Raw genomic sequence first — 94,864 nt, forward strand, 5'->3', positions numbered from 1 at the left:
CGCTCCACCTCTCGGGCTTACGCCCGGAGTTCTTGCGAGCGGAATGTATAGAAAACTCCCCCGCTTCGCCATCAGGGGAGTTCTTGAAAAAAACATATACTGATTCAATTACTTCATATATAACAACTGCTTTTTATTTCATCCGGCTTAACAAAAATAGAACAATCGGGACCTTGACAACAACGAGAACCGTCGCCATACAACATAATGGAATGATAATTCCCTCCGTTCGTAAAATGAAAATCAAATTGAATTGGATCATAAAAATCATGGATATTATACGCACAATTACTCCACGCGCCGGAAGGACAAGGCACAGTGCAATAATTTCCACCGGAACAGTTATCAAAATCTACTGACATTTGGTCAAACGTACAATATCCGCCTTCCAAAAGAGTTACCTGACAGGCTTGGTTCATCGTCGCCAGTTTGCTCCAGACGCCGGCCATACGGCTCTTTTCCACCGCTTTGGTATACTGCGGGAGCGCCACCGAAGACAATATGCCGATAATTAACACGACAACTAATAATTCAATCAGCGTAAAACCTTTCATTTTATTTTCTCCTTTAAAAAAGTCATCCTGTGAAGTTTCTGTTCAGCAACTGGCGATTTTGATGGAATAAACTACAACAGAGAAACGCCAAACAGAAAACCCTCGGAATAACCCCAGTTTATCAAAAAAAAAAAACGGGTCAACCCCTTGCCGGAGAGATCCCATGGAGGGAGGATGTTGCTCTAAATTTCCCAATCTTTTACTTGTTACTATTGCTAAATAAGCAAAAAACATACAAACAAAAAAGAGGAGAGAAAAACGCTCTCCTCTTCGTAAAATTGGCGGATGGTTTACAGTTCAATAACCAGCATAGACGGTTTAATTAAATAGAATAAATTAATCAGCGCGCCCAAACTTAAAAACGGCCCGAACGGAATGGCGTCACCGCCTTTTTTCCCTTTAAAAATCATTAAAAACACAGCATACACAAGCCCGAAGAACGACGCGAACACTATCGTCGTAATCACGCCTTCCCAGCCGATAAGCGCGCCTATTGCGCCCATTAATTTGACGTCTCCGCCGCCCATTGCTTCTTTTTTAAAGATCCACGTTCCGATAAATGCAATCGCCAAGACGCCAAAAAGCCCAACGCCCGCTCCCAATAACGAAGCCAGCTCTTTCTGCCACCATACGCCGTTAAAATTGGGATTAGTCCACGCGAACGCAAGCCCCAGCACAATAAGCCCCAGCGAACAACGGTCAGGAATAATCATAAAATGAAAATCAATCACGGATAATACGATAAGCGCATATACCGCCGCCACCGTCACCACCGTCCAAACGGACACTCCCATCCGCCACACAAACAGCAGCGTCAGCGCGCACGTTAACAGCTCCACCACCGGATACTGCACCGAAATTGGGCTTTTGCAGTTGCGGCACTTGCCCAGCAATAACAGATAACTCAGCACGGGAATATTGTCATACCATTTAATCCGCGCGTTGCAATTCGGGCAGGACGAAGGCGGCCAAGCAAGCGATTTATCGCGCGGAATACGGTAAATACATACATTTAAAAAACTGCCGAAAATTAAGCCGAACAAGGCGGAAAAAATCAAAATAAGCGTTTCCATATCCAGTTAAAAACTCCCAAAACATAAAAATCCCCCGCACAAAACGCGCAGGGGGAAATATTAATGCGTATGCCAAGCTTTACCGTAGCTGTCATCGCGATCAACGTTGACGAAAAAATCGCCGTAGCGCGGGTCGGCCGGATCGTTTACGTATGCCCAGCCGCCGGTTTTGGTAAAAGCCTGTTCAAAAGTTCCCGTAGACACGTGCGCGGAAGGCGCGTAGCCCGGGACCGTGGCCTGCGGAATTTTTTCGATGTACGCCGGTACCAGACAGGACAAATCGTCCGTCGGGTAAGTGCCCTCGTGTTCGCCGTAATAGGCGGCGATGGCGCTGCGCACTTTTACCAATTTGTGTTTGGTGCTGCCTTCTTGGGCTTTGTGTACAAGCGCCATAAATTTCGGCACCGTAAACCCAAACAGCAACGCAAACACCACAACCATAATGACAATTTCGGTTATTGTAAAACCTTTCTTCATAACGGACCTCATTTAAAATGGAGCGAAACGTCCACAAACACTTTGGCGTCGCCCAACGTGTTTTTAATGCTGGAGTATTCGTTGGGCTGGTGGGCCAAATCGTCCACTTTGCAGTAAACGACGGCCGGATAGCCCGCGTTACGTAAGAACGAAGCCACCGTTCCGCCGCCTACGCCCATTGCACGCGGCGTGTTTTTATAAACGGATTTTACAGCCGCCAACGTCAGTTTTACCAATTCTGCTTTCGGGTTCGTGGGAATAGAAGATTCTTCAATCAGTTTTTCCACTTTCACTTTTACTTTAAACTGTTTTTCTACGCTTTTGACCGCTTTATCCACTTCCGCCAAGACTTCTTTATTAGAGTAGCAGGGAATAGCACGGCAATCGAAATAGAATACATCCGTACCCGGAATGGTGTTGACATTGGGTACGTTGGCTTCGCGCTTAGTCGGTTCAAACGTACCGGCCGATTCCGGTGCGAACAGTTTATCTTTTTTATTAAATTTTTTATGCAGCGCTTCGTCCAAGCGCACAATTAAATGAGACGACGCGCGGTTTGCATTGTTGCCCAAGTGGGGCAGTGACGCGTGCGCCTGCTTTCCGGAAACGGTAAATTTCAGCCACATAATGTTCTTTTCGGCAATTTCTACCATTGTTCCGTCCTCGTTTCCGCCGTCTGGTACCAGAAAAACATCGTCTTTACCGAAAGTTTTGGCGTGTTTTTTCAAAATCGTAGAGATACCGAACGCACTTCCGATTTCTTCATCCGCATTAAACAATAAAGCAAACGTACACGGCGGACGGACACCGCAGTCCATCATTGCCTTGACAGCGAGTAACCCCGATACCACGCCTTGGTGGTTGTCCTCGGAACCGCGCCCGTAAATTTTATCCCCTTTTACCACCGCTTTGTGCGGATCGGTTTTCCACAGTCCCAAATCCCCGGGGGGAACCACGTCCAAATGCGCCATCACCCACAAGGTTTTCTTCTTGTTTTGGCCGTAGTATTTGGCCACGATGTTGGGACGCACCCCGCCTTCGGCTTGGGGATCTTTTACTTTAATAACGGAAATTTCATCAAATTTCATCTGTTTCAGAACGGACATCAGATATGCGGCTTTTGCGCCTTCTCCCTTTCCGCCCTGTGTCGGCGAAATTGCCGGAAGAGCAATCATATTAGTTTGCAAATCAATAACCGTTTGCTTATACGTATCGATTTTCTTAAATAATTCTTTTTCCGTGTTTTCCATATTCTTCCTCCGTTCCAAAAACCTTATAAAGGGTTGGGGACGTCTATAAATTGAGTAAGTACGTTAAAACGCTTCGCCACCAGTTCCTTCAGCGCCAGCATACCGGCCGTTTCCGAATTGTAATGTCCAAGTGCAATACAGTTAATGTGCCCTTCACGGCACCATTCCTGCGCAGGTTCGTCCAAAATTCCGGTAACGTATAAATCGACTTTTTGGGAAATTGCCTGCGGCAACAAATCGCCCGCTCCTCCGCTAACGACAGCCACCGAACCGATTTCTTTCGGGCCATACGATAATACAGACGCTTTTGTCCGGCAGAAACTCTCCAAACGGCCGACCAACTCGTCCAACGGAGCATTTACCACGCCCGAAAATCCAATCGTCTGGCCGTGATATTCCCCAAACGGCTGCACGCGTTCAGCTTTCAGCGCACGCATTAGGCAAGCATTATGGCCTACAACGGGGTGTTTATCAAGCGGCAAGTGATAAGCAGCCAGATTTAAATCGTTTTTTAAGAGGAAAGCCAACCGCTCGCGGAAGAGTCCCGTAACGGCCTGTTCCTTACCCCACAAAAGACCGTGATGTACAACGGCAAGATCCGCCCCTGCTGCACGGGCTTTGCGAAAGAACTCCAGCGAAGCCGATACGCCAAACGCAATACTACCCACACGCGCAGTACCCGCCACTTGCAGACCGTTACGGCTGGCATCCGGAATATGGGCAATATCCAAATACGTATCTAAAAAGTGAATAACGTCTTCGCAATTAACCATAGATTTATGTTATCATTTTATAAGGATGAAAAGAACTCTTTTTTTACTAATTTTCCCCTTATTTTTTCCACTAAACGATGTTTGCGCCGCCATTCCCACGGCGCTTTATCTGCCCGCACAAGAAAAACAGCTTGAAAAAGGCCCTGCCATTACCGTCCAATATCCGCACGAAAATATGACGGTGGCGCGCGGAGCCAAAAAGATTTTTATCTTCGGACAAGTTACGCTTCCCCCTCCCGTAAAACTTGACATCAACGGCGAGGAAATCCCCGTCCGCCCAAACGGCGCTTTTCTGGCTTTTTTGCCTGTGCAGAGCGGCGCGTTTGAATTTGTGCTGACGGCTTCCAACGGCAGTGAAATACTGCAAGCCGTCCGCCGGATTACAGTCCCGGGGGCAGATATCCAAAATTTTTCCGACAAAGCCGAATTTGACCCCGAAGAAATCTTCCCCCAAAAAACCGTGGAACTGGTGGCGGGAGACACCGTCAGCCTCTATGCGCGCGGCACCGCCGGCGCCTCGGTAACCGTTACGCTTTCGGGGTTAAAAGACGGTAAGAATCTGCCGATGAAAGAGGATGTTTCGTCCCCCGGGTCGTACCGGACCCAATACGTCATTGCCCCAGACCAAAAACCCAAAACAGCAAAAATTACCTACCGGATGAAAGACGGCCCCGACGGTTCATCCGCCAAAATTACCGCGCCGGAAAAACTGAAAGTACTTTCCGCCAAAGATCCTTTTACCCGCGCGACAATTATCAATGACGGCGTAAAATTGCGTAAAATCCCCACCCCGCGCGAGAACTTATATCCGTTCTACCGCGCATACGGCAGCGTTCTCATCAATGGGAGAATGAACGGACAATACCGCATTGCGCTAAACGACAGAGAGTCCGCTTGGCTGGAAGAAACCAATTTTAAAATGGAATCCGCCCAAGATTATACGCCGAACCGGATTACGCAGCTGCGTATGAATACGGCGGATGATAAAACGCGGTTTGTTTTTCACGGGGAGCGGAAAATCCCCATCAGCGTACACGAATATAATGACCGCCTTGAATTGGCCTTGTATTACACGGACCAATTTGATGAAAATTTCAGTATGGACGCTACCAGCCCGCTGGTAGAAAACATTGTATGGTCCCAACCCGCCAAAGATACGCTGCTGTTTAAAATTTATTTCAAAAAAGGCGCCGCGCCGTGGGGGCATGCTTATGATTTTGAAGAAAACAATCTGGTGCTGGATTTAATCCACACCCCCGTTTTAACGCCGACGCCCGACAAACCGCTTACTGGCGCGCGGATTTTGATTGACGCGGGCCACAGCCCCCGCCGCCAGCCCCCGTACGACGGAGCCGTCGGCCCTACGGGATATTTGGAATACGAAGCCAATCTGGCCTTGGCCGAAGAATTAAAACCGCTTTTGGAACGGGAAGGCGCCGCCGTGCTGATGACGCGCGAAGGCTCTAACCGCAAAAACCTGCAAGAGCGGTACAAATACGCGCTCCAAGAAAATGCGCATATTTTCGTCAGCCTGCATTACAACGCTTTGCCGGAAACGGTCAATCCGCTCTCTCGCGCGCGCGGATTTTCGGTATATTATAATTATCCGCACAGTTTCCGGCTGGCCCAGTCTGTTTACGATGCCTTTACCAAACGGGTCAATTTGCCGGACAACGGAATGATCGCCAACGACGTGCTTTTTATCCCGCGTATTCCGCAAATGCCCAGTATTTTAGTGGAAAACGCCTATATTATTCTGCCGGAACAGGAAGAAATGGCGCGCAGCAAAAAAGGCAGGGAGCCCTTGGTGCGCGCATTATATGAAGGTATTATGAATTTTTACGGAGCTGAGCCCCGTCCGTCTAAAAAAACCGCCAAACGCCGCGCATTTCGCAAACCGATGAAAAAAGTGGTACTTCTGCCGAGCAAACCGTCCTCAGACAAAACAAAAAATAGATAGCCAAAAACGCTCCGCAAAAACGGGACTCATTCAAAAATTTTCTAAAAACGCATCCCCGCGCGAACGGAAGCTTCGGCTTCCCAGCGGGAAGTCAAATACGAAATCCGGCCCAGTTCCGCACTCGTATTATAAATACCGCGCAGTTCAAGCCCGATAAAACACGAATCGGCCACGTCGGTTTCTATCCCGACGCCGAACGCAAAATAAGCGGATTTTTTGCTTTCTTTAATACCCACGGAATACTCCGCCTCCCGACGGTTTACCCCCGCGGCCAAAATGCCGTAGGAACGGGTGGCCGTATCGCTGGCGGCCACAAATTTTGCCGCCGCCCCAAAGCGAAACACTTTATATTTGTCCACCAACGGACGACCGCCGGCTGGGAAAAACCACGTTCCCTCCGGCCCGACGCCAAACCAAGGCGTCAAATAATACAGTGCGCGGGCGGACACGCCGCCTTGCAAATTAAGCAACCGTTCTCCGTCGGTCTCTTGGACGGGAGAATACGCTCCGGTCAGACCGAGAGAAACCTCCCACGGGAAAATAACGGAAGGTTCTTGGGGATAGTAACCGCTGCCGGCGGTATAAATTTGAGCGGACGTAACGGCAGGAAAGGAAAGTAGCAGGCAAGCCAACAACGCAAATTTTGTCATATTGTATATTGTAATAAGATGTCCGGCGGCGAATAAATACTGCAATAGGGTTAGAATAAAAAGATGACAAACGATAATGAAATTTTTATAATAAAAGTATCCTGACTTATTGAAGGGATTTGTTAGTAAAAAAATAAGCCTTAAACGCGGCTTATACACAATTTGATTCTGTTTTTGGAACCGTATGCGGAATACGGTGCGCTTTTGGGATACCAAAGGCTCATTCAGACTCCAAGAGCAGTCGTTTTAGACAGAGTATGCCCGAGCTGATCCCTTGGGTGTACTCTGTCAAGCGCTTCCCGCCATATTTTTATATGGCGGGGGCCACGGCTGTTATTATTTGGGTTAGTCTGAATGGCTCAAATATAACAGCCGTTTTTGTTTGCCTATTTTTGCTTCTTGTTATAGCTGAGCCTAAAAAATAATAAGGAGTAGAAATAAAATGAAAAAAATACTTATCATGATGTCGTTTGTATTATTTTATTCAGTAGCCCACGCTTACACAACACCTTATCTTGCCACCCAAATAGGCTTTCATAACACTACTGTAAATACAACTATAGACGGCATTAATTTCAAAGATAAAGGAACAACATACGGTCTTGGATTGGGACTTAACTTTTCTGGTAGGTACCGCTTAGAGTTTTCTTGGATTGGACGCTCCAGTATGCATGATAATATAAATATTGCATGGAGAGATAATTATGGGGCATTAATTTCCAGCCAAACGCCAACAACAATATCTACAGATATTTTCCTTTTAAACGCTTATCGGGACGTTCGTTTAGACGAAGGGACTTTCTTTTATTTTGGTTTTGGCGCAGGAACCCTCCATTGGAAAGAAAAAGTAACAATAGGTTCTTATTCTTTTTTAGATGACGGGAATGATTTTACTACCGCTATACATGCCGGAATAACGGGAGTTATGGGAGAGGTCGTATCCGTAGATATGGGTTTGTCTTGGTATCATGCTTTTATGCACAGCGGAACCGGGGTAGATGACATTGATAATTTAATTCCGCATATAGGGCTTCGCTTTAATTTTTAATAAATTTAACAACACTTAAGGATTTACAACTCTTCCCAAATTATACATCAAAAAATCCGCCCTTTCAGGCGGATTTCTAAATTAATACCGGGGAAGGGACTTGAACCCTTAAGCCCGTGCGGGCAATAGTTTTTGAGACTATCCTGTATACCAATTCCAGCACCCCGGCAACAAATTGATATATTTATTTTAGCAAATTTTCACGCGAAATCAAATTGTTTTTTCAAGGCCGCAGTTTCTCCGCCCGTTAAAAACGCCGCCCCAAAATAAGGCGGCGTTTTTTCTTTCCAAAACTCCGTTAAAAACACAACATAGACGTATATTCGTTTAAGCGTTTTTTAATGTCGCGGCGCGTTAAATTGGCCAGACGGTCCACGCTAAACGACTCTATCGTAAACGACGCCATCACGTTTCCCACCATCATCGCGCGTTTAATCGACTGCAGCGTGCTCCAATTTTTCTGGCTCGCCAAATAACCCGTAAATCCGCCGCCGAAAGTATCGCCCGCGCCGGTCGTGTCGTGCACGTGTTCCAAAAGATATGGCGGCAACTGGACAATGCCTTTTTTGCTTACCAGCATAGACCCGTTGGAGCCCAATTTGATAATCACGTATTTCACGCCCTTGGCCAGCAGCATACGTCCGGCTTTAATCAGGTTGTATTCGCCCGTCAGTTGGCGCGCTTCGGTTTCGTTTAAAAAGAAGATATCAATGCGTTTAACGACTTCCAACAGTGCCTCTTTTTTGGAAGCAATCCAATAGTTCATCGTATCGCATGCCACCAAACGCGGTTTCTTAACTTGCTTAAGTACGGAAAGTTGAAGCTCGGGGTCGATGTTGGCCAAAAAGACCGCCTTGGCGTTCTTCTGTTCCGCACTAAGCACGGGATTAAAGTCTTTAAATACGTTTAAATCCGTAAATTTAGTAACGGCGGTATTAAAATCCTTATCATAACTGCCGCCCCAATGGAAGGTTTTTCCCTCTTTCACCTCCAAACCGGATAAATCCACCCCGCGTTTAACAAACGGGGCGCGGTCCGCATCGGTAAAATCAGTACCGACGACCGCCACCACAGACGGCTGGGCAAAATAACTCGCACAGATGGAGGCGTAACTCGCCGCACCGCCCAGCACGCGTTTAACGCGTCCGTTAGCATTTTCAATCGTATCAAAAGCTACGGAGCCCACCACTAATACTTCGTTTGCCATACCTTAATCCTGTAAATAGGTTTTTATTTCTACGTTTTCGTTAAACTGGTCGAAAAACGCTTTCTGCGCCGTTTCCATTTTAGTATCCATCAGTTGGGCGGAAAAATCTTTTTTATTTTTCTCAAAGTCCTTCAAATTTCCGTGCTGAATTTTGTACGATTGTTTGATTTCGGCGGGCGTTAATTTGTAATGGGAATACAACACGGTGCGGAAACGGTCGGAAAGTTTGCCGCGGCGGAGTTGTTCTTCAAATTCGGCGGGAGTCATTCCCGCGGCACGTTTAACGGCGGCTTCGTAAGCGGTTTTATTAAATTGTCCATTCGGGGCAAAGAAAGGAGACGTTTGAATATCATACGCGATTTCGTAATCGGACACGGCCATCCCCGCGTTTTCGGCGGATTGGTTCAATACTTCTTCGCTGATGAGCGCGGCCAAAAACTGCTGCTGGAGAAAAGATAATATTTCTTCGTTCACATCTACACCTTGGTTACGCATCATCTGTGCGCGGTCCTCGGTTACGCGGTAAAGCTGGCGGTAGGTAATATCCTTGGAGCCCACTTTAGCGGCCACCGCGCTGAAATTACTGCGGCGGTACGCGTCCGCGCCTAAATATACAATGCTGCCCAAGAAAAAGGCGAGCGTAATGATAAGAATGACTTTTTTATATTTAATCAAAAACGAAATCATACTGTAATCTCCCTTTATTTTTTGCTTTTATCGTCTTCTTCCGCGTCGTCGTCGGAGGAAATTTCTTCTCCTTCCGTCCCGCCGATAGCGCACCGTCCGTCAATGCGGCCGCCTTCTTCCACCATCATTTTTTTGGCGCGGATATCGCCTTTAATTGAGGCCGGAGCCAATACTTCCAACATATCGGCGCATACGTTGCCTTCAATCACGCCGCCGCAGACCACCACCTGCGCCGTCACGTCGCCAACGATTTTTCCTTCCGTTCCCACAATCACGTGGCGCGCATTATCCACAGTTCCTTCCAGCGTACCGTCCACGCGCAAGGACCCCTGCACGCTCAGCGCACCCTGGAAATAACATTCCGCACTGACCACCGAATAGTGTTCGCCGGAAGAGAAATCCGAATCTTTCTTTAAAAATCCCATAACGTCCTCCTAAAATCATTTAAAATAGTTGCGCGGATTAACCGCCTGCCCATCCTTCCACACTTCATAATGCAAATGTGTGCCGGTGGAACGGCCGCTGGATCCCATCGTGGCGATTTTATCGCCGCGTTTTACCACGTCACCCGCTTTTACGCGTACGCCCGTGGTATGAGCATAAAGCGTAGAATACCCAAAACCGTGATCCACCAAAATAGCTTGACCGTAACTGGGCACCCAACCCGCGTGCCGCACCACACCGTCTGCGGTAACAACGATCGGACTGTCTGGCTTTCCGGCAAAGTCAATACCGTTGTGGCGCTTGGTGGTACGCTGGCCGAACGGGTCCAACCGATACCCGAAACCGGAACTAATACGCGCTGATGAAGGCCGGATAGACGGCGTAGAGTTTAATCCTTCGCGCCGGTTGGCGAAATACCAAGCAATTTCCTGATAGCTGGCCAAACGCGTTTTGGCTTGGTCCTCAATGGAATCAATATATTTTTCAAATTCTTCAGCAGATAACTCTTTTAAATCTTTACCTAACAATTCGCGCGCACGTTCGTCCTCTTTTTCTTTGGCAGCTTCCCATCCTTTTGGCAGATTAATAAATTTGCCGCCAGGCATTCCGAGCATTTGGCGCATTTGCGTATCGGTAGTGCGGGTCATTTCAAGGAACTTGCGTCCGCGTTCCAATTCATCGCCGATCAGTTTCATTTTTACGCGCATCAATTCGTTGTCGGCTTTGGTAATATTATAATCATACGCACGGATAAAGAACAAGAGGCCCGCCAACGTGACAAACAGCCATAACAATGACAGTAACCCCAGCGTCAGCACGCGCACTTTAAATTTAACAGAGCGGCCCAAGCGCGGCATAATCAAAATATCCACACGCTCGCCCAACAGCCTGCCTAATGAATTGATTAATTTTTCCATCTTTTGTATTCTATCATATACGGAGCCTGCAAGGGCATATTTCCCGCATAAAGGAGAAAAGATGAAAAAATTATGTTTTACCGCAGTATTGGCCGTTTTAAGTGCGGCCTGTATGTTTAAACCGCTGCCGGACGTACCTACGTTGGGCGAAGTACAGTTACCCGTTGCCGCGGAAAAAGACACGGTGTGGACATCCGCCGAACACCAAGGAAAACCCGTTCTGATAGTGTTTATGGGTTCTTGGTGTCCGTGGTGCAAAAAATCAATGCCCGCGGTACAAGCAGCGAAAGAAAAATTCGGCGACCAAGCTGAAATCGTGGCCGTATTTATGGACAACAAGGCAGACCCTGTCGTAAAAGTCGCCAAAGAACACGACTTTACCGTTACCGCATTGTATGACGGCGGCGCTATTGCACAAAGCTTGGAAGTTCACGGCCTGCCGCACGCAGTGCTGTTTGATAAAAAACACCGCGTTGTGAAACATTGGGAAGGATTTAGCCCCAACTTAGGAGATGAATTCCAAACCCACTTAGAAAATGTAACCAAGTAAATTTAAAAATCCCGCCTTCGTGCGGGATTTTTAGGAGATTTTATGGAAGCTATTACGGTCTTACTTTGTATCGCAACGGTTGTTTTATGGGTACACCACTTGGTGGTAAGCGACCGCGTAAACGGTTTACGCTACCGCATACAAAAATTGGAAAAACAACTGCAAGAAAGCAAACAGCAAGAGTCTTTCCTTCAAACCCGTACTCCCAATAGTGCGGAAACGGCGGAATTCCAACACACAGTCAATAAGACTGCTCTTTCCGCCCCGAAAACAGAATCCGCCAAACCGGAAACATCCTTGCCCAAACAACCGTCCGGCTCCATACAGGCAACCGTTACTTTCTATAAAGAATCCAAACCCGTTGAACCGCAAACTACCGCCCGTCCGCTTGAAAACGAGGTTCCGTCACAAACACAACCCGTTTCTAATAAGAAAACCCCACCGGCAGTGGCTTCCGTTGAATTTTCTCCCGCCAAAATTTTCTCTTGGATTGGAGGACTAATGCTGTTTTTAGGTTTTGTATTCGGCATTAAATACTCCGTTGAAAACAACTTGGTAAGCCCTGCCGTACGCGTGATTTGCAATGCAGGCTTAGGACTTGCACTGGCCGCGGCAGGATACTTTATCCGTACAGAAAAATACCGAGTAACCGCACACACGCTGCTGGGCAGCGGGCTGGCCGTTATTTATGCGAGCATCTACTGCGCACATACGTTTTACCAGTTCATTCCCCCTGCCGTCACATTTATTCTACTCGCGCTTACGGCCTTTGCGGCGTTCGGATGTGCCGTCAGAAAAGACGCCAAGTATGTGGGATATTTGGGCGCCGTTATTGCGTTTTTAACGCCGTTGCTTGTTAGCTCCGGCCAAGATGCTTGGATTGCGCTGTTTACGTATATTCTATTCATCAACGCGGCCGCCGTTTTGGCCGCAGCCAAACGCGGTTGGAACGGACTTTTAATCTGCACGCTTGTATTTACGTGGCTCAGCCAAACAGCGTGGCTTTTTTCCCCGTTGCCATTTGAGGAATACAAATTAAACGGGGTATGCTCGTTCTTCTCGCTGTATGCCCTTGGCGCAGCGTGGCTGGCGAACAAACGACTGTTAAAGGGAACAGCTCCCACCGCTGCTTTGGGCGTATTTTTATGCGCCACAATGGCGTTGATGTTTGCTCCCGCAATGGTTCACGGCACTGCCGCCGCCATAAAACTCTTGGGTTATACGTTATTGGTCAACCTGTTGATTTTATGGCAGGCCGGACGCAACAATCTGCCCGCGCCGTTCGCTGCGGCGGGAAAAATAATTGCGTTTCTGATACTTTTTATTTGGAGCAACACCAATTTCAACGCAATTCCGCACGTTCTGCTATTTGGTTCTTTTATTGTCTTTGCGGCTCTCAACGGCGGGGCGGAATTTATTTGGCACAAACGAGAAAACACTCCCGTCCGTCTGGCACGACTTTCCGCCATTTATCCCGCGCTTCTTATGCTGCCGCTCGCGTGCGCGCTGGTAATCAAACCGGAAATTCCCTTTGGACTAGCCATAACAACCTTGGGACTGTTTTTCATTTTGATGTCCGGTGCAGTTGTATTTGCCGTTCTAGCGGGGGCCGTGTTCGCAGCAGCAGCCGGTATGGGGCTGACGGTACTGGTTCTTCTTTTACTATCCGGCCAAATAACCTCGTGGACTGCGTCCGAAACGCTTTGCCTGATGTGGCTGGCTTTCATTCCCGCGGTATTGGGCGGCGGATTATTTATACTGCTCCGCAAATTGAAAGGGAATGACGAAACATTGGCGGGCGAAAATATTTTATCCGCCCTTACGGCACTCGCTCCTTTTGTATTATTGTTGTCCATTCTCTTTCAATATCCATCCACCAAAATATACCTCAGCTTGCATTGGATAATGGGCGCAGTGCTAGCGATATGCGCATTAAACGTACTGGCCGCACGAATTTACAAAAACGCATCGTTCCTGCCCGCAGCGCTGGCAGGAGGGATGCTAGTGCAAATTGTTTTATGTTTTTTACGTATTCCACCTAAATCAGAATTTGTATTAGTATCGTGGAGCCTAGGAATTTTCGTACTATTCTTTGCATTTCCGATTGTGTTTAAAAAATATTTTTGGCAAAGCAAAGCTGCGTGGGCCGCTGCCTCTCTTTCGGGCGTCATTACGTGTTTGCTCATTGATATTTGGTTGGAACCGTCGGTTAAAAATTTTCACGGAGGCTTTTTGCCTGCCGCGTTCCTGCTGATTTATCTGCCCGTTGTAAAAAAACTGTGGACGGAACGCCAAACGGACGAAAGGACAATAACGCCGCTTGCTTTTGCGGCGGGCGCGGCGTTGTTCTTTTTCACGGTAATTTTCCCGTTGGAAATGGGTGGCAAATGGCTTACCCTTGCGTGGGCGCTGGAAGGTGGAGCGCTCATTTGGCTGAATACGCGCGTACCCTATAAGGGTCTGACAGGAACAGGATACGGCCTCTTGGCGTTTGCTTTTTTCCGTCTGCTGTTCCCCGAGCCGGCCCCCGTTCCCGCAACGCGCGTGTGGAATTGGTATTTAGGCGTGTACGGCATTTGTGCCGCGTGTGCCCTATTGGCTGCACGGTGGTGGCCGGAACACAACAACCGTTTTTGGAAAAAATCTTTGGCAGCAATAGGCGGCATTATTTTATTCTGGCTGCTTAATATTGAAATTGCCCACTGGTTTGCGGACGGTCTCTTGGCATTTGATTTTACGGGCCGTCTGGCCGAGGCCCTCGCGTATACGCTCGGCTGGGCGTTATTTGGCGGAGCGTGCATCACGTTAGGATTATCCTACGGCAAAAATGCGCTCAGCCAAGCAGGCGCGGGAATTATTTTGCTTTCGCTTCTCAAATTCTTCTTTTCCGATATCTGGCAGTTAGAAGCGTTGTACAGGATTATAGGATTATTTGCACTGGCGTTTATCTTAATCGGTGCGTCATTCTATTACCAACGGAAACGGAAAGTTTAAGCGATAAAATTCCCCGTGTGTACACGCGGGGGCAGATAAATACCCCCCAGCCTAGCTGGGGGATTGCCTTTACATTTATACCCAAATTAAAGGGAATATACGCTGCATCCGTCCTTAAGACAAATGGAGTGATCGGAAGAGCCGTTTTTCACTCCGCCCATTGATTGGCATACAGCCTCAGCCGTCGGATTTTTTGAGTTAGCCCAACACGCCCGCTGTATTGGTTGATCACCAAAATATTCCGCGTGTGCAATGGTAAAACCGGATTTAGAGTAATAAACGCAAATTACAACTTTTGATCCTCCTACCAATAAATCACACATTACACGGTCATTCGCACAGGACATCCATCCTTCCGAAACGGTATCGGGAGCCGAACATCCGGAAGGCACGCCCAAGTCCAAATCTCCCCAATAATATGGCGGCGCACCGTTGGCTAAATCATACCTTGCGGCAGCCAAGGCGAAAGAACGCGCCAATGTTTGCGCCTCCCGATAATGAACCCGCAGCACGGCGCGGTTATACGACGGCAGCGCAACCGACGCTAAAATACCAATAATGAGTACCACCACTAATAACTCAATCAGCGTAAACCCCATTTTACTGGATTCTGAAATACTATGCCCAGACTCCGGATGACGGCCTTCCGGAGTGACGCTAAGCGCAAAAAGCGTCAGTTTATAATGAGGCCAATGCGTAAAACCAAGAGTTTGATACATAGCAATATCCCCCCGTATGCGTCGTCATTCCGTGAGGACGTAACACGGAATCTGCCGTTTTAAAACAATAGATCCTGTATTACAACCCCGTATAACTACCTTACGGGGCAGGCTCTTACGGGATGACAATTGGAATTATCCCTATGTTATCAAAAAAAAAAAACGGGTCAAGATTTCCTTCTTACTTTTTGCATCGGCAAAAAGTAAGCAAAAAACTCGCAGGCTGAATCCTATAAAACGCCCTCTCAGCGGACATTTTTACAACTCGCTGCGCTCAAACAAGTAAAAATGTTTTTCCGCCTTGAGGCGTTTTATAAACAGGATAAAAGCCTGCACAAACAGCTGCAACAAAATATACATACAAAAAACTCCCCGAAAAAATCTTTCGGGGAGTTTCGTTTGCGTTCCTGAAAACTTACAGTGTTGCTTTTAACGCGCCGATTAATTCCTGCATCGGGCGTTTAGCTTCGCCGCCGCCCTGCGCAAAATCGGGCCGTCCGCCGGCCCGGCCGTTCAAATCAGCCGCGATCTGCTTAGCGACTGTTACCGCGTCCGTATTGGGCAGTTTTCCCGCCATCTTAACGACAAACGACCGCTTGCCCTCTTTATCACACGTCACGATAATCAGCGCCAGTTGGTGTTTCTGAGCGATAGTATCGGCGATGTTGCGCAGTTCCTTGGGTTCCGCGCCTTCGGCGTTGCGAAGCACCAGCGACGCACCGTTCTTCATCGTAAACGCGATTTCGTTTACACCGCCGGCAGCCAAAGTTTTTTCTCTAAATTGCGTATAGCGTTTTTTGACTTCTTTGAGTTCGTCCATAATCGCGTTAACGCGCGTAAATACGTCTTTGGACGGAACCACCAAACGAGAAGCCAACTCTTCCGCCTGCGCATTGACATTCTTCAAATAATCAAGCGCCGCATAACCCGCCACGCCTTCAATACGGCGCACTCCCGCGGAAACGGATCCTTCCTTCAGCACAAGCACGGTCATCACATCAGCCGTGTTTTTGACGTGTGTTCCGGCACAAAGTTCCAAACTGTATTTGGCTTCAGGATGATTAAAATCGCCGCCCATCAACACGAAACGAGCCGGATCGGCATACGTTTCGCCCAAGAGCGTAACCGCGCCCAATTTGTCGGCATCTGCCAGCGGGCGCACTTGGCACGAAACAGGCAGCGCGCTTTCGGCCGCGCGGTTGGCAATCGCCCACGCTTTATTTAATTCTTCGGCGGAAGGCGTTTTGGAAAGCGTATAGTCAAAACGGAAGCGTTCGGGCGACACATAAGACCCGCTCTGGTGAACCGACGTGCCGAACACCTGCCGCAGGGCCGCATTTACCAAGTGAATGGCACTATGGTTGGCCATACAGCGTTTGCGGCGGGCTTCATTGACAGACAACGTCACTTTTTCGCCTTTTTTAAGTGTGCCGGACACTTTATGCAAATAGACTTTGCCGAGCGGCTTTTGCGTATCGGTCACGCGCGCGGCTTCTTGTCCGCCGGACAAAATCACGCCCGTATCGCCCACCTGTCCGCCGGATTCGGCGTAGAAAGATGTTTTGTCAAATACGGCAAAACCATTGCCGTTTAACGCGTCCACAAATTCAAATTTTTCGTCCAATAAGGCCAGCACTTCGGCTTCGCAGGACAGCGTTTCATACCCCACAAACTCCGTGGCAGGGTAACCGTTGTCGATCTTTTGCAAAACGACGACTTTTTCTTTGGAAAATTCATCCGCGTACGAGCGGCTTTTTTCCTGCGCGGATTCTTTGGCTTTTGCATAGCCGGCCTCGTCCACCGTCACGCCTTTGGCGGCGGCGATTTCTTTGGTCAGTTCCAGCGGGAAACCAAACGTTTCGTGTAAGTGAAATGCTTCTTCGCCGGATAAAGTTTTGCCGCAGGAGGCCAAGAGCGCAGACAGCTTTTCTTCACCCGTCACAAGCGTTTTTAAGAAGGTGCTTTCTTCCTGTTTCAGCACGTCCTGGATGTGGCTTAAATTTTTGTCGATTTCCGGATACAACCCCGCAAAAATGGACTGCACCACGGGCACGAGCGTATACAAGTACGGCTTGTCGTTACCCATTAGTTTGGCGTAGCGCGCGGCGCGGCGGATTAAGCGGCGCAAAATGTAGCCGCGGCCTTCGTTGGAAGGCAAAATGCCTTCGGCAATCAAAAAGCTGGAGCTGCGCACGTGGTCCGCAATAATGCGCAAGGCGGAAATTTCCTCTTTTGTTTCGCCTTTTACGTTTAAATCTTTTTTGGCTTGCGCGGTAAGCGGCGTAAACAAATCGGTTTCAAAGACATTTTTGGCGTTTTGCATTACCATACACAACCGTTCAAGCCCCATACCCGTATCGATGTTTTTATGCGGAAGGGCGTTTAAGGTGCCGTCTTCCTGACGGTCGAACTGGGTAAACACCAAGTTCCAAATTTCCACAAAGCGGCCGCAGTCGCACGTAATGTCGCAATGCGGATTTTTGCAACCCTTGTCGCCGAAATCGTAATAAATTTCCGTACACGGGCCGCAGGGACCGGTGGGCCCCATCGTCCAAAAGTTGTCGTCTTCGCCGAGCTCGAAAATGCGTGCTGCGGGCACGTATTTCAGCCACGCGTTGTAGGCTTCTTCGTCGCGCGGAGCGATGCCGCCTTTGTAAATGCTGACGGAGAGTTTTTCGGGGTCGATACCCAGCACTTGGGTAAGATATTCCCACGCCCAGGCAATAGCCTCGTTTTTAAAATAATCGCCGAAAGAGAAATTCCCCAGCATTTCAAAAAACGTCAAATGGCGTTCGGTAAAACCCACGCTGTCAATATCCGTGGTGCGGACGCATTTCTGGCAGGTGGTGGCGTTTTTGAGGGATTTGTCGATACCTAAAAAGTTGGGTTTAAACTGCACCATACCGGCGGAGGTGAAAAGGAGCGTCGGGTCCGAGTGCGGGATAAGGGAGCTGGAAGCCACCACGGGCAGGCCCTTGGAATGGAAAAATTGCAAATAACCGTTTCTGATTTCTGTACTTTTTTTCATAAAACCTTCTTTCAATAAATATATATAATAAAGTATATCAAATATACGGGTCCGCGCGGTCGGCCGGACAACGGCTCCAAACGCACCAAAAGCCTAACGCGAACTTATTAGATGTTTTGTTATAATTTTTATAAGGAGATTGTATGAATAAAATTTTAGGCTATTTACTTATTTGTGCAGGGCTGATGCTGATGTTGTTTTCCGTAATGGGAATGTATAAAGTGTTTGCGGACCGGCAGCCCGTCGCGCCCGTAGTGCAGATGGCGGACTTGCGCATAAACACGCAATACGGACCGATGCAAATCCCGATGCAGGGCGTAAACCAAATCGCCAATTTGGGTTTGTTTGCGGTACTGATGATGTTTATTCTGTCTGCCGGAGCCAAACTGGCCGGAGTGGGGAACGGAATGCTCAAAGCGGAACGTATTCACGACGCTCTTTTGCAAATACAGGCCCAAAACGCGCCCGCCGAACAAACGCTAAAAAAATTATGAAAATCCGTTTTATTTTAAACCCCAAAAGCGGCAAAGGCCAAGCGGATTTAGAAACGCTTGCCGCGTGCATACAACTGAATTTTCCGGGCGCGGATATGCGCCTGACCAAAGATGCGGGGCACGCCACTGAACTGGCGAAAGAGGCCGCGGATATGGGTTTTGACGCGGCCGTCGCCATCGGCGGAGACGGCACCATTAACGAAACCGCCCGTGGGCTAGTGGGAACAAACACCGCGCTGGGCGTCATTCCGCGCGGGTCCGGCAACGGATTTGCGCGCGAACTGGGTATGCCGCTTTTATTTGAAGAAGCCGTTATGCGTCTGCAGCGCGCCAAAGCCGTTTGGTGCGACGCAGGCCGCGCCAACGGGGAGTTGTTTCTCAACTTGGCCGGAGTCGGCATCGAGGCCGACATCGCTTGGCAGTTTATGGAACACGGCAAAACGGGGCAGCGCGGTATGTGGCCGTATTTTAAAATCGGCGCGAAAACGGCCCTGTCGTACAAACCGAAAAATTTGGAACTGACCGCAGACGGCGTACCCGTAAAAACCGCGCCGCTGACGCTTGTTTTCGCCAACGGACGCCAATACGGAAGCAACTTTAAAATCGCCCCTCAGGCCAGCCTCACCGACGGACTGCTCGATATGGTGGCCGTGCAGGACATCGCCAAGTGGAAACTGGCGCTTACCGCGCCGTTCTTTTTTACGGACGGCAAACGCCCGTTCGGCGTTGTACAAACCGCGCACGTCAAACACGCGCTCATCCGCCAAGCGGGGGATATTATTTACCACATCGACGGCGAACCGCGCAAAACAAAAGACTCCTTGGAAATTACGGTGGAGCCCAAAGCGTTAAAAGTGCTGTTTCCGGAGAAGTAATATGGCCCGCCGCAAAAGGACATCCCGCAAATGTTCCGACAAAAAAGTTAAATTCTGGGCGTCCGTTTTAGCTGCGGCGGTTTTGATTGTGCTTCAGCAGCAGGGCAAACCGCTGACCAAAACGGGCGAAGTGGTGGACGGGGAAATGTTCCGCAACGTGTCCGTGGCCTCCGTGTACGACGGAGACACCTTTAAAATCAACCTGAATTGTTCGCTTGCCGTGTATTGCGAAAAAGTTCCCGTGCGCGTGCGCGGGGTGGACTGCCCCGAAATTAAAGGAAAAACCAAAAAAGAAAAACGCTTGGCCCAAAAAGCCAAAGCGTTTACAAAAGAGTTTTTGGAACGCGCCCCCGTCACGCTGACGGACTGCGGGCGCGACAAATACTTCCGCCTGCTGTGCGACGTAACCAACGGAGAGGATAAAGACCTCGCCCGCGAACTGATCCGCCGCAAATTAGGCTACGCGTACGACGGCGGAACAAAGTCAAACAGGTATCAGTAGCACAAGCGGAAAACGGCTAATCTGCGTAGTAGCATTGCGTACTGGCATCGGATGGGCTACCGCCTGTCCCACACATACAGATATTGGAGTCCGTAGAATACTTGTTAAAACCTAAAGCATTACAATTTCCTCCAAAACAAGAACGGCGGCCCGTTTGGGAGTGGATATACAAAGTCACGCCCCCTAACGCAGAGGAACCCATCGCCCTAATATCGTGTAAACGCGGAGCACTGCAGTCAATATTTCCGTGATAAGAAAAATTTTTAGAACTTGGTATTTTAATATCTAAAGTATCTAATGAACCAGCGCTAAAACTTGGGTCTTCCAAACAACGCGCACTCACGGCCGTATTGATGTTTTTCAAGTTTACCCACGCTTCCGAGGCACGGCTTTTAAGCACCGCCTTCTGGTATTGCGGCAACGCCACAGAAGCCAAAATACCGATAATTAAAACAACCACCAATAATTCAATCAGCGTAAAACCTTTCATATTATTTTCTCCTATTAAAAAAGTTATCCTGCGATGTTTCTGCACAGATTCTACCGATTTTAAGCGAACAAACCCCAATCGGGAATTCTCGCACAGGAACTCTTGGAATAACCCTATCGTATCAAAAAAAAAAAACGGGTCAAGGCCCCTGTTTTGCTGTTTAGCCACGCTGTTTCCTAATAAAACTTTGCAGGGCGGAAAGAACGGTATTTTTCCTATAATATAAGTATGGAAAAAGAACAGGACGTTACCGTTGCCAAAAGCGCAGGATTTTGCCCGGGGGTCAAACGCGCCATTGATAAGGTGCTGGAATTGGAAGCCGCCGGCAAAAAACCCGTTTATACCATCGGCCCGCTGATTCACAACAAACAAGTTACCGATATGCTGGCCGCCAAACAGATTACCGCTATTGAGGCCCCGCAGGACGCTGCCGATAAATCCGGCGTGCTAGTTATCCGCGCGCACGGTATTACGCCCGAATTTCAAAAAGACGTGGAAACACACGGGATGGAAGTGGTGGACGCCACCTGCCCGCTTGTGAAACACGCGCAAAACATCATCGCTAAATTTGCGGCCCAAGGATATCATACGGTTATCGTGGGCGACGGCGGACACGCCGAAGTAATCGGTCTGTTGGGGTACGCGAAAGGCAACGGGACCGTAGTAGCCGGAGCCGGAGAAGCCGCCAAACTGCCGCATTTTGATAAGGTAAACGTCGTCTCCCAAACCACCCAAAAAGAAAGCGATTTTTACGCGACCGCCGAAGAAATCAAAAAACACGCGGACGAATGCCAAATTTCCAACACAATCTGCCAGCCGACCAAAGACCGCCAAAAAGAAACCGTCGAACTGGCGAAAAAGGCGGACTTAGTTATTGTCGTAGGCGGCAAACACAGTGCAAACACTGCGCGCTTGGCCTTGTTGTGCCAAGGGCTCTGCCCCCACGTACAACACGTAGAAACAGAGGACGAACTGGAAACGCAACAAGTCCTCCGCGCGCAGAAAATTTTTATTACGGCCGGCGCTTCCACCCCCAACTGGGTAATTGACCGCGTGGCCGCACGCGTAAGAGAACTGCGCAAAACCGGCTCAAAAACCGTCCTGCGCGTGCTGCAGAAAGGCTGGCATTTTTTAGTAAAAAACGCGTTTTACACCGCATCCGCCGCCGCCGCACTTGCCTGCGTATGTATGCGGTTGGAGGGACTATCTACAGATTGGCGGCTGATTACTTTTGCGTGGCTGTTTGTGTTTACGGGAACGGCTTTTAACCGATCGACTGAAGCCTCATACGCTAAAAACAAAACATTTCTCCGTACGGCCAGTTTTATCTGTGCGGCAGGCGCGCTGGGCATTTCCGCTTGGCTGGGCGCAAAAACACTCGCTTTATGCGCCGCACTGTTGGCGGCGGGATTTTTCTATCCGTTTCGCAATGTAATCACGGCCCAGCTGCCGCCGCTCCCCGGAACGAAGGATTTTGCCACCGCGCTCGGCTGGGCGTTTGCGTGTGCGTTTTTACCCGCGTACCATTACGGGCTGTTATCGCGCAAGGCCGCTTATTTGGCGATTGTATATACAATGCTCCTGGTCTTTATGCGTACGGTTACGCTGGGATTTTCTTCCGCCAATAAAGATATGATCATCGGCCGCGAAAATTTTTATAAAGCTTTCGGTATGAAAAAAACCAAATGGGCCGTAACGCTTATTTTGGCTTCGCTGACCGCCGCGCTGGCCACCTTGTGTACGCTGACGTGGAAACCCGCGCTCGTCACAATGCTGCTCATCGGCGACCTATACACGATTTTTATAGTAATATATTATTATGGCAGAAATTCCACGCGCAGCGTGAAGGATGAAACGCTGGTGGACGGGCAGTTCTTCGTTCTGTGGGCATTAAGCGGTTTGGCCGCGCTGCTGTAAACAATATTCGGAGGGGATATGAGTATTAAAAAGATAGGGATTTTGACCGCCGGCGGAGACTGCCCCGGCTTAAACGCCGTCGTACGCGCAGTCAGCAAAAATGCGCTGTTGCACGGAGTTGAAGTGCTGGGGTTTAAAAACGGATTTGACGGCCTCGTCCGCAACGAATTTATCCGCATTAACAACGAAACCGTTTCCGGCATTTTAACGTTGGGCGGCACCATTTTGGGTTCCAGCAACATCGCCAACCCGTTTAATTACACGCTGCCTCCGTTCGGCTCGCCCGAAACGCCGCGGGATTTGTCGTCCGTTGCTTTCCACAATTTTAAAGAAAACCGTTTGGACGCGCTGATTACCGTAGGAGGAGACGGAACGCTTCACATGTCCCAGCAATTTGTGGAGATGGGAATGCCAATTGTAGCCGTACCCAAAACTATTGACAACGATTTGTCCGCCACCGACCAAACCTTTGGATTTGACTCGGCCCTTGCCATCGCCACCGAAGCCATTGACCGCTTGCACACTACCGCCCAAAGCCACCACCGTGTGATGATTGTGGAAACAATGGGCCGTTACGCGGGCTGGATTGCGCTGCGCTCAGCCATTGCGGGCGGGGGCGACATCGTGCTGATTCCCGAAATTCCGTATAATGACGACGTTATCGTAAACACCATTTTGGAACGCAAAGGCAAAGGCAAAACATTCAGCCTTGTAGTGGCTGCCGAAGGTGCCAAAAATGAACTGGGCGAACAAGCCGTCGCGCGCACGGTCGCCGGCAGCACCGATGCCATCCGCTTGGGCGGCATAGCCAACAAATTAAGCCAGATGATTGAGGACAAAACCGGCATTGAATCGCGCGCCTGCGTACTGGGCCACACCCAGCGCGGCGGCACGCCGACGGCGTTTGACCGCTGGCTCTCCACCCTCTACGGCGCCAAAGCGCTTGATATGGTGCTGGAAGAAAAATTTGGTTATATGGCTGCTTTCCACTCGTTTAAAATGACGGAAGTGAAAATTTCGGATGCGATTTCCAACTTAAAACGCGTTGACCCGCATGGCGAAGAAGTGCGCGCCGCGCTGGAAGTGGGGATGAGCTTCGGTTCAACCGAAATTGGCTGATCAGGAGAATTTATGAACGACAACTTAGATATGATTTACGGCATCCACCCCGTACAGGAAGCGTTAAGAAGCAAAAAACGCAACGTTACACAGTTATATGTGTCCGACTCCAAGGCCGGCCACCGCGCGGTGGAGGATATTATCCGCTTGGCCAAACGCCAAAACGTGAAAATAGACCGTATTGACAACAAAACGCTGGACCGATTAACCCGCAACGCCAACCACCAGGGGATTATGGCAAAAATCCAACCCGTCAAACTGATGAAATTATCCAACGCCATTTACGAATCCGACGGGAACAAGAAAGACTTATGGCTGGCCGTGGACGAAATGACCGACCCGCAAAACCTGGGCGCCATTATCCGCAGCGCGGCCTGCTTGGGCTTTTCCACCATTATCCTGCCCAACCGCCGTACGGTAGGCATTACGCCCGCCGTGTACAAAGTAGCGTGCGGCGCGATTGAAAATATCAACATCGTGGAAGTGGCGAACCTGTCCGCCGCGCTGACCGACCTGAAAGAAGAAGGTTTTTGGATTTACGGCGCGGACATGGCGGGCAAATCCATTACCAAAATGGACTACGCCTCCCCCGCGGTGCTGGTGATTGGTTCGGAAGGCTTTGGTATCCGCGAGAAAACAGCCGAAAACTGCGATGAAATTATTTCCATCCCGCAAAAAGGCGGCGTGGAAAGTTTGAACGCTTCCGCCGCGGCCAGCATTATTATGTACGATATGATGGCCAAAGTACAGCTGAAAAAATAACAGAACTTTTGCAGAAAAATCCCCGGGGAGAAACCGCTCCGGGGATTTTTATTGTGTATCTACCCCCCGTGCTACTCTGGGGGATATTTTTTTAGAACATACGCACTTCGCTGCCCGTCACAGGGCCGAACATTTTGCAGTACGATTTTCCCTTTTCGTTATACCACTGGCAAGCCAATCCTCCCCCCTTTAACCACACCACCGCATAGACTGTTTCCTTCGGCAAACGGTTGCACGCGGCCAGTACCTCCGCTTCCTGCCAGACCCCGCCTACCGGGCGGCAGACAAAATGCTTGGTTTGAAGCGAATTGACGTAATAATTGACGCGTTCGCCGGGGAAATCCAAATCCAGTTTATCGATATCCCCGGCATACTCACCGTTTGCCATAAAATACAGCTCTTCCGCTTTGCCGATGGCGGATACGAGCGTCATCGCTTCGGAAATGCGGCTTTTCTCCACCGCTTTTTGGTACTGAGGCAACGCAACGGCGGCTAAAATGCCGATGATTAAGACAACAACTAACAGCTCTATAAGTGTAAAACCTTTCATTTTGTTTTCCCCTAAAAAAAGTCATTCTGAGTCGCTTCTGCTCAGGATCTACCGATTTTGACGAAATAAAACACAATCGGGAGATCCCGTACAGAAAGTCTACGGGATGACTCTATGGTATCAAAAAAAAAAAACGAATCAAGGCCTTCCAGTCCGCGGATTTCTTTCCCCACTCATTAGAGCAGTTTAGAACACACTGTTACCGGCATACTCTAAATGCATAAAGGGCAAGCCCTCTTTTCCACAAAAAAAAGGACGGGGTTTTATCCCGTCCCTTTCTATGTAAATGCATTTTATAAAACTACAGATAAATTTCTACTTTATCAAGTTCCTTGCCCTTGTCGCTGTACACTTTAAGCGTCAGTTTGCGGTCCACAATCTTGCCCGCCGCATAGTGCCGCGCCGATACGAAACGCGCGGTGGAAGGATCCGGATTTTCGCGCTTGGTGGGCTGCGGGGCCGCCGTGCCGAGCGTAACGTACGTCACGCCGCGGGGCTTGGGTTCCCCCCTAAACATCGGGAAGGTGCGCTCGTAATCGGCGTCGCCGCCTTGCAGTACCAAATTTACGCCGTAATCCTCAAAAATTTTGACCCAGTTTAAAAAAACTTCGTTATTGGCTCCGCGCGCACCGGACGAATACGCCGGTGCATTCATCACTACGATTTTCCATTTTTCGCCCGCACCCGCCAACGTGGTTTTCAGCCACTCCGTCTGCGTTGATTTCTCGCCGATTTCCGGCGCCCATACCGCGCCTTCGGCCACATTTGCGTCCAAAAACACAAAACGCGCGTTGGCTGTATCAAATGAATAATACTTGGGCGTAGCGTACCCCCAACTCATATCGTGGTAGCGCGAATAATTGGTACGCAGGAACGCTTTGCTGTTTCGGTTTTCACGATCAGGGCCGTACTCATTCGGGCCTAAAGCCACAAATAACGGGTTTTGAGACAAAACATCTTTGAAAGGCGTAAAAAATTCCCGATCCGCGTCCTCATTTAGACCGCTATCGGTAATATTGCCGGTATGAATTAAAAAATCGCTCTTTTCCGCTTTCATCAATTCGGCCAGTTTTTTCCGCGCCGCAGCGGCCTCATCCGGCAGCGGTTCCCCGTTTTCATCTGCCGCCAGTTCCGCCCCCGTAGCACCAAGCGCCAAGAAATTAACCGTTTTGCGTTCGGCGGAATATAACGTACGAAAGGTTCCTTCTGCAGGGGATTGTGCACCGTCGCGTGCTTCATTATATACATACACGCGGTAGCAAAAATCCTGATTGGGTACAAGCCCGTACAAAACAGCTTTATGCTGGGTTCCTTCGGGCACCACTGTCATAATCTGATTGCAGCGGGGAGCGGGGCCGTATTCCAACCACGCTGGAGAAGAAACATCCGTCTGCCATTTTAAAATCATTGTAGTTTGGGTCGGGTCCTCAATATACGGCCCACGGATAATGCGCGCAGCAGGAAGGTACGCGGCATAAAATATAAAACAAATCAAAAGGAGTAATTTCTTCATATTCTTTCATTTTACAAAATATCCTTCCTCAAAACGACAAATCCCCTATAGCCAAAAGCATTTAAAATTTAGTTAAATGAAAATATATGAAAAAAATATTTTTTATTTTTACGGCATTTTTTGCTTTGTCCGCCGCGCAAGCGCGCACGGTGGATGTAACCGCCGCCTACACGGGTGCGTCTCATTTCGACCAAGTACAAGCCAGTGCCACGGCTGCGCTTTCTTTAAACGTTCTTGCGGGAATTGAAGCCAAATATGTAAAAGAAAAACACGTAGAGCCGGAAGGATTTAAAAATCCCATTTACTCCATCTATCTTCCCGTACATTTTGATTTTGATTTGATAAAAATCAATCTTACTCCTTTTTATTATTTTAAAAACAAAAGCGAAAATAACCCGTATCAGGACGCTTCTGCCTTCGGCATTAAAACGATGTTTTTAATGAACCTACAGGATGATACCGTAAATGACTTGTACACTAATGCGTATATCGGCGCCTCTTTCGCCCGCCAGAAGGGTACCGCCTTCTTTGAAAACGGAGACGAAAACGACCAATACTATTCCCAAGCTGCCTATACGATTGGATTTTACAAAGATTTTTTTCATTCCTTTGGGTTTGAAGCCGCCGCCACCGCTTTCCACTATCCGGACGGCATAACCGGTGTAACCGGGCTCAGAAGCATCCTCAACCAGCAGGATTTAGCTTCCACGCAAACACTTGATATCACACGGAATCTGGGCAAGTACGCCTTAAGCGCACGGTTGACCCGTATGTGGGCGGACCAAGGTTCCGCCATTTACGTGGGCTACGCGTTTGAAGAATACCACACCTCCGATCCGGAGCATTCATTTGTAGTAGGCAATTCGTTTATTTTGGCCCGGCGTTTAAGCGCGGATATGACGTATAACCACATCCGCACCGTACACAACGACAACAAGCGCGATATTTTTTACATCCGCTTGGGGATCTCATTCTAGGAGCCGTTATGCCAGAAGAAAACAAAGTAAATTTAAACGTAAGAGCTTTGTCCCTCATCTCGCATAAACTGAAAACGCCGCTTTCCATAATTAACGGATATTCCGAAGCCATTTTATCCCAATCCAGAAAAGAAAAATTTTCCCCTTTTACGGGTAAAGCATTGGAAGAAATCAATAAGCAGGGCAAGCGGATGTCACAGCTTGTGGACAAACTATTTGCATTTAACAAAATATCCGCCGCGGATGAGGAGAATTTAGAACGGCGACCGGTAGCGCTTAAACCGCTTATTAAAGAATGCGCCGCACAAGCCATTGCACAAAATGAAGAAGCCGCACCTGAAAACGTCGCCCCAGAAGATTCTTCCGTCCGGCGCGGGACGTTTGTAGAAATTGACTGTCCGGAAGGGTTAAGCGTCTGTGCCAATGAAGATATGCTTCGGCTGGGTGTGCAGGAACTGATCGCTAACTCTGTTAAGTTTAACAATAAAATGGAGAAAATCATCAAAGTACAATGCGCTAATCACGGCGGCAGCGTCTCTCTTTCCGTGCGCGATTACGGCGTAGGTATCCGCCCGCAAGACGTAAACCGTATTTTCGAGCCGTTCTATCAGGTGGACGATTCTTTTACCGGACAAGTAAGCGGTTGGGGGCTGGGTCTGCCAATGCTCAAACGCATTTTGGACTTGCACGGCGGGTCCATCAGTGTCGTGTCAGACAGGGGACTCGGTTCCATATTCACGATTAATTTCCCGACTTTATGACCCCAGAAATGCTTTTAGATCAAATCTCTCCCGCGTGCGATACCTTGCGCTCCGCCGTCAGCGGTGCGGCACGGGCGCTGTTGGAATTTAACCGCAGGCTGGAACAAATTCTCCAACAGCTGCACAAGAATATCCCCGTGCGCGACACCGAATTTTCCACACAGTTCAACGCTTTTTGCGCACAACTCCGCAAAGAACAAGATGAGCGGGAACGGTTTTGGACGCAAGCCCGCACCGACGCGCGCGCGTGTAAACCCGCCGACTGGACCGGAGAACTGGCGCTGGCGGCCAAAGGGTTTAACAGCCGCGCCAAAACGCTTTCGCGCGCGACGGACGAATTTACCACCGCGTATGATCTTTTCTGCCACAACTATAAAAGTTTTACGGCAGCGAAATTAAACGTCTGGCTGCTGACTTCGTGCCAAAACGATTTTGCTAATCTGACGGGGAAAATTTTGTTCTTGGCGCGGGAAATTGCCAAACACACCGATAAAAACAGGGGACCATATGTTTGCGGATAAACAGTCGCTTTATTATCAAAAAACTACTGCCATTTGCCTAACGATTATCGCTGCAGGCGTGGTAACGGCGTTTTTGGTGTATACCAAGGCGCTTCTGATTCCATTGGTTATTTCTATTTTTCTCTACACCATTCTGGCGCAGATGACGCTTTATTTGAAACATAAATTTTCATTTCCTTCTTGGGCGGCGATGACGGTTTCCATTCTGCTGTGCACGGCATTTTTTGCGGGAATTATCTTATTTACCATTAACTCTGTGGGAGAGTTTTTAAAAGGCGGCGAAGTATACCGCCAAAACTTAATTGCCACAGTAACGGATTTGTCTTCGCGTTTACAGCAGCACGGAATTACGCTGGACCAAAACTTTTTGGAAAACTATCTGCGCGAACTGCCTATCTTCGGCTGGCTTAAAAATGTAGGCGGACGATTGTTCTCTATTCTTTCCAATATGACAGTAGTCATTTTGTTTATGATTTTCTTCTTATTCGGCAGCAAGAAAACACCGCCCCTTACCAACCCCGCCATTAAAGAAATGCTAGCTAATGTATCCATCTATTTGTCCGTCAAATTAATGGCCTCGTTGGCGACGGGCTTGGTGGCCGCAGCAATTTTACTGGGCTTTCAAGTTAAATTGGCGGTATTATTTGCACTGTTTATGTTTCTGCTTAATTTTATCCCCAGCGTGGGGTCCATCGTTGCCGTATTGCTGCCCATACCCGTAATATTTCTGCAATACGGATTAGGCCCTAAATTCTTCATCGTCTTAGGGCTGTTAACCGCCACGGAATTTATTATCGGCAATTTATTGGAACCGCGATTCTTGGGCGAAGGAATGGATTTACACCCCGCAGCGGTGGTAGCCTCCCTTATTTTCTGGACGCTCGTTTGGGGCGCCCCAGGGGCCTTTCTGTCTGTACCGATTACAGCTTCTGTAAAAATTATTTTAAGCAAAATCAAACATACGCGGCCGTTTGCCGAAATTTTGGCCGGCAGGCTGCCGCATTAACGCAAAAAATATTTTCTTTTTCCGGCGCCAAAAGCGCCGGTTTTTTATCTTGACTTAGAGTAAGCTTTATCAGATATAATAAAAAGAAAAGACTGGAGGAAATATGAAAGTTTTATTAATTAACGGCAGCCCGCACGGAAACGGAAATACATTTACCGCTTTAAACGAAATTGCTAAAACACTGAAAGAAGAAGGGGTGGATAGTGAAATCATATCTATTGGCGCAAAAGCGGTGCAAGGATGTATCGCCTGCCGCAAATGTGCAGAATTGGGAAGATGCATTTTTCAAGATGAGTTATATAACTCCATTCGCAAAAAATTAGACGATACCGACGGAATTATTATTGGCTCCCCCGTCTATTACGCCGGCCCGAACGGATCGCTGTGCGCCTTATTGGACCGCGTGTTTTTCTCGTGCGGAGCCAAACTGGCATATAAACCCGCCGCTTCCGTAGCTGTTTGCCGCCGCGGCGGTGCCAGTGCAACGTTTGACCGCCTAAACAAATACTTTACCATTAACAATATGCCGGTTGTTTCCTCGCAATACTGGAACAGCGTCCACGGCCGCGCGGCAGGTGAAGCTGAACAGGACGCCGAAGGACTGCAAACTATGCGCGTATTGGCACGGAATATGGCGTGGTTGCTTAACAAAATATACAAAGACGGTCCACAATATCCCAAACCGGAAGAAAAACGCTTTTTTACCAACTTTATCCGGTAAGAAAAAGAATTGCTCTGCTGAACAGTCCGCTCTTTCGTCATTCCCGAGAGTCTTTATCGGGAATCTGTCGTTGCGCAACAACGAGCTCCCGTACTACAGCTTTACGGAATAACGCAACATGTACTCTCAAAGCCACAACGGATAAGGAATTTCTTCCTTATCCGTTGTGCGTAAACAGTGGTAAAGTACAATTATCAATCCAGCTTTCTCAGCAACCCCTCAAACGCCTCTACATCTACAGGCTTAGAAAACAAATATCCCTGCGCCACATCACAGCCCGTCCGACGCAAGAAATCGGCTTGTTGCTGTGTTTCCACGCCTTCGGCGATTACTTTTACGCCTAGCGATTTAATCATTAGTACAGCGCCTTCAATCACTTTTTTAGCGTTCTCGTTTTCTTCAAAACCGCTTAAAAATTCTTTATCCAGCTTAATTCCGTCAAACTGTAAATTTTTAAGTACATTAAGAGAAGAATACCCCGAACCAAAATCATCCATCGCCACGCTAAAGCCTTTGCGGTGCAGTCCGCGAATCACATTTTGCGCACACTCCAAGTTATTCAAAATGACGTTTTCCGTCAGCTCCACTTCAATTAAATTGTGCGCAACACCATACTTGTCCACCAAGCTCGTCATTTGCGGAATATAGCGGGAATCGTTTAAATGCAGCCGCGAAAAGTTCACCGCTACGGGTACCTGTTTTAACCCGTTTGATTTCCAACGAGAAAGAAGGCTTACAACCTGTTCCAAAATAAACATATCAAGCCGCAAGATAAAGCCATTCTTTTCAAAGATCGGAATAAAATCGTCCGGCCGGACGATTCCGGATTCGCCTTTATTCCAACGAACCAACGCTTCAGCCCCCACCATGCAGCCCGTCTTAAAATCGCACTTAGGCTGGAGATAGATGGAAAAGTTCCCCCGTTCAAGAGCCTCTTCCATGGAATTTTCAATTTGTTTTTCCGTTACCATACGGCGCAAATCCGCTTCGTCATAGAATTGGATTTTATCTCCCGACATTTTCTTGGCGTTGTCCAAAGCCAAATGCGTACGGTCCAGCATAATGTAGAATGGAATACTTTCCGTAATTTCATATACGCCAAAAGCACTGTCCACCATCAGGCACGACCCCATTACCGTACAATCACGGCGAATTTGGGTGGCCAGCGAGATAAGACGTGTGCGGAATTTGCGACGGTCGTCATACGACAAAAGCATAATAAAGTTATCGGCGGTTGAACGGCAGAAGGACTCGCCTTGACGCATATTTTTACGAAGCACATCTGCCACGCGCTGGAGCACTTGGTTGCCTCTCTCGTAACCGTGCAAGTCGTTAATTACCTTAAATTTGGCAATATCGAAAATGACTAAAGCCGCTTTTCCATTAAACCCTGCCAAGCGGTCGGCAAACTGTTCATACATGCAGTTGAAATTATCCGCACCCGTTAACGGATCCACGAATGCTGTGGCAAACAAGCGGCGGTTGCTGGTGGTACGCACACGGAACAAACAGCAAATCAACACGCAGAACACCAATAAGATGAAGGTTACTAACCCGAGAGACGTCCACGCCAGACGGCGGGCCTGCTGTTCCACAAATTCCGTGGGCAAAACAGAGAACATATACCACCCGTTTACGTTCAGCGGAATAAGGTGGAGAAATCGGTGCACGCCTTCTAAACGGTAATCCACCAATGCTTCCGAACCATTTTTGATCACGTTTTGGATAAAAGACAAAGAAGTATTTCCCCGCGTAAAATGTGCCCGCGCCAACAACGAAAACACGCTAGCCCCCTGCGGAACCGCTTTTCCCAACACCACCGTACCGTCACGGCGTGCAATAAGAGAAAACCCTTTTTCTCCCAAGGCCGCCAAGGACAAAAGCGGATCAAACCTCTCCAACGGCAAAAATGCAAACAATACACCGGCCGGTTTACCGTCCCGTTTTAATAACACGGCTTCCACAAGCACTTTATCTTTATTAATAGGATCCGGAATCGGTTCGGAAGACAAATAGTTTTCCTTTTCCAAAGTTTGCGTTAAAATTCCGGCTGTAAACGCGGGAGCAAGTACTGTTTGGCGGGACATAAACAACCGTCCGTCCAAGGTCACCACCCCTAAAAAATTAAATGCGTTATGTTGGGTTTGTACTTGTAAAAAATGTTCAAACTGCTCGGAATCGTTCCACGGATAAAAATCTTCCGCCGCAAAAGCCACGGAACGAAGTGTTTGCAAGTCGGCAAACATCAAACGGTTAAAATCATCGGCCGATTCTACGGCCGCCGCTTTTATGTGATTTTTGAAGTCCCGCTCCAAAATACCGCCCACATACTGCCAATACCAAGTCACTCCGGCCGCAATAATAAGCGCACCCAAGAAAACGCCTACAAAAAGCCAACGAAACGAAAGACGCTGAATAACCCCTCCTTACGCAAACGCCGAAGCGTGTTGGTAAATTTTCGAAAATATACCGGAAAATTCCGGTCTGTACGTGGTAAAGAATACAAAGCATTCCAGCCTGCACAAAAACCGCCGCTTGTATTAAAAGACTAAGCGTGGCCCTTGGCAGGAGCCTGCTCTTCCTGCGCACGGAAAAAACCCAGCGTTTGCTGCGAGTAGGCAAAGAAAGGATAGAAAGGGTTTTCCGGTTGGCGCAAGTTTTCCTCGGATTCTTCGGTGTAAAAGAGTTTGTCTTTCGACACCGCAAATAACCGCACCATTCCCGCCGCAGACGGCGCCGGAAGTTCGCTTCCGGCTTGAACGGAGGTCATTTTATCTGTCAGTCTGGCTGCGTGAGCCAACATATGTGCGGCGGCGTTCTGCAGGGCTTCGTGCCCATGCCCGCCGATCATACCGCCCAAGCCGCTTTTACTATTGTTTTCAAAATACAAGCTGCTGTCCCCCAGCGAATTGGTGGCTATAAATAAATGCTTTGTTTCCGCCGCGTCCTTAAAAGACATCTCCACTCCGGCCACGGAAATTTTATCCGCCCCGATTTCAATGACGCCCTTGCGGTTTTCCAAATTTTTAACGTCAAGCCAAAAATTACGCATATTGATATAGGCAGTTTTCATAATTTCCCCCGATGATATAAAAATAATAGCATTTTAATGAACATTTTAGTCCGGAAAAAACGAATTAGACGCGCGGGCCGTTTTGGGGTATAATAAAGGAAAGCTTGGGGAGGTTTTATGATGAAAAAAGGACGCGTGGTTATTTTGATGATGGACTCTTTCGGCATCGGCGGCGCCGAGGACGCCGGCCGTTTCGGAGACAGCGGGGCCGACACGCTGGGGCATATCGCCGCCGCACGGGGCGGTCTTAACGTGCCGAATTTGGCCGCATTAGGTTTATTAAAAGCGGCTGAAGCTTCAACGGGAACCCCCGTAAAAGCCGGCAGGCAGGACCATCCCGCCATTTTTATTCCGTCCAAATACGGATTTATGAAAGAAACCAGCCGCGGCAAAGATACCTCCTCCGGCCATTGGGAAATGGCGGGCTCGCCCGTACAATTTGAATGGGGTTACTTTAAGCCGGAATATCCGTCCTTCCCCGAAGAACTGATTAAAAAGATTTGCGATGAAGCCGGCCTTGACGGCATTCTGGGCAATAAAGCGGCCTCCGGCACCGTGATTATCGACGAACTGGGCGAAGAACATATCAAAACGGGAAAACCGATTTGCTACACATCGGCCGACAGCGTATTCCAAATCGCCGCGCACGAAAAACATTTCGGCCTTGATAAACTTTACAAATTGTGCGAAATTGCGTTTAAACACGTAGCACCTTATAATATCGCGCGCGTAATTGCGCGCCCGTTTGAAGGCGAGAAAAAAGGCGAATTTAAACGCACCAAAAACCGACACGACTATTCCGTCAAACCGCCGATGAAAACGGTACTGGACGAGATAAAAGACGCGGGCGGAGAAGTGATTTCCGTCGGAAAAATCTCGGATATTTTCGCCAAACAAGGCATTACCAAAGCTGTTAAAGCTTCCGGTCTGCCCGAATTGTGGGACGTAACCTTGCGGGAGGCCGCACACGCGCCCGACTTCAGCCTTGTATTTACAAACTTTGTGGATTTTGATATGACGTGGGGCCACCGCCGCGACGTGGAAGGCTACGCCAAAGGACTGGAATACTTTGATACGCGCCTGCCGGACTTAATCGCCCAAATGAAAGAAGGCGATATCGCGTTTATCACGGCCGACCACGGCTGCGACCCGACGTACAAGGGCACCGATCACACGCGCGAGCACGTACCCGTAATTATGTTCGGCCCCGACGTAAGGCCGCAGTATATCGGCGCGCGCGAAACGTATGCCGACCTTGGGCAGACGGTGGCGGATTATTTCAAACTGCCGCCCTTAAAATTCGGCAAAAGTTTTTTAGGAGAATAAAAGGAAAAGCCCCTGTAAAAAACAGGGGCTTTTAAATTACTCTTTTAAAAATCCGTTTAGCGATTTACACACGCCCGAAACTTTACTGGAACATCTTATCTTCCCCGCATTCTCTCTTGAATAATCCGATTTACACCCTTGTATATGAATATCTAAATCTGTTACCGAATCGTTAGGGTATACGCCGTTGGCCAAGTAATACATTTCCAACGAATCTTTCAGCGTACGCAAATTGGGCATTAACGCCATAATCCGGCTTTTTTCCACCGCCTTTTGATACTGCGGCAGCGCAACGGCAGCCAAAACACCGACAATTAGTACAACGACTAACAGTTCTATTAAAGTAAAGCCTTTCATTTACTTTCCCCAGGTAAAAACTCATTCTGAGAGATTTCTGTTCAGTATCTACCGTTTTTAACGCCACAAATCATAAAAGGGAGATCCCGTACAGAAACACTACAGGATATCCCCATCATATCAAAAAAAAAAAAACGGGTCAAGACCCAGAAACTGGGCTCCCCAAGGCGACCGTACGGCGGGCGGTATTATATCAACTAATGCACATTTTCGGCTTCGGCAATCCACGCGTCGGCCGAAGCATCGCTGGGCATACGCCAATCTCCGCGAGGCGAAAGTGCCACGGAGCCTACTTTCGGTCCGTCGGGCAGACAAGATCGTTTAAACTGCTGGGCAAAAAAGCGGCGGAAAAACACTTTCAGCCATTTTTTGATGACGGCCGCCGTAAATTTTTTGCCGAACGCGTGCTTGGCCAAAAAGTAAATTTTGGCAGGGCCAAAACCGCAGCGTAGAAAATAATACAAAAAGAAATCGTGCAATTCATACGGACCGACGAGGTCCTCCGTCTTTTGCGCGATACGGCCTTTACCGTCGGCAGGCAAAAGTTCGGGGCTGATGGGAGTATCCAAAATATCGTTCAGCACGGCCTGCGTTTTTTTGCCCGTTTCGTGCGCGGCTGCCCACGCCACCAAAAAACGCACCAGCGTTTTGGGAACGCCCGCGTTCACACCGTACATAGACATATGGTCTCCATTATACGTTGCCCACCCAAGAGCCAGTTCAGACAAATCCCCCGTTCCTACCACAATACCGCCTGTTTGGTTGGCGATATCCATTAAAATTTGCGTCCGCTCGCGCGCTTGGGTGTTTTCGTATGTAACGTCTTTTTGTTTTTCGTCGTGGCCGATGTCGGCAAAATGTTGGCGGCACGCTTTTTTAATATCCACCTCCCGCATTGTAATACCTAAACTTTTCATTAATAAAAGCGCGTTTTGGTAGGTGCGGTCCGTCGTGCCGAACCCGGGCATCGTGACTCCAATAATGTTTTTGCGCGGCAGACCCAGTTTATCAAATGTCTTGGCGCACACCAAAAGCGCAAGCGTGGAATCCAACCCGCCCGAAATGCCAAGCGTAACCGTTTGGATATGCGCGTGCAAAAGACGCGTGGCCAAGCCTGTTGCCTGAATGTTAAAAATTTCCTGACAGTTATCATTAAGCAAACTGCCTTTGGGAACAAACGGCGTAGGCGACACAAAACGGGAAAGCGTCACCAGCGGTATGGGCGGCTGACCGGACGCAATCACTTCATACGGTTCCGAAGCTTCGTATGCGCTGTCCGACCGGAACGTAGTATTTTCCGCACGATCATTACGCAGCCGTTCTACATCGATTTCTGCGCAAACCAACTGGTTCTGTAGGAAAAAGCGTTCCGAAAATGCGAGCGGAATTCCGTTTTCGTAAATCAGCGCATTTCCGGCGAAAACCACGTCAGTTGTAGACTCGCCGAACCCGCAGGAAGCGTATACGTATCCGCACCGGCAGCGGGCCGATTGCTGGGCGACCAACTCGCGCACGTACGCGTGCTTGCCAGCAAGTGCATTACTGGCAGAAAGGTTAAAAATAACGTCCGCACCCTGCAGCGCGGCGCGGGAAGAAGGAGGAACGACGGCCCACAAATCTTCGCAAATTTCCACACCGAATTTCATACCGGACGCTTCAAACAACAAGTCCGTTCCGGCGGGAACCGTTTGTCCGCAAAGCTCCGCTTCTCCTCCTCCCCATTCCAAAGACGAGGTAAACCACCGCTGTTCGTAAAATTCGCGGTAATTGGGCAAATATGTTTTAGGCACTACCCCCAGAATTTCGCCGCGGTAACATACCGCCGCCGCATTTAACAGCGCCGCACCCGCGCGCACCGGAAGACCGACGATAAACACCACGTCCGCATTTTCCGTCCGGCGCAAGAGCGCGCCAAGCACACGTTCGGCCGCATCTGCAAGAAGCGGTTTAGAGAACAAATCCCCGCAGGTATACCCCGTCAAACAAAGTTCCGGCAGCACCACAACGCGCACGCCTTCATCCGCCGCGCGCCGCACCAGTTCTTCCGCCTGCGCCGCATTATAGGCGCAGTCCGCCGGTTTGACGAGCGGTATACCCGCCGCCACTTTTACAAAACCGTAATGATTCATAGGAAAAGTCCTCTCTTGATAATCCTCTCGTACTATGTATATTGTATATATTGTACCAATTCCGCTCTTGCACGTTCGGTTTACAAAATAGATACCACTTCGTAGCCCGCGTCCTGCACGGTTTGACTAAGAAGCGTTTCATCCAGATCGTCCGATAATTCCACCACCGCGGATTTACGGGAAAGATCCACTTTCGCCTGCACGCCGGACAGTGCATTAAGAGCCCGTTCCACACGGCTTGCACAATGTCCGCAAACCATCCCTTCGATAATTAATGTTTTTTTCATTTTAATTTTCCCCTTTTGTTGTTTTTTACCCAAATGCGGCGGTTTAAACAAACACAAACGCAACGCATTGGTTACCACACAAACCGAGCTTAAACTCATCGCTCCGGCGGCAAACATCGGGCTGAGCTTCCACCCAAACGGCAGGTACAGCACGCCTGCCGCCAACGGAATTCCGAGCACGTTATAAAAAAACGCCCAAAACAAATTTTGCTTGATATTACGCAGCACCGCACGGCTGAGTTGCAGCGTGGTGGCAACAAGTGTTAAATCATCCCGCATCAGCACGATATCGGCCGATTCCACTGCTACGTCCGTCCCTACACCCAGCGCAATGCCCACATCTGCGCGCGCAAGAGCGGGTGCGTCATTTACCCCGTCGCCTACTACCGCTACAACTTCGCCTTCGTTTTGCAAACGGCGGACAACGCCCTCTTTCTCCTGCGGCAGTACACCTGCCACCACTGTTTCAATCCCTATGTCTTGTGCCGTTTTGCGGGCGGTAAGCTCATTGTCTCCGGTTAATAAAATAACTTTTAAACGCATTTTTTTAAGAAGTTTTACCGCTGCAGCAGAGGACGGTTTTACCGTATCGGAAAACCAAATATGTCCCAACCACTTTCCGCCGCGGGCAAAGAATAAAGGCGTACAACCTTCTTCAGCCGCGCGGCACATAATCGGTTCGCCTTCCGGCACCTTGACTCCCAGTTCATTCATCCAAACCAAATTTCCTCCGGCCAACCATTCGCTGCCTTCCTCCGCGCGCACACCGCGCCCCGAAACGATTTCAAAATTTCCGGCCTGAAAAAGCGATACATTCTTTTCGTCTGCATATGCACTCAGCGCGCGCGCAAACGGATGCTGGGAAAAATGTTCCAACGACGCTGCCTGACTTAACAGTTCCTCCTCTTTTACAGACGGAGCAGGATACACCCCCGCTACCCGCATACGGCCCGTAGTAACGGTTCCCGTTTTATCTAGAACAACAGCCGTTATCTGATGGGCGCGCTCCAGCGCGGCGGCGGACTTGACTAAAATACCGTTTTTGGCGGCCTGACCTGTACCGACCATAATCGCCGTAGGCGTGGCCAGCCCCAGCGCGCACGGACAGGAAATGACCAGTACCGCCATGGCACACGAAACCGCAAAATTCCACCCTGCCCCTTGCGCGGCCCACACCACACACGTAAGTAACGAGACCGCCATTACCGCAGGGACAAACACTGCACTGACGCGGTCTGCCAGCCGTGCAATAGGGGCCTTACTGCCGGCAGCTTCTTCCACCAGCGAAATAATTTGCGCCAGTACCGTATCTTTGCCCAACCGATCCACACGAAACTCTATATATCCGCTTGCCAACACCGTGCCGGCAGCCACCTCGGCACCGACGGCCTTATCCTGCGGTACGCTCTCCCCCGTCAAGGCGGACTCATCCGCCGCGCCGCCTCCGTCCGTTACCGTGCCATCGGCCGGTATACGTTCGCCCGCGCGTACCAAAACAATATCTCCCTGTACCAACCCTTCCGCCGGAATATGCACTTCTTTCCCCGCGCGCAAGACGGACGCCTCCGCCGGAACAAGACGCACCAGTGCGGAAATGGCCTCCGAAGTTTTCACTTTGGCACGGGCCTCAAGCCATTTACCCAGCGTAACAAGCGTCAAAATCATAGCGGCGGATTCAAAATAAAGCAATGATGACGCTTCAAACGCGCGCGTCCAATCGGTAAACTGCATTAAATAAATAACGCGGAACAATACCGCCGTGCCGGATAAAACAGCCGCCCCCGAACCGAGCGCAACCAAACTGTCCATATTCGGCGCACCCGCCAACAAATGCTTCGTTCCGCGAATAAAAAATCCTCGGTTTAAAAACAAAACGGGCAGCGAAAGTACAAATTGCGTAAGCGCAAACAACCCGGGATTATCCATCAGCACATACGGAAAAGCTGCCGGAAGCATATGTCCCATAGATACGTACATCAGCGGCAATAAAAACACAAGCGAAAATAAAAACCGCCGTTTGATTTGAAGTGCTTCCCCGCACGCAACGCGCTGAACGGACACGGACTCATCCGCCCCGCCTTGCACACGCCCATCGTACCCCGCGCGGCGGACGGCGGAAATAATATCCTGTGCGTGAGTGACGGAATCGTCATAATCGACCAGCAAAGAATTTTGCAACAAATTTACGGAAGCGTACCGTACGCCGGACAAATGCGAAACAGCCCGCTCCACGTGTGCCTGACAGGCAGAACAGGTCATACCATATACTTCAAACTTTTGTTTCATATTACCCCTTTTCCAATATATATCAGTATAAGATTATGGAAAGGAATTTTCAAGAAACGCAAAAAGATTAGTTTTCTAATCCAAAACAGCCGTTTCATAAACGGCGCAAGCGGCCTGAGCGCGCACAAAAACATCTATTTTACACCCTGCTTGGCCAAAGACCCCTCCCGTGCAAGGTGTTTTTATACGCACGGGTAAAATTGCTATACTGTTGAAGAAACCTTTGCACTCAGGAGAACCTATGCCCCGACTGGCTGTAATCGTACCGATGCATAACGAACAGGAAATGGCGGAGTTATTTTTGGCGCGCGTACTTCCCGCGGCAAAACAATGCACAAACGATTTTGAATTTATTTTTGTAAACGACGGAAGTACCGATGATACGCTCGCCCGCCTAAAAGCAGCAGCAAACGAACATCCGTTTGTAAAAATCGTTTCGCTCTCGCGCAACTTCGGCAAAGAAGCCGCTGTAACAGCCGGACTGGAAAATTCATCGGCAGACGCAGTAATTATTATGGATGCGGATTTGCAGGACCCGCCCGAGATCATCCCCCTCTTTTGGGAAAAATTTCAGCAAGGGTTTGAAAACGTCTACGGCGTACGGACGGACCGCGGTGCGGATTCGTTTTTAAAACGCATAACCGCACAAACTTTCTATAAAATTTATAATTTATTAGCCGATACGCCGCTGCCGTATAACGCCGGAGACTTCCGTCTGATGAGCCGCCGCGCCGTAAATGCCGTTCTTGCTCTTCCGGAACGCGAACGGTTTATGAAGGGACTGTTTTCTTGGGTGGGATATAAAAGTGCAGCCGTACCGTTTTGCCGCGCTCCCAGAGAAGCAGGAAAAAGCAAGTGGAATTATTGGAGACTGTGGAATTTTGCTTTAAACGGACTAACCGCATCCACCACTGTACCGCTTAAACTGTGGACGTATTTCGGAATGACCGTTTCGCTGTTTGCGTTCGTTTTTGCAGCGTGGACGGCGTATAAAAAGATTATCTGGGGAAACCCCGTTAGCGGATACACTTCGCTAATGGTAGTGATTTTATTTTTTAGCGGCGTACAGCTGATTACCCTTGGCATCATAGGGGAGTATTTAAGCCGTATTTTTATAGAAGTTAAACGCCGGCCGGCGTATCTAATTGATGAAAAAATCAATTTTTAAGGTAACCGTATGACCATACTAATTATTCTTCTTATGCTCGTATTGAATGCCCTATTGGCCGCTTACGAAATGGCTTTGGCCTCCGTTTCGCGCACCAAACTTTCCATTTTGGTACAGGGCAAATGCTCCGGTGCTGAACAAGCTCTTTATATGAAAGACCATATGGAAGGCAGTTTGGCCGTGGTACAAATCGGCATTACACTGGTAGGCGCGGTAGCGGCGGCTTCCGGCGGAGCAGGAGCGGATGAAATATTTTCACCCGTTTTGCAGGAATATCTTTCCGTTTCCAAACGGGTGGCCGACGTACTGGCCGTGGCGCTTGTGGTAGTGCCGCTGAGCTTTATTACTATTGTGTTCGCTGAGCTGACCCCCAAAACCTTCGCTATTAAAAACAAAGAATTTGTCGTACTTCAGTTTTCTCCCTTAATGCGTGTGTTATATGCCGTATTATCCCCTATCGTAAAAATTATGGAGGCCCTCGTCCGCACGTTTACCCAAAAAACCTTCACCAAAACACCGGATCCGAAGGAAGCTCAAAAAGCCGCTATGGCGGATTTACGCACGGCAGCGGCAATTGCATCTTCGTCACGTTTATTCGGCAAAGCAGAAGAAAAAATCGTACTCTCAAGCGCGATGTTCTGCATCCGCAAAATACGCGAAATTCAGGTACCGCTTGAACAAGTGTATATGTTGGACGCAGACGATTCCATCGCCAATACATTCGTCAAAGCGCACTTGGATATGCACACCCGCTTCCCCGTACGCGCCGTGCCGGACGATCCGCAAAACATCATCGGATATCTCAATTTTAAAGACATTTTTTTATCCACTAAAACCTCCGGAGGCACCCCCGCCACGGCGCGCAGTATTGTCCGTCCGATTTTACGCTTGGAAGCGGACACCATTATTTCCGCCGCCTTAGAAAAGATGATGAAAAACAAACAACACATCAGTTTGGTAACCGAGGGTAATAAAATTACCGGCATTTTGACGCTGGAAGATATTTTTGAAGAAATGGTAGGTGAAATTGAAGATGAATACGATTTTTCCCCCGCTTATATCCGCCCGTTCGGCGCGGGCGTACTGGCCAGCGCCAGCGCAAAAATGGCTGACGTAATGGAACGGTTAGACCTGCCTCTTCCCGCCGATTTGTCCGGATCAGTAACGGTAGAACAATGGATCAACAAAAAACTAGACCATACTCCCACAAAAAACGAAAAAATCCGCGACGGCTCCCTCCTGTTGGAAACGCGCAAGTTCCGCCGCCATAAATTGATGGAGGCGTTTATTTGCAAAGTGTAACCTTTAGACACAAAAAAGGCTCCCGTATTAATGGGAGCCTTTTTGCACATTAAAATACTTACAGCACGATGTGTTCCGCCAACTCCCGCCGCAAAGACGGCGCATCCGAAAACAGGATGGTTTCAAATCCCAGCTGTGCTGCGGCGGCAATGTTTTCCGAGTTATCATCAATAAAAACGCAGTCCGGCGCACACAGTCCAAATCTGGATAACAAACGATCGTAAATGGCGGGATCCGGCTTGATTAGTTTCTCCTCGCCGGACACAACAATTCCGTCAAATTCGTCCAAAAAACTAAACTTTGCACGCGCCAGCGGAAATGTCTCCGCCGACCAATTCGTCAGCGCGTATGCAGCGTATCCCTGCGCTTTTACTTTCCGCAACACATCCACTGTACCTTTGACAGGGCCCCCCAGCATTTCATCCCAACGCAAAAAATACATTTCTATCTGCGACCCATACTTGGGATATCTGCCCTTTGCTTCCGCAATTCCCTCAGCAAACGAACGCCCCGCATCCTGCCGCGCGTTCCACACAGGCGTGCAGACGTTGGATAAAAACCATTCCATTTCTTCCTCGGAAGCAAAAACCTTTTTGTATAAATACCGCGGGTTCCAATCAATGAGTACGCCGCCTAAATCAAATACTATTTTTTTCATAGTTTTCCCCCTTTTTCCCATTATAAATATTAGAGAAGATAAAACGCAAACGCCTAAAATTGCAGATAAAAAGAGGCGGAGAGCAAAACAAGTTATTTTGCTCCCCGCGCACATAATAGAAGTTAAGAACTGCCGTTTTACAACACCAAGGTGTCTTCCATGTCCGGCCCGGTGGAAATAACGGAAATCTCCGGATGCGGATACACTTCAGCGGACAATTTGCGCAAATCATCCAAAAACGCTTTGGCTTCAGGTGTAAAATCTTCATACCGTTTCACGCGGTCGTTGCCGACAAACATATCAATATGCGTAATGGCAATTTTAGTACAGTTGTTAATCATAATCGCGCGGGAAGCGGAGCGTTTTTCAAAAGCGCCGATACGGCGCAACCGTTTGCTGACACTACCGATTTCGTGCCCTTTGGTATGATAAATTTCCAACTCTTTTTCATCGGTCATTTCGTGTTCCAGCGGGCCGGGGCCTACGCGCGTGATATATGGCTTAAACACTACGTATACGTCGCGCACACTCTTGGGACCGAGGCCGGCTTCGCCCAAAAAAGTACTGGCCGTGGTATCACGCGAAGTAACAAACGGATATTCACCGTGCATTAAAGAAAGTTTAATGCCTTGCGTACCTTCCAGCAAAATATGACCGCCGTTATCCAGACTTTTGTTTAAAAGCTCGGGTACATCTTGGATAAAATCTTTCAACAACGGTTCATCTTTGGCAAACTTTATGTCGCGCCGCTCAATACGGTCGCGCACCGCCTGCCCCAAGCCGGTACCCACACTGCCGATATGCTGCATAAAGTGCGCAGCATTCTTTTCGGCAGCGGTTTGCTCATCGGAAATCAGCACAGCGTACGGATCAATAATCAATCGGTCGCGCGTACCGGTAAAATTTACTTCGTCCAGCAGCCATTTGGTTTTGGTGTACGCGCCAGCCCCAAGCACCAACTTGGTTTTGGGATTTAAAAATCCGGACGGAATATTTTTAAGCGTGTAGGACTTACCGTCTTTTACCACCGTATGCCCCGCATTAGGGCCGCCCACGCGCACACAATAATCGTACGAACCTTTATAAGACAGGTACGCGGAAATCTTACCTTTTCCTTCGTCGCCGGCTTGTCCGCCGCAAACAATATCAATCATACTTTCCCTCCGCCAGCTCCGCTGCCAAACCGAGATAAGTTGCCGGCTCCAGCGCAAGCAGCTTTTGTTTTGTTAAATCGTCTGTATCCAATTCTGCAATAAATTCCCGCAAAGCGGACAGCGTCAGCACGCGCCCGCGGGTAAAATCGCGCAGTTTTTCGTACGGTTTTTCTGCACCCGCCGCACGCAAAACGGTTTGCACTGCCTCGGCCAACACTTCGGGATGTTTGTTTAATTCTTCGCGCGCCAAAGCGCGATCAAATGAAATTTTTTCAAGTCCTTGCAAAATAGATAAATACGACGTCAGCGCGTAACCGAAAGCAACGCCCATATTGCGAAGAACCGTAGAGTCCGACAAATCCCGCTGCAGGCGCGACACAGGCAATTTACGCGAGAACAACTCAAACAACACGTCCGCTAACTGCAAATTTCCTTCGGCATTTTCAAAATCAATGGGATTTACTTTTTGCGGCATGGTGGAAGAGCCCACCTCTCCCGCAGATGTTTTCTGCCGCACGAGCCCGCCGGAAATATACCGCCACATATCTTGGCAGAAATCCAATAAAATCACGTTAGCGCGGCGGAGATTGTCAAAAATTTCAGCGTAGGAATCGCGGTTGTCCACTTGGGTGGAAAGCAGGCTTAAGAAAATTTTAATTTTGCGGCCTTGGTTGAGTTTGGCTGCAAATTTTTGCGCCGCGCGCGGCCAGTTAATATTGGGGAAAGACGCCGTATGCGCGTTGTAATTTCCCACCGCTCCGCCGAATTTACAAGAAACTTCGCGCGTTTTTAACTGCTTGATTTGACGGTGTAACCGTTCGGCAAAAACGCGGATTTCTTTACCAAATGTCGTCGGCACCGCCGGTTGTCCGTGCGTGCGCGCAAGCAAGACAGAATGCGCTTCTTTGCGCGCCAGTTTTACAAGTGCTTTATAAATATTTTCCAAAGCGGGCAACAGCACTTTTTCAAGTCCGTCCGACAATAGCACCGCATATGCAGCGCTGTTGATATCTTCACTCGTCAGCGCAAAATGGAACCATTCCAAACGGTCCGCAAGAGACGTATTGCGCAAGCGCAATTTCAAAAAATACTCCACGGCTTTCACATCGTGCTTAGTGACAGGAATGTTTTTGTAGCCTTCAAATTCAATCGCCCGCAAAACGGACATATCAGATTCGGACAAGTTACAAACGCCCGCCAACAATTTTTTTTCGGCTGCGGTTAATGGATTAAAACGCGGAAGTTTTAAGGAAGAAAGCGTCTCCAGCCACGCGCATTCGGCACGTAAACGGGATACGGAAAAGGCGGCTTCGCCCATACAACTTCTGAGCGCGCCCAGTCTGCCGCTGTAGCGGCCGTCCAACGGGCACAACGCCGATTTTTCCATAATTATATTTTAGCACATTTATCAGATATATGTGGAATGAATGCGTGAACCAAAAACGGCAGAAAGCAAAGGAGCCTGTTGACTATAGCGGTTTAGCATAAATTCGCTTTGCAGCAAAGGCGGCCCGCAGGGTCTGTTTGCATTGCTTACCGGCACATAAAAAACCACCCTTTCGGGTGGCTTTTTTAAATATGCCCAGTATAGACAGATTGGCCACGAGTCGCCTCGTTGCCCCTCGGCGCTCGCAGCCCCGCCTCGCCATACTCGCCTTTCGTGTGCGTCGTACGGCTCGCACTCAAACTCGTATAAGGCTCCGGCTTTCAATCCCTAACGCGGCATAAAGCAGTTTATGCCGCTTACTGGATATATTAAAAAAACCACCCTTTCGGGTGGATTTTTTAAATATGCCCAGTATAGGGATTGAACCTATGACCTTTCCCATGTCAAGGGAACGCGCTACCGCTGCGCCAACTGGGCTTAAATCTAAAATTATTATACCAAATCTAGCACAATAATAAAAGTTTTACGTCTAAAAAATAACGCTTTGAGACCTGTGTATTTGCATTCACTTATGGAATGTTTATCTTAATGGAATTAAACTAAATTTAATCATTTGGGATATATTTTGGACACTTTTTGGACACTATAATACCGTGCTGATTTGGCAGGATATATTATGGTATTTATTTATCTTGTGTGGGCAAAAAGTATTTACTATAATGGGATAAGATTTTTACTTTTAGAGGCAGAAACAAGGTAATATATAAAATAGCAGTTATATAAACAATTTAATAGATTATTGTCGGGTGCGTAAGGGAAGCTTACGCATGGAAGGGAGATAAACACTTTCTTCTATAGAGAGTCCGGGAATAATCGTTTGCTTTTTACTCACCCTCGCAAGAGGGTGGGTAAGCGACGATATTCAAGGTCACTCTCTATACTTTGAATTCGTCGCTTTTTTTATGGCAAAAATAGGAGGATAAATGTGAAAATTTCAGAAAATGTATGTCCGGTATTTGATTTTAAGAAAAGTGTGATACGTTTGGGAAAAGAAAAAAGCGTATTTCGGTTGGTACAAGGTAAAGATTCTTGGGTAGTTATCAGTAGCCCATCGGCAGTACACATTTTGTCTAAGTTTACAGGGCAATTAAATTTGAAAGATATTGTAACTGAATTATCCCAACAATTTAATGTCCCTTATGCAGTATTATTAACGGACATTCAAGAAATTATTGCACCCTTGGTGGAACAAAGAATTTTGTTGCTTGACGATAATCCGACAAAGTGTACTAATTCATTAGCACTACAGGTAATAGCTCCGCGGTTGCGTGGTAGTTTGCATATTGATTTAACGGAAGTTTGTAACGAAAAATGCGTGCATTGCTTAGCTGATAAAGACGGAAAAACTTTATCAACTTCCATTGTATTAAAAACATTGAAAGAAGCTGCTATGTCCGGCATAACGGAAGTTTCCTTTTCCGGTGGGGAAGCTTTATTACATCCCGATTTTTGGCAGATTGCCCATTGTGCTAAACAATATGGTTTTGCCATTACCCTGTTTAGTAACGGTCTTAATATAGATGACGAATATGCGGATAGAATTGCCGATTTACATGTAGAGACCGTCCGCTTGAGCGTCTATTCTATGGACGACAATTTGCATGATAAAATCACGCAAGTATATGGGTCGTTGAAACGAACTTTATTGGCGGCTAAATATCTTAAAGACAGGTGTGTTCCGGTATTTATAAACTGCCCTGTTATGAAAGATACTTTTAAAAGCGCAAAGGATGTGTGGAATTATGCCAAGAACGAAGGTTTTGGCTATAATTTAGACCCTTGTATCCAGCCTACCCGCGATGGGCGGGCGTCCAATGATGATATAAAATTATCTCTTGACGAATTCAAAACCATTACAGAAATTATGTTCCCAGGCGAAATGGGGCACAATGTAGAACCTAATCGATTAATTTGCGCGGCAGGGAGCGGAGAAAACTTTTATATCAATGCAAAAGGACAAGTAACATTGTGCCCCACTATGAACCAATTTATCGGAAACATAAATGAAACCTCTTTTTTAACGATATTGGACCAGGATAATTTAACGCCCCAATGTGCCGCAATTACCATAGATAATTTGGAGAAATGCAACGGGTGTCCCGTCCGAAAAGCGTGTCAGCGGTGTCACGCGCGGGCATTACGGGATACGGGGAAATTGAACGGGTGTTCGCCCGAAGATTTTGCACACGCGGTGGCGCGTAAAGAAATTATGCAAAAACGCGGTGTGTGGAAAAATTAACATAAGGAGAAAAACATGAGCTATCAAAAAGCAAAAGTAGAAGTGTTGCATAATATGCCGGTTGCTGGTGGTTGTGGGGACTCCAATGAGTACACTTGTGCAGCTATGGGTTATTATAAACATGGCCCTGGATGTGGCGACAGCAATGAGTACACTTGTAAGCAACAAGGCTATAGTAGATAGGTCGCATCTGCTAGCCCTTTACAAAGGGCTAGCAGTAGTTATTTGTTGATAGAAAAATGAGAATGTTAAAATTCAATATCTTTGATTTTCATATTCATTGTGGTTACGCACATAATACCTATTACTCTCCGAACGAGTTGAAAAGCTTTGTATTGGTCACGCCAGAGATGAAAGGGTGTTTGTGCAGTTCTTTGAGTGGTATTTTTGACTATAGAATAGGCGAAGAAGATTTGCGTCAGATATGCCAAACAACAAGTATAATCGGGGCGTATTGGGTAAATCCATACTTGCCACAGTGGCAGGATAATGTGGTTCGCTTGTGCAAGGAAAACCAAATCCCCTGTATCAAATTGTCTCCAACGGCTAATATATACGAACCCACTTATGAAATGTTAGAACCGGTGTGGCAGTTTTGCCAGAAACAACATAAATTTATTGTGATACATACGGACGAATACCGGAGCAACCCCGTTAAACTGATTCCGTTATTGGAAAAATTTCCGAAGGTTCCAGTAGTGTTATATCATCTCAACACAGGGCTTGAAAATATACATATTGCCAAATTATTTCCACAGGTGTATCTGGAAACCTCATTCGGGGAAAAAATAATGGACTGTATGGGTATTAAAATGGCTTTGGATGTTATCGGAGAAAACCGGTTATTGTTTGGGACAGATTTTCCGATTGGGTGGAAAAGCATAAATAAGGCGTATGTTTCACATTACTATAAGCAACTAATTCAAATATATTTGACACATATTTGCAAAGGAAATAGGGCTCAAGCACAGAAAATCTTGTATTACAATGCCCAGCAGCTATTAAGCAAATATCATATAAAAATTTAATGAAGTACCTGCAAATAAGGAGAGAATATCAATGTTTTAAGTTAAAACTGGGAAACTGCAAAGGGCAAACCTTGCAAGAAATTTGGGAGCACTCTGCGGAGTTGAATAAACTGCGCAACCTTACCAATGCCCAATACGGGCAGTGTCTAAAATGTCCCTCCCGTGCGTATTGCAACCTTTGCCCCGGGAAGTTATACAACGAATCCGGCGGAGATATGTTTCAGTTGAGTAATTATTTCTGTGAAGTAGCTCATATCAACCGCCGTATTGCGGAAGAATTTGTGGCCGCACATAAAAAATAGAGGTAAGCATGATCCTATTGCTCGTAATTTTGGGAGCCGGAGCCTTATATTTGGTTTGTTTATTGTTCTTGATACGGTTGGGAGAACAGGCCGACGGTTCTACCCTCGCAGGGCGCATACAGGCCAGAGCGGGCAGAGAGGCCGAACAAAAACTCTATTCTTTATTAACCAATAACAAGAAGAAAGATTAGCAGTTGTTTCTCTGCCTATTTTCAGCTAATATGCACCCGAGTGACCCGATTATCATCTCCTCCTGCGGTATTTATGCGCTATGCTTTCCTGACGGATATCTTATCCTGACGGAAAGCATAGCCGATGCCTGCCAAGTATGTACGGATTTAGGCTTACGGCAACCCCCTTATTGGTGGCCTTTGGTAAAAACATACGATACTCAAGAACAGGCGGAACGGTATGTGCGGGCGGTGCGCCATGCAGTAGGCACGGCAGGCAGCCCTTTAGTGCGCTTGTCCCGCAATCATACCGGAAAATGGCAAGTGACGTATAACGGGTTTATTTCCTCATTATAAATAGAATATGGAACGAAAATTACCGGACTATTATAAAATTTTGGGTGTGGCGCACAATGCTGACAATAAAGATATTGAGCGGGCGTTTAGAAAAAAAGCCATGCAATGTCATCCGGACAGATTCCCTGATCCGAAACAAAAGGAAGCGAAAACACGGGAATTTCAGGAATTAAACGAAGCCTACACGCTGCTATCGCACTATATACGACGCAAAGATTATGATGCAGCTTTGAAAAGACAAGAAGAGGCGGAGCAAAATAATCAGGCGGATAGCCGCTATAATTATAGCAATGATGATACGGGCAATTATGAATACTACGAGTCGCCGGAAGAGCGAGAACTGAAAAATGCAATCCAGTGTATTAATAACTTTATTTCGAAATTTGAAACCCCTACCCGATGCGGGAGTATTGTCTACAACTTTATGCGGTTTGGGAATTTGACGCACCAAAAACTGAAAAATGTGCTCGCTTCCGGAAATCCAACGGCGATTAAAGAAGTGGCCCGTAATTTGCAGCCTTATACAGACAATGGCGCTTTTATGAATTCTTTTGATACCGAAGGAAAAGAATGTTCCTTTTCCGTGCGGTATACATTTGCGGATTTTCCCGATATCATCGCAAATATCATATATACTAAAATAATGGTCAGACGTTATAAATGGAAGGGAACTTTTAGCAATGGCAAACAAACAGAAATATATACAGGCATAGGTAACGATTGGCAGGAAGTCGTAACCGACGGAGAACAATTCTATTGTCGGTGGCTTGATCCGCTTTTAATAAAAAAGGCTTGTGATGCCGCCGCTAGAGAACTAGACAAGCAATATACATATACTACAGCCACCTCTTCCTATCAGTCGTGCTCTCAGATTTCTGACACAATGAATAATAGGGTAAACGCAATTATTGCATGCGGTTTTTTCCTTTTTGGAACCATTGTTTATCTGTTTGTGGGTTTTTGTGTAGTGGCCTCTTCTGCTTTTTTTCAGATAATTTGTTTTATCCTTGCAGGTATTAGTTTATGTCTGGTTATAATGTTTGCTATATTCGCGTTTAGAGGGGATATATCCTTCAGATCGGATAGTGAGTATGACAATGATAACTGGGAAAGTGATATATAAGTTTATATGTAATCTTTCGTCCCTTTGCCGTCAAGCAATTTGGCGGCATCATTTTTGTATGAGGCCTGTTTCCACCTTGTAATCTTGTTACATCTCTCTAGAGCAAACTTCTAATCTTGTTGTTTTTATTATTTCTAATCTCAATCTATATTAATCCTGCTGTAATACTCTCTCAAAATTCCCCTGCGAATTTGTCATTTCCCAAATACTCCAATCGTACATAAAACACCTGTTTGGCACGTTTGGAGCTGCTATCTTTCGTTCCCGTGGATTCAAAGTAGCGAAAAATAGCGTCCTTAGAATATATCATCTACATAAATCCTTCACTATTGAACTCCAGGTATATCCAGAGAACACTTGCTTTATATATGAGGGGGTTTTAATATCAGAGCCTAAGAAATACTAACAAGAGAACGTTTAGGTTTTATATATAGGGATTTAACTTATTTAGAACAAAAGCAACCAATTATGATTAATACGGTTGGGTTATTATTAGTACCGGATATAGAGTATCAGTTAAGTACAGGTATCACTATAGATGATTGCGGGCAAACTTGGAGATTTCTCCGAAAACAGGAGACGTATTTCCCCTATTTGGATTTATTACCTGACGGCAAGTTAAAAATTGAGTTCTGCCCTGCTAAGGTGCTATTTGGTCATAATTTATATGAGATTGCTCCCTGTGATATGTCACAAATTCTGCTCCGATTAAATATATTACTACGCAAAGCCCATGTGCTAACTTGTCCGGCTATCCTGCTATATGCTCACGTGTACCGCATTGACTATGCCAAAGTGTGTTATGTTCCGTTTGACAGCCAAGTGTTGCTGCCTTACTTGCAGGATATTCATCAAGGCGGCCGCTACAAAGAAGCTTTTACGTTTTATCCCCACGACGGACACATGACGGCTAGCACACTAAAGCTAAGGAAAACCGGGTTTTACAATAAATCTTCCGAGATATTGCAGAACTGGCGTAATACGGATGACATAAAGGACATCGTAAACAATCTTCCCGGAACATTTTATCGGTTTGAATGTTCGCTCAAAACAGCTAAAGAAATCGGTCGGGAATTAGTCCGCTGTGATATCGACCTGCAACCCTGCTGCTTGGCAGCACTGTCCACACAAGCTGTTATTTATGCAGTACTAAACAGGAACTTAACCCAAATCATGCAGCACTGGTATGTGCCGAACCGGACCCAAGCACTGGATAAGGTGCGGATATGGCTTTGCAAATACAAATATGAAAATGTCCGGTCTTTGCTAACCGATATGCTATATGCTGCTGTTTGTGTGCAGCTGGGAGTAGAAACCGTCCGCAAAACCGTAGAGGAACACTTAGATAAACGCTATGCAAGGGATTTTATGAAACGATTTGAACGATTAGAACTAGAGGATGAAAATTGCTTAGCCGTATTCAAAAGGAGATGGATGGAAGAAGTTAAATCACTCAAACCCATTGATAAGCCATTTGTATACGGTTTGGAATATCAAGAGACAGTGAAAGAGTTACCGTCTCGTCTTTTTGCCTCAGTACTACTAGCAATAGTGGAACTGTTAATTTCAACCCCATTGGGGTAATTTAAGAAGGAGTAGTAAAAATGACAGAGGAAGAAAATAAATTTATGACTGTAGAAGAATTGGCAGAGTACCTGCGAACCACACCGGGAACGGTCTATACTTGGAAAAGTATGGGTATTATCCCACCAAAGTGTGTAAAGAAAATCGGACGTAAGTTGTTATTTATTGTCCGTGAAATAGAAGAGTGGGTAAATAGTCTGTAAAGTCAGTCAAAACTGCACAGAGGGCGACTTTGGCCCGGCAATTAGGTGCTGAAACACCCTTTGTGCAGGTAGTAAAGCAGTCCTGTGTGATCCAGGGAGAAATTAGATGTGCAAATACGCTTCTAATGCCTTACGAATGAGCCACGAAATACTACGTTCTTCCGTTTTAGAGCGTTTCTCAAGGGCTTGCACGATTTCCGGGGTAGCCACAAAAGCAATAGTTGGATTTGTTTTCTTAGGGGTCTGTTTTTCCATGGTTATATTATAACACATTGGGGTATTGAAAATCATAAATAACTATTGACTATTGATGGTTTATGTATTATACTTATATATATTGGTATATATTGATAATTATTGAGAATCAAAGTGAAGTAAAGAGTAGCTGGGTGTGATATGAAGCATGTGAAGGAAATTGAAAAAGGCAAAGTGTATCTTATTGACTTCCGTGATAGTGAAGGTAAGCGGTGGCGTAAGAAAATATATGGCACAAAGAAATATGCTGTGGAAGTAGCTACACGCCTAATGAAAGAAAAGGAAGATGATGTTTTCTTTCCCGAACGTCGCACCTTAAAAGTAACGTATGGACAACTAGCGGACGCTTATTGGCAACTTCATGGAAAAGAACTGCCGGGGCGTTCGGCAAAGTCCATGTGGAAAATCTGCAAAGATAAATTTGGTAATGTTAAGATGAAAGATTTAACCAGTACAAAATTACAGCAGTTCTATAATGAATTATTAACCAAAGGTGGAATCAAAAACAAGGGACTCAAGAGCAGCACATGTAACCGTTATTTTGCTGTGTTAGGAGCTGTTATAGAATATGGTATCAAGCATGACTTGTGGAACGGTAAAAACCCGTGTGTAGTAGTAACTAAGAAGCCGGAAGATAATAACCGTGAGGCATATTGGGATAATGATAAATTAATACAATTGTTCCAGTATTGCAAAAACAAACAAGCTCAACAAATTGTACGGTTTGCCCTTCATTCCGGCATGAGAAGAAGGGAAATCTTTGACCTTGATTGGTCTAATGTGGATATGGGTTTAGGAGTTATTTATATCCTTCAATCCAAAACCCGTCAAAAACGTATTGTGCCTATGTCTGACAACTTAACAGCGTTACTACTGGAAATTGGACCGAAGAAGTCCGGCAAGGTATTTACTATGAAGGTAAGTGCGTTTGAGAGTGCCTTTAAGCGTGCTAAAGATAAAGCCGGATTAAAAGGGCTGACGTTTCATGACCTGCGGCATACGTTTGCAACGACATTCCGGGTACATAATGGGTCTATGTCTAATTTACAAGGTATTTTAGGACATACCACGCCACGTATGACCAACCGCTACGCTCATTTAAGTCCGGAATACCTGAAAGAAGTTATTGCTTGTATGAATACGCCCCAAGGTAAAGCGTAATGCTTGCCAAAAGTCCATTTTAGGTACGATTTTATGCAGAAATGGACACTTTTTGGACACTTGCCCATTTTCAAGGCAGTTATCAGTGAGGTATAAAAAGGAAAATCCTCGTCGTAGAACGAGGACTAATAAGCGGTTGAAAACTGATTTTGCATGTCTCCATGTCAAGGGAACGCGCTACCGCTGCGCCAACTGGGCTTAAATCTAAAATTATTATACCAAATCTAGCACAATAATAAAAGTTTTCCGTCAGAAATATTGTGCTTTTGAGTCGCATTTTGGCATTAACTTGTAGGGTATTTATGTTGAATGAAGTTGAATCAAGTTGGTATTGGTACACAAAGTGGGACAGTAAATAAAAGACTATGCCTGATGATGAGTTAACCATTTTGATACACATCGATGCCATATTCGCTGCTGATTTCTCTCACCGATTTGCCTTGCTTTCTTAGCTCCAATATCTGCCGCTTAAACTCTTTTGTATACTGCTTTCGTTTCATAACCATTATTCCGCTTCTCCTATACAACCTGTTATACTTTTACCCTTATTTACTGTCCCAGATTTTGTACCAAATCCACGTTATAAAGATGCAGATACCTTGATTAAAGGGCCTATGGCAGGGGCTATATTTGAAAATATGATTATTATGGAAGCGGTAAAAGAGAATATATACAACCGCACCGGATATAATTTGTATTTTTACAGGGATTCCAACCAAGTAGAAGCAGATTTGGTAGTAGATAAAGGCCAAAATATAGATTTATATGAGATCAAAGCCACTCAGACTATTCATAGTAACTTTGCCAGAAAATTAAAGAATGTTGCTTTGCCTGCCGCCAATAGGACTATCTTGTCTTTAAATTCTACAGAAATGCCATTACATACGCAGGTTATGGCTAAACCTTGGTGGAGCATTGTAAAATAGACTGATTTAGCAAATGCTTAGTATGTAAAAATTGGCCTAATTGCCAAAAAACTGTAAAATCCTTTATGGATAATGCTGCACAAATACACAAGTTCAATAGTGATTATAAACGCACAATTTTTCCGTCGGAATTCAACGTAGTGATTGATTTATAAATATCGCACAGTCAAGCAAAATTAACCGTCTCAACATTTCGACAACTTTCGCGGTAACAGTTCCCGTTGAGCAAGCAAACTCCGCTTACTATATAGCTCTTTAAAAAATACCGCTCCGCCCAACAAATATTCCACTTGAAAATTACTTAAAACTCCACGCATTGCCAATAGAATTTTCTATAAATTCCAAAAGGCCTTTATGCAGCAGCACGCGTTTATTCGTACGGATACGGTGTATTTTTTCCGGATTGGCTTTTGAGGGAATCTCTAAAAATACCGTAGTAGTACCGCACGTCATATCCAAATAACTTTTGAGTTTTTGCAAATTCTGTTTGGAATAATCCGCAGGGATACGAATAGTAAACTCTTTAGCGATGTTGGAAATCAAATCCGTTACGCTGCTGACATCTTGCAAGTTCAGTTCAATGCGTGCGCTGTCCTCATCTATACGGATATCCCCTAAAAAATTGAAAATAGCGTTCGGGGCCAGTTTTCCGCCCATATTTTCGTACGTACGCGGAAAAACATTAACGGACAGCGAACCCGTGCAGTCCTCAATGACAAGCTGCGCCCAGTCTTTTTTCGTTTTCTTATTTTGACGTTTTTTGAAAAGTGTTACAATGCCCAGCACATTTAAACGGCCGGAGGCTTTTCCCTCCAAAATATCGCGAATCGGCGTACAGTGCAGCTGGGCCAAATTGTTTTGGTACTTGGACATCGGATGTCCGCTGAAATACAAACCCAATACTTCTTTTTCAAAATTTAACAGTTCATTTTGCGTCAGCGGATCAGCCTCCACGGGCGTTGTTTGTTTGACACTTAAAACGGCGGAAAAATCATCCCCAAACAAATTTCCCGTATTTTTTTCTTTCTCTTTCGCAACCAAATGGGCCACATCAACGGCGTTATCAATTCCCGCCAAAATGTTGGCGCGGGTAATTTTGGGATCCTGTTGCGGAGCAATGCTATCCATTGCGCCGGCTTTAGCCAAACTTTCAATGGTTTTTTTGTTGGCTTGAAAGAGGTCAATGCGGCTGCATAAATCTTCAAGCGACTTGTACGGTCCGTCTTTTTCGCGTTCTTTAACGATGGATATACAGCCTTCTTCCCCCGCGTTTTTAATGGCTTCCAATGCATAGCGGATACATTCTTTTCCGTCTTTTACATCCACGGAAAACTCGGGCTGGGAAGTGTTAATGTCCGGCGGCAAAATTTCAAATCCCATACTGCGGGCTTCTTCTAAATACGTAACGATTTTATTTTCTTTATCGTCCGCGCCGATAGCGTTGTGGCCGATTTCGTTGGTCAGCGCGGAACACATAAATTCAATCGGGTAATTGGCTTTTAAGTAGGCCGTTTGGTACGATACCAAAGCATACGCGTATGAGTGCGATTTGTTGAAACCGTAACCGGCAAACGCTTTCATCTGTTCGTAAATGTGGGCAGCTGTTTTCTCGGAAATTTTATGTTCTTTACACCCTTCAACAAATTTTTTACCGAATTTCTCCATTACGTCAATTTTCTTTTTACCCATTGCCTTACGCAGCGTATCGGCTTCGCCCGGGGTAAACCCGCCCAGACGTTTGGAAATTTCCATAATTTGTTCTTGGTACAGCATACAGCCGTATGTATCCCGCAGAGGTTCTTCCAAAAGAGGTGTTTCGTATTCGATTTTTTCCTGACCGCTTTTACGGCGCACGAACATATCCATCATACCCGACTCCATTGGGCCCGGGCGGTAGAGCGCCACCAAAGCGGACAAATCGCTAAATTGCGAGGGCTGTAATTTCTTGATTAAATCGCGCATTCCACCGCTTTCCAACTGGAAAATTCCCAGCGTTTTGCAGGCGGAAAGCATATCGTAGGTTTTCTTGTCGTCCAGCGGAATTTTGTTAATGTCAAAATCGGGGTTGTGCCGCGCACGAATCATTTTTTCGGCGTTATCGATAACGGTCAAGGTACGCAAGCCTAAAAAGTCCATTTTTAAGAGCCCGAGGTTGGAGCACGGTTCACCTTCGAACTGGGTGGTAATCGCGTCGCGCGCACCGCGCGACAACGGCACATATTCGGACACAGCTTCCTTGGTAATCAGCACGCCGGCAGCGTGGATGCCTGTGTGGCGTTTTAAACCTTCGATTTTACGCGCCATTTCAAACAAACGCTTACTTTGCGGATTATTAGTTACTTCGTTACGAAGCTCGTTGATTTCCAACGCTTTTTCCAACGTCATTTTTGGGTCGTTGGGAATCATCTTGGCAATACGGTTAGCTTCAGCCACGGGAATTTCCATCGCACGCGCCACGTCTTTAAGCGCCAGTTTGGCTTTCATTGTGCCAAACGTAATGATTTGGGAAACTTTATCGTGTCCGTATTTGCCGCGAACGTAATCAATCACGCGTTCGCGCCCCTCATCGGACATATCAATATCCAAGTCAGGCATACTAACGCGGTCCGGATTTAAAAAACGTTCAAACAGTAATTTGTTTTGAATGGGGTCCACACGCGTAATGTCCATACTATACGCCACCAGCGAACCCGCGCCCGAGCCGCGCCCCGGCCCTATCGGGATCCCGTTTGCACGCGCCCAGTTGATAAAATCCTGCACGATGAGAAAGTAACAGTCGAATCCCATCGTAATAATGACGTTAAATTCAAATTCTAACTGTTTCCAGTAATTGTCCGGCACGTTGCCGTTCATTTTTTTGATAAGGCCTTTGCGGCACAAATCTTTAAAGTATTCGGCGGAGTTGGGAAACTCTTTGGGAATATCAAAATTAGGCAGAATAAACCCGTGTTTGGGAAACTCCAAATTACACTTTTCGGCAATAGCCAAAGTGTTGGAACACGCTTCGGGCGTGTGGGCAAAAAGCGCGCACATTTCATCGGGCGATTTAAAATACAGTTCGTGCGACATTTTCATACGGCGCGGATCATTAAGCGTTTTGCCTGTGGCGATACAAACGTGAATATCGTGTGCTTCCCAGTCCTCTTTTTTCTCGTAGTGGCAGTCGTTGGTAGCCACAACAGGAATTCCCGTCATTTTTGCCACGTCTTTCAAAAGAGGCAGCGCTTCCACTTCCTCGCGGATACCGTGGTCCATCAGTTCAATATAATAGTTCCCCTTGCCAAAGATATCTTCATACTCTTTGGCGAGCGCACAGGCTTTTTCAAACCCGCCCTCTGAACGTACATATTGGGATAAAAAACCTTTCAAACAGCCGGAAAGACATAACAGACCGCCGCTGTGTGTGGATAAAATTTCTTTATCGATACGGGGATACTTGTAAAATCCGTCCACCCACGCCATCGAGTTTAATTTCATCAGATTGAGATATCCTTCGTGATTGCGCGCCAAAAGGGTTAAATGCCCGTAGCGGGAATCTTTTTCGGTATACTTGCCTTCGGTAATATAAAATTCACACCCAATGATAGGCTTAATACCCGCCGCACGGGCCGATTCGTAAAAATCAAGTGCGCCGTACATATTTCCGTGATCCGTAATTGCCATAGCAGGGATACCCTGCGCTGCCAAACCCTGCAAAAATTTGGACGGTTTGTGATTTTCGGATACGCGCAACATTCCATCCAAAAGCGAGTATTCGGTGTGGTTGTGGAGTTGTACAAATTCGGCCATAGTAAAAGTCCTTATATTAGGCAGTACGCAGTCCCGGTGGATACCGGGAATCAGTCCAAATGGTGTAAAATGTTTATATGAAACATTATAGTAAATTAAAAGAAACAAAAATTTCTTCCAAGCTTCTTTTTAAAGGAGTGCTTAATGTGCGTTTAGATGAGGTAAAACTATTGAACGGACACACATCCACCCGCATCTATTTTGAGCACCGCGGCGCAAGCGGCATTTTACCCGTGGAGGACGGACACATCTATCTGGTACAGCAATACCGCTACCCGATTCGCCAAAGCACGTGGGAAATTCCGGCCGGAAAGCGGGAAAAGGGCCAGTCGTTTTTGGCCTGCGCTCGCGCGGAACTGAAGCAAGAAACGGGGCTGACGGCCAAGTCGCTTAAAGAAGCGCTTGTTTTTCATCCGTGCAACGCATTTTCGGATGAAGAACAACATTTATATGTAGCTACCGGTTTAAAACGGGGAAAAGACTGCCCCGATGAGGACGAATTTTTAAATGTGCAAAAATTTCCGTTGGAAACAGCATACAAAATGATAGAAAAAGGCGAAATTACAGACGCTAAAACCATTTTAATGCTCCAATGGTACCGTTTACACAAAAAATAAGGCATAAAGGTGCAGCCGCATCATCGGAACGGGCACCGGATGACAAGGCGGCTAAAAATCTGCTAAAACTAATATAAGAAGCTGCATTTTAAGGATTTCTTATGATTCGATTTAATTGTGATTACAGCGAAGGCGCGCATCCCGTCATTTTGGAAAGACTCGCGCAAACCAATTTGGAACAAACGGCCGGTTACGGGCAAGATCCCTATTGCCGCCAAGCGGCGGAGTTAATCAAATCGCTCTGCCAAACCCCGCAGGCCGAGGTACACTTTTTGTGCGGCGGCACGCAGACCAACTTAATCGTCATCGCAGCGATGCTCCGTCCGTACCAGTGTGTTATCGCACCCGATTCCGGCCATATCAACGTACACGAAGCTGGCGCTATTGAATCCACAGGGCACCGCGTACTAACCGTACCGGAAGAAAACGGCAAACTAACCGCCGAACAAATCACGCGCGTTTGCCAAGCCCATTGGCAGGATGACAATCCCGAATTTGCGCCGCAGCCTAAGCTGGTTTATCTTTCGTTTCCGACCGAATACGGTACGCTGTATTCCAAAAAAGAACTATCAGACATCCGCCGCGCCTGCGACGAAAACAACCTCTACCTGTTTATAGACGGCGCACGCTTAGGCTATGGCCTCGCCGCCGAAGGCAACGATGTTACGCTGACCGATCTAGCCGCCTGCTGCGACGCCTTCTATATTGGCGGCACCAAGCAGGGGGCTCTGCTCGGAGAAGCGGTCATCATCGTCAACCCAAAGCTCCAAAAAGATTTCCGTTATTTTATGAAACAAAGAGGCGGAATTCTAGCCAAAGGGCGTCTGCTTGGCATCCAATTTTTAGGGCTTTTTGAAAACGGCCTCTACCTAGAACTGGCCGCACACGCTAATAAAATGGCCGCGCTTATCCGCAATGCTTGTTTGAAAGCAGGGTGGAAAATGTGGTATAACTCCCCCACCAACCAGCAATTTCCCGTCGTGCCGGACAGTATACTCAAAGAACTGGAACAGGAATATACATTCGCGCATTTTAAACGATTAGACCGTAATCACTCTGCCATCCGCATTTGCACCAGTTGGGCCACGCGGGAGTCGGACGTCCAACAATTAATTGCGGATATTAAACGCCTCAGTGCAAAATAAGGAATTTATGTTACACATCGGATGTCATTTATCTTCTTCTAAAGGTTTTAAAGCGATGGGCGAAACCGCGCTCGCAATCGGGGCGGACACGTTCCAGTTTTTTACCCGAAACCCGCGCGGCAGCCAAGCCAAAGACATCGATCCGCAAGATGCCGCCGCATTGTGCAAATTAATGCAGCAGCACCATTTTGCCCCCGTTATCGCGCACGCGCCTTATACGCTTAATCCCGCTTCCGCCGATGCAAAAACGCGCGAGTTTGCCTGGCAAACGATGCAGGACGATTTGCAGCGGATGGAATACATTCCCCATAACTTGTACAATTTTCACCCGGGCAGCCACGTCGGTCAAGGAGCGGATAAAGGTATTGAACTTATTATCGAAATGCTTAACGAAATTCTGACCGCCGGACAAACCACCACCGTGTTGTTGGAAACGATGGCGGGGAAAGGAAGTGAAATCGGAAGAAGTTTTGACGAACTCAAACGGATTTTGGACGGAGTTAAATTAAACGAAAAAATGGGCGTGTGTTTAGACACCTGCCACATACACGACGCAGGCTACTCCTTGGCCGTCTTGGACGGAACACTGAAAGAATTTGACCGGCAAATCGGTCTTTCGCGCCTCAAAGCCGTTCACTTAAACGAAAGTTTAAATCCGCGCGGCGCGCATAAAGACCGCCACGCCGTCATCGGCGGCGGGCAAATCGGTACAGACACCCTCGCGCGCGTGATCAACCATCCGGCTTTAAAACACCTGCCGTTTTGCTTGGAAACCCCCAATGATTTGGCGGGCTACGCCAAAGAAATCAAATTACTGCGCGAACTGTATCGGGATTAGTCTTTTTTCCAGCCCCCAGATTAAATTGTATCCGCCTTCGTCCAATACGCTGCCCGAAAATCAGCAGCAGCCAGTACGCCGTTTGGCGGTTGGTTAAATATTCCCGCACGGTTGACAAAAACACGTAAACTCCAAAAAAAATCCACGTATTAATTGGTATATTGAATATCTCCCGCAGGTTTCTGATTTGTAAAAATATAGACATATTCCACACATCCATATTCTCGATTGAGAATGGACAGCCTTAACCATATGTAACCGAACAAATCAATCGAAACGTAACCCCTAAGGCCCGTTCGGACCGTCTATTCTTCAAAACAGTTGCCAATCTGGCCTATATTCCGACACGTTCAGCAAATAGTTTTCAACTTGCGCCCGTATACTCCACCAAGGTTTATTCGTTTTCCAACAAAAAACTTTCCTTTTACGCCAAATTCTGTATAATGGAGATATATTCCCTTTGTTTAAATTATTTGGAGGATAAATGAAAAAACTTCTCTTCGCGGTTTTCTTTCTGACTGCGGCAATATGCGTCACGGCACAAAATCTAGAAAACAACTGGGTTGGTGAGGCGGTTGACGGTCAGCACCGTACAGTAAATCAAGACAATGAAAATAAAAGTTTGGCTATCGTCGGTGGCGGTTCCTTTAACGGCAATGTTACCAATTCCTCTTTGACTGTTAATAACAAAAACATTAGCATCAACGACCCCAGCACTGCCATAACTGCCTTACAACGCCAAAACAGCAATGGTGAGTATGTAGCAGGCGGCGCGGTGTGGAATGCAAATGCCAACGGAAATACATTAAACCTTAGCAATATGACGGGAGCCACCGTCTTGCAAGGAAGAAATGCTATCGGTGGTATTGCCGTTTTGGATGACCACTTGGAGCGTTTTTCTAACGGTTCTGCCAATAACAATACAGTTAATTTAAATAATGTAACCACACAGGCCTATAATTTTATCATTGGCGGAAACGTATACGGAGGCGTAGCCGAATACTCACACGGCACCACCAACGGAAATATGGTCAATATCACAAATGGCTCTATTATCAATGGAAATGTATACGGCGGAATAATCCAGAACCGTTTAGAGCCGGAAGATCGTACAGAACCCGGTGCTTCTGATTCCCACGCAGACAACAACCGTGTTACCATCAATAACTCTACCGTAAACGGAACCGTAGCCGGCGCTGCGGGAGCTGATACGGCGGATGGAAACATAGTCATTGTGGAAAATAACTCCACGGTTAAAAACGTATACGCCGTGGATCAAAGTATCGGGGTGGAAAGTGGAGATGAATCCGTTACGCACGCCGATAATAACTCCGTATTCGTCCGCAACTCCACCGTTACGGGCAATGCGGCGGCCGTAAGCACCACCTCTGTCAATGCCTCCGGAAACACCCTTTCTATTGACAATTCTACCATCAATGCTCAGAATTTGTACTCCGTCAATATGGGTTTAGCCGAAGCAGCCGCCTCCGGAAATCCGGTTAAAGCTACTGTAGGGAATAATACACTATCGTTGACGAACTTAACCGGAGCCACATTTCAAGAAGCAGGCGCTTCCCTTAACTTGGTAGGCAATACAAGCAACAACCTCATACAAATCAAAGACTCCAGCATTACCCTTTCCAATACTAGCGGGAAGTTCTTTGGCGGCACGTTAAACGTTAGCGCGCTCAACACCAACAACTTGCTAGTTCTTCCTTCCGATAAAGGGATTTTGTTCGGCGGGGCATCTATGACGTACACTTCCCAAGTCAACACCGCGGGAACTGCCACCTCAGAGGAACCGGAAGCCGAAACCATCGCCACCTATGGTACCAACAGTGACAATAACACCATTATTCTGTCCAACAGCATCGTAACGGGTAACGTAATCGGCGGATTTTCGGCTTATATCGATGAAAAAGATTATTATACATCGGACGGTACTTCTCAGACGCACGTGGTAAAAAACGGCTTAAATACGATTACCTATGTAGACGGCGTACAAACTCAACAAGAAGATGGAGAAAAAAAAGAAGATTTAGTGTTTTCTGCATCTAACAACACTATTGTGTTGGATAATGTCAACTTTGATGGGAAAATCTACGGCGGCTATGTGGACGGCGCGGAAATTTTGTCTAAAAATAAACTTACCCAAAACAATACGGTCATCTTGCGCGGGGATATTACCCTGACCAACAATTCCGTCATTTATGGCGGAAACAACGAGCGGTACAAATCTACGAATAAATTGATATTTGACCGTACCCGTGCGACGTTTAATAGTGCCAGCCAATTCCAAAACTTTGCCTCCATGTGGTCCATCAACGCGGACTTTGACACCAACCTTAATTTCAATTTTGAAGGTGTTAATGCCAACTTGACAGTTGACCCGTCCGCTATAAAAGAAGGGCAGGCTATCGTAGTAACCTCCAAAGCGGGCACTGGATTGGAAAATATTCAACAAGGCGAAAAAGTAGTAAACTTAATCGGCAGTGGTATTACCCTAAACACAAACAAATTAGGGATTTACTCGTTTGATCTTTCCGGTATCAAATTAAACAGCGACACAGTCGGTTGGCAGCTTACGGGAACGAAAGCAAAAGCCAATTTGGAAGTATACGGACAACTGCCGCTTGTCGGCCTTGCGCTAACGATGGAAGGACAGGAAATGATCGGCTCCGCAGTAACCGACGCGTGGAAGAATGAGAATGATTCCAATTCATTTTTGAACGGTGCCTATCACCACACCCGTTACAAAACCGGCAGCGGTTTTGATTTGGACTCCGGAATTGCCCAAGCCGGTGCGTGGAAAAAATTCACAAACGACTGGCTAGGCGGCTTCTTCGTAAAATACGCCCACGGTTCGTATGACACCTTTCCGATCGACGTCAACGGCGATGCCGACGTATATAGCGGAGGACTCATGACCTCTCTGCGCTACAGCGAAACCGGCCGTTTGGAATTGGACGCCGAAATCGGCTATATGGATATGGAATTTAAATCTCCCGAACTTAGCTCCACATTTGACAGCAAAGGAATGTACTACGGTTTCGGCGCTGGTTTTGTGGAAACCTTGGCCGAAGACTTAGACATCTTCGCCAATTTCCGCTACTTACGTAAAAATGCAGACGATATTACCGACAACCTCGGTCAAAAAATTGATTTTGACTCGATGCAAAGCCTTGCCTTGCGCTTCGGCGGAGAATACATCTTTAACGGAGTGAATCTGTACGGATTGAAACCCGCCATCGGTGCAATGGGCATCTACGAAATGAACGGAGAATCCTCGGTTCACGCCGAAGGGCTGACCTCCGACGACGCTTCCTTAAAAGGAATGAGCGGACGCGCACAGTTGGCTTTGGTATATGACAACCAAGACACATTCCTGCCGCTTCGCACCGCGCTGACCGTTTACGGTATGGCTGGAAAACGTGAAGGCTTTGGCGGAGAAATAAGCATAGCGTTCTCATTCTAAGCCAAATGCAAAACAGTTTAAAAGAGCTTCGGAATACCGAAGCTCTTTTTTTATCCAAAAAAATTTTAACTAACCTCCTTTTAGGAATAACGCTTAATTAGTGCTTTTTAAAATCAGGAAAGCGGAAACTGTCCAATAGAAAATATTTATATAATAGAAATATAATAGAATGTGATTGTTTAAAATAGTTGCATACAACGCGAAAAACTGTTATAATAATTAGGTAAAGATTAATGGGCCTGTAGCTCAGCTGGGAGAGCGCCTGCATGGCATGCAGGAGGTCGCAAGTTCGATCCTTGTCAGGTCCACCATTTTGAAAAATATACCCCTGCTTATGCGGGGGTTTTTTGATACACTGTCCAGCGCGGTTCGCTCCGAAAAGCGTAAACCTAATTGGGAAATAATCTAATATACCTCTTCTTACGCAAGGGCCTTTGGGCGGAATTTCGCTTGCAAGCGCATTAAAAAATACGTCACCATTTTCCTCTAATTTCATACAATAACCATATGAAGTGGTATAAAGATCAAATTTTTTGGTATATTTTTTCCGCACTAGCCGCCGTCAAACTAGCGGCTTTTATTTACATCTGCTTCTTTCATCCCGCCGGAGAACGCGTGCTGGCCCTGCCGGATTCCATCAGTTACGTTTACCCTGCCCAAACTTTCCTGCAAGAAGGTAATATGTGGGAAGCCGTTTCCGTTTCCCCTATGCTGATGCGCACGCCGGGGTATCCCCTGTTTTTAGTGCTCGTGCAACTATTAACGGGAAATATGACGTGGGCCGTAGCCTTGTGGCAAAATATTTTATCTTTATTTTTATTGCTCCCCGTTTATTTGACTGCACATCGCCTTAACGGGCAATCGGCAGCCCGTTGGAGTACGCTTTTCTGCGCCGTCAGCGTGTTGTATTTTTCGCTGTCGTTTTCCGTATTGACAGAAACGCTGTGTACGTTTCTTTTGGCTTGGTTTATATTTTTTATCGTTCGTTTTTTTCAAAACCCGCGCACGTTTGACCTGCTGACGTCTGCCTTACTCTTAGCTTGCGCCGTATATGTCCGCCCTGCGGTCTATTACTTTATCCCCGTGAGCAGTGTCATTTTAATTTGTTTTTGCGCGGCAAAACTCATCCGTTTCCCTGTATTAAAAGCAATGGGCCTATTTCTTTTGCCGATTATCTTCTGCATCGGGACGTGGCATATACGTAATACGCTTACAACCGGATTTGGAGGATTTACTTCCGTAGGAGCATATAATCTGTACATTTGGAATGAAGATTACCTTGCGCGCAAATACAGTTTGAAGATTTCACAAGCCCACGAAATGATGCTGGCCATGTTACCGCCGAATTTTTCTGCGCTGCCTCCGGCACAACAGGTAAAGATTTATAAAATAATGGCCGTGCCGTTCATCCGCGAAAGCTTTTTATATAAACTTTCCCGCACACCTTTATGGGCCGGAAAAACGTTGCTGGGGACAAACTTCGCCCACACGGCCGGTTTACTAAATCTTACGCCACTGCAAACGGAAGAAGAAGCCCTCAACCACACGGGGACACTCCCCGCCGCGCGCAACCAATCCGCCGCCGCACAACTGCTGTTTTGGATAAGTGCAGCATTAGTATTATCCACCGTTTTGGCGGGAACAGCGGGACTATGGATATTGTGGAAAAGCAAACGTGCCGAAGCGTTCTTTTTAACCGTATACTGCTTGTATTTTTGGGGGATTGGTTCGGTTTTTTCAGGGGCGTACGCGCGCTTTCGCGCACCATTTGAATTTGTGTTGTGTATAACCGCGGGGGTGGCCGTTTGCGCCGCTGCAAAAGCCGTTAAAGGCCGACAGCCAAGCTGTCTATCAAAAAAGTAGGATAATTAAGCGCAGACATTTTTTCCAATGTAACAGAAATATCGTACGGTTCGCGTAAAAAGCGGAAAGTTTGGGCATCGGTATCCCATAGGCCGAACGAAGAAGCAGGATTATTGTCCCGCGGTTTTCCCACAGCGCCCGCATTGATCACATAACGTGTTTCCGACGGTAAACGGACGGTAACGTCATCGTGCTTATTTATGTACACAGCACACTTCTTATCGGTCCCTTTCATATAAAACGGCAGATGCGTATGCCCCACAAAGCAGACATCTCCTTTCCATAATTTATAATTGGAACGAAATTGAGCACAGCTGGAAAAATACTCTTTAATCGGATCGGACGGTGTTCCGTGTACAACGGTAAAATTATTTTTTTGCACTTCAGCCGGAAGCGAAGTCAAATAGCGCACGGAAGCTTCGCTAAGCTGTTTTTTATTATGATCCAGCGCGATTTTGGCGCCATCATTAAAACAGTTTTCCAATTCCGGATCCACAAACACAGCATCGTGATTACCCATCACACAAGCAAGCAGCGGGAGTTCCTGGATTTTCCGGACGCATTTTTCCGGATCCGGCCCGTAGCCGATAAAATCCCCACAGCAAATGTACGCTTGTGCGCCTTCTTTTTTAAGACGTTTTAAACAGGCGCAAAGCGCCTCCCAGTTGGAATGGACATCCGAAAATACGCCTATCTTCATTACGCCTCCGCCAGCGCCTCAATCGCTTCTTTCTTTTTAACGTCCTCCGGCGTGGCGCGTTCGGCCAAATTGACGGACATCACCTTGGATACACCGCTTTCTTCCATTGTAATTCCGTACAGCATACGGGCTGATTCCATCGTACGTTTATTGTGCGTCACCACGATAAACTGCGTGGTTTTAGAAAACTCTTTAATCAAATTAACGTACCTCTCCACATTGGCTTCGTCTAAAGCAGCGTCGGCTTCGTCCATAATACAGAAGGGGGACGGGTTATGCGTAAAGAACGCAAACAACAAAGACATTGCCGTCAGTGTTTTTTCGCCGCCGGACATAGAGGTAATGTTGAGCAGTTTTTTACCCGGAGGCTGGGCATAAATTTCAATGCCCGTTTCCAACAAGTTTTCGGGTTGGGTAAGCACCAGATCGCACTCGCCGCCGCGGAAAAGTGTTTGATAGATGTTCTTAAAGTGCATGCGCACTTGTTCAAAGGTATATTTAAAGTTTTCGCGCGTGGTTTGGTTGATTTTATTAATGGCGGATTTTAAATCTTTCTTGGCGTTTTCCAAATCGCCAATTTGGGAGCGCAAAAAGTCGTTGCGGCTGGTTAACGCGTCGTACTCTTCCGGCGCGGTCATATTGACGGCACCCATATTTTCAATACGTTTTCTCATCATCTTCACGCGTTCGTAGTCCACCGGTTTGTCGCCATAGTTCATCTGCGCTTCTTCGGGCGTGATGTTCCAGCTTTCAAACAGATTATTTGCCACCGTGGTGCGTTGACGGCGTGCGTTGGAAAGTGCGTTTTCCACATCGTTGCGCTTAATCGTCAAATCCGACATTTCCTTCTTGCACGCGTTGAGTGCGGCAGTCTTATCGTTAAAATCTTTTTTAAGCGCTTCCAATTCCTCACGCATTTTATGTTCGGCCAGTTCCAACTGCGCCAGCGTATCGCGCTCGGATGATAGTTTGGCTTGCGTGGACAATTTTTCATCCGCCAGACTTTTTAAACGCAAATTGGAGGAAGCGATTTTTTCGTTTCGCTTGCCTTCGCTTTCCGTTAAGCTGGTAAATTCAAACTCGGTGGATTTTAAATCCAGTTCCACGTTGTTTTTCTTAATTTTTACTTCGTATAACTTCGCGCTTAACGCATTTAACTCACCTTTGAGCGTTTCGGCCTGCGCGCGCAAATCCGCCTGCATTCTTTTAAGTTCTTCTCCGCGCGCAGTCTGCACCGCGTGGCGCGTTTTTAATTCTTCTAAATTCTGTTTAAGCGTTTGTGCATTTTTACGGCGGTTTTCCACACGCAGCATAATTTCTTGCTTACGCGCCGCAGCGCGTTCCAACGCTTGCTTGGTGGAAGCAATTTCGCGTTCTTTATTGGTACGTTCGTTCTGCACGGAGTTGAGCGCAACGACGGCTTCCTGCGATTTAACACGCAGATTTCTAAGCGTTTCTTCCGCTTTAGAAAGAGCATCGTAATTAGCGATGATTTGTACACTCAGTGCGTCTTCTTCTGCCGTTTTACCGTCAATCTCGCCGCGAACGGTTTCTTCCTCGCCCCAATACGCCTCGGGCGCGCGCACATTTTCCGCACCGCCCCCGACGAAAAATCCACCGCGCACCGCACCGTCTTTATATGCGTAACCGCCGATGATAAAATTGATTAAATTTTCAAGTTCCGGTTTATACGACAGCTGTTCTTTAAGCGATCCGCCCGCCTGCTGTGTTTGCTCGACCTCAGACAGTACAATAAATTTCGCACGTGCTTTACCGTGTTGTTTTAAAAGGGCAAGCGCTTGCTCCACGGTGTTTTGGTCCGCGCACAGTACCGCGTCCAAATACTTGCCGAACGATTCCTCCACCGCCACGCCCAAAGACGCCGGATATTTTAACGCTTTTCTCAGCGTGCCCTTCACACCGGACAGGCCGCTTTCGCCTACCAGTTTTGCCCCCACCCAGTACGGGTCATTCTTGCCTTGGGTTTGAATCATTTCCAGTTTTGCAGCAAGCCCCGCACGGGCCGATTTGACAGCGGACAGTTTTTCGTTTAATGCGATACGTTCAATTTGCAGATTTTTTAAATTTTCTTCACCAAGGGCAATCGCTTGGCGTGCCTCATCAGCCTCAACGCGTTTTTGTTCAGCACGCGTTAAAATCTCCTGCAAACTTTCTTCCAATCCCGCAAGACCTGCAGTCTGAGACTGGCTCGTTTTCTCAGCGGTAATTAAATCTTCGTTTTCACGCTGTGCGGACGATTCTTCAAGTGCAATGCGGTTTGAAATTTCCATCTGCTTTTGCACTAAATTCATCAGCTCGGACGATGCACGCTGGAGTTCGCTTTCGGCGTTTCTCAAATCGGCTTCCAGTTTTTGCGCGGAGGCCGTTCGCGCGTTGTAGTTTTCCTGCAGAGGGTTCAGCTCCGCCGTCACCGCGGCAAGCTGTTCTTTAAGGCGGCTGATTGCCGGAGCCAGCTCGGCCAGACGGCTTTGGCCGCGCTGCGCTTCCGCGCCCGAGGACGCCACCTGCGCCGTCAGTTCGGCGGTCAGGTTGTCGCAGTTTTTAATTGCGCCTTCCAACAGGCCGACTTGGTATTTGCTGGCGGAAATCTTTTCGTTAAATTCGGCCGCTTCTTTTTGTTTGTGCGTTAAATTTAAATCTAAAGCCGCACACGCGCCTTCCTGCGCCGAAATATGGTTTTCCAAATCTTCCTGCTTACGTATAATGGGTTCCAGTTCCGCGGAATGCTTGGCAATTAATCCATCCGCCTCTTTAATGGAGCAAACCGAAATGGCGATTTCGCTTTCCTTGAGTTCCTCGCGGTATTTTTGGTACAAGCGGGCTTTTTTGGCTTCACTGTCGAGCTTTTTAATTTGTTCCTGAATTAAGGCCACCGTATCAGCAAGGCGAGCCAAATCAAGGTCCACGCGTTCCAAGCGTTTAATACACTCCTCGCGTTTGGCTTTATATTTGGATACGCCGGCCACTTCTTCAAACATCTCGCGGCGCTGTTCGGGCGAAGCCGAAAGCACGCTTTCCACGCCGCCTTGGTCAATAATGGCGTAACCTTCGCCGCCGATACCGGTATCCAAAAACAGATCGCGAATGTCGCGCAGACGGCATTGAACTTTGTTTAAATAATACTCACTTTCACCGGAGCGGAAAATTTTACGGCTCACGGTAATTTCATTAAAATCCAAGGGCAGCTGGCGGGAAGCATTATCGAACACCATATTAACTTGCGCCATATTCAGGGGAGCACGTTTGACAGTACCGTTAAAAATAATATCTACCATAGAAGCAGAGCGGAGGGACTTCCAGCTCATTTCACCGATGGCCCAACGCACCGAATCAATGACGTTGGATTTACCGCATCCGTTCGGGCCTACCACACAGGTGATGCCGGGTTCAAAGTCCAGCCGTGATTTGTCCGCAAACGATTTAAAACCGATAATTTCAATAGCTTTTAAGTACATAACGTCCCCTTTGGCAGATATACTCCAATTATACCATTTCCCTATACAATATATATACAAAAACCGTTTTTATTTACCTACGCGTACAAAAAAATACAACACCGAAGAGGCTTAGACGTAAAAAACCGCTTGCAAAGTGCAAATTTTTTTATTAGACTTTTTTCGTAAGACTGTTTTTCCTTAAAAGGAGGATTATTCAGATGGCAGAAAAAGTATTGAAAGTTGGTATGGACCGCGAAGACGGCTTCCTCTACTACATTGACAAAGACGGCGATATCGCCCGCGTGCAAATGGCCAGAGGTGGCAAAAAAGGCGGTAAACCGAAAAAAGTTGAAAAATGTGGTATCAAAAAAGAAAAAGGATATCTGTATTTCTTGGATAAGAAAGGCGATATCTCCAGAGCCAAAATGGTTAACGCCAAATAACAATTAAATTTAACACCCCGCGTGCTAACAGGCGGGGTGTTTTTCACAAACACGTTCCGCGCATATTATATTCGCTCACTTGATTTTGCGCGGGAACGAAAACCTGACGCAAAAGGGGCGCATCTCGCATTGTACGACATCACGCAGTGCCTCAGCGTTTTGCGCCTCTTGTTATTTTATATTTCAAAAGAACTCTTCCACGGAAAGGTCCTTTGCAAATAATTGTTTAATCTTTCCCTGTCTTGCATAGAACTTTTATCCGAATCATTTAAACAAACTAAACGCGGCCTGTACTTTTGTATTTCCCGTGCATAGTCCTGCCACAGTTCCCACACCATACCGTCGCTTCCGAACCAACGTGATTTGCGGGTAGGCCGCCACACGGCTTTGCCCAACGCTGCGGACACGCCCGCCAAAAGATACCAATTACAATTATCCGTTTGACGAAAGCGCGAACACTCCGTTGCCGAAAATTCAGCTTCAAACAATGACCTCGCCGTTAAACAAGCCGAACGAACATAACCGGATATATTGTGATGCGGTTCCAACGGAAAATCGGTATTAGGGAATTTATTCTGCAATCGCCGGCGCAGCAGAAGTAATTGCCGGCCGTATTCGCTGCACGCATAGTCTTTGTCCGGATAACAAGAAAAATAATTTACCGCACAAGTTTCCCGCGGAAAAAAATAAGATCGGGGAAGCGGACGGAAAATAAAAGTATCGTCATTAGCCAGTAAAAAATGTTCCGCCAAACCTTGCCAACGCATTAAACCGGCTTCTATTGCACAAGAATTAAACGTCGGCAGAGCGTCCGTAGGCAAAAACTCGCGGTGTGTTAAAATTTTTAAACGGGGATGACAACTGTTTAGCCACGCAGGCCGCTGCCCGTTTGTTACCAATACCACCCGCGTAACCCAAGGCAAAAAACGCTCGACCCCGCGCAGCACATAACGCAGTTCGTCCGATTGCACAAAACGCTCCCGCACACAAACGGGAGAAGAAGCACGGAGGATGAAATGGGAAGAAAAAAGCAGGCTTCTTGTAAAGCCCGCAGAAACGAACAGGGAGCAACAAAAACGGCTGTCCGCTCCGAGCCACATCACTAACCCAGGACAAACAGCCGTAGCCCTTGCCATATAAAAATATGGCAAGAGGCATTCAGCGCAAAACAACCGGTTAATTAGGCCGATTATTTTGCGCTTAAAAACGGCTGTTTTTGGAGTGATGTGTGCCGCGCAAAACGCAGCTCAACCTGTTCCGCACAGGCTTCCAAAAACAGCATAAAATTGTGAAAGCTGACAATACTTCCGGGTCCGCCTACGCGGACTTAATTATTATCATAACAAATTTTTTGTAAAAATTTAGCACAGAGGCTTGATTTTCCGTCCAATAAGATTACACTATCAGTATCCGACGTACCGGGAGGCTCATCAAATAATTCTTCTTTCTCTTTCCATTTTCCGCGCAAACTTATGCTTGCAGGACCCTTTCTCCCCCTACGCGCGAACGAGCGCGATTGACAGCAAACGCTTTTAATGGTTTAATAAGTCTACGGGGGACTCTCTCGTAACCGATATATACGGAGGACTTATGGATATCAAAATTACGGCCAAAGGCATTAAACTGACGCCAGCCATCAAAGAATTTATCAATACCCGCGTGGGCAAAATCGAAAACTTTTTCGACAATATCGTTTCCGCCCAAGTACTTATTTCGGTAGAAAAGAAAATCAATCAGAAAGCGGAAATTATCCTGCACACAGGTGCCAAAACCACCATCAGCGCAAGCGCGGTGGAGGACAACCTGTACAAAGCCATTGACGCCGCAGCTATTAAGGCTGAATCGCAGGCGAAAAAAATCAAAAGCAAAGCTAAAGCCCGCAAAGTAACCAAAAAATCCGTTAAAGAAGCTGACATCAGCCCCTTTGCCGAACAAGTGATGATTCCGCAGAACGACGTAAAGTTCTCCGTCATCAAACAGGTAGAAGTTTCGCCGATGAATCCGGAGGACGCCGCTTACGAAATGGAACGGCTGGGATATTCTTTTTGGATGTTCTTAGACGAAGAATCTAAACAAATCAACCTGATCTTCAAACGCCTTGACGGCACGTACGGTCTGATTAAACCCGTCAAGAAAAAATAACTTCGCCGGGGGCGGAAAAGTGGAATTTACAAAATCCATTACAGTCGCAGAACTGCTTCAGGTTAAACGTCTGAATCTGGAGCTGGTCTGCGGCAAGCGTTACATTCACCGCGAGATTACGCTGGGCAGTGTCAACCGCCCCGGCCTGGCGCTCTGCGGTCATTTGGACAATTTTCGCACACATTCCGTACAAGTGTTCGGACGCGGCGAACAGGCGTTCTGCCAAAAAGAGAACAAATCGCGTCTGCGCGCTAACGTAACCAAGATGTTGGAAGAAGGACAAGTGCCGTGCATCATTATGTCCGCAGATTTGGACCCGCTTCCCGCCTTGCGAAAAGCGTGCCTCAGCGCGGATGTACCCGTTTTAAAAACAACAATGGAATCTACCGCGTTTGTAACGGAATTTTCCCGCTTTTTGGACGAAAAACTTGCCCCCGTCACACACGTTCACGGCGTACTGGTAGATGTAAACGGAATGGGCGTACTCATCCGCGGGGAATCCGGCATCGGTAAAAGCGAGTGTGCACTGGAACTTATCAAACGCGGACACATTTTGGTAGCTGACGACGTCGTAGAAATCCAAAAAAGCCGCGGCCGTTACCTGCTCGGTTCCTGCCCTACAATGTTAAAACATTATATGGAGGTACGCGGACTGGGAATTTTGGACGTACCGCTTCTTTTCGGCGTGGGCTCCACGCTAGATGAAACAAAAATAGATATGGAAGTGGTACTGACTTTTCCGTCCGACAAACCACTAGACAGACTGGGAGTGGAGCAGAAAACGACCAACATTTTGGGAGTGGAAATTCCGTCCTTGGGGCTGCCCGTTACGCCCGGACGAAACTTGGCGGTACTGATAGAAGTGGCGTCGCTCAACCAACGTTTAAAAAGCCAAGGGCTTTTCTCCGCCAAAGAATTCAGCCAGCGTATTTTAGACAAAATGAAAAAAGGAGCAGGAAAACCCGATGCAACCTGATAAAAGACGCATTTTTATTATTACCGGAATGAGCGGTGCAGGAAAATCCCAAGCGCTTAAAATCTTCGGCGATCTTGGGTTTTATTGCGTGGACAATTTGCCGCTGGCATTATTCGGCGATTTTATCAAATACGTTCGCGCCAACGGCGAAATTCAAAACATCGCACTGGGCATTGATGTGCGCGAAGGCGACCGCTTAAAACAAATGCCCAAGATGATTTCCGCCCTGCCCAAAGATGATTTTACCGTTAAAGTGATTTTTTTGGACGCCGCAGAGGACTGCCTCGTACGGCGTTTCTCCGAAACCAAACATAAACATCCCATTCATAAAAAACTGGCGGCGGCTATCGCACACGAACGCGAAGTGATGACTCCTATCAGAACAGCGGCCGACAAAGTAATCGATACGTCCGACTTAAAACTGGGCGAACTGAAAGAAAAACTTTCTGCGCTCTTGAGTCTCACGCGCGAACAGGATATGCAGATTTCGGTAATGTCGTTTGGATTCAAACACGGGCTGCCCAAAGACTGCGATGTTGTAATGGACGTACGCTTTTTACCCAACCCGTACTACGTTGCGGGATTGAAAGAAAAAACAGGTCTGGATGAAGATGTACAAAAATACATTATGTCGTTTAAAGAATCGCAGGAATTCGCTGAAAAATTTGCCGATTTGATTAAGTACTTAATTCCCAAATATATTAAAGAAGGCAAAAGCTACTTAACTATAGCAATGGGCTGCACGGGCGGTAAACACCGCAGCGTGTTTATGGCGCACAAACTGGCGGAATATTTAAACCAACTGGGACTGAGCGCCTCGGAATTTCACAGAGATATAGGATTATAACTATGGTAAAAATTATTTTGGTAACCCACGGTCATTTGGCCCAACAGATGTTGGATACGGCAGCGCAAATTATCGGCAAACCGACGGATGACGGTTTCGCCGCGTTTTCCGTAACAACGGCTTCATCCGTTGAACAGGAAGCGGCCAAGCTGAACAAAACGCTTTCGGCCTGTGAAGACGGCGCCGTTATACTAACCGATATTTTCGGCGGCAGCGCCACTAACATTTCGCTTACCGCCAGTAAAGATTTGCCCAACTGCTACGTGATTACGGGGCTTAATTTAAGTATGCTTCTGACCGCCGCCAACAGCCGCAAAAAAATGACTGCCAAAGAACTGGCGGAAAAAATAGAAGCCGACGGTAAACGCGCCGTTATTAACGCGACCGAACTGTTGATTAAAGGATTTTAATGCCTATTATTTTTGCGCGGGTGGACGACCGCCTGATTCACGGCCAAATCGTACAAGCTTGGCTGCCGGAGTTAAACGTGGACGAGGTGCTGATTCCCTTTTCCAAAGGGAACGAAGCTCGCCTTAACCGCGGGCTTCTGCGCTTAAGTCTGCCATATGAATACGAACTGACGATTTTAAATTCCTCAGCCGCCGCGCGACACGCCAACGAATCAAACCGCCGGATTTTTCTGTTAATGGGTTCGCTGCAAGAAACCGCCGACTTGATTAAAGACGGGCTGCAAATAACCTCCCTTAACATCGGCGGAATGCATTTTAAAGACGGCGCGCAAAAATTGGCCGAAAATGTATTTTTGGACAACGAAGACAAATGCTTTTTAAAACTGATTCGGGATTTGGGAATCCGCGTGGAAACACGCGCCGTACCTAATTCGCCATCGCTGTCCGTAGACGGAGTCCTTAAATGATGACACCAGAGATCTTCTCGCTTTGCGTACTTGCTGCACTCTTGGAACTGGATACGACATACGCTTTTCAGCTGACGCTTTCGCGCGGAATTATCACAGGACCGCTGTTGGGACTCATTATGGGAGATTTGATGGCCGGCGTACAGATTGGAGTATTTACCGAACTGATTTTTGCCGATGTAAATCCGCTTGGCGGCATTATACCCCCCAGCGCGGCTGTGTGCTGTGTTGTAACGCTGGCGCTGTATACAGTGGGAATTGACTTGTATTTTGGCTTTTTCTTCGGGCTGACCGGAGCCGCTTTATTTTCGGTGCTAGAAAAATTTATGCGCAAAAACCGATTCAAGTGGCTCGTGTTTTGGGAACAGAAAATTACTCAAAAACCGTCCGCCGTCAACCGTACGGTGGGGTTTGCACTGGCTTCGTCTTTTTTGATGAACTTTATTTATATTTTCATATTCGTGTGTGTATTCGGCTGGTTAATGTCGGTGCTGCTGCCGTATCTGCCCGCAAAAGCGCATTTAGCTTGTAAATTCGCTTATATGGCCGTACCGTGGATTGGGTTGGCAACGCTATTGCCTTCCTTCCGTTTAAAAACGAGGTAACGAATGAATTTTTCTATGCGCCTGCAAATTTTTCTGCGTTCGTTCTTTCTGCAAACGGGCTGGAATCCGATGAAATACCAAAACATCGGGCTGACGTTCGTAATGTTGCCGTTTCTGAAGAAACTCTACGCACAGGACAAAGATGCACTCCCCTCCGTTTTGGCCCGTTATTTGGAAACATTCAACACGCAGCCCGCAATGGCTTCATTTTGTTTTGGGGCGCTTGCACAGAAAGAAAAAGAGGTTGCCAAAGCAAAAACGCTGACCGCATTTAAAGAAAAAGTAACCGAGTGGAGCGCTATCCGCAAAAGTCTATCCATTACGACCGCTTCTATCGGGGACCGCCTTTTCTGGGGTGCGCTTAAACCGCTGACGCTTCTTATGGCGTTGTTTATTTGGCTGTTGTCCGGCGTGAATTTTTTTGAGGTTCCCTACACCCTGCCCATCTCGTCATTGAATGCGTTTTCCGCCGGAGCCGCCGCGTTTTTCGTATTCAACGCTGTTGCATTGTTTGTCAAATGGGAAGGTATTAAAATCAGTTTTCTCAAGGATGAAAGCGCCTGTTTCGGGCTGACCTGCTTTGACTGGAATAAAACCATCTATTACGCCAAGAAGCTGGGACTGTTTATGACCGCCGGAATGTTGGTGTATGGCATCTATCATTACTTGAAAGATTTTAAAGAATTGGATGCGCATTTTTATGCGCGCGCCGCAATTGTGCTGGTATTTGTATGCCTAAGCCTGATGACGCGCAAATTAAAAATAGCCAATATGTATTTGTATCTAGCAGCGGTACTGACGTTAAACATCGTCTGTCTGTTTTAATTGGGGGGATATACGTGATAGAACAAAATCTTAAAATAAACAACCGTTTGGGTCTGCACGCCAGACCCGCCGCACTAATTGTGCAAACAGCCGCAGGGTTTAAAAGTGACATCCGCCTAAGCAAAGACGGCGTGAGCGTAAACGCCAAAAGCATTATGGGGGTAATGATGCTAGCGGCGGAGTACGGATCCGAACTGCATTTGTGCACAGAAGGAGACGACGAACAAGCGGCGTTTGACGCTATCCAAAAATTATTCTACGACAAATTTAATGAGGAGTTTTAATGCTGGTTTTAAAAGGCGTAGCCGCAAGCCCTGGAGTAGCGATTGGGCCGGCAATGTTACTGCCGGATGAGAGTTTTGTCGTTTCCCGACAGTATGTGGAACCCGCCGAAATCAAAAATGAAATCCGCAAGTTAAACACCGCTATGCAAAAAACGTTGGCGGAGCTGGACGCTTGCGAGCAGAAGGTTCTGGCCGAATTGGGAAGCGAATATGCCAACCTAATGTCCACGCACAAACTCATTTTGCAAGATCCCTCGTTAACCGGCGGCATTACCCGTAAAATCCAAGAAGAACATCTCTCCGCACACGCCGCCATTTTGCTTACTTTGCAGGAGCTGGCCGCGTCGTTTGAAAAAATAGAGGACCCGTTTTTTAAAGAACGCCGCAACGATATTTTTGACGTCGCCAAACGGTTAATGAAGAATTTGGAAGGAGAAAAAGACGGATTTTTAGCGTCTGTCAAAAAACCGTCTCTTTTAGTCGCGCACAATTTATATCCATCCGACACCATCAATCTGCAAGCCAATCAAGTAATGGGTTTTTGCACTGACGCGGGCGGGAAAACCAGCCATACCGCGCTCTTGGCGCAAAGTCTAAATCTGCCGGCGGTCGTTGCATTAGGCACCGCGTCCAAAGACGTCCGCGCGGGAGACACGCTGATTATCGACGGAGAAAACGGATTGTTGGTCATCAATCCGGACAAATACACCCTTGCCAACTACCGTAAAATCCAACGCGAAATCAAAAAAACGGAAGCCCTGCTTAAAACGATTAACCACCTTCCCGTCGTTACGCAGGACGGAAGGCCGTTAAAACTTTTCGTTAATTACGATCCGCGCACCGACAACAAAGAAAACAAACGATTAATTACCGACGGCTTAGGCCTCTTGCGCACCGAATTTTTATTTATGAATACATCCGTTCCGCCCACGGAAGAAGAACAATATCAAACCTATTTGGCTGTAGCCAAACGTTTTGATATGCGGCCTGTTATTATCCGTCTGGCAGATTTGGGAGCGGATAAAATGCCCGACTTTCCGGTTGATGAATTGGATAAAGACGCCAATCCTTTTATGGGCTGCCGAGGCATACGGTTATTTTTAAAAAATCCGGAACTGCTGCACACCCAGCTGCGCGCGATTATCCGCACAGCGTGCGAAGTTCCCGCACAGGTCAAAATTATGATTCCGATGATTTCTTCAGTAGAAGAAGTGCATCACGTGCGCGAAGCATTCAATCAAGCGCTCGCGGAGTTTGAGGCCGAAGGCAAAAAACCCGTCAATAAAATTGCTTTGGGAGGAATGATTGAAGTGCCTGCCGCCGCCATTGCGCTGGACGGAATGATAGGAGATCTTGATTTTGTTTCCATCGGCACCAATGACTTGATACAATATTTAATAGCCGTAGACCGCGTAAACCAAGAAGTCGCCCACATGTACGACCCTTGTCATCCGGCGGTCGTGCGCACGCTGAACCTGATTTTACAGACGGCGCACAAACGAGGCAAACAAGTCAGCATCTGCGGAGAATTGGCATCAGACGCCAAAATGCTGCCTATTTTGCTGGGCTTACACGTGGACGGATTATCCGTCACCCCACGTATGTATTTGCGCGTAAAAAACAACATCCGCAATTCCAATTTTGAACACTGCTTGGACCTCGCCCAAGCGGCGCTGCTGATGGGCAGTTCGGCGGACATTCGCAATTTAATAGAGCAAAACGATAAAAATGAAGATTCGTAATTTTTCCATTGTGGCGCATATCGACCACGGCAAAACCACCCTTTCGGACCGTATTCTGGAAGATACCGGAACTGTACCGAAACGTAAAATGCAGGCCCAGCTGCTAGACGGTATGGACCTAGAGCGTGAGCGCGGTATTACCATTAAAGCCAAAGCTGTACGTATTCAATATAAAGACTACATCTTAAACTTAATCGATACCCCCGGCCACGTGGATTTTTCCTACGAAGTGGCCCGTTCCCTGCGCGCCTGCGAAGGGGTACTGCTGTTGGTGGACGCGTCGCAAGGGGTGGAAGCGCAGACGGTAGCGCACGCGCATTTGGCGCAAAGTTTGGGTCTTAAAATTATCCCGGTAATGAATAAAGTTGATTTATCCCAATCCGACGCGGATGCCTCGGAAGAACAGTTATGGGATATTCTGCACGATCCGATTGAAGCCGAACGCGTCAGCGCAAAGACGGGGATGGGGATAGAACACCTGCTAGACCGTATCATTTCGGACGTACCCGCCCCGCAAGGAGACCCAAAAGCGCCGCTGCGCGCCTTGATTTTTGATTCTTACTATGATCCCTTTCGCGGAGTTATTATGTATATCCGCATTGTGGACGGCTCCGTCAAAGCGGGCCAAACCATTCGGTTTATGTCGTCCGGTGCGTCGTACAAAACCGAAGAAATCGGTTTTATGACACCCAAACAACTCCACAAATGCGACACGCTTTCCGCAGGAGAAGTGGGATATTTAGTGGCGGGAATTAAAGACATTCACCAAGTAAAAGTGGGCGACACCATTACTCTGGCCGAACGGCCCGCGGAAACAGCTTTAGCAGGCTATGCGGACGCGAAACCCGTTGTTTTTGCCAGTATCTTTCCTGTGGAAACCACCGATTTTCCTCTATTGCGCAAAGCACTGGAAAAGCTGAACCTGTCCGACTCGTCCTTCCACTACCAAAGCGAAACTTCCAAAGCATTAGGCTTTGGGTTCCGTTTGGGATTTATGGGAATTTTGCACATTGAAATCGTAAAAGAACGGTTGGAGCGTGAGTTTAATTTGTCGCTTATTGCAACCAGCCCCAATGTGGTGTATCACGTTAAATTTACGCCGCGCAAAACCCACCCGCAGGAGCTGGCCGCCTTGCCGGATGCGCCGGACGACCCGGGGTATAAAATTATAGACAATCCGGCCAACTTTCCCCCGCACGGCGATATTATTGACATTAAAGAACCCGTCATTCATATTACTATCGTAACGCCCGTGGAGTTTATGGACGGCGTGATGACCCTCTTAAAAGAAAAACGCGGTGTATTTATGAACTTGGACCACCTGTCCAACCAACGCGTGATTATTAAGTACGAAATGCCAATGGGTGAAATGGTCATCGATTTTTACAACAAGCTTAAATCCGTATCAAAAGGCTACGCCTCGTTTGACTACGAAGTGGCCGGTTTCAGAAGTTCCGACGTGGTGTTAATGGAAATTCTGTTACACGGAACGCCCGTAGACGCGTTATCCGTCGTCGTACACAAAGACAAAGCACAAACGATGGGACGCGCGCTGTGCGCTAAACTGAAAGAGCTTATCGGACGCCAACAGTTTGAGGTGGCCGTACAGGCCGCTATCAACGGCAAGGTGATTGCGCGCGAAACCATTCCCGCTTTCCGCAAGGACGTTATCGCCAAGTGTTACGGCGGCGATATTACGCGTAAACGCAAACTCTTAGAGAAGCAGAAAGAAGGGAAAAAGCGCATGAAGTCCATCGGCAGTCTGAACATTCCGCAGGAAGCCTTTGTGGCTATGCTGAAAATCGACGAAGAATAGGGGCGAGCCGCCCCTCCCAATTCCAGAGAGCGACTTCTGATTAGTTGAGCCACACTGTTTAAGTAATGTTGCCAAGTATGGGAGCGGCGGACAAGTTGCTGCCTGCAAGGTCAACGGTTCTGCCTCGGATAGGGCCATGTCATTGACGCAACTTTCTGCAAGAGGGAACAAATTTTTGTTCCCTCTTGTTTTTGTCTCACTAACACGGAACCCTCCGTCACAAGATTGGTACTATATTAGTCAACCGGCGAACTACAATCCACAGTCCGCAAAACGGAACGCTATCCCGCAAGACGTGCCGCTAATTTGCTAAAATAGATTATATGATTTTAGAAGGACGCACCCTAGCCGCCCAAATCCGCCAAACCCTCCCCCAAAGGGCGGAGGCCGTTCGCCGAAAATTGGGCCGCGCCATTAAACTGTGCGCCATCGGTTCCACCGATGACTATGGAGCGCACCTGTACCTAAAAAAAGAAACCGAAGCTGCTCAAAAAACAGGCATAGAAACAGAAATTTTTGAAGTAAACCGCCAAACACCCGCGGCCGATTTTCTGGCCTTGGTGGAAAAATTATCTGCCGACGATTCCGTGGACGCTATTTTAATTCCGCGGCCGCTTCCGGCGCACTTGGCTGCCACCAACTTTGCCGACAAAATCGCTCCGCAAAAAGATATTGACGGAATGTCCAACGTCAATATGGGCAATCTCTTTTTATGCAAAACGTGGGCGGAAGTTTTGGCGCTGCCTTGCTTTGTCTCCAGCACGGCAATGGCGGTTATCCGGCTGCTTTTGTTTCACGGCGTGAAACTGGAGGGAATAGAAGCCGCCGTTATTGGCCGTTCCATTACTGTGGGGCGTCCGCTGGCGCATCTTTTAACGTGCCAAAACGCCACAGTAAAAATCTGTCATACCCACACCGATTTGCCGCGCGCGCTAACAGACGCAGACCTCATCTGCTCAGCCGCAGGCAAAACCGGTCTTTTGCGTGCGGAATGGTTAAAAACCGGCTCATACGTGGCCGATATCTCCACCAACTGGGATGAAAAAACTAACCGCTTGTGCGGAGATGCGTCGCCAGAAGAATTAGAGGCACACGGCGTATCTTATTCGCCCGTTCCCGGAGGCGTAGGGCCGGTAACGCTTGCGGTACTGCTTGAAAACATTATATTATCTGGGGAAAGGAAATTATAAGGAGAACGGTATGAAAACAATTTCTAAACTGCTGGTATTACTGCTGTGCGCGGGCATTCTCTCCGCTTGCAACACCAATGCCCAAAAAAGAGAAAAATATAACCGCAAAATCTATCTAACCGAACAGGACTATCTGGACGACCTCTCTCCGACGGCTGCACTTGAACGGCGGGAAACCGCACCGCTTGTGGAGTCGGAATATATTTTTAATGTCGGACCGGAAGAAGATAAAACCATTTATTTCTTTGACGACCGTCAACAGCCCAAAGTCCCCGGCCAACCTAGCGAAGCCGACTATAAGAAAGAAAAACGCCTTTGGCAGAAACCCAAACGCTATACGCCCGAAGAATACTACGGTATGCAGGGCGGCGGCGAAGCAGAAGAAAGCGCCTCGCAGGACAGCAACGCTTACAGTTACGACTATTAATCACGAATACAAAACCCCCGTCCGACAGAACGGGGGTTTTGTATATGGTAAAAACGACCGGAGCACGGCAAAAGATGTTTTGGCGCGCCACAAGTTACAAAAACATTCCGATTTTATCCGTAAAAATACCGTCAGCCCCTTCCTCCGCCAAACGCGCGGCTTGCTCCATATCGTTGACCGTATACAGATAAATTTTCAATCCGTGTTCGCGGCATACGCGGGCAATCTGCGGCGTAAAACGCGTGTGATTTAAGTGCACGCTTTCCGCCCCCAACGTTTGCGCGGCGGAAACGTCAAACGCGCGCGTCAGCAGCCCAATACGTGCGTTTCTATCCAGCGCGCGCAAACGGACCAGCATACCATAATCAAAACTGGAAAAAAGCGTTTGGGGCAGTATTTTGGGAAAATCGTTTTGCAAAAGAGCCAGCAGTTTTTCTTCCAGTCCGCCGTACACGTTCCCATCGTTTTTCAGTTCTATATTGACCGTTTCCAAGCCGGACGCAATAACGGGCAGCACGTCTTTTAAACGCGGAACAAAAACCCGCTCGTTATTAAACGCGTTTTGAAGCGGATACATTTGGAGTTCGGCAAACGTCAAATCTTTAATTTGCACGTCCGCGCCGGCGGTGGATAAAAGGGAATAGTCGTGATGAACCACCAAAACGCCGTCTTGCGTAAGGTGTACATCTAATTCGTAACAGGAGGCTCCTAACTTCTGTGCGCGCCGAAAGGCGGGAACAGTATTTTGAACGGCTTCGGCGGACGCACCGCGATGGGCAAAATAAATCATACTTGCAGTATAAAAAAATAAACGTACGACCGCAAGCCAAAACCAACGGGCAGGATATCCCCCGCCCGTTGGTTGGCGTTTCAAAATACAAGGTTATTTTAACAGCAATGCTTTGGCGGCTTCAATCAGCGCATTTAAGTGTTTTTCGCCGACGAACGTTTCTGCATAGATTTTTACAATATTCTCCGTACCTGACGGACGTACTAAAAACCACGAACTTTGCAGGTACACTTTAATTCCATCCGTATCGCGCACACGGGTCACGCGTTCGCCCGCCACTTGGTGCAGATTTTCAAAATCCGCCGCTTTCAAACTTTTAATGCGTTTTTTGGTTTCCTCATCGGTCGGCACATCCACCCGCGTATAATACGGCTTTCCGTACTCTGCCGTAAGGCGGTCGTACAAATCAGCGATATCTCCCTCTACGGCCATAATTTCCATCAGCAGACACACGGCTAAAATACCGTCTTTTTCCGGCGTCCAACCGCTAACGGACATTCCGGCACTTTCCTCGCCCGCAAGCACGTATTTGCGCTTGATAATGCCTTCCACAAAGTATTTAAAACCCACATTTACTTCGTCCAGTTTTAATCCAAGTCCGGCCGCAATACGGTCTAACAAGGCCGTCGTGCCCAGCGTGCGGCCAATGGAATAAGCGTCGCGTACTTTATGATGGCGGTACAAATAATCTGCCATTACGCACAGCGCGTGGTTGGGCGGAATCAGTCCGCCTTTTTTGGTGGCGCAGCCGAAGCGGTCGGCGTCCGGATCGCTGGCACCGGCAAAATCGTACGTACCGTCCTCAACAAACTTAATTAGCGGAGACATCGGGTATTTGGACGACGGATCCATACGGATTTTTCCGTCGTGGTCTATCGGAATAAAATAGAATGTGGGGTCCTGAACTTCGCTGACGATATCCATATTATCCAAATGGTATTTTTCTTTAATAGCCTTGTAAAATGCCAAGCTGCTTCCGCCAAGCGGGTGAACGGCAAATTTAAGCGGCGATGCAGATATTTTTTTAAAATCCACAAACCGCGCCAGCGCGTCCACATACGGGGTTACCACGTCGGCATCGCGCACAAGGCCTTGTTTACGCGCTTCGTCCAGCGGAAGCGATTTGATTTCTTCCGGACGAGCCATATATTCGTTGGCATATTTTTCAATCAAAGATGTAAGCGACGCATCCGCCGGACCGCCGTTTTGCGGATTATATTTAAGCCCCATATCCTGCGGCGGATTATGGCTGGCGGTGCCGTTCAAACACGCACTGGCGCGGCCGCTGATGATTTCAAACGAAAATACGGGCGTAGGCAAAGGCATATCAGGCAGAATGACGGCAAGGCCGTTTCCGGTAAGCACCTCGGCACACAGGCGGGCCGTATCGCGCGACATCAAGCGAGTATCCCCTCCGACTAAAACCGGACCGTTGATATTGCGCTCTTTATGCAGCCGCGCCACGGCCTGCGCAATCGCGCGGGCATGCAGCGCACAAAAACCTGCGCCCAGTTGACCACGGTGGCCGGACGTACCAAATTTTACCGCCGCAGGCGCGGAAGAAGGATTAAAAAATTCTTTCTTTAAAGCTTCCGTATTAATTTTTGTCTTTGTTAAAGTACCGGCAAGTTCGCTTACCATATATCAAAATCTCCTTTTGCCATCATTTTGCGCCTGCGGGTTGCACAAGCGCCCGTCTTTTTCTATCATATTATATATCTTAAAATTGCACAACGGGAGCCCCTATGAAAAAAGTATTCGTTTTGATTTTTGCCTTTTTCGCTTTTGTGCCTTTTGCAAAGGCGTCCAATAATATTGCGGACGACTTTCGCAGCCACTTTAACCATAATTCCGATTTGTCCGCTTATAACAAAGACCTTAACGCGTTAATCGGTATCGCCGATTTTCACACCGGACGAGGCACCACTTTCCCCGGGTTCGACATCGGCGCCACAATGACCGCCGTCAAGCCTTCCTCCAGCAATAACATTTCTTCCGAAGATTACATCTATACCGGCTTTTTATCCGCCGAAACCACAATCCCCGTAGTGGGGCTTGGTGTCGTCGTGCGCGGCACGGATATGAACGGTTTGGAATCGTTGGGCGGCGGGCTTAAATATAATTTTTCCGTACTGGACACCGTACACTTTGCGCTTGGCGCGTTTTACGACCGCGCCAAAACCGAATGGTACACGCAGGATCACTATTCCGCTTCCGCTTCGGCGTCTATGAATGTATTGTTCTTAACGCCCTATGTGGGGATCGGTTACGATTACGGCGAAATTGAAACACGCGGGTTTTCCCACAACCGTTCTTCTTCCGACGGTGCCGTCCGCTATACCGCAGGGGTCAATTTTAAACCGTTCCCGTTTGTATACGTGTTTGCCTCCTACACCAAAACCGCCGGAAACGACGGCTTTCAGGGCGGGGTAGGCTTAAATTTCTAATTTCTCAATATATATGAGCTATAAAACGGAACTCAAAAATTTCTTTGCAGACAACTGCCTGTTTGACGAACCGATGGAACGGCATACTACCTACCGTACCGGTGGTCCGGCGGAAGTGTATGTTTATCCCAAAACGCCGGAAGAATGGAGTTTTGTTTTAAAGCTCGCGCAGGCGGAAAACATACCGCTGCGCATTATTGGTTTTGGTTCCAATATTTTAGTAGGCGGCAAAGGCGTGGGAGGAATCGTTTGTTCCACCAAACGGATGGACGGCGTAACCGTAGAAGGGGAACACATCAAAGCTCAAGCCGGCACAGCCTTGGACAAAGTATGCGAACTGGCCTGCGAAGCAGGCCTGGCAGGAATGGAAAAACTTTCCGGCATACCGGGCAGCGTCGGCGGCGCCGTATATATGAATGCCGGCGCATTCGGGCAGGAGACGTTTGACTGTTTGGAATATTTTGATGTCATCAATTTTGAAGGACGCCCCGCCACGCTTTTAAAAGAAGATTTAAAATATGCCTACCGCAAAGTGGAAGGAATTGAAAATTATATTGTATTGTCGGCCTCGTTCAAGCTGACGAAAGGCGACTTTACGCAGCTTATCGCCACGCGCAACTCCGTTTTGCACAAACGCATTGAAAAACAACCGCTTGAATATCCGTCCGCCGGAAGCGTATTTAAACGGCCGGAAGGGGATTACGCTTCGCGCCTGATTGACGACACGGGCCTGCGCGGGCTGTCCGTCGGCGGAGCGAAAGTGTCCGAAAAACACGCGGGGTTTATCGTCAATTTCAACCGAGCCACGCCGGAGGACGTCAAAACGCTGATGGATGAAGTTCGCCAAAAAGTAAAAGAAAAACACGGCGTGGAGTTGGAACTGGAACAAATTTTATGGGGTGAATTTGAGTAATTGCCCCGCGGGAAAAAGATTTTTAAAATTTGTTGACGTACCCTATTAATTTAAGTTAAAATATAAGTACGAAAGAATTTGAGAAGTGAATGGAGCCGTGGTGTAGCCTGGTTAACACGCTGCCCTGTCAAGGCAGAGACCGCGAGTTCGAATCTCGTCGGCTCCGTATTTTAGTTTTGAATAATTAGCATAAATCCCCGTTGAGGCAAAAGCCCGACGGGGATTTTTTTATGCGCGACTTTCAGCATGAGAATTTTGGCAAGTTTTTGCGAATTGTGGTAAATCTTTTGTTTTTATGCTGACAAGGTTAAGCAGGAAGTTGTCCTTGTCCCTTGTATCTAAGCTCTAACTAAGAGGATTAACAATAAATGTTTTACAAATCAAACCACTGAATTTTTATTTGGCATCATACCACGATTTTGGAATCAAGGCTTCACCATCACTCCAATTTGCCACAATATGTTTATATTTATCAGGGATATTCCCCCATATTGACTCCCCAGCATGATCAGAAACAATGATTTGCAAATTTCCTTTTGCGTCTCTAGCGGCATCTTCAAATGTTTTAAATATTTTTTTTACTTGTTCAACATCACTACCGCTATTCATATTGTTATCTTTGGTAAAAAGTTTTTGTGGAAAATAGACCTGGCTAGGTTGGTCATATATTACAAAATTAAGCATGGGCAATTCCCGCTCTAAAAAATGAAAATGGAATCCCAAAAGAACTCCTATATGAAACGCAACCCAATTGGAACCACTTCCCGTTTCCCATAAATAGAAATCCATCTCATCCGATTCTTCTTTCTTAACTTTTATGGTCATGTCGTCTTTGACAAATTGCGAAATGTAATGAAATTCCTTAATATCAGGAAGATATTTTTGTCCATGTTTAATAATATTATCCATGCACTCTTTATACTGCCTTCTTACATCGTTAACCTGTATTGTATTTATCTCTGCTTGTACTTTATTGATATCAGCCAATAAGTTCTCATCCTTGGAATTTGCTAAATCTAATAACAATTTGGATTTAATTATTATATCTTCATATATTGTTTCAACTATATCTTTCTCTTTTTTAATTTTTGTTATCTCCAAGATTTTATGTTTCACTTGTTCAATCTGCAAAGAGATAGTTTGTATTTCTCTATCGATATCCATCAGTTTTTTAGTATATAAAGAAATTTCTGGTCTCAATGTTTGATTTAAATTTTTCGTAATATTCGCCAAATTAGAGCATAATTCTTCCACATCCCCTATACAAGATACCTCTTCAACATTTTTTTCACAAAAAGCCCGAATAAACTCTACTATTTCTAACCGATCTTTTCTGATTGCTTGTTTTTGATTGCGATCTCTTAATAATTGTATTAGTTTTTCGATATATTCTTTCTGCGTTTGAAGAGAAATCAGTCTATTATTGAGCGGCGTAATTTCTTTGTTCAGATCATTTAATAAATCGCTAATAGAATCTGCTTGTGCTAGATTAGGCGCCAAATCTCTAATTGTCTTTTTGGAAATAATCTGTAAAATATTTTTATAATCTCTAATGTCTTTTATGTTCTCTGTATATTTTTTATCTACTAATCCATATTTAATAGCTTGCGCAATAATTGAAGTGGCCCTCGTCAATTGCCGCTCCTTGCTTTTTCTATAATTTTCATCGTTCTTTTGCAATTCTTCTAGTCGTTTCTTCAATTCCTCTGCTTTAGCATTGTTTTCAATATTTTCAGGAGTTTCGGCCCCAATAACAAGATTAAAAACAGGTAGCATCAACTTCTTATATTTTGAAACATCCATTTTATATAACAAACAATTCGGATTAGCCACTATATACTGTGGTTGAAAATTAAATGTTACCAAATCTCTGAAACTTAATCGTGCATTTCTTATTCCCATTGAATATTTAGGTTCGCAGAATGGAACACCCATTATTTTATTAAAATTAATTTTAAATTCATCAATGGATTGCTCCTTGGTCATATCTAAATGTTCAGGTATTGTCTGCATGTCTTCCAAAACAATTATCTTCCTGCTTGACTCATCAAGATTTTCTCGAGCCAATAACACTTTAGTTCCTGAAACATTTAATACGATCCCAAAGTAAGCAGAGAAGTCACGGATGAGTCCAACCGGAATTTTATTCTGCGTACTTCCCAAACAATAATCAATTATCGGAATGATTGCAGATTTACCTGTTTGAGAAAGCCCATGAATAATATTAATTTTGCCTGTTGAAAATGTTAAGATCCTAGGCTTTAAATTTGGGTTTTTAGCCCAAATAATAATACTTTCTATTTGCATATTTTTCATTATAAAACAATCTCCAAATTTTTCACAGCTTTATTAAGATCAGTATCATCAGCATAAATTTTAGCCAGTACAGCCACGGCTCCCTCAAGAGTGCTTAATTCTTTATTTAAGTTACAACTAGGAAATATAATATTACGCGGCTTTATATACCCCTTTGAAGTAAGTTCTATCAACTTCGTATCTATAGCAAAAACAATCGATGTCATGATAAATTCTCGAAATCTTATTATCACGCCGTTTATAGTCCCTAATGTCAGATTGCTATTGAGTTTACCAATGTACCCAATTTTTTCATAAAATTTGCTGATCTTAGTAGTCTTATAAGATTTACCGTTAGCATCTAAGAAATATAAAATTTCTCGCGTTTCTTTGACCATTATCAAAGGAATAAATATAAAAATATCAAGCAAACTGACATAATCTTTTTTTCTCTTATAAAAAAGATTTGCAAATGTATATATTAGGAATGCTCCCAATGCAGGATTTTGTATATCATTACAATATTGTTTATATATCTTTTTCATAAAAATCTTTAAATTTTTCTTGATATTTATAATGCCAGCCAACTGAATGTCTATCGTTCACATGCTTGTTGGCCATATTATTATAGATACCCCTTGTTACCCTTTTCTCTGATCCTTGAATTAGTAAAGATTTTGGTCGCATTTTCTCTCGGCAGCATCTCTCATATAATTCTGCTCCATCATATCTCTGATTCTTCCTTGCCAAATAATTTTTATGTTCTATCCATTCTGCCTTTGCTTCATCATATATCTTCCTAATCTCTAGAGCACTGAGATATCCGTTCATTAAGCAATCGATACATAATGCATCCCAAGCGACACAATCTATGATTGCATTTTCTATAGAGCCTTCGAGTCCTATCTCTTCCAATTGCTTGGCCATCAAAGACTTTTCTAGGCTCTTCACTTTACTGGGATCCACATCTGCAATATCTGGGAAATGATAAGTTTTTACACGATTATATCTATCCTTATAAAAATCGAACTGTTCTCTTGTAAATTCAATTAACTTGGCCTCTTTCAACTCAGGATTCTCTAGAACCAGGCCGAAACATCCCTTGATATGAATATTAAAGGCCCGAACAGGATGAAATAATTCGCCATATTGTTGTTCTAGCAACTTCTCAAAATCTTCCGAAGATGTAGTATTAGGCTGTTCAATATAAAAAGAAGTTAAAATTAACTTAACCAAGTCCTTATCTTTATTCATAACTTCAAAATATCTTTTGATTTCATCAGAATGAGACTCGGTTTTAAAATACTTTTCTTGCTTTTCCCAGATTTGATCAAAATTGTTATTTTTTTTAATATTTAAAAAATCATTTGCCAAAGGACCGATCTTACATTTGTTCCATGTATAAATAACAAACTTCGTATCAGGTCTCAACAGTTCTCTTTTATTACTAATCACAGTAAACCAATTATATAATGTATTCCATAAATCCTTCGAATGATCAGTGAAATTACAAGGAGATTTATATTTTATCTGCTCCATTTTTTTGATTTTATTATCGTAATCAAACACAGACACATCGTCCAAATGTTCTATCTGTACTTTTGCAACCGAGGCGTCCGATATGATGTGATACAACGCTCTAGGAGCTTCCACAAAATATCCAAGAAAAGAATCCACTTTTTCATTCGCTGATTTTTCCATACATATATTATAGCTAAAAACTAATTATTTACAACTAATAATTGATAATTATTTAGAAGTATATAATACTTTTGTAAAAAGTTGCTCTTGTTCTTGCCAATTTGAGACTTTTATTGAGAGCAATTTTTTGAGTGTGCAATCGGCTGGTTGGGTGCCGTTTAGGATAGCCCGTACGATCTTAGGGGATAAAAAACTCAAATTGAGGATCCTGCGCACATATTGCACACATACTTTTTCTCTATTGGCTATTTCTTGGGTAGTTTTTCCATCTAATATTTTTTGGTGCCAAGCGCATGCTTGATTTAAGATTTTGATAAGTTCTTTGTTGGGTTGTTTTGTAGGCTTGACAAATTGGCCTACTATAACTTTGGCCCCATTAGCTACCGTTCCTATACGATATGCTTCCGTATAAGTGGTTTCATTTTTTAGTTTCTCAGGTTTAAGCAAACTCATTTCTCTATTCTCATAAATGGCATTTAATAACTCCATAACTTGCTCTTGATATAGCGTGATTTCTATCTTGTTGAAGTGCAACTGCACGCGTTTAATGAGTGATTTTTCTACATCCCGTGTTATCGGATATGACGGTAGTCGTTTAATAACTTCCTTTTGCTTACTTACTCCAAACTGTTGGATATACGGATATATTTTTGTTTTATCCTTCAAAAACTCACTAAACCAATTATCTATAAATTGCTCTAACTTTGGGAGAGATACCTTATTGACCTTCCCCACCTTACCCGGTTCTTTACGGATAAGTGCTTGGCTGACATAATAGCGATATTTCTTACCGCCACTGCCTGTGCTCCAACTCGGGCTCATGGCATTATCTTTATCGTCATACAACTTACCGGCTAAGAGACTTTTACTAGGGTCATAATGTTGGCGGTTAATGCGATTATTGGCCATTACTGTTTGGACCTGTTCAAATAAAGATTTATCTATGATCCCTTGGTGCTCTCCCTGGTACCAAGTACCTTTATGGCCTACTAATCCAATATAGGCTTTATTGCGCAAAATACAGTTTAAGTTCCCTACGGATATATTGTACCCTTGTTCCGCGAGCCAATCTTTTAGAAGTGTGGTGCTTTTAAGGACTACATACTTTTGGAATATGCTAGTAACGAGTTTTGCCTTTTCTTCATCCGGATATATCTTTTTATCTTTACGATAATACCCTAATGGCGGTTTACCACCCATCCACATACCTTTTTTCTTACTTACGCTAATCTTATCCCGAATACGCTCCCCCGTCACTTCCTGCTCAAATTGGGCAAATGAAAGTATCATATTTAATGTGAGCCGCCCCATACTGGTAGTGGTGTTAAAATGTTGGGTAATAGATACAAACGAGGCCTTATGTTTATCTAATACTTCTACTATCTTGCTAAAGTCCATTAAACTGCGGGTTAAACGGTCTATTTTGTAAACAACGATAATATCAACAAGACCGTTTTGAACATCTTGGAGTAGTCGTTTTAGGGCCGGCCTTTCCATATTGCCGCCTGAATACCCGCCATCATCATATTCGGTAGGTAACAACTGCCAATTCTCGTGCTTTTGGCTTTTAATATACGCCTCACACGCTTCTCGTTGAGCTTGTAAACTATTAAACTCTTGCTCTAAGCCTTCTTCCGTTGATTTGCGCGTATAGATTGCACAACGTATTTTTTTATCATTCATTTCTTCACTCCAAAGAATACATTTCCGTTCCAACTCTTACCTGTGATAGCTTTGGCTACACCGGATAGACTTTTGTAGAGTGTATTCTCATATAGATACCCATTGGCAACGATTTCTACTTCGTATTTAAGCCCTTGGTAGGAACGGATTAGTTTTGAACCTATCTCAAGAGTAGCTTTTGGGCGTTTATCGGTAGTTTTGGCAGCTTGGGCCACTTCATGAAAAAAGCCAAGCGGAAAAATCTTCTCACGCTTGGCTTGTTCATACCATAACAAGTATTTAATAATCAAACTTCGCCCGATTGATGGTACAGGCCGGCCTATTAACTCCAGCCATTTTAACTCTAATTTCCGCGTGGTTAAATGTGTATAGTTTTGCATATTCTCTCCTATACACATTACCGCTTATAACGCCAAGGAAGTCAAGTTAAAATTCAGTACCAATATAGTCAATAGCATCTAGCCCGGCATCAAAAGCATATTCGTAATAATCTTCCCGCCGCCCTGTGCCCAAATGGTGACATAAGCACATCATCCAAGGCCCGTAATCCGCGGCACTACTTGCAGGATAGGTGCGCCATACACCAAACATCAAAAGCGGGTCCTTGAACCATTTACCGTATTTAGTTAAAAACATCAGAATATCATTGGGAGTTAGTTTGTCCACCAATTGGCGCGGCGCACCCTCCGTAGGGTTAGTTATATACTTTCCGTCTTGCATTTTGCCCATACATACAATCGTACCCATCACAGCCGGAGCACCCATACATGTATAAAATGCTACCCCCTCATCTTCGTGTTCAATAGCTTTTAAAACACGTTCATAAATTTGATTAGCCAAATCAATCGGGCTATGATTACAACAATTCATTTTACCCAAAAACGACTCTGCTTCATAGATAAGTTGATAACGCATAAAGTGATGCACAGCTTCCCGCTTTGGATAAATATATCCTCTATTTCTCGTATTTTTGTTACTCAAATAGATAAACAAATCATCCTCAGTTACTTTTTTAGCCGCATACAACGCATCAAAAAGGGCCTCTAATTGCACATCTTCGTCTTCTTTACTGCGCTTCCACACTTCAATAGGTTTATATTCCGCCATCGTTTTCTCCTTTTTTACATAATATAAAAACAATGCGACAACACCTTGTCGGACCATTTAAATACACTATATATACCCCAATTTTAATCACAAGGAACCTAATTATGAAGATAATTTTAAACTATATGGCACCAGCGCCTAAAACAGAGTTAAACGAACAGCAGGAGAGAGAAAAGCTTGAAGTTTTTCTCTTCAAATACATCTCTTCCAAAAGAATCATTACTACCGATTATTTCCGCAAAAACTTTGGACACCGCCTAAAAGGAATTAGATTCCCGGAAGAATTTCAGTGCAAAATAAAAAAATGCTACATTGATTGTTTACACTTATATCTTACCGAACAAAAGGATATCAGTTTCTTATGTTCCCTTGCACAAGAGCACCCAGAATACTATGAAAAAGCAGAAAAATACTTAAAACACTTTTTTCACTCTTTGCTGTATAAGACAGCCCAAACAAAAGATAACTGTAAGGATATGCTTATACCGGGTTATTCGTGGAGCGAGGATTTAGACAAAACTGGATTTATGTTTGCCCCCGCACAGAACCCTAAACAATAAAAAGCGCGACAATACGTCGTCGTTTGCTTTTACTAGACTATAATTACCATAGAGAGTGTACGAGGGGCAAGCCCAAGGACTACACAGCAACCTGCCTAGGCAAGGTGCTAATGCTTGAAAGATGGCTTCTGTTCAAAGGTCATTTTTACAATGGGTTTTCTTATTATACTCCTATGGAATTTACCTTATGGAGTATTTGTATGACCTCAAACTTTGTTGTTAATGACCCTGACTT

The 94,864-nt window shown here is 46.5% G+C and carries 85 protein-coding genes, 4 tRNA genes and 1 riboswitch; of the genes, 51 read left to right on the forward strand and 38 right to left on the reverse strand.

The features are described 5' to 3' along the window. Positions 1–113: 113 nt before the first annotated feature. The 5 genes from ACI351_RS07160 to ACI351_RS07180 all read right to left on the reverse strand — a co-directional run bounded on the left by ACI351_RS07160 (position 114) and on the right by ACI351_RS07180 (position 4,127). Positions 114–554, reverse strand: coding sequence for a type IV pilin protein (locus ACI351_RS07160; RefSeq protein WP_439734563.1), 441 nt, complete (start codon positions 552–554; stop codon positions 114–116). Positions 555–844: 290 nt separating this feature from the next. Beyond that, positions 845–1,627, reverse strand: coding sequence for a prepilin peptidase (locus ACI351_RS07165; RefSeq protein WP_439734564.1), 783 nt, complete (start codon positions 1,625–1,627; stop codon positions 845–847). Between the two features lie 60 nt (positions 1,628–1,687). Continuing rightward, entirely contained in the window at positions 1,688–2,104 is a 417-nt protein-coding gene (locus ACI351_RS07170) for a hypothetical protein (RefSeq protein WP_439734565.1), read from the reverse strand. Between the two features lie 8 nt (positions 2,105–2,112). Continuing rightward, positions 2,113–3,354: a M20 family metallo-hydrolase gene (locus ACI351_RS07175; protein WP_439734566.1), complete on the reverse strand. Its 1,242-nt coding sequence runs from the start codon at positions 3,352–3,354 to the stop codon at positions 2,113–2,115. 23 nt (positions 3,355–3,377) lie between these two features. Continuing rightward, complete coding sequence (locus ACI351_RS07180; RefSeq protein WP_439734567.1) at positions 3,378–4,127, reverse strand: Nif3-like dinuclear metal center hexameric protein; 750 nt, start codon at positions 4,125–4,127, stop codon at positions 3,378–3,380. 25 nt (positions 4,128–4,152) lie between these two features. On the opposite strand from ACI351_RS07180, the gene ACI351_RS07185 reads away from it, so the two are divergent. After that, positions 4,153–6,087 carry an N-acetylmuramoyl-L-alanine amidase family protein gene (locus ACI351_RS07185; RefSeq protein WP_439734568.1) on the forward strand — a complete coding sequence of 645 codons (1,935 nt, stop codon included), beginning with the start codon at positions 4,153–4,155 and terminating at the stop codon, positions 6,085–6,087. Between the two features lie 41 nt (positions 6,088–6,128). Here ACI351_RS07185 and ACI351_RS07190 read toward each other — a convergent pair whose 3' ends face one another. Beyond that, positions 6,129–6,737, reverse strand: a complete 609-nt coding sequence (locus ACI351_RS07190; protein WP_439734569.1) for an outer membrane beta-barrel protein — start codon at positions 6,735–6,737, stop codon at positions 6,129–6,131. Between the two features lie 442 nt (positions 6,738–7,179). Between ACI351_RS07190 and ACI351_RS07195 the strand changes: the two genes are divergently transcribed. Beyond that, positions 7,180–7,785, forward strand: coding sequence for a hypothetical protein (locus ACI351_RS07195; RefSeq protein WP_439734570.1), 606 nt, complete (start codon positions 7,180–7,182; stop codon positions 7,783–7,785). Positions 7,786–7,870: 85 nt separating this feature from the next. Here the strand turns inward: ACI351_RS07195 and ACI351_RS07200 are convergent. The 5 genes from ACI351_RS07200 to ACI351_RS07220 all read right to left on the reverse strand — a co-directional run bounded on the left by ACI351_RS07200 (position 7,871) and on the right by ACI351_RS07220 (position 11,040). Further along, positions 7,871–7,954: transfer RNA gene (locus tag ACI351_RS07200), tRNA-Leu, on the reverse strand. Positions 7,955–8,083: 129 nt separating this feature from the next. Further along, positions 8,084–8,992 carry a PfkB family carbohydrate kinase gene (locus ACI351_RS07205; RefSeq protein ID WP_439734571.1) on the reverse strand — a complete coding sequence of 303 codons (909 nt, stop codon included), beginning with the start codon at positions 8,990–8,992 and terminating at the stop codon, positions 8,084–8,086. A gap of 3 nt (positions 8,993–8,995) precedes the next feature. Continuing rightward, on the reverse strand, positions 8,996–9,679 hold the full coding sequence (locus tag ACI351_RS07210; protein WP_439734572.1) for a SurA N-terminal domain-containing protein: 684 nt from the start codon (positions 9,677–9,679) through the stop codon (positions 8,996–8,998). Between the two features lie 14 nt (positions 9,680–9,693). Beyond that, positions 9,694–10,104: a bactofilin family protein gene (locus ACI351_RS07215; protein WP_439734573.1), complete on the reverse strand. Its 411-nt coding sequence runs from the start codon at positions 10,102–10,104 to the stop codon at positions 9,694–9,696. Positions 10,105–10,119: 15 nt separating this feature from the next. Beyond that, a complete protein-coding gene (locus ACI351_RS07220; protein ID WP_439734574.1) occupies positions 10,120–11,040 on the reverse strand; it encodes a M23 family metallopeptidase in 921 nt (306 codons plus the stop codon). A 61-nt stretch (positions 11,041–11,101) separates the two neighbouring features. On the opposite strand from ACI351_RS07220, the gene ACI351_RS07225 reads away from it, so the two are divergent. Then, on the forward strand, positions 11,102–11,590 hold the full coding sequence (locus ACI351_RS07225; RefSeq protein WP_439734575.1) for a TlpA family protein disulfide reductase: 489 nt from the start codon (positions 11,102–11,104) through the stop codon (positions 11,588–11,590). 42 nt (positions 11,591–11,632) lie between these two features. Continuing rightward, positions 11,633–14,584 carry a DUF2339 domain-containing protein gene (locus ACI351_RS07230; RefSeq protein ID WP_439734576.1) on the forward strand — a complete coding sequence of 984 codons (2,952 nt, stop codon included), beginning with the start codon at positions 11,633–11,635 and terminating at the stop codon, positions 14,582–14,584. An 86-nt stretch (positions 14,585–14,670) separates the two neighbouring features. On the opposite strand, the gene ACI351_RS07235 is transcribed toward ACI351_RS07230, so the two are convergent. Beyond that, positions 14,671–15,303 carry a type IV pilin protein gene (locus tag ACI351_RS07235; RefSeq protein WP_439734577.1) on the reverse strand — a complete coding sequence of 211 codons (633 nt, stop codon included), beginning with the start codon at positions 15,301–15,303 and terminating at the stop codon, positions 14,671–14,673. 415 nt (positions 15,304–15,718) lie between these two features. After that, positions 15,719–18,331 carry an alanine--tRNA ligase gene (gene alaS / locus ACI351_RS07240; RefSeq protein ID WP_439734578.1) on the reverse strand — a complete coding sequence of 871 codons (2,613 nt, stop codon included), beginning with the start codon at positions 18,329–18,331 and terminating at the stop codon, positions 15,719–15,721. A 143-nt stretch (positions 18,332–18,474) separates the two neighbouring features. On the opposite strand from alaS, the gene ACI351_RS07245 reads away from it, so the two are divergent. From ACI351_RS07245 to ACI351_RS07255, 3 genes are read left to right on the forward strand one after another with little or no spacing between them, the layout of a single operon-like run. Continuing rightward, complete coding sequence (locus ACI351_RS07245; protein ID WP_439734579.1) at positions 18,475–18,825, forward strand: hypothetical protein; 351 nt, start codon at positions 18,475–18,477, stop codon at positions 18,823–18,825. Further along, positions 18,822–19,700, forward strand: coding sequence for a diacylglycerol/lipid kinase family protein (locus tag ACI351_RS07250; protein ID WP_439734580.1), 879 nt, complete (start codon positions 18,822–18,824; stop codon positions 19,698–19,700). Before ACI351_RS07245 ends, ACI351_RS07250 begins: the two co-directional genes overlap by 4 nt. Before the next feature lies 1 nt (position 19,701). Continuing rightward, positions 19,702–20,202, forward strand: coding sequence for a thermonuclease family protein (locus ACI351_RS07255; RefSeq protein ID WP_439734581.1), 501 nt, complete (start codon positions 19,702–19,704; stop codon positions 20,200–20,202). Positions 20,203–20,218: 16 nt separating this feature from the next. Here the strand turns inward: ACI351_RS07255 and ACI351_RS07260 are convergent, their stop codons facing one another. Further along, positions 20,219–20,692 (reverse strand): type IV pilin protein, encoded by a 474-nt coding sequence (locus ACI351_RS07260; RefSeq protein ID WP_439734582.1) that lies wholly within the window; start codon positions 20,690–20,692, stop codon positions 20,219–20,221. Between the two features lie 228 nt (positions 20,693–20,920). Between ACI351_RS07260 and ispH the strand changes: the two genes are divergently transcribed. The 3 genes from ispH to rlmB are packed head-to-tail and all read left to right on the forward strand — an operon-like array spanning position 20,921 to position 24,490. Further along, positions 20,921–22,609: a 4-hydroxy-3-methylbut-2-enyl diphosphate reductase gene (gene ispH, locus ACI351_RS07265; RefSeq protein WP_439734583.1), complete on the forward strand. Its 1,689-nt coding sequence runs from the start codon at positions 20,921–20,923 to the stop codon at positions 22,607–22,609. Positions 22,610–22,627: 18 nt separating this feature from the next. Then, positions 22,628–23,728, forward strand: coding sequence for a 6-phosphofructokinase (locus ACI351_RS07270; protein WP_439734584.1), 1,101 nt, complete (start codon positions 22,628–22,630; stop codon positions 23,726–23,728). 12 nt (positions 23,729–23,740) lie between these two features. After that, positions 23,741–24,490 (forward strand): 23S rRNA (guanosine(2251)-2'-O)-methyltransferase RlmB, encoded by a 750-nt coding sequence (gene rlmB, locus ACI351_RS07275; protein WP_439734585.1) that lies wholly within the window; start codon positions 23,741–23,743, stop codon positions 24,488–24,490. Between the two features lie 91 nt (positions 24,491–24,581). On the opposite strand, the gene ACI351_RS07280 is transcribed toward rlmB, so the two are convergent. Then, positions 24,582–25,040, reverse strand: a complete 459-nt coding sequence (locus ACI351_RS07280) for a type IV pilin protein (protein WP_439734586.1) — start codon at positions 25,038–25,040, stop codon at positions 24,582–24,584. 301 nt (positions 25,041–25,341) lie between these two features. Next, a complete protein-coding gene (locus tag ACI351_RS07285) occupies positions 25,342–26,553 on the reverse strand; it encodes a metallophosphoesterase (protein WP_439734587.1) in 1,212 nt (403 codons plus the stop codon). Between the two features lie 86 nt (positions 26,554–26,639). Here ACI351_RS07285 and ACI351_RS07290 point away from each other — a divergent pair, with 86 nt between their 5' ends. From ACI351_RS07290 to ACI351_RS07310, 5 genes are all read left to right on the forward strand, one after another. Then, positions 26,640–27,530, forward strand: coding sequence for a hypothetical protein (locus tag ACI351_RS07290; RefSeq protein WP_439734588.1), 891 nt, complete (start codon positions 26,640–26,642; stop codon positions 27,528–27,530). A gap of 8 nt (positions 27,531–27,538) precedes the next feature. Then, complete coding sequence (locus ACI351_RS07295) at positions 27,539–28,291, forward strand: sensor histidine kinase (RefSeq protein WP_439734589.1); 753 nt, start codon at positions 27,539–27,541, stop codon at positions 28,289–28,291. Between the two features lie 8 nt (positions 28,292–28,299). Then, positions 28,300–28,812 carry a hypothetical protein gene (locus tag ACI351_RS07300; RefSeq protein ID WP_439734590.1) on the forward strand — a complete coding sequence of 171 codons (513 nt, stop codon included), beginning with the start codon at positions 28,300–28,302 and terminating at the stop codon, positions 28,810–28,812. Beyond that, complete coding sequence (locus ACI351_RS07305; RefSeq protein ID WP_439734591.1) at positions 28,799–29,818, forward strand: AI-2E family transporter; 1,020 nt, start codon at positions 28,799–28,801, stop codon at positions 29,816–29,818. The genes ACI351_RS07300 and ACI351_RS07305 overlap by 14 nt, the downstream gene beginning before the upstream one ends. A gap of 103 nt (positions 29,819–29,921) precedes the next feature. After that, the gene (locus tag ACI351_RS07310; RefSeq protein ID WP_439734592.1) at positions 29,922–30,539 is read left to right on the forward strand and encodes a flavodoxin family protein; all 618 of its coding nucleotides are present in this window, start codon (positions 29,922–29,924) and stop codon (positions 30,537–30,539) included. Between the two features lie 194 nt (positions 30,540–30,733). On the opposite strand, the gene ACI351_RS07315 is transcribed toward ACI351_RS07310, so the two are convergent. Next, positions 30,734–32,887, reverse strand: a complete 2,154-nt coding sequence (locus tag ACI351_RS07315; RefSeq protein ID WP_439734593.1) for a bifunctional diguanylate cyclase/phosphodiesterase — start codon at positions 32,885–32,887, stop codon at positions 30,734–30,736. A 200-nt stretch (positions 32,888–33,087) separates the two neighbouring features. After that, entirely contained in the window at positions 33,088–33,612 is a 525-nt protein-coding gene (locus tag ACI351_RS07320; RefSeq protein ID WP_439734594.1) for a hypothetical protein, read from the reverse strand. 120 nt (positions 33,613–33,732) lie between these two features. Between ACI351_RS07320 and ACI351_RS07325 the strand changes: the two genes are divergently transcribed. Further along, positions 33,733–34,938: a phosphopentomutase gene (locus tag ACI351_RS07325; protein WP_439734645.1), complete on the forward strand. Its 1,206-nt coding sequence runs from the start codon at positions 33,733–33,735 to the stop codon at positions 34,936–34,938. Between the two features lie 36 nt (positions 34,939–34,974). Here the strand turns inward: ACI351_RS07325 and ACI351_RS07330 are convergent, their stop codons facing one another. The 3 genes from ACI351_RS07330 to ACI351_RS07340 all read right to left on the reverse strand — a co-directional run bounded on the left by ACI351_RS07330 (position 34,975) and on the right by ACI351_RS07340 (position 39,997). Next, the gene (locus ACI351_RS07330; protein WP_439734595.1) at positions 34,975–35,295 is read right to left on the reverse strand and encodes a type IV pilin protein; all 321 of its coding nucleotides are present in this window, start codon (positions 35,293–35,295) and stop codon (positions 34,975–34,977) included. A gap of 197 nt (positions 35,296–35,492) precedes the next feature. Beyond that, positions 35,493–37,424, reverse strand: a complete 1,932-nt coding sequence (locus tag ACI351_RS07335) for an NAD(+) synthase (protein ID WP_439734596.1) — start codon at positions 37,422–37,424, stop codon at positions 35,493–35,495. A gap of 80 nt (positions 37,425–37,504) precedes the next feature. Continuing rightward, the gene (locus ACI351_RS07340; protein WP_439734597.1) at positions 37,505–39,997 is read right to left on the reverse strand and encodes a heavy metal translocating P-type ATPase; all 2,493 of its coding nucleotides are present in this window, start codon (positions 39,995–39,997) and stop codon (positions 37,505–37,507) included. A 241-nt stretch (positions 39,998–40,238) separates the two neighbouring features. Between ACI351_RS07340 and ACI351_RS07345 the strand changes: the two genes are divergently transcribed. Then, positions 40,239–41,165, forward strand: a complete 927-nt coding sequence (locus tag ACI351_RS07345; protein ID WP_439734598.1) for a glycosyltransferase family 2 protein — start codon at positions 40,239–40,241, stop codon at positions 41,163–41,165. Between the two features lie 9 nt (positions 41,166–41,174). Further along, positions 41,175–42,467, forward strand: a complete 1,293-nt coding sequence (locus tag ACI351_RS07350; RefSeq protein ID WP_439734599.1) for a CNNM domain-containing protein — start codon at positions 41,175–41,177, stop codon at positions 42,465–42,467. Between the two features lie 58 nt (positions 42,468–42,525). Here ACI351_RS07350 and ACI351_RS07355 read toward each other — a convergent pair whose 3' ends face one another. The 4 genes from ACI351_RS07355 to ACI351_RS07370 all read right to left on the reverse strand — a co-directional run bounded on the left by ACI351_RS07355 (position 42,526) and on the right by ACI351_RS07370 (position 46,143). Then, positions 42,526–43,125 carry an HAD family hydrolase gene (locus tag ACI351_RS07355; RefSeq protein ID WP_439734600.1) on the reverse strand — a complete coding sequence of 200 codons (600 nt, stop codon included), beginning with the start codon at positions 43,123–43,125 and terminating at the stop codon, positions 42,526–42,528. Positions 43,126–43,262: 137 nt separating this feature from the next. Then, entirely contained in the window at positions 43,263–44,279 is a 1,017-nt protein-coding gene (locus ACI351_RS07360; RefSeq protein ID WP_439734601.1) for an adenylosuccinate synthetase, read from the reverse strand. Next, the gene (gene purB / locus ACI351_RS07365; RefSeq protein WP_439734602.1) at positions 44,272–45,666 is read right to left on the reverse strand and encodes an adenylosuccinate lyase; all 1,395 of its coding nucleotides are present in this window, start codon (positions 45,664–45,666) and stop codon (positions 44,272–44,274) included. Before purB ends, ACI351_RS07360 begins: the two co-directional genes overlap by 8 nt. A gap of 405 nt (positions 45,667–46,071) precedes the next feature. Next, a tRNA-Val gene (locus tag ACI351_RS07370) sits at positions 46,072–46,143 on the reverse strand. A gap of 508 nt (positions 46,144–46,651) precedes the next feature. Between ACI351_RS07370 and ACI351_RS07375 the strand changes: the two genes are divergently transcribed. The 8 genes from ACI351_RS07375 (at position 46,652) to ACI351_RS07410 (ending at position 52,732) form a co-directional block, all read left to right on the forward strand. Continuing rightward, a complete protein-coding gene (locus ACI351_RS07375) occupies positions 46,652–47,965 on the forward strand; it encodes a radical SAM protein (RefSeq protein WP_439734603.1) in 1,314 nt (437 codons plus the stop codon). Positions 47,966–47,980: 15 nt separating this feature from the next. Continuing rightward, positions 47,981–48,148, forward strand: coding sequence for a hypothetical protein (locus ACI351_RS07380; RefSeq protein WP_439734604.1), 168 nt, complete (start codon positions 47,981–47,983; stop codon positions 48,146–48,148). A 62-nt stretch (positions 48,149–48,210) separates the two neighbouring features. After that, the gene (locus tag ACI351_RS07385; RefSeq protein WP_439734605.1) at positions 48,211–48,993 is read left to right on the forward strand and encodes an amidohydrolase family protein; all 783 of its coding nucleotides are present in this window, start codon (positions 48,211–48,213) and stop codon (positions 48,991–48,993) included. Then, a complete protein-coding gene (locus ACI351_RS07390) occupies positions 48,993–49,295 on the forward strand; it encodes an SPASM domain-containing protein (RefSeq protein WP_439734606.1) in 303 nt (100 codons plus the stop codon). The genes ACI351_RS07385 and ACI351_RS07390 overlap by 1 nt, the downstream gene beginning before the upstream one ends. Positions 49,296–49,516: 221 nt before the next feature. After that, entirely contained in the window at positions 49,517–49,822 is a 306-nt protein-coding gene (locus ACI351_RS07395; RefSeq protein ID WP_439734607.1) for a hypothetical protein, read from the forward strand. Positions 49,823–49,829: 7 nt separating this feature from the next. Beyond that, on the forward strand, positions 49,830–50,945 hold the full coding sequence (locus tag ACI351_RS07400; RefSeq protein WP_439734608.1) for a J domain-containing protein: 1,116 nt from the start codon (positions 49,830–49,832) through the stop codon (positions 50,943–50,945). Between the two features lie 771 nt (positions 50,946–51,716). Next, positions 51,717–52,529, forward strand: a complete 813-nt coding sequence (locus ACI351_RS07405) for a hypothetical protein (RefSeq protein WP_439734609.1) — start codon at positions 51,717–51,719, stop codon at positions 52,527–52,529. Positions 52,530–52,549: 20 nt separating this feature from the next. Continuing rightward, entirely contained in the window at positions 52,550–52,732 is a 183-nt protein-coding gene (locus ACI351_RS07410) for a helix-turn-helix domain-containing protein (protein ID WP_439734610.1), read from the forward strand. Between the two features lie 102 nt (positions 52,733–52,834). Here the strand turns inward: ACI351_RS07410 and ACI351_RS07415 are convergent, their stop codons facing one another. Further along, complete coding sequence (locus ACI351_RS07415; protein WP_158093743.1) at positions 52,835–52,987, reverse strand: CopG family transcriptional regulator; 153 nt, start codon at positions 52,985–52,987, stop codon at positions 52,835–52,837. A gap of 150 nt (positions 52,988–53,137) precedes the next feature. On the opposite strand from ACI351_RS07415, the gene ACI351_RS07420 reads away from it, so the two are divergent. Both ACI351_RS07420 and ACI351_RS07425 read left to right on the forward strand, forming a co-directional pair. Beyond that, on the forward strand, positions 53,138–54,148 hold the full coding sequence (locus ACI351_RS07420; RefSeq protein WP_439734611.1) for a tyrosine-type recombinase/integrase: 1,011 nt from the start codon (positions 53,138–53,140) through the stop codon (positions 54,146–54,148). A 599-nt stretch (positions 54,149–54,747) separates the two neighbouring features. Further along, the gene (locus ACI351_RS07425) at positions 54,748–55,074 is read left to right on the forward strand and encodes a DUF4143 domain-containing protein (RefSeq protein ID WP_439734612.1); all 327 of its coding nucleotides are present in this window, start codon (positions 54,748–54,750) and stop codon (positions 55,072–55,074) included. Between the two features lie 297 nt (positions 55,075–55,371). Here ACI351_RS07425 and dnaE read toward each other — a convergent pair whose 3' ends face one another. Then, positions 55,372–58,863 (reverse strand): DNA polymerase III subunit alpha, encoded by a 3,492-nt coding sequence (gene dnaE, locus ACI351_RS07430; protein ID WP_439734613.1) that lies wholly within the window; start codon positions 58,861–58,863, stop codon positions 55,372–55,374. A gap of 77 nt (positions 58,864–58,940) precedes the next feature. Here dnaE and ACI351_RS07435 point away from each other — a divergent pair, with 77 nt between their 5' ends. The 6 genes from ACI351_RS07435 to ACI351_RS07460 all read left to right on the forward strand — a co-directional run bounded on the left by ACI351_RS07435 (position 58,941) and on the right by ACI351_RS07460 (position 66,801). After that, positions 58,941–59,480 carry an NUDIX domain-containing protein gene (locus ACI351_RS07435; protein WP_439734614.1) on the forward strand — a complete coding sequence of 180 codons (540 nt, stop codon included), beginning with the start codon at positions 58,941–58,943 and terminating at the stop codon, positions 59,478–59,480. Positions 59,481–59,581: 101 nt separating this feature from the next. Continuing rightward, positions 59,582–60,625 (forward strand): threonine aldolase family protein, encoded by a 1,044-nt coding sequence (locus ACI351_RS07440; protein WP_439734615.1) that lies wholly within the window; start codon positions 59,582–59,584, stop codon positions 60,623–60,625. Positions 60,626–60,632: 7 nt separating this feature from the next. Beyond that, the gene (locus ACI351_RS07445) at positions 60,633–61,463 is read left to right on the forward strand and encodes a deoxyribonuclease IV (protein ID WP_439734616.1); all 831 of its coding nucleotides are present in this window, start codon (positions 60,633–60,635) and stop codon (positions 61,461–61,463) included. 484 nt (positions 61,464–61,947) lie between these two features. Beyond that, positions 61,948–64,938, forward strand: coding sequence for an autotransporter domain-containing protein (locus tag ACI351_RS07450; protein WP_439734617.1), 2,991 nt, complete (start codon positions 61,948–61,950; stop codon positions 64,936–64,938). A 235-nt stretch (positions 64,939–65,173) separates the two neighbouring features. Then, a tRNA-Ala gene (locus ACI351_RS07455) sits at positions 65,174–65,249 on the forward strand. Positions 65,250–65,445: 196 nt separating this feature from the next. Continuing rightward, entirely contained in the window at positions 65,446–66,801 is a 1,356-nt protein-coding gene (locus ACI351_RS07460; protein WP_439734618.1) for an ArnT family glycosyltransferase, read from the forward strand. On the opposite strand, the gene ACI351_RS07465 is transcribed toward ACI351_RS07460, so the two are convergent. Both ACI351_RS07465 and smc read right to left on the reverse strand, forming a co-directional pair. Then, entirely contained in the window at positions 66,764–67,501 is a 738-nt protein-coding gene (locus ACI351_RS07465) for a metallophosphoesterase family protein (RefSeq protein WP_439734619.1), read from the reverse strand. The genes ACI351_RS07460 and ACI351_RS07465 overlap by 38 nt on opposite strands. Continuing rightward, complete coding sequence (gene smc / locus ACI351_RS07470; protein WP_439734620.1) at positions 67,501–70,977, reverse strand: chromosome segregation protein SMC; 3,477 nt, start codon at positions 70,975–70,977, stop codon at positions 67,501–67,503. Before smc ends, ACI351_RS07465 begins: the two co-directional genes overlap by 1 nt. A gap of 200 nt (positions 70,978–71,177) precedes the next feature. Between smc and ACI351_RS07475 the strand changes: the two genes are divergently transcribed. After that, complete coding sequence (locus ACI351_RS07475) at positions 71,178–71,402, forward strand: hypothetical protein (protein WP_087287124.1); 225 nt, start codon at positions 71,178–71,180, stop codon at positions 71,400–71,402. Between the two features lie 176 nt (positions 71,403–71,578). On the opposite strand, the gene ACI351_RS07480 is transcribed toward ACI351_RS07475, so the two are convergent. Continuing rightward, complete coding sequence (locus tag ACI351_RS07480) at positions 71,579–72,373, reverse strand: hypothetical protein (RefSeq protein ID WP_439734621.1); 795 nt, start codon at positions 72,371–72,373, stop codon at positions 71,579–71,581. 619 nt (positions 72,374–72,992) lie between these two features. Here ACI351_RS07480 and hpf point away from each other — a divergent pair. The 12 genes from hpf (at position 72,993) to ACI351_RS07540 (ending at position 83,133) form a co-directional block, all read left to right on the forward strand. Beyond that, positions 72,993–73,544 carry a ribosome hibernation-promoting factor, HPF/YfiA family gene (hpf, locus tag ACI351_RS07485; protein WP_439734622.1) on the forward strand — a complete coding sequence of 184 codons (552 nt, stop codon included), beginning with the start codon at positions 72,993–72,995 and terminating at the stop codon, positions 73,542–73,544. 19 nt (positions 73,545–73,563) lie between these two features. Continuing rightward, a complete protein-coding gene (hprK, locus tag ACI351_RS07490) occupies positions 73,564–74,520 on the forward strand; it encodes an HPr(Ser) kinase/phosphatase (RefSeq protein WP_439734623.1) in 957 nt (318 codons plus the stop codon). Beyond that, positions 74,510–75,367 carry an RNase adapter RapZ gene (gene rapZ, locus ACI351_RS07495; RefSeq protein ID WP_439734624.1) on the forward strand — a complete coding sequence of 286 codons (858 nt, stop codon included), beginning with the start codon at positions 74,510–74,512 and terminating at the stop codon, positions 75,365–75,367. Before hprK ends, rapZ begins: the two co-directional genes overlap by 11 nt. Before the next feature lie 2 nt (positions 75,368–75,369). Next, on the forward strand, positions 75,370–75,777 hold the full coding sequence (locus ACI351_RS07500) for a PTS sugar transporter subunit IIA (protein WP_439734625.1): 408 nt from the start codon (positions 75,370–75,372) through the stop codon (positions 75,775–75,777). Further along, positions 75,777–76,244 (forward strand): PTS system mannose/fructose/N-acetylgalactosamine-transporter subunit IIB, encoded by a 468-nt coding sequence (locus tag ACI351_RS07505; protein WP_439734626.1) that lies wholly within the window; start codon positions 75,777–75,779, stop codon positions 76,242–76,244. Before ACI351_RS07500 ends, ACI351_RS07505 begins: the two co-directional genes overlap by 1 nt. Then, positions 76,241–76,849 (forward strand): PTS sugar transporter subunit IIC, encoded by a 609-nt coding sequence (locus ACI351_RS07510; protein ID WP_439734627.1) that lies wholly within the window; start codon positions 76,241–76,243, stop codon positions 76,847–76,849. The genes ACI351_RS07505 and ACI351_RS07510 overlap by 4 nt, the downstream gene beginning before the upstream one ends. Positions 76,850–76,852: 3 nt before the next feature. Beyond that, entirely contained in the window at positions 76,853–77,674 is an 822-nt protein-coding gene (locus ACI351_RS07515) for a PTS system mannose/fructose/sorbose family transporter subunit IID (protein WP_439734628.1), read from the forward strand. Between the two features lie 14 nt (positions 77,675–77,688). Beyond that, entirely contained in the window at positions 77,689–77,958 is a 270-nt protein-coding gene (locus tag ACI351_RS07520) for an HPr family phosphocarrier protein (RefSeq protein ID WP_439734629.1), read from the forward strand. Continuing rightward, entirely contained in the window at positions 77,958–79,700 is a 1,743-nt protein-coding gene (gene ptsP, locus ACI351_RS07525; RefSeq protein ID WP_439734630.1) for a phosphoenolpyruvate--protein phosphotransferase, read from the forward strand. The genes ACI351_RS07520 and ptsP overlap by 1 nt, the downstream gene beginning before the upstream one ends. Further along, on the forward strand, positions 79,687–81,516 hold the full coding sequence (lepA, locus tag ACI351_RS07530) for a translation elongation factor 4 (RefSeq protein WP_439734631.1): 1,830 nt from the start codon (positions 79,687–79,689) through the stop codon (positions 81,514–81,516). The genes ptsP and lepA overlap by 14 nt, the downstream gene beginning before the upstream one ends. A gap of 323 nt (positions 81,517–81,839) precedes the next feature. Continuing rightward, entirely contained in the window at positions 81,840–82,706 is an 867-nt protein-coding gene (locus tag ACI351_RS07535; protein ID WP_439734632.1) for a bifunctional 5,10-methylenetetrahydrofolate dehydrogenase/5,10-methenyltetrahydrofolate cyclohydrolase, read from the forward strand. A 10-nt stretch (positions 82,707–82,716) separates the two neighbouring features. Continuing rightward, positions 82,717–83,133 carry a hypothetical protein gene (locus ACI351_RS07540; protein ID WP_439734633.1) on the forward strand — a complete coding sequence of 139 codons (417 nt, stop codon included), beginning with the start codon at positions 82,717–82,719 and terminating at the stop codon, positions 83,131–83,133. Positions 83,134–83,227: 94 nt separating this feature from the next. On the opposite strand, the gene ACI351_RS07545 is transcribed toward ACI351_RS07540, so the two are convergent. Together ACI351_RS07545 and ACI351_RS07550 are read right to left on the reverse strand one after the other, a co-directional pair. Then, on the reverse strand, positions 83,228–83,923 hold the full coding sequence (locus ACI351_RS07545) for a glycerophosphodiester phosphodiesterase (protein ID WP_439734634.1): 696 nt from the start codon (positions 83,921–83,923) through the stop codon (positions 83,228–83,230). A gap of 93 nt (positions 83,924–84,016) precedes the next feature. Continuing rightward, positions 84,017–85,564 carry an alpha-D-glucose phosphate-specific phosphoglucomutase gene (locus ACI351_RS07550; RefSeq protein ID WP_439734635.1) on the reverse strand — a complete coding sequence of 516 codons (1,548 nt, stop codon included), beginning with the start codon at positions 85,562–85,564 and terminating at the stop codon, positions 84,017–84,019. Positions 85,565–85,668: 104 nt separating this feature from the next. On the opposite strand from ACI351_RS07550, the gene ACI351_RS07555 reads away from it, so the two are divergent. From ACI351_RS07555 to ACI351_RS07565, 3 genes are all read left to right on the forward strand, one after another. Then, positions 85,669–86,370 (forward strand): hypothetical protein, encoded by a 702-nt coding sequence (locus tag ACI351_RS07555; protein ID WP_439734636.1) that lies wholly within the window; start codon positions 85,669–85,671, stop codon positions 86,368–86,370. 13 nt (positions 86,371–86,383) lie between these two features. Beyond that, positions 86,384–87,283: a UDP-N-acetylmuramate dehydrogenase gene (gene murB / locus ACI351_RS07560; protein WP_439734637.1), complete on the forward strand. Its 900-nt coding sequence runs from the start codon at positions 86,384–86,386 to the stop codon at positions 87,281–87,283. 91 nt (positions 87,284–87,374) lie between these two features. Continuing rightward, positions 87,375–87,449 (forward strand) — tRNA-Asp (locus tag ACI351_RS07565). 230 nt (positions 87,450–87,679) lie between these two features. On the opposite strand, the gene ACI351_RS07570 is transcribed toward ACI351_RS07565, so the two are convergent. From ACI351_RS07570 to ACI351_RS07595, 6 genes are read right to left on the reverse strand one after another with little or no spacing between them, the layout of a single operon-like run. Next, positions 87,680–89,599 carry a DUF3732 domain-containing protein gene (locus ACI351_RS07570; RefSeq protein WP_439734638.1) on the reverse strand — a complete coding sequence of 640 codons (1,920 nt, stop codon included), beginning with the start codon at positions 89,597–89,599 and terminating at the stop codon, positions 87,680–87,682. Beyond that, positions 89,599–90,123: a three component ABC system middle component gene (locus ACI351_RS07575; RefSeq protein ID WP_439734639.1), complete on the reverse strand. Its 525-nt coding sequence runs from the start codon at positions 90,121–90,123 to the stop codon at positions 89,599–89,601. Before ACI351_RS07575 ends, ACI351_RS07570 begins: the two co-directional genes overlap by 1 nt. Next, on the reverse strand, positions 90,107–91,279 hold the full coding sequence (locus ACI351_RS07580; RefSeq protein ID WP_439734640.1) for a hypothetical protein: 1,173 nt from the start codon (positions 91,277–91,279) through the stop codon (positions 90,107–90,109). Before ACI351_RS07580 ends, ACI351_RS07575 begins: the two co-directional genes overlap by 17 nt. Before the next feature lie 48 nt (positions 91,280–91,327). Beyond that, complete coding sequence (locus ACI351_RS07585; RefSeq protein ID WP_439734641.1) at positions 91,328–92,962, reverse strand: recombinase family protein; 1,635 nt, start codon at positions 92,960–92,962, stop codon at positions 91,328–91,330. Further along, positions 92,959–93,342, reverse strand: coding sequence for a DUF2924 domain-containing protein (locus ACI351_RS07590; RefSeq protein ID WP_439734642.1), 384 nt, complete (start codon positions 93,340–93,342; stop codon positions 92,959–92,961). The genes ACI351_RS07585 and ACI351_RS07590 overlap by 4 nt, the downstream gene beginning before the upstream one ends. Positions 93,343–93,388: 46 nt before the next feature. Continuing rightward, positions 93,389–94,069, reverse strand: a complete 681-nt coding sequence (locus ACI351_RS07595) for a hypothetical protein (protein WP_439734643.1) — start codon at positions 94,067–94,069, stop codon at positions 93,389–93,391. 104 nt (positions 94,070–94,173) lie between these two features. Here ACI351_RS07595 and ACI351_RS07600 point away from each other — a divergent pair, with 104 nt between their 5' ends. Then, positions 94,174–94,629, forward strand: coding sequence for a hypothetical protein (locus ACI351_RS07600; protein ID WP_439734644.1), 456 nt, complete (start codon positions 94,174–94,176; stop codon positions 94,627–94,629). Between the two features lie 43 nt (positions 94,630–94,672). Further along, positions 94,673–94,771, forward strand: a riboswitch (SAM riboswitch). Positions 94,772–94,864: the final 93 nt, after the last annotated feature.

Source organism: Candidatus Avelusimicrobium sp. (assembly GCF_051874775.1).
Classification (GTDB): domain Bacteria; phylum Elusimicrobiota; class Elusimicrobia; order Elusimicrobiales; family Elusimicrobiaceae; genus Avelusimicrobium.

Coding starts and splice junctions, on each gene's coding strand:
- ACI351_RS07210 (WP_439734572.1), bottom strand. CDS start 9,679: ATGATTTCGTTTTTGATTAAATATAAAAAAGTCATTCTTATCATTACG.
- ACI351_RS07460 (WP_439734618.1), top strand. CDS start 65,446: ATGAAGTGGTATAAAGATCAAATTTTTTGGTATATTTTTTCCGCACTA.
- ACI351_RS07515 (WP_439734628.1), top strand. CDS start 76,853: ATGAATTTTTCTATGCGCCTGCAAATTTTTCTGCGTTCGTTCTTTCTG.
- ACI351_RS07190 (WP_439734569.1), bottom strand. CDS start 6,737: ATGACAAAATTTGCGTTGTTGGCTTGCCTGCTACTTTCCTTTCCTGCC.
- ACI351_RS07290 (WP_439734588.1), top strand. CDS start 26,640: ATGAAAAAAATATTTTTTATTTTTACGGCATTTTTTGCTTTGTCCGCC.
- ispH (WP_439734583.1), top strand. CDS start 20,921: ATGGAAAAAGAACAGGACGTTACCGTTGCCAAAAGCGCAGGATTTTGC.
- ACI351_RS07465 (WP_439734619.1), bottom strand. CDS start 67,501: ATGAAGATAGGCGTATTTTCGGATGTCCATTCCAACTGGGAGGCGCTT.
- ACI351_RS07415 (WP_158093743.1), bottom strand. CDS start 52,987: ATGGAAAAACAGACCCCTAAGAAAACAAATCCAACTATTGCTTTTGTG.
- ACI351_RS07325 (WP_439734645.1), top strand. CDS start 33,733: ATGAAAAAAGGACGCGTGGTTATTTTGATGATGGACTCTTTCGGCATC.
- ACI351_RS07575 (WP_439734639.1), bottom strand. CDS start 90,123: ATGAAAAAGATATATAAACAATATTGTAATGATATACAAAATCCTGCA.
- ACI351_RS07330 (WP_439734595.1), bottom strand. CDS start 35,295: ATGAAAGGCTTTACTTTAATAGAACTGTTAGTCGTTGTACTAATTGTC.
- ACI351_RS07500 (WP_439734625.1), top strand. CDS start 75,370: ATGGTAAAAATTATTTTGGTAACCCACGGTCATTTGGCCCAACAGATG.
- ACI351_RS07285 (WP_439734587.1), bottom strand. CDS start 26,553: ATGAAGAAATTACTCCTTTTGATTTGTTTTATATTTTATGCCGCGTAC.
- ACI351_RS07355 (WP_439734600.1), bottom strand. CDS start 43,125: ATGAAAAAAATAGTATTTGATTTAGGCGGCGTACTCATTGATTGGAAC.
- ACI351_RS07600 (WP_439734644.1), top strand. CDS start 94,174: ATGAAGATAATTTTAAACTATATGGCACCAGCGCCTAAAACAGAGTTA.
- ACI351_RS07250 (WP_439734580.1), top strand. CDS start 18,822: ATGAAAATCCGTTTTATTTTAAACCCCAAAAGCGGCAAAGGCCAAGCG.
- ACI351_RS07435 (WP_439734614.1), top strand. CDS start 58,941: ATGAAACATTATAGTAAATTAAAAGAAACAAAAATTTCTTCCAAGCTT.
- ACI351_RS07225 (WP_439734575.1), top strand. CDS start 11,102: ATGAAAAAATTATGTTTTACCGCAGTATTGGCCGTTTTAAGTGCGGCC.
- ACI351_RS07475 (WP_087287124.1), top strand. CDS start 71,178: ATGGCAGAAAAAGTATTGAAAGTTGGTATGGACCGCGAAGACGGCTTC.
- ACI351_RS07345 (WP_439734598.1), top strand. CDS start 40,239: ATGCCCCGACTGGCTGTAATCGTACCGATGCATAACGAACAGGAAATG.
- ACI351_RS07310 (WP_439734592.1), top strand. CDS start 29,922: ATGAAAGTTTTATTAATTAACGGCAGCCCGCACGGAAACGGAAATACA.
- ACI351_RS07280 (WP_439734586.1), bottom strand. CDS start 25,040: ATGAAAGGTTTTACACTTATAGAGCTGTTAGTTGTTGTCTTAATCATC.
- ACI351_RS07350 (WP_439734599.1), top strand. CDS start 41,175: ATGACCATACTAATTATTCTTCTTATGCTCGTATTGAATGCCCTATTG.
- ACI351_RS07385 (WP_439734605.1), top strand. CDS start 48,211: ATGTTAAAATTCAATATCTTTGATTTTCATATTCATTGTGGTTACGCA.
- hpf (WP_439734622.1), top strand. CDS start 72,993: ATGGATATCAAAATTACGGCCAAAGGCATTAAACTGACGCCAGCCATC.
- ACI351_RS07235 (WP_439734577.1), bottom strand. CDS start 15,303: ATGTATCAAACTCTTGGTTTTACGCATTGGCCTCATTATAAACTGACG.
- ACI351_RS07510 (WP_439734627.1), top strand. CDS start 76,241: ATGATGACACCAGAGATCTTCTCGCTTTGCGTACTTGCTGCACTCTTG.
- ACI351_RS07445 (WP_439734616.1), top strand. CDS start 60,633: ATGTTACACATCGGATGTCATTTATCTTCTTCTAAAGGTTTTAAAGCG.
- ACI351_RS07585 (WP_439734641.1), bottom strand. CDS start 92,962: ATGAATGATAAAAAAATACGTTGTGCAATCTATACGCGCAAATCAACG.
- ACI351_RS07335 (WP_439734596.1), bottom strand. CDS start 37,424: ATGAATCATTACGGTTTTGTAAAAGTGGCGGCGGGTATACCGCTCGTC.
- ACI351_RS07295 (WP_439734589.1), top strand. CDS start 27,539: ATGCCAGAAGAAAACAAAGTAAATTTAAACGTAAGAGCTTTGTCCCTC.
- ptsP (WP_439734630.1), top strand. CDS start 77,958: ATGCTGGTTTTAAAAGGCGTAGCCGCAAGCCCTGGAGTAGCGATTGGG.
- ACI351_RS07205 (WP_439734571.1), bottom strand. CDS start 8,992: ATGGCAAACGAAGTATTAGTGGTGGGCTCCGTAGCTTTTGATACGATT.
- dnaE (WP_439734613.1), bottom strand. CDS start 58,863: ATGGCCGAATTTGTACAACTCCACAACCACACCGAATACTCGCTTTTG.
- ACI351_RS07165 (WP_439734564.1), bottom strand. CDS start 1,627: ATGGAAACGCTTATTTTGATTTTTTCCGCCTTGTTCGGCTTAATTTTC.
- ACI351_RS07360 (WP_439734601.1), bottom strand. CDS start 44,279: ATGATTGATATTGTTTGCGGCGGACAAGCCGGCGACGAAGGAAAAGGT.
- ACI351_RS07215 (WP_439734573.1), bottom strand. CDS start 10,104: ATGGGATTTTTAAAGAAAGATTCGGATTTCTCTTCCGGCGAACACTAT.
- purB (WP_439734602.1), bottom strand. CDS start 45,666: ATGGAAAAATCGGCGTTGTGCCCGTTGGACGGCCGCTACAGCGGCAGA.
- ACI351_RS07160 (WP_439734563.1), bottom strand. CDS start 554: ATGAAAGGTTTTACGCTGATTGAATTATTAGTTGTCGTGTTAATTATC.
- ACI351_RS07535 (WP_439734632.1), top strand. CDS start 81,840: ATGATTTTAGAAGGACGCACCCTAGCCGCCCAAATCCGCCAAACCCTC.
- ACI351_RS07390 (WP_439734606.1), top strand. CDS start 48,993: ATGAAGTACCTGCAAATAAGGAGAGAATATCAATGTTTTAAGTTAAAA.
- ACI351_RS07590 (WP_439734642.1), bottom strand. CDS start 93,342: ATGCAAAACTATACACATTTAACCACGCGGAAATTAGAGTTAAAATGG.
- ACI351_RS07185 (WP_439734568.1), top strand. CDS start 4,153: ATGAAAAGAACTCTTTTTTTACTAATTTTCCCCTTATTTTTTCCACTA.
- ACI351_RS07440 (WP_439734615.1), top strand. CDS start 59,582: ATGATTCGATTTAATTGTGATTACAGCGAAGGCGCGCATCCCGTCATT.
- ACI351_RS07505 (WP_439734626.1), top strand. CDS start 75,777: ATGCCTATTATTTTTGCGCGGGTGGACGACCGCCTGATTCACGGCCAA.
- rapZ (WP_439734624.1), top strand. CDS start 74,510: ATGCAACCTGATAAAAGACGCATTTTTATTATTACCGGAATGAGCGGT.
- ACI351_RS07550 (WP_439734635.1), bottom strand. CDS start 85,564: ATGGTAAGCGAACTTGCCGGTACTTTAACAAAGACAAAAATTAATACG.
- ACI351_RS07195 (WP_439734570.1), top strand. CDS start 7,180: ATGAAAAAAATACTTATCATGATGTCGTTTGTATTATTTTATTCAGTA.
- ACI351_RS07340 (WP_439734597.1), bottom strand. CDS start 39,997: ATGAAACAAAAGTTTGAAGTATATGGTATGACCTGTTCTGCCTGTCAG.
- ACI351_RS07555 (WP_439734636.1), top strand. CDS start 85,669: ATGAAAAAAGTATTCGTTTTGATTTTTGCCTTTTTCGCTTTTGTGCCT.
- ACI351_RS07220 (WP_439734574.1), bottom strand. CDS start 11,040: ATGGAAAAATTAATCAATTCATTAGGCAGGCTGTTGGGCGAGCGTGTG.
- ACI351_RS07170 (WP_439734565.1), bottom strand. CDS start 2,104: ATGAAGAAAGGTTTTACAATAACCGAAATTGTCATTATGGTTGTGGTG.
- ACI351_RS07255 (WP_439734581.1), top strand. CDS start 19,702: ATGGCCCGCCGCAAAAGGACATCCCGCAAATGTTCCGACAAAAAAGTT.
- ACI351_RS07260 (WP_439734582.1), bottom strand. CDS start 20,692: ATGAAAGGTTTTACGCTGATTGAATTATTGGTGGTTGTTTTAATTATC.
- ACI351_RS07540 (WP_439734633.1), top strand. CDS start 82,717: ATGAAAACAATTTCTAAACTGCTGGTATTACTGCTGTGCGCGGGCATT.
- alaS (WP_439734578.1), bottom strand. CDS start 18,331: ATGAAAAAAAGTACAGAAATCAGAAACGGTTATTTGCAATTTTTCCAT.
- ACI351_RS07245 (WP_439734579.1), top strand. CDS start 18,475: ATGAATAAAATTTTAGGCTATTTACTTATTTGTGCAGGGCTGATGCTG.
- ACI351_RS07320 (WP_439734594.1), bottom strand. CDS start 33,612: ATGAAAACTGCCTATATCAATATGCGTAATTTTTGGCTTGACGTTAAA.
- ACI351_RS07595 (WP_439734643.1), bottom strand. CDS start 94,069: ATGGCGGAATATAAACCTATTGAAGTGTGGAAGCGCAGTAAAGAAGAC.
- smc (WP_439734620.1), bottom strand. CDS start 70,977: ATGTACTTAAAAGCTATTGAAATTATCGGTTTTAAATCGTTTGCGGAC.
- rlmB (WP_439734585.1), top strand. CDS start 23,741: ATGAACGACAACTTAGATATGATTTACGGCATCCACCCCGTACAGGAA.
- ACI351_RS07580 (WP_439734640.1), bottom strand. CDS start 91,279: ATGGAAAAATCAGCGAATGAAAAAGTGGATTCTTTTCTTGGATATTTT.
- ACI351_RS07450 (WP_439734617.1), top strand. CDS start 61,948: ATGAAAAAACTTCTCTTCGCGGTTTTCTTTCTGACTGCGGCAATATGC.
- ACI351_RS07400 (WP_439734608.1), top strand. CDS start 49,830: ATGGAACGAAAATTACCGGACTATTATAAAATTTTGGGTGTGGCGCAC.
- ACI351_RS07380 (WP_439734604.1), top strand. CDS start 47,981: ATGAGCTATCAAAAAGCAAAAGTAGAAGTGTTGCATAATATGCCGGTT.
- ACI351_RS07270 (WP_439734584.1), top strand. CDS start 22,628: ATGAGTATTAAAAAGATAGGGATTTTGACCGCCGGCGGAGACTGCCCC.
- ACI351_RS07230 (WP_439734576.1), top strand. CDS start 11,633: ATGGAAGCTATTACGGTCTTACTTTGTATCGCAACGGTTGTTTTATGG.
- murB (WP_439734637.1), top strand. CDS start 86,384: ATGAGCTATAAAACGGAACTCAAAAATTTCTTTGCAGACAACTGCCTG.
- ACI351_RS07180 (WP_439734567.1), bottom strand. CDS start 4,127: ATGGTTAATTGCGAAGACGTTATTCACTTTTTAGATACGTATTTGGAT.
- ACI351_RS07410 (WP_439734610.1), top strand. CDS start 52,550: ATGACAGAGGAAGAAAATAAATTTATGACTGTAGAAGAATTGGCAGAG.
- ACI351_RS07395 (WP_439734607.1), top strand. CDS start 49,517: ATGCACCCGAGTGACCCGATTATCATCTCCTCCTGCGGTATTTATGCG.
- lepA (WP_439734631.1), top strand. CDS start 79,687: ATGAAGATTCGTAATTTTTCCATTGTGGCGCATATCGACCACGGCAAA.
- ACI351_RS07545 (WP_439734634.1), bottom strand. CDS start 83,923: ATGATTTATTTTGCCCATCGCGGTGCGTCCGCCGAAGCCGTTCAAAAT.
- ACI351_RS07300 (WP_439734590.1), top strand. CDS start 28,300: ATGCTTTTAGATCAAATCTCTCCCGCGTGCGATACCTTGCGCTCCGCC.
- ACI351_RS07305 (WP_439734591.1), top strand. CDS start 28,799: ATGTTTGCGGATAAACAGTCGCTTTATTATCAAAAAACTACTGCCATT.
- ACI351_RS07570 (WP_439734638.1), bottom strand. CDS start 89,599: ATGAAAAATATGCAAATAGAAAGTATTATTATTTGGGCTAAAAACCCA.
- ACI351_RS07175 (WP_439734566.1), bottom strand. CDS start 3,354: ATGGAAAACACGGAAAAAGAATTATTTAAGAAAATCGATACGTATAAG.